The 113,732-nt window shown below is 69.1% G+C and carries 112 protein-coding genes and 3 tRNA genes (1 of these 115 running past the window's edge); 96 read left to right on the forward strand and 19 right to left on the reverse strand.

Annotated features, from left to right (window positions below; all coding sequences use genetic code 11):
* The first annotated feature begins 101 nt into the window (after positions 1-101).
* From recQ to ACTVCO_RS02635, 3 genes are all read left to right on the forward strand, one after another.
* Positions 102-1,988, forward strand: a complete 1,887-nt coding sequence (gene recQ / locus ACTVCO_RS02625) for a DNA helicase RecQ (protein WP_443726826.1) — start codon at positions 102-104, stop codon at positions 1,986-1,988.
* A 111-nt stretch (positions 1,989-2,099) separates the two neighbouring features.
* Positions 2,100-2,996 (forward strand): sulfurtransferase, encoded by an 897-nt coding sequence (locus ACTVCO_RS02630; protein ID WP_443726827.1) that lies wholly within the window; start codon positions 2,100-2,102, stop codon positions 2,994-2,996.
* Positions 2,997-3,021: 25 nt separating this feature from the next.
* Positions 3,022-3,708: a thymidine kinase gene (locus tag ACTVCO_RS02635; RefSeq protein WP_443726828.1), complete on the forward strand. Its 687-nt coding sequence runs from the start codon at positions 3,022-3,024 to the stop codon at positions 3,706-3,708.
* 179 nt (positions 3,709-3,887) lie between these two features.
* Here the strand turns inward: ACTVCO_RS02635 and ACTVCO_RS02640 are convergent, their stop codons facing one another.
* Both ACTVCO_RS02640 and ACTVCO_RS02645 read right to left on the reverse strand, forming a co-directional pair.
* Complete coding sequence (locus ACTVCO_RS02640) at positions 3,888-7,511, reverse strand: TM0106 family RecB-like putative nuclease (RefSeq protein WP_443726829.1); 3,624 nt, start codon at positions 7,509-7,511, stop codon at positions 3,888-3,890.
* Positions 7,512-7,587: 76 nt separating this feature from the next.
* The gene (locus ACTVCO_RS02645; protein ID WP_443726830.1) at positions 7,588-8,046 is read right to left on the reverse strand and encodes a YybH family protein; all 459 of its coding nucleotides are present in this window, start codon (positions 8,044-8,046) and stop codon (positions 7,588-7,590) included.
* Between the two features lie 239 nt (positions 8,047-8,285).
* Here ACTVCO_RS02645 and ACTVCO_RS02650 point away from each other — a divergent pair, with 239 nt between their 5' ends.
* From ACTVCO_RS02650 to ACTVCO_RS02695, 10 genes are all read left to right on the forward strand, one after another.
* On the forward strand, positions 8,286-8,534 hold the full coding sequence (locus tag ACTVCO_RS02650; protein ID WP_443726831.1) for a hypothetical protein: 249 nt from the start codon (positions 8,286-8,288) through the stop codon (positions 8,532-8,534).
* 70 nt (positions 8,535-8,604) lie between these two features.
* Positions 8,605-9,237 carry an alpha/beta hydrolase gene (locus ACTVCO_RS02655; protein ID WP_443726832.1) on the forward strand — a complete coding sequence of 211 codons (633 nt, stop codon included), beginning with the start codon at positions 8,605-8,607 and terminating at the stop codon, positions 9,235-9,237.
* 48 nt (positions 9,238-9,285) lie between these two features.
* Complete coding sequence (locus ACTVCO_RS02660; RefSeq protein WP_443726833.1) at positions 9,286-12,702, forward strand: DEAD/DEAH box helicase; 3,417 nt, start codon at positions 9,286-9,288, stop codon at positions 12,700-12,702.
* 181 nt (positions 12,703-12,883) lie between these two features.
* Positions 12,884-14,251, forward strand: a complete 1,368-nt coding sequence (locus tag ACTVCO_RS02665) for a hypothetical protein (RefSeq protein ID WP_443726834.1) — start codon at positions 12,884-12,886, stop codon at positions 14,249-14,251.
* Positions 14,252-14,359: 108 nt separating this feature from the next.
* On the forward strand, positions 14,360-15,229 hold the full coding sequence (locus ACTVCO_RS02670; RefSeq protein ID WP_443726835.1) for an MYG1 family protein: 870 nt from the start codon (positions 14,360-14,362) through the stop codon (positions 15,227-15,229).
* 140 nt (positions 15,230-15,369) lie between these two features.
* A tRNA-Thr gene (locus ACTVCO_RS02675) sits at positions 15,370-15,441 on the forward strand.
* 86 nt (positions 15,442-15,527) lie between these two features.
* Positions 15,528-15,604, forward strand: a tRNA-Met gene (locus tag ACTVCO_RS02680).
* A 78-nt stretch (positions 15,605-15,682) separates the two neighbouring features.
* A complete protein-coding gene (gene rpmG / locus ACTVCO_RS02685; RefSeq protein ID WP_100421710.1) occupies positions 15,683-15,853 on the forward strand; it encodes a 50S ribosomal protein L33 in 171 nt (56 codons plus the stop codon).
* Between the two features lie 33 nt (positions 15,854-15,886).
* A complete protein-coding gene (locus ACTVCO_RS02690; protein WP_443726836.1) occupies positions 15,887-16,342 on the forward strand; it encodes an FAS1-like dehydratase domain-containing protein in 456 nt (151 codons plus the stop codon).
* On the forward strand, positions 16,339-16,791 hold the full coding sequence (locus tag ACTVCO_RS02695) for a MaoC/PaaZ C-terminal domain-containing protein (RefSeq protein ID WP_443726837.1): 453 nt from the start codon (positions 16,339-16,341) through the stop codon (positions 16,789-16,791). Before ACTVCO_RS02690 ends, ACTVCO_RS02695 begins: the two co-directional genes overlap by 4 nt.
* A 21-nt stretch (positions 16,792-16,812) precedes the next feature.
* Here ACTVCO_RS02695 and ACTVCO_RS02700 read toward each other — a convergent pair whose 3' ends face one another.
* Positions 16,813-17,892: a LacI family DNA-binding transcriptional regulator gene (locus tag ACTVCO_RS02700; RefSeq protein ID WP_443726838.1), complete on the reverse strand. Its 1,080-nt coding sequence runs from the start codon at positions 17,890-17,892 to the stop codon at positions 16,813-16,815.
* A gap of 277 nt (positions 17,893-18,169) precedes the next feature.
* Here ACTVCO_RS02700 and ACTVCO_RS02705 point away from each other — a divergent pair, with 277 nt between their 5' ends.
* The 5 genes from ACTVCO_RS02705 (at position 18,170) to ACTVCO_RS02725 (ending at position 24,167) form a co-directional block, all read left to right on the forward strand.
* On the forward strand, positions 18,170-19,480 hold the full coding sequence (locus ACTVCO_RS02705; protein WP_443726839.1) for an MFS transporter: 1,311 nt from the start codon (positions 18,170-18,172) through the stop codon (positions 19,478-19,480).
* On the forward strand, positions 19,477-20,760 hold the full coding sequence (locus tag ACTVCO_RS02710; protein WP_443726840.1) for an MFS transporter: 1,284 nt from the start codon (positions 19,477-19,479) through the stop codon (positions 20,758-20,760). The genes ACTVCO_RS02705 and ACTVCO_RS02710 overlap by 4 nt, the downstream gene beginning before the upstream one ends.
* The gene (locus ACTVCO_RS02715) at positions 20,757-21,920 is read left to right on the forward strand and encodes a UDP-N-acetylmuramate dehydrogenase (protein ID WP_443726841.1); all 1,164 of its coding nucleotides are present in this window, start codon (positions 20,757-20,759) and stop codon (positions 21,918-21,920) included. The genes ACTVCO_RS02710 and ACTVCO_RS02715 overlap by 4 nt, the downstream gene beginning before the upstream one ends.
* Positions 21,921-22,002: 82 nt before the next feature.
* On the forward strand, positions 22,003-23,268 hold the full coding sequence (locus ACTVCO_RS02720) for a phosphotransferase family protein (protein WP_443726842.1): 1,266 nt from the start codon (positions 22,003-22,005) through the stop codon (positions 23,266-23,268).
* A 368-nt stretch (positions 23,269-23,636) separates the two neighbouring features.
* Complete coding sequence (locus ACTVCO_RS02725) at positions 23,637-24,167, forward strand: hypothetical protein (RefSeq protein ID WP_443726843.1); 531 nt, start codon at positions 23,637-23,639, stop codon at positions 24,165-24,167.
* 126 nt (positions 24,168-24,293) lie between these two features.
* Here ACTVCO_RS02725 and ACTVCO_RS02730 read toward each other — a convergent pair whose 3' ends face one another.
* The 3 genes from ACTVCO_RS02730 to ACTVCO_RS02740 are packed head-to-tail and all read right to left on the reverse strand — an operon-like array spanning position 24,294 to position 27,497.
* Positions 24,294-24,962 carry a response regulator transcription factor gene (locus ACTVCO_RS02730; RefSeq protein WP_443726844.1) on the reverse strand — a complete coding sequence of 223 codons (669 nt, stop codon included), beginning with the start codon at positions 24,960-24,962 and terminating at the stop codon, positions 24,294-24,296.
* A gap of 1 nt (position 24,963) precedes the next feature.
* Positions 24,964-26,478: a sensor histidine kinase gene (locus ACTVCO_RS02735; RefSeq protein ID WP_443726845.1), complete on the reverse strand. Its 1,515-nt coding sequence runs from the start codon at positions 26,476-26,478 to the stop codon at positions 24,964-24,966.
* Entirely contained in the window at positions 26,475-27,497 is a 1,023-nt protein-coding gene (locus tag ACTVCO_RS02740) for an adenosine deaminase (protein WP_443726846.1), read from the reverse strand. The genes ACTVCO_RS02735 and ACTVCO_RS02740 overlap by 4 nt, the downstream gene beginning before the upstream one ends.
* Positions 27,498-27,680: 183 nt before the next feature.
* Between ACTVCO_RS02740 and ACTVCO_RS02745 the strand changes: the two genes are divergently transcribed.
* The 10 genes from ACTVCO_RS02745 (at position 27,681) to ACTVCO_RS02790 (ending at position 37,290) form a co-directional block, all read left to right on the forward strand.
* Positions 27,681-27,753, forward strand: a tRNA-Trp gene (locus ACTVCO_RS02745).
* Between the two features lie 121 nt (positions 27,754-27,874).
* Entirely contained in the window at positions 27,875-28,147 is a 273-nt protein-coding gene (gene secE, locus ACTVCO_RS02750) for a preprotein translocase subunit SecE (protein WP_443726847.1), read from the forward strand.
* Between the two features lie 53 nt (positions 28,148-28,200).
* A complete protein-coding gene (nusG, locus tag ACTVCO_RS02755; protein ID WP_443726848.1) occupies positions 28,201-28,941 on the forward strand; it encodes a transcription termination/antitermination protein NusG in 741 nt (246 codons plus the stop codon).
* 72 nt (positions 28,942-29,013) lie between these two features.
* On the forward strand, positions 29,014-29,445 hold the full coding sequence (gene rplK / locus ACTVCO_RS02760) for a 50S ribosomal protein L11 (protein ID WP_443726849.1): 432 nt from the start codon (positions 29,014-29,016) through the stop codon (positions 29,443-29,445).
* 103 nt (positions 29,446-29,548) lie between these two features.
* On the forward strand, positions 29,549-30,268 hold the full coding sequence (gene rplA / locus ACTVCO_RS02765) for a 50S ribosomal protein L1 (RefSeq protein ID WP_443726850.1): 720 nt from the start codon (positions 29,549-29,551) through the stop codon (positions 30,266-30,268).
* Between the two features lie 223 nt (positions 30,269-30,491).
* Positions 30,492-31,115 (forward strand): RNA polymerase sigma factor, encoded by a 624-nt coding sequence (locus ACTVCO_RS02770; RefSeq protein ID WP_443726851.1) that lies wholly within the window; start codon positions 30,492-30,494, stop codon positions 31,113-31,115.
* On the forward strand, positions 31,112-31,609 hold the full coding sequence (locus ACTVCO_RS02775; RefSeq protein ID WP_443726852.1) for a hypothetical protein: 498 nt from the start codon (positions 31,112-31,114) through the stop codon (positions 31,607-31,609). The genes ACTVCO_RS02770 and ACTVCO_RS02775 overlap by 4 nt, the downstream gene beginning before the upstream one ends.
* A 107-nt stretch (positions 31,610-31,716) precedes the next feature.
* Entirely contained in the window at positions 31,717-33,549 is a 1,833-nt protein-coding gene (locus tag ACTVCO_RS02780) for a S8 family serine peptidase (protein WP_443726853.1), read from the forward strand.
* A 176-nt stretch (positions 33,550-33,725) separates the two neighbouring features.
* Positions 33,726-34,529 carry an isocitrate lyase/PEP mutase family protein gene (locus ACTVCO_RS02785; protein WP_443726854.1) on the forward strand — a complete coding sequence of 268 codons (804 nt, stop codon included), beginning with the start codon at positions 33,726-33,728 and terminating at the stop codon, positions 34,527-34,529.
* Between the two features lie 166 nt (positions 34,530-34,695).
* Positions 34,696-37,290 carry a CHAT domain-containing protein gene (locus ACTVCO_RS02790; protein WP_443726855.1) on the forward strand — a complete coding sequence of 865 codons (2,595 nt, stop codon included), beginning with the start codon at positions 34,696-34,698 and terminating at the stop codon, positions 37,288-37,290.
* A 73-nt stretch (positions 37,291-37,363) separates the two neighbouring features.
* Here ACTVCO_RS02790 and ACTVCO_RS02795 read toward each other — a convergent pair whose 3' ends face one another.
* Positions 37,364-38,905: a glycosyl hydrolase family 18 protein gene (locus ACTVCO_RS02795; RefSeq protein ID WP_443726856.1), complete on the reverse strand. Its 1,542-nt coding sequence runs from the start codon at positions 38,903-38,905 to the stop codon at positions 37,364-37,366.
* A 387-nt stretch (positions 38,906-39,292) separates the two neighbouring features.
* Between ACTVCO_RS02795 and rplJ the strand changes: the two genes are divergently transcribed.
* Both rplJ and rplL read left to right on the forward strand, forming a co-directional pair.
* Entirely contained in the window at positions 39,293-39,817 is a 525-nt protein-coding gene (gene rplJ / locus ACTVCO_RS02800; RefSeq protein WP_443726857.1) for a 50S ribosomal protein L10, read from the forward strand.
* A 78-nt stretch (positions 39,818-39,895) separates the two neighbouring features.
* Entirely contained in the window at positions 39,896-40,285 is a 390-nt protein-coding gene (gene rplL / locus ACTVCO_RS02805; protein ID WP_443726858.1) for a 50S ribosomal protein L7/L12, read from the forward strand.
* Between the two features lie 235 nt (positions 40,286-40,520).
* Here rplL and ACTVCO_RS02810 read toward each other — a convergent pair whose 3' ends face one another.
* Genes ACTVCO_RS02810 through ACTVCO_RS02825 form a run of 4 tightly spaced genes read right to left on the reverse strand, consistent with a single transcriptional unit; the run spans position 40,521 to position 44,581 of the window.
* Entirely contained in the window at positions 40,521-41,390 is an 870-nt protein-coding gene (locus ACTVCO_RS02810) for a type II secretion system F family protein (RefSeq protein ID WP_443726859.1), read from the reverse strand.
* A 6-nt stretch (positions 41,391-41,396) separates the two neighbouring features.
* Positions 41,397-42,245 carry a type II secretion system F family protein gene (locus ACTVCO_RS02815; protein ID WP_443726860.1) on the reverse strand — a complete coding sequence of 283 codons (849 nt, stop codon included), beginning with the start codon at positions 42,243-42,245 and terminating at the stop codon, positions 41,397-41,399.
* A gap of 12 nt (positions 42,246-42,257) precedes the next feature.
* A complete protein-coding gene (locus ACTVCO_RS02820; protein ID WP_443726861.1) occupies positions 42,258-43,496 on the reverse strand; it encodes a CpaF family protein in 1,239 nt (412 codons plus the stop codon).
* Positions 43,493-44,581: a hypothetical protein gene (locus ACTVCO_RS02825; RefSeq protein WP_443726862.1), complete on the reverse strand. Its 1,089-nt coding sequence runs from the start codon at positions 44,579-44,581 to the stop codon at positions 43,493-43,495. The genes ACTVCO_RS02820 and ACTVCO_RS02825 overlap by 4 nt, the downstream gene beginning before the upstream one ends.
* A gap of 265 nt (positions 44,582-44,846) precedes the next feature.
* Between ACTVCO_RS02825 and ACTVCO_RS02830 the strand changes: the two genes are divergently transcribed.
* From ACTVCO_RS02830 to rplQ, 46 genes are all read left to right on the forward strand, one after another.
* Positions 44,847-45,632 (forward strand): hypothetical protein, encoded by a 786-nt coding sequence (locus ACTVCO_RS02830; RefSeq protein ID WP_443726863.1) that lies wholly within the window; start codon positions 44,847-44,849, stop codon positions 45,630-45,632.
* 78 nt (positions 45,633-45,710) lie between these two features.
* The gene (locus ACTVCO_RS02835; RefSeq protein WP_443726864.1) at positions 45,711-45,929 is read left to right on the forward strand and encodes a Flp1 family type IVb pilin; all 219 of its coding nucleotides are present in this window, start codon (positions 45,711-45,713) and stop codon (positions 45,927-45,929) included.
* Positions 45,929-46,681 (forward strand): TadE/TadG family type IV pilus assembly protein, encoded by a 753-nt coding sequence (locus ACTVCO_RS02840; RefSeq protein ID WP_443726865.1) that lies wholly within the window; start codon positions 45,929-45,931, stop codon positions 46,679-46,681. Before ACTVCO_RS02835 ends, ACTVCO_RS02840 begins: the two co-directional genes overlap by 1 nt.
* Before the next feature lie 23 nt (positions 46,682-46,704).
* A complete protein-coding gene (locus ACTVCO_RS02845; protein WP_443726866.1) occupies positions 46,705-49,131 on the forward strand; it encodes a DUF5702 domain-containing protein in 2,427 nt (808 codons plus the stop codon).
* Entirely contained in the window at positions 49,131-49,697 is a 567-nt protein-coding gene (locus tag ACTVCO_RS02850) for a TadE/TadG family type IV pilus assembly protein (RefSeq protein WP_443726867.1), read from the forward strand. Before ACTVCO_RS02845 ends, ACTVCO_RS02850 begins: the two co-directional genes overlap by 1 nt.
* 14 nt (positions 49,698-49,711) lie before the next feature.
* Positions 49,712-50,380, forward strand: a complete 669-nt coding sequence (locus ACTVCO_RS02855) for a prepilin peptidase (RefSeq protein WP_443726868.1) — start codon at positions 49,712-49,714, stop codon at positions 50,378-50,380.
* Positions 50,381-51,931: a WG repeat-containing protein gene (locus ACTVCO_RS02860; RefSeq protein WP_443726869.1), complete on the forward strand. Its 1,551-nt coding sequence runs from the start codon at positions 50,381-50,383 to the stop codon at positions 51,929-51,931. It begins immediately after the preceding gene.
* Positions 51,928-53,466 (forward strand): FHA domain-containing protein, encoded by a 1,539-nt coding sequence (locus tag ACTVCO_RS02865; RefSeq protein ID WP_443726870.1) that lies wholly within the window; start codon positions 51,928-51,930, stop codon positions 53,464-53,466. Before ACTVCO_RS02860 ends, ACTVCO_RS02865 begins: the two co-directional genes overlap by 4 nt.
* Before the next feature lie 78 nt (positions 53,467-53,544).
* Complete coding sequence (locus tag ACTVCO_RS02870; RefSeq protein ID WP_443726871.1) at positions 53,545-54,435, forward strand: hypothetical protein; 891 nt, start codon at positions 53,545-53,547, stop codon at positions 54,433-54,435.
* Positions 54,436-54,879: 444 nt separating this feature from the next.
* Complete coding sequence (gene rpoB, locus ACTVCO_RS02875) at positions 54,880-58,389, forward strand: DNA-directed RNA polymerase subunit beta (RefSeq protein ID WP_443726872.1); 3,510 nt, start codon at positions 54,880-54,882, stop codon at positions 58,387-58,389.
* Between the two features lie 116 nt (positions 58,390-58,505).
* Positions 58,506-62,384, forward strand: a complete 3,879-nt coding sequence (locus tag ACTVCO_RS02880; protein WP_443726873.1) for a DNA-directed RNA polymerase subunit beta' — start codon at positions 58,506-58,508, stop codon at positions 62,382-62,384.
* 514 nt (positions 62,385-62,898) lie between these two features.
* Positions 62,899-63,273 (forward strand): 30S ribosomal protein S12, encoded by a 375-nt coding sequence (gene rpsL / locus ACTVCO_RS02885; protein ID WP_443726874.1) that lies wholly within the window; start codon positions 62,899-62,901, stop codon positions 63,271-63,273.
* Complete coding sequence (gene rpsG / locus ACTVCO_RS02890; protein ID WP_443726875.1) at positions 63,273-63,743, forward strand: 30S ribosomal protein S7; 471 nt, start codon at positions 63,273-63,275, stop codon at positions 63,741-63,743. The genes rpsL and rpsG overlap by 1 nt, the downstream gene beginning before the upstream one ends.
* 93 nt (positions 63,744-63,836) lie before the next feature.
* Positions 63,837-65,939 carry an elongation factor G gene (gene fusA, locus ACTVCO_RS02895; RefSeq protein ID WP_443726876.1) on the forward strand — a complete coding sequence of 701 codons (2,103 nt, stop codon included), beginning with the start codon at positions 63,837-63,839 and terminating at the stop codon, positions 65,937-65,939.
* A gap of 131 nt (positions 65,940-66,070) precedes the next feature.
* Positions 66,071-67,267: an elongation factor Tu gene (tuf, locus tag ACTVCO_RS02900; RefSeq protein ID WP_443726877.1), complete on the forward strand. Its 1,197-nt coding sequence runs from the start codon at positions 66,071-66,073 to the stop codon at positions 67,265-67,267.
* A 497-nt stretch (positions 67,268-67,764) separates the two neighbouring features.
* A complete protein-coding gene (gene rpsJ / locus ACTVCO_RS02905) occupies positions 67,765-68,073 on the forward strand; it encodes a 30S ribosomal protein S10 (RefSeq protein ID WP_102509357.1) in 309 nt (102 codons plus the stop codon).
* Between the two features lie 17 nt (positions 68,074-68,090).
* Complete coding sequence (gene rplC, locus ACTVCO_RS02910; RefSeq protein ID WP_443726878.1) at positions 68,091-68,747, forward strand: 50S ribosomal protein L3; 657 nt, start codon at positions 68,091-68,093, stop codon at positions 68,745-68,747.
* Positions 68,748-68,755: 8 nt separating this feature from the next.
* Positions 68,756-69,451 carry a 50S ribosomal protein L4 gene (gene rplD, locus ACTVCO_RS02915; RefSeq protein WP_443727144.1) on the forward strand — a complete coding sequence of 232 codons (696 nt, stop codon included), beginning with the start codon at positions 68,756-68,758 and terminating at the stop codon, positions 69,449-69,451.
* On the forward strand, positions 69,448-69,750 hold the full coding sequence (gene rplW / locus ACTVCO_RS02920; RefSeq protein ID WP_102509354.1) for a 50S ribosomal protein L23: 303 nt from the start codon (positions 69,448-69,450) through the stop codon (positions 69,748-69,750). The genes rplD and rplW overlap by 4 nt, the downstream gene beginning before the upstream one ends.
* Before the next feature lie 34 nt (positions 69,751-69,784).
* Complete coding sequence (gene rplB, locus ACTVCO_RS02925) at positions 69,785-70,621, forward strand: 50S ribosomal protein L2 (RefSeq protein WP_443726879.1); 837 nt, start codon at positions 69,785-69,787, stop codon at positions 70,619-70,621.
* A gap of 14 nt (positions 70,622-70,635) precedes the next feature.
* Complete coding sequence (rpsS, locus tag ACTVCO_RS02930) at positions 70,636-70,917, forward strand: 30S ribosomal protein S19 (RefSeq protein ID WP_443726880.1); 282 nt, start codon at positions 70,636-70,638, stop codon at positions 70,915-70,917.
* Positions 70,914-71,321, forward strand: a complete 408-nt coding sequence (rplV, locus tag ACTVCO_RS02935) for a 50S ribosomal protein L22 (RefSeq protein ID WP_443726881.1) — start codon at positions 70,914-70,916, stop codon at positions 71,319-71,321. The genes rpsS and rplV overlap by 4 nt, the downstream gene beginning before the upstream one ends.
* A complete protein-coding gene (rpsC, locus tag ACTVCO_RS02940) occupies positions 71,321-72,136 on the forward strand; it encodes a 30S ribosomal protein S3 (RefSeq protein WP_443726882.1) in 816 nt (271 codons plus the stop codon). The genes rplV and rpsC overlap by 1 nt, the downstream gene beginning before the upstream one ends.
* A gap of 2 nt (positions 72,137-72,138) precedes the next feature.
* Complete coding sequence (gene rplP / locus ACTVCO_RS02945) at positions 72,139-72,558, forward strand: 50S ribosomal protein L16 (protein ID WP_443726883.1); 420 nt, start codon at positions 72,139-72,141, stop codon at positions 72,556-72,558.
* Positions 72,558-72,797 carry a 50S ribosomal protein L29 gene (gene rpmC, locus ACTVCO_RS02950; RefSeq protein WP_443726884.1) on the forward strand — a complete coding sequence of 80 codons (240 nt, stop codon included), beginning with the start codon at positions 72,558-72,560 and terminating at the stop codon, positions 72,795-72,797. Before rplP ends, rpmC begins: the two co-directional genes overlap by 1 nt.
* A gap of 8 nt (positions 72,798-72,805) precedes the next feature.
* Complete coding sequence (gene rpsQ / locus ACTVCO_RS02955; RefSeq protein ID WP_443726885.1) at positions 72,806-73,078, forward strand: 30S ribosomal protein S17; 273 nt, start codon at positions 72,806-72,808, stop codon at positions 73,076-73,078.
* Positions 73,079-73,205: 127 nt separating this feature from the next.
* Positions 73,206-73,574, forward strand: coding sequence for a 50S ribosomal protein L14 (rplN, locus tag ACTVCO_RS02960; protein ID WP_166413096.1), 369 nt, complete (start codon positions 73,206-73,208; stop codon positions 73,572-73,574).
* A 1-nt stretch (position 73,575) separates the two neighbouring features.
* A complete protein-coding gene (gene rplX / locus ACTVCO_RS02965) occupies positions 73,576-73,926 on the forward strand; it encodes a 50S ribosomal protein L24 (protein WP_443726886.1) in 351 nt (116 codons plus the stop codon).
* On the forward strand, positions 73,926-74,489 hold the full coding sequence (rplE, locus tag ACTVCO_RS02970) for a 50S ribosomal protein L5 (RefSeq protein ID WP_443726887.1): 564 nt from the start codon (positions 73,926-73,928) through the stop codon (positions 74,487-74,489). Before rplX ends, rplE begins: the two co-directional genes overlap by 1 nt.
* 1 nt (position 74,490) lies before the next feature.
* Positions 74,491-74,676, forward strand: a complete 186-nt coding sequence (locus ACTVCO_RS02975; RefSeq protein ID WP_102509344.1) for a type Z 30S ribosomal protein S14 — start codon at positions 74,491-74,493, stop codon at positions 74,674-74,676.
* Between the two features lie 75 nt (positions 74,677-74,751).
* Positions 74,752-75,150 (forward strand): 30S ribosomal protein S8, encoded by a 399-nt coding sequence (gene rpsH, locus ACTVCO_RS02980; RefSeq protein WP_443726888.1) that lies wholly within the window; start codon positions 74,752-74,754, stop codon positions 75,148-75,150.
* Positions 75,151-75,170: 20 nt separating this feature from the next.
* The gene (gene rplF / locus ACTVCO_RS02985) at positions 75,171-75,710 is read left to right on the forward strand and encodes a 50S ribosomal protein L6 (RefSeq protein WP_443726889.1); all 540 of its coding nucleotides are present in this window, start codon (positions 75,171-75,173) and stop codon (positions 75,708-75,710) included.
* A 2-nt stretch (positions 75,711-75,712) separates the two neighbouring features.
* The gene (rplR, locus tag ACTVCO_RS02990) at positions 75,713-76,084 is read left to right on the forward strand and encodes a 50S ribosomal protein L18 (protein ID WP_443727145.1); all 372 of its coding nucleotides are present in this window, start codon (positions 75,713-75,715) and stop codon (positions 76,082-76,084) included.
* Positions 76,085-76,121: 37 nt separating this feature from the next.
* Positions 76,122-76,781 (forward strand): 30S ribosomal protein S5, encoded by a 660-nt coding sequence (rpsE, locus tag ACTVCO_RS02995; RefSeq protein ID WP_443726890.1) that lies wholly within the window; start codon positions 76,122-76,124, stop codon positions 76,779-76,781.
* Positions 76,781-76,963, forward strand: coding sequence for a 50S ribosomal protein L30 (rpmD, locus tag ACTVCO_RS03000; protein WP_443727147.1), 183 nt, complete (start codon positions 76,781-76,783; stop codon positions 76,961-76,963). The genes rpsE and rpmD overlap by 1 nt, the downstream gene beginning before the upstream one ends.
* Before the next feature lie 2 nt (positions 76,964-76,965).
* Positions 76,966-77,445 carry a 50S ribosomal protein L15 gene (gene rplO / locus ACTVCO_RS03005; protein ID WP_443726891.1) on the forward strand — a complete coding sequence of 160 codons (480 nt, stop codon included), beginning with the start codon at positions 76,966-76,968 and terminating at the stop codon, positions 77,443-77,445.
* A gap of 208 nt (positions 77,446-77,653) precedes the next feature.
* On the forward strand, positions 77,654-78,937 hold the full coding sequence (gene secY / locus ACTVCO_RS03010; protein WP_443726892.1) for a preprotein translocase subunit SecY: 1,284 nt from the start codon (positions 77,654-77,656) through the stop codon (positions 78,935-78,937).
* Positions 78,934-79,512, forward strand: a complete 579-nt coding sequence (locus ACTVCO_RS03015) for an adenylate kinase (RefSeq protein ID WP_443726893.1) — start codon at positions 78,934-78,936, stop codon at positions 79,510-79,512. The genes secY and ACTVCO_RS03015 overlap by 4 nt, the downstream gene beginning before the upstream one ends.
* A gap of 18 nt (positions 79,513-79,530) precedes the next feature.
* Complete coding sequence (gene map / locus ACTVCO_RS03020; RefSeq protein WP_443726894.1) at positions 79,531-80,370, forward strand: type I methionyl aminopeptidase; 840 nt, start codon at positions 79,531-79,533, stop codon at positions 80,368-80,370.
* A 397-nt stretch (positions 80,371-80,767) separates the two neighbouring features.
* Complete coding sequence (locus ACTVCO_RS03025; protein ID WP_443726895.1) at positions 80,768-83,185, forward strand: LuxR C-terminal-related transcriptional regulator; 2,418 nt, start codon at positions 80,768-80,770, stop codon at positions 83,183-83,185.
* Positions 83,186-83,442: 257 nt separating this feature from the next.
* On the forward strand, positions 83,443-83,664 hold the full coding sequence (gene infA / locus ACTVCO_RS03030; protein ID WP_012867920.1) for a translation initiation factor IF-1: 222 nt from the start codon (positions 83,443-83,445) through the stop codon (positions 83,662-83,664).
* 79 nt (positions 83,665-83,743) lie between these two features.
* Complete coding sequence (rpmJ, locus tag ACTVCO_RS03035) at positions 83,744-83,857, forward strand: 50S ribosomal protein L36 (RefSeq protein ID WP_098457534.1); 114 nt, start codon at positions 83,744-83,746, stop codon at positions 83,855-83,857.
* A gap of 182 nt (positions 83,858-84,039) precedes the next feature.
* A complete protein-coding gene (gene rpsM, locus ACTVCO_RS03040; protein ID WP_443726896.1) occupies positions 84,040-84,414 on the forward strand; it encodes a 30S ribosomal protein S13 in 375 nt (124 codons plus the stop codon).
* A gap of 77 nt (positions 84,415-84,491) precedes the next feature.
* Complete coding sequence (rpsK, locus tag ACTVCO_RS03045; protein WP_443726897.1) at positions 84,492-84,899, forward strand: 30S ribosomal protein S11; 408 nt, start codon at positions 84,492-84,494, stop codon at positions 84,897-84,899.
* A 169-nt stretch (positions 84,900-85,068) separates the two neighbouring features.
* Positions 85,069-86,073, forward strand: coding sequence for a DNA-directed RNA polymerase subunit alpha (locus ACTVCO_RS03050; RefSeq protein WP_443726898.1), 1,005 nt, complete (start codon positions 85,069-85,071; stop codon positions 86,071-86,073).
* A 63-nt stretch (positions 86,074-86,136) separates the two neighbouring features.
* The gene (gene rplQ / locus ACTVCO_RS03055; protein WP_443726899.1) at positions 86,137-86,646 is read left to right on the forward strand and encodes a 50S ribosomal protein L17; all 510 of its coding nucleotides are present in this window, start codon (positions 86,137-86,139) and stop codon (positions 86,644-86,646) included.
* Positions 86,647-86,719: 73 nt separating this feature from the next.
* On the opposite strand, the gene ACTVCO_RS03060 is transcribed toward rplQ, so the two are convergent.
* Positions 86,720-87,496: an ROK family protein gene (locus tag ACTVCO_RS03060; RefSeq protein WP_443726900.1), complete on the reverse strand. Its 777-nt coding sequence runs from the start codon at positions 87,494-87,496 to the stop codon at positions 86,720-86,722.
* Positions 87,497-87,555: 59 nt separating this feature from the next.
* Here ACTVCO_RS03060 and truA point away from each other — a divergent pair, with 59 nt between their 5' ends.
* Entirely contained in the window at positions 87,556-88,446 is an 891-nt protein-coding gene (gene truA, locus ACTVCO_RS03065; RefSeq protein WP_443726901.1) for a tRNA pseudouridine(38-40) synthase TruA, read from the forward strand.
* 9 nt (positions 88,447-88,455) lie between these two features.
* Here the strand turns inward: truA and ACTVCO_RS03070 are convergent, their stop codons facing one another.
* Positions 88,456-88,926 carry a DUF5709 domain-containing protein gene (locus ACTVCO_RS03070; RefSeq protein ID WP_443726902.1) on the reverse strand — a complete coding sequence of 157 codons (471 nt, stop codon included), beginning with the start codon at positions 88,924-88,926 and terminating at the stop codon, positions 88,456-88,458.
* Positions 88,927-89,030: 104 nt separating this feature from the next.
* Here ACTVCO_RS03070 and ACTVCO_RS03075 point away from each other — a divergent pair, with 104 nt between their 5' ends.
* From ACTVCO_RS03075 to ACTVCO_RS03105, 7 genes are all read left to right on the forward strand, one after another.
* A complete protein-coding gene (locus ACTVCO_RS03075) occupies positions 89,031-90,713 on the forward strand; it encodes an ABC-F family ATP-binding cassette domain-containing protein (RefSeq protein WP_443726903.1) in 1,683 nt (560 codons plus the stop codon).
* 29 nt (positions 90,714-90,742) lie between these two features.
* Positions 90,743-91,678 carry an oxygen-dependent tRNA uridine(34) hydroxylase TrhO gene (trhO, locus tag ACTVCO_RS03080; RefSeq protein ID WP_443726904.1) on the forward strand — a complete coding sequence of 312 codons (936 nt, stop codon included), beginning with the start codon at positions 90,743-90,745 and terminating at the stop codon, positions 91,676-91,678.
* 247 nt (positions 91,679-91,925) lie between these two features.
* A complete protein-coding gene (gene rplM, locus ACTVCO_RS03085; RefSeq protein WP_443726906.1) occupies positions 91,926-92,369 on the forward strand; it encodes a 50S ribosomal protein L13 in 444 nt (147 codons plus the stop codon).
* Between the two features lie 48 nt (positions 92,370-92,417).
* On the forward strand, positions 92,418-92,909 hold the full coding sequence (gene rpsI / locus ACTVCO_RS03090; protein ID WP_443726908.1) for a 30S ribosomal protein S9: 492 nt from the start codon (positions 92,418-92,420) through the stop codon (positions 92,907-92,909).
* Between the two features lie 308 nt (positions 92,910-93,217).
* Positions 93,218-94,582, forward strand: coding sequence for a phosphoglucosamine mutase (gene glmM / locus ACTVCO_RS03095; protein WP_443726909.1), 1,365 nt, complete (start codon positions 93,218-93,220; stop codon positions 94,580-94,582).
* Positions 94,579-95,280, forward strand: coding sequence for a peptide deformylase (locus tag ACTVCO_RS03100; RefSeq protein WP_443726910.1), 702 nt, complete (start codon positions 94,579-94,581; stop codon positions 95,278-95,280). Before glmM ends, ACTVCO_RS03100 begins: the two co-directional genes overlap by 4 nt.
* A gap of 134 nt (positions 95,281-95,414) precedes the next feature.
* The gene (locus ACTVCO_RS03105; protein ID WP_443726911.1) at positions 95,415-96,131 is read left to right on the forward strand and encodes a DedA family protein; all 717 of its coding nucleotides are present in this window, start codon (positions 95,415-95,417) and stop codon (positions 96,129-96,131) included.
* On the opposite strand, the gene coaA is transcribed toward ACTVCO_RS03105, so the two are convergent.
* A complete protein-coding gene (coaA, locus tag ACTVCO_RS03110; RefSeq protein WP_443727148.1) occupies positions 96,082-96,993 on the reverse strand; it encodes a type I pantothenate kinase in 912 nt (303 codons plus the stop codon). The two genes, ACTVCO_RS03105 and coaA, sit on opposite strands and share 50 nt — an antisense overlap.
* 121 nt (positions 96,994-97,114) lie before the next feature.
* On the opposite strand from coaA, the gene glmS reads away from it, so the two are divergent.
* Positions 97,115-98,980 carry a glutamine--fructose-6-phosphate transaminase (isomerizing) gene (glmS, locus tag ACTVCO_RS03115; RefSeq protein ID WP_443726912.1) on the forward strand — a complete coding sequence of 622 codons (1,866 nt, stop codon included), beginning with the start codon at positions 97,115-97,117 and terminating at the stop codon, positions 98,978-98,980.
* A gap of 95 nt (positions 98,981-99,075) precedes the next feature.
* Here glmS and ACTVCO_RS03120 read toward each other — a convergent pair whose 3' ends face one another.
* Positions 99,076-100,062, reverse strand: a complete 987-nt coding sequence (locus tag ACTVCO_RS03120; RefSeq protein WP_443726913.1) for an LLM class F420-dependent oxidoreductase — start codon at positions 100,060-100,062, stop codon at positions 99,076-99,078.
* 72 nt (positions 100,063-100,134) lie between these two features.
* Between ACTVCO_RS03120 and ACTVCO_RS03125 the strand changes: the two genes are divergently transcribed.
* Genes ACTVCO_RS03125 through ACTVCO_RS03150 form a run of 6 tightly spaced genes read left to right on the forward strand, consistent with a single transcriptional unit; the run spans position 100,135 to position 105,728 of the window.
* A complete protein-coding gene (locus ACTVCO_RS03125) occupies positions 100,135-101,748 on the forward strand; it encodes an NAD(P)H-hydrate epimerase (RefSeq protein ID WP_443726914.1) in 1,614 nt (537 codons plus the stop codon).
* A 15-nt stretch (positions 101,749-101,763) separates the two neighbouring features.
* Positions 101,764-102,945 (forward strand): alanine racemase, encoded by a 1,182-nt coding sequence (gene alr, locus ACTVCO_RS03130; protein WP_443726915.1) that lies wholly within the window; start codon positions 101,764-101,766, stop codon positions 102,943-102,945.
* Positions 102,942-103,451 carry a tRNA (adenosine(37)-N6)-threonylcarbamoyltransferase complex ATPase subunit type 1 TsaE gene (tsaE, locus tag ACTVCO_RS03135; protein ID WP_443726916.1) on the forward strand — a complete coding sequence of 170 codons (510 nt, stop codon included), beginning with the start codon at positions 102,942-102,944 and terminating at the stop codon, positions 103,449-103,451. Before alr ends, tsaE begins: the two co-directional genes overlap by 4 nt.
* 5 nt (positions 103,452-103,456) lie before the next feature.
* A complete protein-coding gene (gene tsaB, locus ACTVCO_RS03140) occupies positions 103,457-104,170 on the forward strand; it encodes a tRNA (adenosine(37)-N6)-threonylcarbamoyltransferase complex dimerization subunit type 1 TsaB (RefSeq protein WP_443726917.1) in 714 nt (237 codons plus the stop codon).
* Entirely contained in the window at positions 104,167-104,835 is a 669-nt protein-coding gene (rimI, locus tag ACTVCO_RS03145) for a ribosomal protein S18-alanine N-acetyltransferase (protein WP_443726918.1), read from the forward strand. The genes tsaB and rimI overlap by 4 nt, the downstream gene beginning before the upstream one ends.
* Before the next feature lie 11 nt (positions 104,836-104,846).
* Positions 104,847-105,728: a sulfurtransferase gene (locus tag ACTVCO_RS03150; RefSeq protein WP_443726919.1), complete on the forward strand. Its 882-nt coding sequence runs from the start codon at positions 104,847-104,849 to the stop codon at positions 105,726-105,728.
* Between the two features lie 103 nt (positions 105,729-105,831).
* Here ACTVCO_RS03150 and ACTVCO_RS03155 read toward each other — a convergent pair whose 3' ends face one another.
* Entirely contained in the window at positions 105,832-106,446 is a 615-nt protein-coding gene (locus tag ACTVCO_RS03155; protein ID WP_443726920.1) for a malonic semialdehyde reductase, read from the reverse strand.
* Positions 106,447-106,543: 97 nt separating this feature from the next.
* Here ACTVCO_RS03155 and tsaD point away from each other — a divergent pair, with 97 nt between their 5' ends.
* The gene (gene tsaD / locus ACTVCO_RS03160) at positions 106,544-107,587 is read left to right on the forward strand and encodes a tRNA (adenosine(37)-N6)-threonylcarbamoyltransferase complex transferase subunit TsaD (RefSeq protein WP_443726921.1); all 1,044 of its coding nucleotides are present in this window, start codon (positions 106,544-106,546) and stop codon (positions 107,585-107,587) included.
* Between the two features lie 28 nt (positions 107,588-107,615).
* Here tsaD and ACTVCO_RS03165 read toward each other — a convergent pair whose 3' ends face one another.
* Positions 107,616-108,752, reverse strand: coding sequence for a glutamate--cysteine ligase (locus ACTVCO_RS03165; protein ID WP_443726922.1), 1,137 nt, complete (start codon positions 108,750-108,752; stop codon positions 107,616-107,618).
* Position 108,753: 1 nt separating this feature from the next.
* The gene (locus tag ACTVCO_RS03170) at positions 108,754-110,010 is read right to left on the reverse strand and encodes a THUMP-like domain-containing protein (RefSeq protein WP_443726923.1); all 1,257 of its coding nucleotides are present in this window, start codon (positions 110,008-110,010) and stop codon (positions 108,754-108,756) included.
* 253 nt (positions 110,011-110,263) lie between these two features.
* Between ACTVCO_RS03170 and groES the strand changes: the two genes are divergently transcribed.
* Both groES and ACTVCO_RS03180 read left to right on the forward strand, forming a co-directional pair.
* Positions 110,264-110,560 (forward strand): co-chaperone GroES, encoded by a 297-nt coding sequence (groES, locus tag ACTVCO_RS03175; RefSeq protein WP_443726924.1) that lies wholly within the window; start codon positions 110,264-110,266, stop codon positions 110,558-110,560.
* A gap of 149 nt (positions 110,561-110,709) precedes the next feature.
* Positions 110,710-111,381 (forward strand): GNAT family N-acetyltransferase, encoded by a 672-nt coding sequence (locus tag ACTVCO_RS03180; protein ID WP_443726925.1) that lies wholly within the window; start codon positions 110,710-110,712, stop codon positions 111,379-111,381.
* Positions 111,382-111,510: 129 nt separating this feature from the next.
* On the opposite strand, the gene ACTVCO_RS03185 is transcribed toward ACTVCO_RS03180, so the two are convergent.
* Positions 111,511-111,804, reverse strand: coding sequence for a WhiB family transcriptional regulator (locus ACTVCO_RS03185; protein WP_443726926.1), 294 nt, complete (start codon positions 111,802-111,804; stop codon positions 111,511-111,513).
* A 282-nt stretch (positions 111,805-112,086) separates the two neighbouring features.
* Here ACTVCO_RS03185 and ACTVCO_RS03190 point away from each other — a divergent pair, with 282 nt between their 5' ends.
* Together ACTVCO_RS03190 and guaB are read left to right on the forward strand one after the other, a co-directional pair.
* Positions 112,087-113,169, forward strand: a complete 1,083-nt coding sequence (locus ACTVCO_RS03190) for a MerR family transcriptional regulator (RefSeq protein WP_443726927.1) — start codon at positions 112,087-112,089, stop codon at positions 113,167-113,169.
* A 71-nt stretch (positions 113,170-113,240) separates the two neighbouring features.
* Positions 113,241-113,732: the 5' end (the start) of an IMP dehydrogenase gene (gene guaB, locus ACTVCO_RS03195; RefSeq protein ID WP_443726928.1), read on the forward strand. Its footprint extends 1,035 nt past the window's final position; 492 of the gene's 1,527 nt are visible here — the first part of the coding sequence; it begins with the start codon at positions 113,241-113,243; its stop codon lies off the right edge, out of view.

Consider the following 113,732-nt stretch of genomic DNA (forward strand, 5'->3'; position numbering starts at 1 on the left):
CCCCCCTCCCCCCCCCCCCCCCCCCCCCCCCCCCCCCCCCCCCGCCTCCGTCTTCGTGTGGACGACGCCCGCGCGCGCTCGTCCGCACCTACAGTGGCCACGTGACAGCGACGACCTCTGACGCCACCAGCCCGCTCGACGTCCTGCGTCGGGTCTGGGGCTACGACGCCTTCCGCGGCGACCAGGCCGCGATCATCGACACGCTCGTCGGCGGTGACGACGCGCTCGTCCTCATGCCGACGGGCGGCGGCAAGTCACTGTGCTACCAGGTGCCCGCGCTCGTGCGGGACGGCACGGGCGTCGTCGTCTCGCCGCTCATCGCCCTCATGCAGGACCAGGTCGATGCGCTCGCGGCCGTCGGGGTCCGCGCGGGGTTCCTCAACTCGACGCAGTCGCCCGCCCAGCGGGCCGAGGTCGAGCGGTCGCTCCTCGACGGGACGCTCGACCTTCTCTACCTCGCCCCGGAGCGGCTTGGCGTTCCGGCGACGCTCGACCTCCTGGGTCGCGCGCAGCTCTCGCTCTTCGCGATCGACGAGGCGCACTGCGTCTCGCAGTGGGGCCACGACTTCAGGCCCGACTACCTGCGCCTGTCCGTGCTCCATGAGAAGTGGCCGGACGTCCCGCGCATCGCACTCACTGCGACCGCAACGTCCGCGACACGCACCGAGATCGCTGAGCGCCTCGAGCTCACGTCGGCCCGGCACTTCGTCGCGAGCTTTGACCGCCCCAACATCCGCTACCGGATCGTCAGCAAGGACAACCCGCGCGCCCAGCTCGTCGACCTCCTCGTGAGCGAGCACGCGGGCGACGCGGGCATCGTCTACTGCCTCTCGCGTGCGTCGGTCGAACAGACTGCCGCGTACCTCGTCGAGCGAGGGATCCCCGCGCTCCCGTACCACGCGGGCCTCGACGCCTCGGTGCGGGCCGCGAACCAGTCGAGGTTCCTGCGCGAGGACGGGCTCGTCATGGTCGCGACGATCGCGTTCGGCATGGGGATCGACAAGCCCGACGTGCGGTTCGTCGCGCACCTCGACCTTCCGAAGTCCGTCGAGGGCTACTACCAGGAGACGGGGCGTGCCGGACGTGACGGTGCGCCCGCAACCGCGTGGCTCGCGTACGGGCTTGCCGACGTCGTCCAGCAGCGACGCATGATCGACTCCTCCGAGGGTGACGCCGCGCACCGCCGGCAGCTCTCCACGCACCTCGACGCGATGCTCGCGCTGTGCGAGACCGTCGGCTGCCGCCGCGTCCAGCTCCTCGGCTACTTCGGCGAGGAGTCCGAGCCGTGCGGGAACTGCGACACGTGCCTCGAACCGCCGCGCACGTGGGACGGGACGATCGCCGCGCAGAAGCTGCTCTCGACGGTCGTGCGCCTCGAGCGTGAGCGTGGCCAGCACTTCGGCGCCGGCCACGTCATCGACATCCTCCGGGGCAAGGAGTCGCCGCGCGTGCTCGAGCTCGGTCACTCGACGCTGTCGACGTACGGGATCGGCGCCGACGTCTCCGAGGCCGAGTGGCGTGGGGTCGTGCGCCAGCTCCTCGCGCAGGGTCTCCTCGGCGTCGACGCCCGCGGGTACTCGACGCTCGAGCTCACCCCGCTGTCCGCGGGCGTCCTCACGGGTGAGCGGACCGTGTTCATGCGGCACGAGGAACCCCGTGCGGGGCGTCGGGGGTCGACCGGAGCGCGAGGCAAGCGGGCTGCCTCCGCAGTCGAGGGGCTCGACGCCGCTGCGACCGAGCTCTTCGAGCAGTTGCGGACGTGGCGGGCCGCGACCGCGAAGGAGCTGGGGGTGCCCGCGTACGTCGTGTTCCACGACGCGACCCTGCGCGAGGTCGCGCGGGTCCGGCCCACGAGCCTCGATGCTCTCGGGGGAGTGACCGGGGTCGGGGCGAGCAAGCTCGACAAGTTTGGCGCCGAGGTCGTCAGCGTCGTCGAGTCCGTGACGGGAGTCCCTGCCGACGTAGGTGCGGGACGGCTCGACCTCTGACGTCCTCCGGGAAGCGCCGCTCCAGACGCCGCGGTCGTGTGCGCCAGTGGGCCGACCCGCGAAGACGGCCTACCGTGGGAGGTGTCCGCACAGTCGTTGAAGGGACCTCTCATGACCTCCGTCGCGCCGCTCCTCACCCCGTCCGAGCTTGACGACCTCCTGTCGGCAGGCGGTGACGTGCGCGTCTTCGACGCGACCACCTTCCTCCGTACGACGGTCGAGGCCGCGCCGTACTCGACCGTCGCGGGCCTCGAGCAGTTCGAGTCCGAGCACATCCCCGGGGCAGGATTCGTCGACGTCGCCGGTGACCTCTCCGACCCCGCCGGGGAGCACGCCTTCACGCTTCCGTCGCCCGACGCCTTCGCCGCTGCCGCGGGAGCCCTCGGCATCGGCGACGACACCCACGTCGTCGTCTACGACACGGCAGGCAACGCGTGGGCGACGCGCGTGTGGTGGCTCCTGCGCGTCTTCGGGCACGACGCTGTCTCTGTGCTCGACGGGGGCCTCGGCGCCTGGAAGGCCGCGGGCCTGCCCGTCGAGTCCGGTCCTGCCGCACCTGTCGCTTCCGCGACGTTCACCGCGCGGCTGCGTCCCGAGCTCGTCGCGACCAAGGCTGAGGTCACCCGTGCCGTCGCAGGCGACGGTGACGCGGACGGGTCGACGGCCGACGTCATCGTCAACGCCCTCGACCCCGAGACGTTCGCGGGAACCCAGGAGCTCAGCCCCTACGCGCGTCGCGGCCGCATCCCCGGCAGCCGCAACCTGCCGCTCTACACCCTTCTCGACCAGTCGACGGGCCGGTTCCTTGCCACGGGTGACCTTGCCGAACGCCTCGAGGCGCAGGGCGTCCTCGGTGCGCGCCGCGCGGTGACGTACTGCGGCGGCGGGATCGCTGCGACCCTGCCGGCGTTCGCTGCGTTCGTCGCCGACGGGACCGAGGTCGCCGTCTACGACGGCTCCTTGTCCGAGTGGACCGCCGACCCGAGCCTTCCGGTCGAGCTCGGCTGAGTCCCGCGGTGCTTGGATGGGCACCATGACGACGACGTCGAGGCCGCGCACCCCGCAGGTTCCGGGCCATGTCGAGGTCGTGTGTGGCCCGATGTTCGCCGGCAAGTCCGAGGAGCTGCTGCGTCGCGTGCGGCGCGCAGTCCTCGCGGGGCTGACCGTCGAGGTCATCAGCCATGCGGTCGATGACCGGAGGGGGCGCGGCACGGTCTCGTCCCACTCGGGCCTCGCGGTCCCCGCGGTGATGGCGAGCGAGGCGTACGAGATCGAGGAGCACGTGCGCTCTGTGTGCGAGGCGCGAGGGCTCGACGTCGTCGCGATCGACGAGGCGCAGTTCTTCGGGCTGGGACTTGTCGACGTCGTTCAGCGGCTTGCCGGCCGGGGGATCGTCGTGCTGGTGGCGGGCCTCGACGTGACGTTCGAGTCGCGGCCGTTTGAGCCGCTGCCGAGCTTGTGCGCGCTCGCGGAGCGTGTGACGCGGCTGACTGCGGTGTGCGGCGTGTGTGGTGCCGACGCTGCCTTCCACGAGCGGGTGACCGTGGCGCCCCCTGCCAGGGAGGCCTCCGAGGCGACGGTGTCCGATGCGCAGAGCGTGGGCGGGCGCGTCGAGGAGGCACGCGCTGAGTTCGTGGGCGGGGCGGAGTCGTACGGTGCGCGGTGTCGGCATCATCTGGCGCTCGCGCCGTGGGCGCCGGACAGCGTGCGGTGCCGCTGACCGCCGAGGGGAGGGCAGCCGGGCGCCGCACGCGTCCAGGGTCGTCGTGAACGACGCTTGTAGCGGCCCTGAGGGGGGCAAGGTCGCTACGCCTTCACACTAAGGAGTGTTTGCGCTGGTGGGTGCCGGACTTTGGTCCTGGACACCCGGGGGTTGGCGTGAAAACAGCGCCGACGGTGCTAGCTGGGGCGCGGGCTCGCAGCCGGTGCGATGGGGGCGGTCAGGCCGATGAATGCACCGAGGTCGGCGAGCGCGGCGGGGGAGGTCGGGAGGTGCTCGGTGAGGCGCGTGGACCTCACGATGACCGCGTGGTGCTGCGCGCGTGAGACTGCCACGTTGACGCGGTGCCGGTCGAGCAGGAAGGTCATGCCGCGCGCGGCGTCGTCCGCGCTCGAGGTCGCGAACGAGACGATCGCGACGGGTGCTTCTTGCCCTTGGAAGCGATCGACGGTGCCGACGCGCGTCCCTGCGAAGCCCGCCGTGTCGAGGGCGTCGCGGACCAGCTGGACGTGAGCGTTGTACGCCGCGACGACGATGACGTCCGCGTCGGTTGCGAGGCGGCCGGGTTGATCCTTGCCAGGGATCCAGGTCGCTCCGACGACGCTGCGTACGACGTCGACGACCGCGGCGGCCTCTTCGGGGCTTGCCGTCGTGCGTCCCGCGTGGTCGATCTCGACGACGGTGATTCCGGGGTGGGTCCCCACGAGGCTGCGGTGCTCGGGGACGCCGGGCCGTGAGTGCAGGCGACGTTCGTACGACAGCCGGGAGACCGGCTCGCAGAGGGCCGGGTGCATGCGCCACGACTCGGCGAGGAAGAAGCCGAGGTGCTCGGGCAGCGTTGCATGCCCGTTCATGAGCCAGCCGAGGGCCGAGGTGTCGACGGGTTCGGGGTGGGTGCCCTGTGTGACTTGGGGGAGCTGCTGGGGGTCGCCGAGCAGCATGACGTTGCGTGCTGCACCCGCGACGGCGAGCGTGTTGGCGAGGGCGAACTGACCGGCTTCGTCGACGACGAGCAGGTCGTAGCCGTCCGCGGGAGCGTTCTTGGGGGCGCAGAAGGTCCAGGTGGTCCCGCCGACGACGCAGCCCCGCCCCGCGTGGTCGGCGAGGAACGCCTCGATCGAGCCGGAGGCCGAGTCCGTGAGCCTCGTCCACGGGTGGTCGTCGGTGTCGCCCTGCGCATTCTTCTTGCCGACGTCCGCTCGGTCGACACCGGCTGCGACGATGCCCGCGAGCATGTTCTCGACGACTGCGTGGGACTGGGCGACGACGGCGATCGTCCAGCCGGCCGCGACGAGCTTGGCGATGACGCGTGAGCCGGTGTAGGTCTTGCCGGTTCCGGGAGGGCCTTGGACGGCGAGGTAGGAGTCGTCGAGCGCGAGCACGGTGCGCGTGAGCGCACCGATGAGATCGGCCTCGCGTTCCGCTGCCGTGGGAAAGTGAGCGTCCGCGCGCAGCCGCGGAGGAATGCGTCGAAGGAGGTCGAGCATCGCGAGGCGGGGGAGCGCCGGGGTGCCCACGGCGTCCCCGAGGCCCGCGACGACGCGGTCGGCGAGCCGGAGGATCGCGGCCGCGGGCTGCTTGCCGAGGTCGATGACCACGGGCACGAGCGCGAGGGGAGCCGCGGCCCAGCCGCTGACGCCGGACTTGGTCCTCTCGGTGACGGTGAGCGTCGAGATCGTGCCGTGCGTCTCGACGTCGTCGACGGTGACCTTGCTGTGCCACGTGAGCGTGCCGTCGCCCGCCGTGCCGAACGAGTCGTCGACGCCGGGCGGGTAGACGGCCCACATCGAGGCGCCGGGCCGGACGTCCGAGCCGGGCTCGAGCTCGGCACGCAGCACGACCTGGCGCGTCGAGGTCCGTTTCGTGCCCTCGGGCGGCACCCAGGGCTCCGGCATGACGGCGGGCACCCCGTCGTACGAGCCGGGCCGGACGACCGCGCGTGACGTCCACTCGTCGATCGGGGTGAGGAGCCGGTCGAAGTGCTCCCACCAGGCGGGCCGCACCTCGCGGCGGTGGTACTTGAGCGCGGCCGCGAGCATTGCGAGCGCCTGGGCGTCGGGCGGGCGGTGGGCGGGGTCCTCACCTGCCGTGCGGAGCAGCGCGTCCTCGACCTCGGCGAGGTGCCGGGCCTCGGGTGAGACCTCGGGGGGCTCGGCCCCGTCGGTCGCGGTCACCGCACCGCCTGACGGCACGACGCCGTGCTCGGCAGCGCGCTCGTCGAGCCACAGGCGCAGGTCGCGGGTCGAGATGCAGTCGTCGGTGTTGTACTCCGCGATCGCCTCGAGCCGCCGGGCATACGCCTCGAGGTGACCCGCGTCGCGCAGGGCGCAGGCCTCGGCGTACTCGGCGATCGAGTCGGCCGCGTTCGTCACGCCCTCGCGACCGCCCGGCGAGTAGAGCGGCTCGAGCTTCTTGATCGAGTACGACGACTGAGAGATGCGGATCGCGCCGCGCACGGTGGCGTACAGGTCGACGAAGACGCCCGCGCGCAGAAGGTCGTCGAGCAGATCCTCGCCCACGCCGTGGCGGCCCGCCAGACGCTTGAGTGCCGCAGGCTCGTACGGCGCGTAGTGGTAGACGTGCATGGTGGGGAACTGCAGCCGACGCGCGGTGACGAGCTCGAGGAACGTGAGGAGCGTCGTCTTCTCGCTCGCGCGGTCGTGCGCCCACAGGGCCGTGAACGGCGGCGCCTCGTCGTCGGACGTGGGCTCGGCAACCATGCCCCACAGGTACTCCAGACCCCAGTCGTCGGGCTCCTCGCCGACCCACAGCGGGTCGCCCTCGAAGTCGAAGAAGAGGTCGCCCGCCGACCGCGGCGGAAGCTGGCCGAGGACTGATGGGTCGAAGACCTCGGCGGCGACGTCGGGGCGGCCGTCGGGCAGGAGCGGTGCGGGCCCGTCGGGTGGGGTCTGCCGTACCTGAAGGCGAGCCTGCGCGCGCAACGTCTCGAGCGCGTGCGCAGAGAGCCCTGTGACCGGAGCCTCCGACGCGGCGAGCTCGTCGATCGTCGTCAGGCCCGCCGCGACCAGCCGAGCCCGCTGGGAGGGCCTCAGCCCTGCCACGAGGAGCAGGTCGCGGTCATGTGCGATCCACTGCTCGCAGACCTCGCAGGTGCCGCACCGCGCGAGCCCCGGAAGGCTCCATGACGCTGCGGTCTTGCGCGCACGGTGCTCGGCAAGGAGCGACTCGACGCGTGCGCGCCGCTGCAGGTAGACGGGGACGATGTCGTCCGTGCGGTGCCGCGACTGGGTTCCGTCGCCCAGCACGAGCACGGCCTCGGGTGCCACGTGCGCTCCTGCCCGGGTGAGCGCGTGAGCGTATGCGGCGAGCTGGAGGATCGCGGTGACTTTCGCGCGGCGGGCGAGCTTGGTGTCGATGACCACCCAGCCCTCGGGCGATGCGAGGAGGAAGTCGGCGCGTCCCGAGAACGAGCCGTCGAACATCTCTGCCTGATAGACGGCGTCAGCGCCGCCCGCGAGCGCCGCGAACGAGTCCTCGCGCCGCGCGAGGAGCTCTGACACGGTGCGCCCGGGAGTGCCGGGGAGCTCGACGACGCCGCGCCCCGTCACCGGGTCGTGTGCCCCGTGGTCCGCGCGGACCTGCGCGAGGAACCGGCGTTCGTGTGCCTCGCCCAGAGCCGCGGCGCGCATGAGCATGGCGTCGGGGTCGGTGCGCAGCGGATCCGTGAGGAGCGAGGTGCGCCCCAGCCGACGATCGAGCAGGTCCAGGAGCGCGAGCTCGCACGTCGCGCCGAGCGTGACGTCGCTTGCGCTGAGAACGAGGGTCTCGTCGAGGATCTGCATGCGAGGAGTGTGCCAGGGACCACCGACACTCTGCGTGCGGCCGCGGCGTCGGGCCGCGTCCGCCCGCTGCTCAGGGCTAGCCTCGGTGCGCCATGCCCGTCGCTTCGTCGACCGCGACCGAGGTGTGCTCGTGCACGATCCGCCACACGTCGCGGTCGTCGCGCCGCACGATCCATGAGAGCCGGTTCGTCATGCCGTAGCGCTCGGAGCCGTCGGGCTCGACGACGGCGTAGCGGACGAGGGCATGGGCTGCGGCGTGCACGCCGTCGCCGATGACGACGAGGTCGGTGACGTCGGCGACGTTCGTGTCGGACTCGGCGACGCCGCCGAACCACTGGGTGACCTGGGCGCGCCAGGAGTCGAGGCCGATGATCGGCTGTTCGGCGAACGTGTCGAAGATCGTGACGTCACGGTCGTAGAGCGCGCAGAAGGCGTCGAGGTCGCGCGCCCTGGCCCGTTCGCCATAGGCGCGGGCGATCCGGTCGACGGCGTCGTCCGCGAGCGCGTCGACGATGAGGAGGTCGTGCGTGGTCATGGGAGTCCCTTCGCTGCGATCGTGTGACCACAGTGGCACGTCGTCGCCTCGGGCGACAGGGGCTGAGGACGGTCGTGTGGGCTGTCCACAGCGGGGTTGTCCACAGATGTCGTGGCGCGGGTGCGCCCGGGTGCCCCCCGTGGCTGGATGGCGGCATGCAGATGAACCTTCACGAGACGTGTGTTCCTTCCCGTGCGTCCGGTGCCCGTCCGCTCCGTCGGCACGCTGTCGCGTGCGTCATGGCACTGTCCGCGTGCGCGGGGGTGCTCGTGCTCGCCGGGTGCGGGGACGAGCGGCCCGAGCCGTCGCCGAGCCTTGTTGTGCCGTCGTCCGTCGCGCCGTCGAAGGCGTCGCGGGACGGCGGTGACGGTCACGCTGAGAGCGGGGACGAGGACGAAGACAAGGATGACGGGGCGGGCGAGGAGGTCGCGGGCGAGGGTGGCCCGTTCGAGGGGCTGGTGCGCGGTCGGGGGCCGCGGGGGGCATGACGCTCGACGTGCCCGGGGTGGGGCGGCGGCGCGGGTGTATAGTTGTAGATACAACTGACGAAGGAGCCTCATGCGCCTCACGACTGCCGTCCGCACCACGAGCGGCCCCCACTCACGACCGGCGTCACCCGGCGCCCCGGTCCTGCTGCTCCTCCATGGGTACGGCTCGCACGAACGCGACCTCGCCGGCCTCGCCCCGCACCTCCCCGCGGGGCACGAGGTCGTCTCCGTGCAGGCACCTCTCCAGATCGGTCCCACTGCGTACGCCTGGTTCCCTCTCGCGGAGCCCGGCCTGCCCGACCCCGCGACTGTCACCCAGGCGACCGAGGCACTTCTCGCCTGGATCGACGCCGAGCTCCCGGGACGCACCGTCGTCCCCGTCGGCTTCTCCCAGGGCGGCCTCATGGTTACCCAGCTGATGCGCCACCGGCCCGGCGCCTTCCCGGCCGGTGTCGTCCTCGCTGGGTTCACGCTCGCAGCCGAGCTGCCCGGCGACGGCGCTCTCGCGACGACGCCCGTGCTCTACGCGCGCGGCGACGCTGACGCCATCATCACGTCGGCGACCGTCGAGCGCACCACCGCGTGGCTCCGCGCGCACGTCAACGTCACCGAACATCTCTATGAGGGCCTCGGTCACGGCGTCAGTCCCGAGATGCTGGCCGACGTCACGTCGTTTCTCGTGCGGGTCGCCCCGGCCGCCTGAGCATGAGGTGCGTGCACGCGTCGGCACGGACGGTGGGACAATGGTCGGATGCTCACCCGCGCACACGTCTCGAGATTCGTCGGGCGCACCGTCTATTCGCGCGGTGAGCAGGTGCTCGAGGCAGAGCGTGTCGTGTCCGTCGCGCGAAACGGCTCGAAGGTCGTCGGCCACGTCACCGGGAGCCGTCACGAGAACTACGTCGTCACCGTGACGCTCAGCTCCGCGGACGGCGAGGCGCGCCCCACGCTGGGGCGCTGCACGTGCCCCGTCCGGCTCAGCTGCAAGCACGTCGCCGCGACGCTCCTCGCGCTCGTCGAGCGTGAGCAGAACGCAGCTGGCGTGCCGCAGCCCACCCCGGCTGCAGCCACGCGCCCGGCACCCCGGCGCGCGACCGACTACGCCCGGACCCCGGAGTGGCAGCGCACGTTCGAGGGCATGCTCGCCGACGCGGGGATCGACGCGATGCCCATGGGGGAGGAGCCCGTGGTCGCTCCCGAGGTCTCCGCCGAGGTCGCGCTCATGGTCGAGGTCATCGCCTCACCGCGCCGCGACGACCGCGCGGCCGAGTCCGTCACCCTGCGTCCCCTCGTCCGCGGCCGAACGGGCGCGTGGGTGCGCCAAGGAGTGTCGTGGGCCGACTTCCGCCACGGCTTCCCACCCGTCGCGCTGCCGACACCGCAGCTCGCCGCGCTGCGCGCGCTCGGAGCGCTCGGCGAGACTGACGCCCGGCACTCGTCGGCGATGGGCGTCTACCTCGACTCCCTTCCAGGCCCCGCACTGTGGGCCGCGTTGCGCGACGCGTACATCCTTGGCGTCCCGTTCGTCCACCCCGACCGCACGGCCGTCCCGTTCGACGACCAGCCGGCTCTCGTCGTCCTCCACCTGGCGCGTGCGCGGGGCGGCTCGCTGCGTGTGCGCGTGACGCTCGAGCCCGAGGGCGGCTGGGGAGCACACACGCACCACCTGCCGCTCGGCATGCCCGCGGGCGGAGTCCTCGCCCGGACGGGTGAGGAACGGCCGGCGCGCGACGACTCGCTGCGCCTCGCCGGGTTCACGCGCGCGCTCGACGCAACCGTGCGTGACCTGCTCAACCGGCCCGAGCCGCTTGTCGTCCCGTCCGCGGACGTCCCCCTCTTCCTCGGTCGGGTGCTCCCGGGCTTGCGCGGCCGCGTCGACGAGGTGCGCGCGGCGGGCGTCGACCTGCCCGAGGCCCCGGCGCCGACGCTCGTGTGCGACGTCGAGCATCGCGGCGGCCACGAGGTCGTGATGCGTTGGGAGTGGCGCTATCTCGCGCCCGGACTCGCGTCCGAAGGCCCTGCAGTTCCCGCGTTGACGGTCCCGCTCGGCACTCCGTCGCGTAGCCCGCTGCGCGACCGAGAGGCCGAGCGTGACGTCCTCGCGCGTGTCCGACCGCACGTCGCAGCGCTCGATGCAGCGCTGCGGGCGCACGACGCTGCGGGCGGGGACCTCGCGCGCGATCCTGAGGCGGGCCCGGTGGGCGCGCGCGTCGTCCGGGGTATCGAGGCCGCTCGCCTCCTCACCGCCGAGGTGCCCCGCATGCGGGAGCTCGCCGACGAGATCGACGGCTTCCTCGTCGACGAGCACGGCCAGACGATCACCTACCACCTCGAGGACGACGTCCGTGTCGCGCTTGCGACGACGGCGCGCGACGGCGAGCGCGACTGGTTCGACCTGGCTGTCACGGTCGAGGTCGGTGGGCGCAGCGTCCCGTACGAGCAGGTCTTCCGTGCGATTGCGGCGGGTGACGAGTTCCTGCTGCTCGACGACGGCACGTACTTCTCCCTGGATGATCCGCGCTTCGAGCGGCTGCGTGAGCTCATCACCGAGGCGCGGGCCATGCAAGACACGCGTGGCGGTGGGCTGCGCGTCTCGCGCTACCAGGCGGGCCTGTTCGACGATCTCGAGGGCCTTGACGTCGACGGCGTCCAGGCGACCGCGTGGCGGGCCTCGCTCGCCGCGCTCGCGGACGGTGCGCGGCCCGAGCCCGTCGGGCCTCCGCCGGGGTTGCGGGCCGAGCTGCGTCCGTATCAGCAGGACGGCGTCGACTGGTTGTGCTTCCTTGCGGAGCACGGCCTCGGCGGCGTGCTTGCTGACGACATGGGCCTGGGCAAGACGGTCCAGGCGCTCGCGTTCGCTTTGCACCAGCTGCGGGAGCGTGCGGCCGACGGCGAGCGGCCGGCGCCCATTCTCGTGGTCGCCCCCACGTCGGTCGTCGGCAACTGGGCTGCTGAGATTGCGCGGTTCACGGACCTGCGGAGCGCGGTGGTCGCGCGCACGACGTCGGGTCGGGGTACGCCGCTGGCCGACGAGATCCGCGGGGCTGAGATCGTCGTGACGTCCTATGCGGTGCTGCGCCTGGACACCGAGGCGTTCGGTGCGCACACGTGGTCGGCGCTCGTCCTTGACGAGGCGCAGTTCGTCAAGAACCACAAGTCGGTCGGGTACCGGGCGGTGCGTGAGATCGATGCTCCGACGAAGATTGCGCTCACGGGCACACCGCTCGAGAACAACCTCATGGAGCTGTGGTCGATCCTCTCGATCGTGTGCCCGGGTCTGCTCGGGCACCCGGGACGTTTCGCCGAGTTCTATCAGAAGCCCATCGAGCGTGACAGCGACACGGAGCGGCTCGCGCTGCTGCGGCGTCGAGTGGCGCCGTTCATGGTCCGCCGGACCAAGGAGTCGGTTGCGGCCGATCTCCCGGACAAGGTCGAGCAGGTGCTCGAGGTAGAGCTCGTGCCGCGGCACCGGGCTGTCTATGACCGGCTGCTCGCGCGCGAGCGCGCCCGCGTCCTCGGGCTCGTCGAGAACCTCGACGGGCACCGCTTCGAGGTTCTGCGTTCGCTCACGGTTCTGCGTCAGGCGGCGCTTGACGTCTCGCTCGTGGGGGCCGACGAGCCGGGTGCGGGTGCGCCTCCGGGCGGGGTCTCACGGCCCGTCCCGTCGTCGAAGCTCGAGGTGCTCTTCGAGATGCTCGAGGACATCCTTGCTGAGGGACACTCGGTGCTGATCTTCAGCCAGTTCACGCAGTTCCTCGGGAAGGTGCGTACGGGGCTCGAGTCGCTGGGGGTCGCGCACTCCTATCTCGATGGCCGCACGCGCAGGCGTCAGGAGCAGATCGACGCGTTCACGTCGGGTCAGACGCAGGTCTTCCTCATCTCGCTCAAGGCCGGCGGATTTGGTCTCAACCTCACGGCGGCGGACTACTGCATCTTGCTCGACCCCTGGTGGAACCCCGCGGCGGAGGCGCAGGCGGTCGACCGCGCGCACCGCATCGGGCAGACGAAGCAGGTCATGGTCTACCGCATGGTGGCCTCCGACACGATCGAGGAGAAGGTCATGCGACTCAAGGAGGGCAAGTCTGCGCTGTTCTCCTCGGTCCTTGACGGTGGTGCCGCGGGTGGTGCGGGGCTGAGCGCAGCCGACGTCCGCGAGCTGCTCGGGTAGCGAGGTCGCGGCCTCGGGTGTGGGCGTCGGACGCCGTCGGTCCTCGTGGGCCGGCGGCGTTCGTCGTTCCTCAGTGGCGTCGGCGGCCGGGCGGGCCGAAGGACCTGCAGGAATGTCGGTGGCTCGTGCGACTTTCGACGAGTCGCACGAGCGGCACCTCAGGGAAGCAAAGGGGATTGGCATGAATCACAGGGGAAGTCAGTGGCGCCGCGCGGTGCTCGCGGTTGTCGTGGCGTTCGGCGTATCGCTGGGAGGGGTCGGTGTCGCAGTCGCGGCGCCGGACGCGCCCTCGGTCGGCGCCGTCGCAGGGGCCGCCAGGGCGAAGGTGCGGATCTCGACGCAGCCTCGCTCGGTGACGGCTGTGGCCGGACGCACGGCGACGTTCCGCGTCAAAGCCAAGGGATCGAGGCTCGCCTACAGGTGGCAGTCGAAGGCTCCTGGGGCGCGGTCGTGGAAGACCGTGAAGAAGGCGACGCGGAGCACGCTCAAGGTCAAGGCCCGCGCGTCGGCCGACGGCACCCGCTACCGCGTCGTCGTCACTCGGGGTCGCAGCAAGGCGACGTCGAGGACGGTGAAGCTCACGGTGGTCAGCCGGCCGCGGATCACGGCGCAGCCGGGGAACGCCACTGCCGCGCAGGGCGTGAAGGCGACGTTCCGAGTGGTGGCAAGCGGGCGCAACCTGACGTACTCGTGGCAGAGGCGGGCCGTGGGTGCGTCCGCGTGGACGGTGGTCGGGCAGTCTCGGGTCCTCGCTGTGACGGCGGCGACCTCCCTGCACGGTGCGTCGTACCGGGTCGTCGTGAAGAACGCTGCGGGGAGTGTCGTCTCGCGCACCGTGAGGCTTGCGGTTCCGGCCGCACCTCGCATCACCACCCAGCCCCGCTCGGTGCAGGTGACGGCGGGTGCGCGTGTCTCGCTCACGGTCGGTGCGACGGGTTCTGACCTCCGGTTCCGGTGGCAGCACCGGGCCGACGACGAGCAGCCGTGGGCGGACGTCCCCGGCGCGACGAGCGCGACCTATGCGTTCGTCGCGCGCACCGCGAGGAACGGTGAGGAGTTCCGTGCGGTGGTGACCAACGGGTTGGGCTCGGCCGTGTCGTCGGCGGCGGACGTCTTCGTCGACTCGACGTATGCCGATCCCGCGGCTCCCGCAGCGCCCGTGTTCCTCGACGAGTGGGGAGTCCTCACTGTGGGAGCGAGCCGTGTCGGTACGGACGAGGTCCTTGAGGAGAACATGTTCAACGACGTTCCTCCGGCAGGGTGGGACTACGTCCTCGTGGACGTCTTCGGGTGCTTCTACGGCTCTGGCTCGTCTGTGACGTGGGTGGACCTCGACGTCGAGTTCATCGGCTCGGATGGCCGGACGTACGACGACGGCTACAACCTGATCCCCAACGACATCGACGGCGCGGGAACGGTCTACACGAACGGGTGCACCACTTTCACGGCGGGGGCGCTCGTGCCGTCGAACGTCATCTCCGGTGGGATCTGGGTCGTCACTGACTCGGTGCACTACCCGACCACGACGGGCTTCATCAGAGCCTTCTGATCGCGGTCTGCGCGTGCGGCGGGGCCGGGCAGCGATGCTCCGTCCCCGCCGCACACGTCTCGGCGCCTGGCGGTGCCTCCCGGCAGACCGGTGGCCTAGCCTGGACCGGTGATCATCGCGACCCATAACGGCAAGTTCCATGCAGACGACGTCTTCGGCGTTGCCCTCCTGACGACGCTCTACCCGGATGCAGAGGTTGTGCGGACGCGGGACCCCGAGCGGCTCGCGCAGGCTGACGTCGTGCTCGACGTCGGCGGCACCTATGACACCGAGACGCTCCGTTTCGACCACCACCAGAAGACGTCGGGTGCTCGCCCGAGCGGCATTCTGTTCTCCGCGTTCGGGCTGCTCTGGCAGCACTACGGCCTCGAGTACTGCGAGGGCGACGCGCGCGTCCACGGCAAGATCGACCGTCGTCTCGTCACCGCGATCGACGCGGTCGACAACGGCCAGGACCTCTTCACGGTCTCGGACTTCGGCACGCCTCCGTTCGACCTGTCCGCGACCCTTGGCCTGTTCAACCCGCAGGGCGACGAGGAGACGTTCGACGGGCAGTTCGACGTCGCTGTGGCTCTCGCGCGGACGCTCCTTGCGCGACTTCGCCAGCAGTACGTGACGGCGTTCGCTGCGGAGGACGAGTTCATGCGGCTGTATGCGGCATCGCCCGACCCGCGGTACGTCGTCCTTGATCGGTTCATGCCCCATGGCTCGGTCGCGACCGCGCAGCCTGCGCTCCTCTTCACGGTCTTCCCGGGCGCGACGGGTGCGTGGACGATCCAGACGGTGCGCCCCGAGGGCTCGGAGTTCGGGTCGCGCAAGCACCTCCCTGCTGCCTGGCGCGGCCTCGACGGCGCTGCTCTCGCAGCTGTCACGGGCGTCGAGGACTCGGTGTTCTGTCACAAGGCCGGGTTCATCGGGGCCGCGCAGTCGCGTGAGGGCGCTCTCCAGCTGCTCGCTCTCGCGCTCGCCGAGGTGTGAGTCTCGACACCCGCGGGTCCGGACAGACGGGCCCGCGGGTTGCTGTGTGGTGGTCGAGACACGCCGAAATACCCCTGAGGAATGGGCTGTGACCTGCGGATTTCGTTTCGAGCGGGTGCTCGGGTATCGTTTTTCGCGCTGCCCCCGTAGCTCAGTGGTAGAGCGCAGTCTTGGTAAGACTGAGGTCATGGGTCCGATTCCCATCGGGGGCTCTGTTGGTGCGCGACGCTTGCGCGTGGGAAGATGTCTCCCGCGCGCGGCGTCACTCGCCGACGTGATGTCTCACGACATCGTTCGAGGCGGGGTAGCTCAGCTGGTCAGAGCGCACGACTCATAATCGTGAGGTCGCGGGTTCGAGCCCCGCCTCCGCTACCAAGAACGACCTTCAGCGCGCCGGCCGGCGGTGCGCCGAGCATCAGACAAGCGCCTTCGGGTGCGAGAGGTGGCAAGACCGTGGCTAGCAAGTCCTCTGACGTTCGCCCGAAGATCACGCTCGCTTGCGTGGACTGCAAGGAGCGCAACTACATCACGAAGAAGAACCGCCGCAACAACCCTGACCGTCTTGAGCTGGCGAAGTTCTGCCCGCGCTGCGGCAAGCACACGGCGCACCGCGAGACCCGCTGACATCGTTCAGCACCGCAACTTCCTGGACATCCCATGGCGATGAACGCGACCTACGCCGGCCGTCGGTACGCGCCTACGGCCCCCTACACGGTGGGCCGTGAGAAGGTCCGGGAGTTTGCAGCGGCTACGGCCGCGACCCAGCCCGTGCACCACGATCTCGTGGCAGCACGGGCTGCTGGCTATGTGGACCTAGTGGCACCTCCGACGTTCGCCGTCATCATCGCCCAGGCTGCCGAGGCCCAGCTCATCGAGGACCCTGAGGCCGCGATCGACTTCAGCCGTGTCGTCCACGCCGACGAGCGTTTCACGCACACGCGGCCCCTCGTCGCGGGCGACGAGATCACGACGGTGCTGCACGTCGACTCGATCACCGAGCGGGCAGGGTTGTCGATGGTGACGACGCGCTGCGAGCTGTTCGGGGACGACGCGCTCACCGACCACGTCGCGACGGTGCGCTCGACCCTCGCCGTTCGCGGGCCCGGCGCATGAGCGCCCCGCAGCTCGCCGACCTCGAGGTCGGCCAGGTCATCGGAACACGCACGATCGAGGTCGATCGGGCGCACCTCGTCCGCTACGCGGGCGCGAGCGGTGACTTCAACGCCATCCACTGGAATGAGCGTGTCGCGACCGAGGTCGGGCTTCCAGGCGTCATCGCGCACGGCATGCTCACGATGGGTCTCGCCGTCACGGTCGTCACCGAATGGGCGGGCGACCCGGGCCGAGTCATCGACTACCAGACACGCTTTGCGCGCCCCATCACGGTTCCTGACCCGGGCGTCGCCACGGTCGAGGTCTCGGGGGCGATCGGTGCGCTCGACGTCGCCGCCGGCACGGCGCGGGTCGACCTCACCGTCCTCGTGGGCGGTGCCCGCATCCTCGCGAAGGCGCAGGCCGTCGTCCGCCTGGCCGAGGCGACGTCTGGGGACGCACCCGTCTGACCGAGCGGGGCAGCGAGCGCGTCAGGTGCGTGCCACGGGCCCCGTGGTCGTCCCGACGCGAAGCTCGACCGGCATCGTCGTCCGCGTCACGGTGCCGTCGGCCAGAAGCCTGCGGACCGCATCGCCCATCGCGCGGCCCTTGTCCTCGAGCGGCTGGACGACGGTCGTCAGCTGCCCGCTGAACCATGGCAGGTCGAGGCCGTCGAAGCCTGCGACCGAGACGTCCTCGGGAACACGCAGCCCGGCCTCGCGCAGCGCGAGAACGGCTCCGGCTGCGAGCAGGTCGGACTGTGCCACGACGGCCGTCGGCCCCGTGGCGCGGTCGGGGAAGCGGCGCAGGATCGCACGCATGGCCTCCTTGCCGTTCTCGACGAGCGACGCCTCGGTCTCGTAGATGCCGAGGAGGTCGACCCCGGAGTCGAGGACCGCGTCGAGGCGGTGCCGCGTCGGGGTCCAGTCGACGAGCTCGCGCCGGGCGTCCGTGACCCATCCGGAGTGCCGTCCCATGCGGAAGGGCAGTGTGATGGTGACGAAGCGTTCGTGGCCGAGGTCGGTGAGGTGGCGCACGGCGGCCAGCATGCCGGCGTGGTCGTCGATCTCGACGAGCGAGGCGCCGTCCACCTCGTTGCCTTCGCCGACGACGATCGGCACGCCCCGTCTGCGCAACGTCTCGACGCGGGGGTCGTCCGTGTGCGTGCCCCAGATGAGGACGGCGACGTCCATGCCGGCGCTCATGAGGAGCGGGTCGACGATGACCTCGCCGTCGACGGCGGAGTCCACGCCCGGGACGAGAAGAACCCCGAGGTCGGCGTCGCCGAGCGACGACGTGAGGCCGTCGAGAACCTGGATCGAGACGGGATCGCGGAAGGACCGCTTGAGCTTGTCGCCGATGACGACTCCGACGATGTCGTAGCGTCCCGAGCGCAACTGGCGACCGGCGGGGTTCGGTCCGCCGTAGCCGAGCTCTGCTGCGGCGTCGAGCACGCGTGCGCGGGTGGCGTCGGCGATGGGTCCTGACGAGGAGAACGCGAGGGAGGCGGTCGAGACTGACACGCCGGCGACCCGGGCCACGTCGGTGAGCGTCGGGCGCGCGTGTGACATGTGTGTGCTCCTCGAGAGGTCCGTCAGGGGGCCGGTGGGCATGGCTGGCGGGAATCAGTATCCCTGAGCCGACGCCCGTGCGGTTCGGGGAATCGCGGGGTGGAGTTGGTCAAGACTTGAGGTTGGCCACGTTGACCGCATGGCCTCCTTGGACCGACACTACTCCTGGACTCGAAACGTTTCGAGTTCGCCGGGGTCAGCCCCGCCCTCAGCGCCCCCCGCGCCCCCCGCACTGTCTCCACCCGAGGTCGCCATGTCTCCCGCCGCACCGTCTGTCGTGCCGTCCCGTCCCGACGCGTCGACCTCCCGTGCCCGCTGGGCGCTCGTCGGCCTCTTCGCGCTCCTCGGGCTCATGATGTCGAGCTGGCTCTCGCGCCTGCCGTCCATCCGCGCAAGCCTCGGTCTGAGCGAGGGTGAGCTCGGGATCGTTCTCGTCGTCGGGTCGGTCGGATCGCTCGTGCTCGTCGCTGCCGCCGGCCCGCTCGTCGAACGCTTCGGCGTCGCCCGCATGCTCAACGTCTCGACCGCCGGGTTCGGCGTGGCCCTCGGCCTCATCTCGCTCGGCGTCCAGCTGGGCTCCGTCGGGCTCGTCGCGGTGGGCATCTTCCTCAACGGAGCGACATGGGCGCTCAACAACGTCCCGTTCAATCTCGAGTCCGCAGCGATCGAGCGCGCCGTGGGACGCACGATCCTCCCGCAGTTCCACGCCTTCTACTCCATCGGTGCGCTCGCCGGGACGGGCGTCGGCGCGGCCTGCTCTGCCCTCGGCGTCCCCGCCGCGGCTCAGCTTGCGGGCTCCATGCTCGTCGTCGTCGCGTGGCGCATCATGGCGCTCCCGCGCGTCATCGCCCGCCCGCAGGCACCCGTCGCTCTGGCCGCACCGGGCCAGCGGCGCTCCGTGCGCACGGCCCTCACCGCGTGGCGCGAGCCGCGCACGCTCCTGCTCGGTGTTGTCGTCCTTGCCGCCTCCATGTCTGAGGGGTCCGCGAACGACTGGCTCTCGATCTCAGTCGTCGACGACCTCGGCAAGTCAGAGGCGATCGGCGCGGTCGTCTTCGGCGTCTTCCTCGGGTCGATGACGGCCTTCCGTCTCGCAGGCTCGGGGCTCGTCGACAGGTGGGGGCGCGTCACGCTCCTGCGGGGGTCGGCGACCATCTCGATCGTCGGACTCGTGATCTTCGGCCTCGCTCCGGGGATCGTCGTCGCGTCGATCGGCGTCGCGCTGTGGGGCTGCGGAGCCGCGCTCGCCTACCCGCTCGTCATCGCCGCCGCTTCAGACGATCCTGTGCGCGCCGCCGGGCGCGTCTCGGTCGTCTCGGCGTTCGCATCGATGGCGTCGATCGCGGCACCACCGCTGCTCGGGTTCGTTGCCGAGCACCTCACGACGCGGACCGCGCTCATGCTCGTCCTGCTTCCCCTCGTCGCCGCGGTCCTCGCGGCGGGGCGCGCGCGACCGCTGGTGCCCGAGCCCGCCCCGGCCCCGCTCGTGGCGCCCAACGACCCAGCGCTCCACGACTCAAAGCCCTATGACCCAGATCCCCATGACGCGGACTCCCGCGACACCCATCCCGGTGAGGTATCCCCGTGACACATTCGACCCAGCCCGCTGTGCGCGAGACAACGATCGCCGCGTGGTCGGTCTTCGCGATCTTCGTCCTCAACGGCTTCAACTTTGCGTCGTGGGCGTCGCGCCTGCCGACGACCCGCACGATGCTCGGCTACTCCGAGGCCGAGATGGGCCTGCTGCTCGTCACGATCGCGATCGGCTCGCTCGTCGCGCTCCCGTTGTCGGGCTGGATCACCTCGCGTCTCGGGGCACGCCGCACGATCATCGTGTTCGCGGTGGTCAATGCGCTCGGCTACGTCCTCGCTGCAGGCTCGCTCGTCCTGGGCAACGACCTCGTGCTGCGCGTTGCGCTCGTGCTGGTGGGCGTCGGCACGGGGGTGTGGGATGCGGCGATGAACCTCGAGGGTGCGGTCGTCGAGCAGAAGCTCGGCCGCACGATCATGCCGCGTCTGCACGCGGGCTTCTCGCTCGGCACGATCGTGGGCTCGGGCCTCGGTGCGGTTGCCGTGCTCGTCGGGCTGCCTGTTGCCTGGCACCTCGTCATTGCTGTCGCGATCTCGCTCGCGCTCGTTCTCGTCGCGGTCCGTGGTTTCCTCCCGGAGGCCGAGGTCACGGGGCCTGCCGTCGCTGAGGGTGCCTCCGGTGCTGGCGGTGAGCGCCGCAACGTCTTTGCTGCGTGGATTGAGCCGCGCACGCTGCTCATCGGCGTCGTCGTGCTCGCCGCGGCTCTGACCGAGGGCTCGGCGAACGACTGGGTGGGCCTCGCCGTCGTCGACGGCTTTGCTCAGACGGATGCGGTGGGCGCGGCGGCTCTCAGCGTGTTCCTCACCGCAATGACGGCCATGCGCCTGCTCGGCACGCACCTCGTGGACCGGTGGGGCCGGGTCGCGGTGCTGCGGCTCTCGAGCGGCCTCGCGCTTACGGGCCTCGCGCTGTTTGCGCTCCCACCGTGGCTGCCGCTCGCGTTCGTGGGCGTCGTGCTGTGGGGCATGGGCGCGGCGCTCGGGTTCCCCGTCGGGATGAGTGCGGCCGCGGACGATCCCGTGCGCGCGGCCGGGCGGGTCTCGGTCGTCTCGACGATCGGCTACACGGCGTTCTTCATGGGACCGCCGCTCATCGGGATGCTTGCGGAGCACGTCGGCTACCGGTCGGCTCTGCTCGTCATCCTCGTGCCGATCGCGCTGGGGCTCGCCGTCGCCGGCGTTGCCCGTCCGCCCCGGACCGAGTCGCCGCGCGCGCAGGAGCGGCTGGCCGACCCGCCGCAGGGCACCGACGCTTCGGGGCGTACGGTTGTGGGGTGACCTCACCCGACGCCACGGCGCACGCCCCTGTTCTTTCTCAGCTCACGACGCTGCGCGTCGGGGGTCCCGCGCGCACGCTCGTCCGTGCCTCGACCGAGGCCGAGCTCATCGACGCGGTCCGCGCGGCTGACGCCGACGGCGTGCCCGTTCTCGTCATCGGGGGCGGCTCCAACCTCCTCGTCGCGGACGAGGGCTTTGACGGCATCCTCGTCCAGGATGCGCGCTCGGGCGTGACGGTCGACATGGTCGACTCGTGCGGCGGCGGGAGTTTCCGCGTGCCCGCGGGGCACTCCTGGGATGCGCTCGTCGAGCAGGCGATCGCTGAGCAGTGGGTGGGGCTCGAGGCGCTCTCTGGCATCCCCGGGACCGTCGGCGCGGCGCCCGTGCAGAACATCGGCGCCTACGGCCAGGAGGTCGCGGGCGTCGTGTCGACCGTGCGGGTGTGGGACCGCGCCGAGTCGCGGGTGCGCACCTTTGCCGTGGGTGAGCTGGGGCTCGGGTACCGCACATCGGTGCTCAAGCGTTCGATGACGCAGGGCGAGGGCGGGCGTAGCTGGCAGCCGTCGCCGCGCTGGGTCGTTCTCGAGGTCGGCTTCCAGACGCGGTTGGGCACGCTGTCGCCGGGTGTCGCGTACGCCGAGCTTGCGCGTCGGCTCGATGTCGCGGTGGGCGAGCGGGTCGCGACCGCCGACGTCCGGGCTGCGGTTCTTGAGCTGCGCGGGGCGAAGGGCATGCTCGCGGTGGGAGTCGGGGAGCACGGCGACGATCACGATCGCTGGAGCGCGGGTTCGTTCTTCACGAACCCTGTCCTGCCGGTTGAGCTCGCGGGCGGGCTGCCTGCGGGCGCGCCGCGTTTCGAGGTCCGCTCCGCCCGCCCTGAGGTGACGACGGGCCCGAGCCTCGGGGCGATCGACGCGTCGCTCGTCAAGACGTCGGCGGCGTGGCTCATCGAGCAGGCGGGCTTCGGCAAGGGATTCGGTCTCGACGGCAAGGCGAGCCGCGCGCGGCTCTCGACGCGCCACGTGCTTGCGCTCACCAATCGTGGCGAGGCCACGGCCGCGGATATCGTGTCGTTGGCCCGCGCGGTTCGCGATGGTGTCGAGGAGCGCTTCGGCGTTCGGCTCGCGCCTGAGCCCGTGCTCGTCGGGCTCGCGCTCTAAGTGCGACCTGCCGGTAGCGTCCGGGACGCGCCGGGAGCCGCTTCACCTGTCTGAGGAGTTTGGTTCGTTGTCTACTGGACGCATGATGCCGTCCCCCTCCGCGTCCCAGCAGCCGCTGGCCCGCGATGCCCGTGCCGTCCGTGAGGCGCAGGACATCGCGTGGTTGACGGGCCCCGACGCGCTCGATGCGGTCGGGACGTTCGTGGGCGCTGCCGGCGGGACGCTCGTCGACGCTGAGGTGCACGAGGTCCACCACCGGCCGGGCGCGGGCGTGACGGTCGGGTACGACGTCCGCGTTCAGCTGACGGGTGAGGCCGAGCCACGTCCTGACTACGTCCTGCTCACGACGGGTTCGGTCGACGAGGCGGAGCCTCGGGGGCTCGCGAACGTCATGCGGCTGGCGAGCGGTGACCGTGTCGTCCATGCGTGGCGTCACCCGGACGATCCCATGCTCCCGGGACTCGTTGCGGCGTCGGACGTCACGAGCGCAGCGGCCCGCACGGGTCTCGACGGCGATCCGGGCGCGGCTGTTCTCGAGCTCATCGGCTATCGGCCGATGCGCCGCGCCGTGCTGAGCCTCACGACGAACCGTCGTCGGGTCTTTCTCAAGGTTGTGCGCCGCGACCAGCTCGACGGTCTGCTCATCCGCAACCGGTGTGCCGAGCCGGCGGGTGCGCCGCCTGTCCAGGACGTGTGGGCGGAGTCGGTTCTGGTGTTCCCGCAGGCGCAGGGTGAGCCGCTCCCGGAGCTTCTCGCACGCGACGGCGCCGCGGGTGTGGACCCGCGGGACCTGCTGGCGTGCCTTGACGCGATCGCCCCTGAGGCGATGGACCTTCCTCTGCGACGTCCGTGGGCGGAGCGCTCGCGGCACTATGCGGACGCGGCGTGCAACGTGCTCCCCGAGCACGCGGGCCGCATCATGGCGCTTCAGCAGGGGATCGCCGAGGCGATCGAGCGCTTCGGGCAGGGGCCGCGCGTTCCCACCCATGGTGACTTCCATGCGGCCAACATCCTCATGACGGGTGTGGCTATCACGGCGTTGCTCGATGTCGACACGATCGGACCGGGCCAGCGGGTCGACGATCTCGCGTGTCTTGTCGGGCACCTCACGGTCCTGCCCTGCCTGGCGCCCCAGACGTACGTCCATGTGCCGACGACGGTTGCGCGCTGGCTCTCGGTCTTCGACCGGGCGGTGCACCCGGGGTCGCTGCGGGTGCGGGCGTCGGGCGTCGTGCTGTCGCTTCTTGCGAGCATGCCGGCCAACCATCGCGACGAGGCGGCGCGTCGTGACGCGCTCGGTCGACTCGAGGCCGCCGAGGCGCTGCTCGCTGACGCGCAGAGGTTCTGATCCGCTCAGGGTGGGTGAGGGGAGCCGTTTCGGGGTGAGGCACGTGGCCGCTGCGGGCGAGCACGAGGACCGCACGGGCGAACCCCGGACGCGAGAGACGTGAGACACGCCCTCACCGTGTCGCAGGGAGGGCTTCGGAGCGAGAGGATCGAGATGTCCGGAGCGGGACCCTGACCGTGGCCGGGCGGAGCGCCGTGGCGCTCGGGTGGGCCCGCCGTTTCCCCCGGACGGCGGGCCCGCCGCGTTGCCGGAGGTGAAGATGAGAGTTCTCTCATCCTCACCTCCTTGGTCTCTCATCTGAGCGTTCGAGGATGGTTCTAGAACGGAGCGCGAGGTCCGCGCTCACGTAGGGTCCGGAGGGCAGAGAAGTGAACAAGACTGCATGGATCGTCACCAGCGCGGTGGGCATCATCGGCGCCGGGGTCGGCCTCGACGCGGCTTTCGCGCAGGAGGGTCGTGACGATGTCGTCGGCCCGAGCGTGGAGCTGCGCTCGACGCAGGGTGACGCTGCGACCGCCGCCGCCACGGCGGAGCCCGCGCAGGATGCCACGGCCGTTCCTTCGGCGATCACGTCGCCGTCGCCCGTCTCGCCCGTGAGCCCGCGATCGGTCGTCTCGCCGGTCTCGGCGCAGTCGGTCGTGACCCCGGTCTCGGTGGCTTCGCCCGTGTCGGTGGCCTCGCCGGTGTCCGTGACCTCGCCCGTCTCCGCGAAGACCCCGGTGTCCGCGAAGACCCCGGTCTCTGCAAAGACCCCCGTCTCTGCAAAGTCCCCGGTGTCCGCGAAGTCTCCGGTCTCGCCCGTGTCCCCGGTGTCGCCGAGGTCCCCGGTGACGGCTCAGTCGCCGATCTCCGCGAAGTCGACCGTGTCGGCGCCGTCGGCGCCTTCCGGCAACGAGTGATGAGCTCGCCGCGTCGTTGACGCGGCGCCGTCCCGGTCGACGTCCCCCCGCCGTCTACCGCGACGCAGATGCCCGGCCCGCCTCGTGCGGGCCGGGCATCGACATGTCCGGGGTGCGGGCTGCGCCCTACGCCCCGGGCTGCGCGAGTCGGTAGCCCATCCCGCGGACCGTGACGACACGGTCGGCACCGAGCTTCTGACGCAGGTAGCGCACGTAGACGTCGACGACGTTCGAGCCCGGGTCGAAGTCGTATCCCCACACGCGTGAGAGCAGCTGCTCGCGCGAGAGCACCTGACCCGGGTGCCGGAGGAATGTCTCGAGCAGGGCGAACTCGCGGGCTGAGAGCTCGACGTCGGTCCCGCCGACGGCGGCCCGCCGCGTGTGGAGGTCGAGCGAGAGGTCACCGTGCGCGAGGGTCGTGGCCGAGGCGGGAGCCTCGCTGCGCAGCCGCAGCCGGATGCGCGCGAGCAGCTCGTCGAAGCCGAAGGGTTTCGCCATGTAGTCGTCGGCGCCGTTCTGGAGACCGGTGACGATGTCGGTCGCGGCGCTGCGTGCGGTGAGGATGATGACGGGCACGGTCGAGCCTGAGCCGCGGATGCGCTCGAGGACGGAGAAGCCGTCTTCGTCGGGCAGCCCGAGGTCGAGGATGACGAGGTCGTGGCCGTCCGTGAGGACTTCCGCGACCGCGTCCCGGCCGGTCCCGACCGTCGTGCACGCGAAGCCCGCGGCCGTGAGGCCCTTGACGACGAACGCGGCGATCCGCGGTTCGTCCTCGACGACGAGGATGGAGGGCACGTCAGCTCCGTGGGGTCTCGGGGGAAGTGGTCGGTGCGGCGAGCGGGTCGGGGACTGCGACGTGCACGGGGATCCGCAGCGTGAGCAGCGCCCCGCCGCCGGGGGCGTCGGCGATCGTCAGGGTGCCGCCGTGCGCGTGCGCGATGGCCTGCACGATCGAGAGACCCAGGCCTGCGCCCGCGCCGTGCGTCGCGGCGTCGCCGCGGGCGAAGCGCTCGAGGAGGCGGTCGCGCTGGTCGGCCCGGATCCCGGGGCCGGTGTCGCGGACGAAGATCTCGGCGACCGGTGCGGCGTCGGCGTCGGTCACGAGCCGGGTCCCGATGGCGATCTCGTCGCCGTCGCCCGCGTGTCGCACCGCGTTGGCTGCGAGCTGGACGACGGCCTGGGTGATGCGTTGGGCGTCGAGCTCGACGACGACGTCGGCGCGGGCGTCGACGCGCCAGGTCCGGTCGGCGAGCCCGCGCAGCGTGTCGTGCATGTCGTCCGTGAGCCGTCCGAGGTCGACGGGGGCGAGGGTGACGAAGTCGGGTCGCGCGGCGGTCGCGAGGACCATGAGGTCGTCGAGCAGGCGCGAGGAGCGCGCGAGCTCGGCGAGCGCGACGTCGCGCGAGGCGCGTACGTCGTCCGGGTCGTCCACGTCCATGAGCTCGAGGTGGCCGCGGATGATCGTCACGGGCGTCCGCAGCTCGTGCCCGACGTCATCGAGGAGCCGCCGTTGTGAGGAGAATGCCTCCTCGAGCCGGTCGAGCATGCCGTTGACGGTGACGGTGAGGCGCCCGAGGTCGTCGGAGCTTGTCACGGGGATGCGCCGGCCGAGGTCGCCGTCGTCGGTGATCGTGCGTGAGGCGTCGTCGAGCGCGCGGACGGGGCCGAGGAGGCGCCCAGCGAGGATCCAGCCGACTGCGGCGACCCCGAGCAGCGAACCCAGTCCGACGAGCGCGAAGGTTCGGTACGTGCGGTTGAGCGACGCGCGTTCGGCGTCGCGGTCGTACGCGCGGACGATTGCGCCGGTCTCGACGGAGCCGGCGAGCGCTACGGGGATGACGAGGTAGGTGTAGGTGGTGCGCGAGGTCGTGAGTGTGCGGACGCGTGACTCGACCTCGTCGCCGGGGTTCGCGAGAGCGGCGAGAAGCTCGGCGTCGTCCTCGAGCCGCAGGGCGGTGGACTCTGTTGCGGTGAACGCGAGCTTCCCGTTGATGAAGCCGATCATTCCTTCGTGCCGGGCGGGCACCTTGAGCTGCATCGTCGCGCGGACGAGCGCGCGGGGTGTCGCGAACGCCTTGCCCGTGTCGGGGTCGCGTCCGGTGGTCGCCAGGTGCTGGAACTCGGAGTAGCTCGCGGTGAGGTCGGCCGCGCTGCGTGCGTCGAGCGCGCGGATCTGGAGTGCGTGCGCGGTGAGTCCTGCGGCCGCGAGGCCGAGCGCCGACAGGACGACGACGACGCTGAGGATGCGCGCGCGCACGCTCGTGGCGGCGAGGGCTGCCCGCAGGCTGCGGGGGCGTGGTGGCGTGATCATTCTGGGGTCGCGAGCCAGTCGTCGACCCCGGCGAGAAGCCGTGCGCGGGTCGCGGGGGAGGCGTAGGACGCGTCGATGCTGCTGCGCGCGAGGTGGGCGAGGTCGCTGTCGCTGAATCCGTGCGTCGTCCGGGCGTGGCTGTACTGGGCTGCGAGCCGTGGTCCGAAGAGCAGGGGGTCGTCGGCTCCGAGCGCGACGCGAGCGCCCGCGTCGACGAGGGTTCGCAGCGGCAGCTGTTCGAGCGCGGGGTAGACGCCGAGCGACACGTTGGAGTCGGGGCAGACCTCGAGAGCGATGCCACGCTTGACGATGACGTCGAGGAGGGCGGGGTCCTCTGCGGCGCGCACACCGTGGCCCAGGCGGTCCGGGGCGAGGGCCTCGAGCACGACGCGGAGGTGGTCGGGGCCGAGGAGCTCTCCGCCGTGAGGGAGGCTCGCGAGGCCGGCGCGCGCTGCGATCCGGAACGCCGCCCCGAACTCCGAGGTGAGACCGCGGCGTTCGTCGTTGCTCAGGCCGAAGCCCACGACGCCTCCCGGGTGGTCGCCCGCGTGGCGTGCGGCGAGGCGCGCGAGCGTCCGGGCGTCGAGGGGGTGTCGCATGCGCGAGGCGGCGACGATGACGCCGACCTCGGTCCCGGTCGCGATCGATGCGGACCGGGCCTCGTCGAGGACGATCTCGAGGGCGGGGGTGAGGCCTCCGACGAACGGCGCGTACGAGGTCGGGTCCACCTGGATTTCGAGGCGCCCGGAGCCTTCGGCGGCGTCGTCCTCGGCTGCCTCGCGCACGAGCCTGCGCATGTCGGACTCGCTGCGCACGCATGCGCGCGCGGCGTCGTAGAGGCGCTGGAAGCGGAACCAGCCGCGCTCCGAGGGTTCGAGGCGCAGCGGATCTCCGCTCGTGAGCGCTGCGGGCAGCCGGATGCCGTGGCGGTCGGCAAGGTCGACGAGCGTGGCCGGTCGCATGGACCCGGTGAAGTGCAGATGCAGGTGTGCCTTGGGCAGGCGGGCGAGGTCGCGCACCGCTCCAGTGTCGCAAGGATCGGCGGCGCGTGGCGGCTGAGGTCCGGAGCGTCGCGGGTGTGACGCGGTCGGTTTGGGATGCCGCCTCCCGAGCGGGTACAGTGTCCTGTCGGTGGTTGGAACCACCCTGCTGGTCCGTGCCCTCGCTGAGGGAATGGCGTTGCGGGGCGGGGAGGATCCCGAAGGGTAGTGGCGCAATTGGTAGCGCAGCGGTCTCCAAAACCGCAGGTTGCAGGTTCGAGTCCTGTCTACCCTGCGCATCGCTCGTCCACCGGGACGACGCGGGTGCATGTGCAGTCGTCACGCCGTCGGCGGACGGCGGCGCTGCATATCGACGACGCACGCGCTGACGAGCGCGACGACCGAGGGACATCATCGTGAGCGAATCGGCCGCAGAGGCCCAGGGGGCCGACGCCGCAGCCGTCGAGCGTGCACCCGTGAGCGTGTCCGGCGAGAAGCGCGGCTTCTTCGCTCGCATCGCACTCTTTGTTCGTCAGGTCGTTGCCGAGATCAAGAAGGTCACGACCCCGACGCGCGCAGAGCTCGGCAAGTACACCACCGTCGTGCTCATCTTCGTCGCAGTCTTTACCGCGGTCGTCTTCGTGCTGGACCTCGGGCTCGGCGCAGCCGCGTCCTGGCTCTTCGGCTGACCGCCGACGCCACGCCCCCAGCTCGCAGCAGTCTCAAGGAAGCAGGTCCGTACGTGTCCCAGGAACAGCAGGAGCCGACGGCTGACGTCGTCGAGCCCGCGACCGAGAACATCGAGGCCGTCCCGGCCACGGACGACGCCTCCTCCGAGGTCGAGGTCGACCTCACCGAGGAGACCGAGGACGGCTACGAAGAGGCCGACCCGGTCGAGGTCTTCCGTGCCGAGCTCCGTCGCCAGGAGGGTGACTGGTACGTCATCCACTCCTACGCCGGCTACGAGAACCGCGTGAAGGCGAACCTCGAGAACCGCACCCAGTCCCTCAACATGGAGGACTACATCTTCCAGGTCGAGGTGCCCATGGAGGAGGTGACGGAGATCAAGAACGCGCAGAAGAAGACCGTCCGTCGCGTCCGCATCCCCGGTTACGTCCTCGTGCGCATGGAGCTCACCGACGAGTCGTGGGGCGCCGTGCGCCACACGCCCGGTGTCACCGGCTTCGTCGGTCACACGCACCAGCCCGTCCCGCTCACGCACGACGAGGTCTTCTCGATGCTCGCGCCGAGCCTCATGCCGGCGCCCGAGGCCGCGAAGCCCACGTCGAAGAACGCGAGCGGCGCGATCATCGTCGACTTCACCGTTGGCGAGTCCGTCACTGTCACCGACGGGCCGTTCGAGACGCTGCCCGCGACGATCTCTGAGATCAACGCCGAGGCACAGAAGCTCAAGGTCCTCGTCTCCATCTTCGGCCGGGAGACCCCGGTCGAGCTCTCGTTCGACCAGGTCGCCAAGATCTGATCCGTCCGTAGGGCACTGCAACCGGGTCATCGCCCATGGCGTCGGTCCACTTACCAAGGAAGGAAGGCTCCCATGCCTCCCAAGAAGAAGGTCTCCGGCCTGATCAAGCTCCAGATCAACGCTGGTGCGGCTAACCCCGCCCCGCCGATCGGCCCCGCGCTCGGTCAGCACGGCGTCAACATCATGGAGTTCTGCAAGGCGTACAACGCCGCGACGGAGTCGCAGCGCGGCAACGTCATCCCGGTGGAGATCACCGTCTACGAGGACCGTTCGTTCACGTTCATCCTCAAGACGCCCCCTGCAGCCCAGCTCATCAAGAAGGCTGCTGGCGTCGACAAGGGCTCCGCGACCCCTCACACGGTGAAGGTCGCGAAGATCAGCGCCGCCCAGGTGCGTGAGATCGCCCAGACGAAGCTCGAGGACCTCAACGCGAACGACCTCGACGCCGCGTCGAAGATCATCGCGGGCACGGCTCGTTCGATGGGCATCGTCGTCGAGGGCTGAGTCCCGCCCGCGTCGCCCGGCCTCGGCCGGGCGACGCACCCCCACCCCCAGTGGCAGGGTCCGCGCGGACCCGCACCACGACTGCTCAATCAAGGAGAAGCAGATGGCAACGCGCAGCAAGTCCTACCGGTCCGCAGCTGAGAAGATCGACCGCGAGCGCCTCTACGCGCCGCTCGAGGCCGTTGTTCTCGCCAAGGAGACCGTGGCGACGAAGTTCGACTCGACCGTCGAGGTGGCTTTCCGCCTCGGCGTCGACCCCCGCAAGGCGGACCAGATGGTTCGTGGCACGGTCAACCTTCCTCACGGAACCGGTAAGACCGCCCGCGTCATCGTCTTCGCGAACGGCGAGAAGGCCGAGCAGGCCCGTGCCGCTGGCGCGGACGAGGTCGGCGGCGACGACCTCATCGAGAAGGTTGCCGCTGGCTGGACCGACTTCGACTCGGCCGTCGCGACCCCTGACCTCATGGGCAAGGTTGGCCGCCTCGGTAAGGTTCTTGGTCCCCGTGGCCTCATGCCGAACCCGAAGACGGGCACCGTGACGATGGATGTCGCCAAGGCTGTCGCGGACATCAAGGGCGGCAAGATCGAGTTCCGCGTCGACAAGCACTCGAACCTGCACTTCATCATCGGCAAGGCGTCCTTCACGGCCGAGCAGCTCGTTGAGAACTACGCCGCAGCGATCGACGAGGTCCTTCGTCTCAAGCCGTCCTCGTCCAAGGGCCGCTACATCACGAAGGCGACGCTCGCCACGACGAACGGTCCTGGCATTCCGCTCGACCCGTCGCGCACGTCGAAGCTCCTCGAGGACTCGAACGAGGCCTGAGCCTCGTCGCTCAATCTCGTCCGAAGGCCGGCATCCCCGTCAGGGGGTGCCGGCCTTCGGCGTCTTGCCGACTAGTCACACCGTGTTGCTGGCGCGCGTGTTCGGGCAGACTGTGAGGCGCGTCACGAGAACGTGGTGAAAGTCGATGTATCTGAGCGCCGCCCGCTGTCTCTTTCACAGTGTCAGGGGCGGACGAGCCGGGAGGTGTCGGGTGGGTTCCGTCGTGCAGGATCGACCACGGTCGGGGGACGGACGCGGAGGTGACCTCGCTGAGCGAGGGGCCGAGGCGTTGAGGTCGCTGCGCGAAGGAAACACCGGCACCCTCGGTGAGTTCGTCGCCGATGTCACGCCGCTGCTCTGGCATACCGCGAGGTCCCAGGGCGTCGGCACGACGGATGCGCAGGACGTCGTCCAAGGGGTGTGGGTGCAGTTCGTCTCCCACGCCGATCGGATCGACGATCCGCGCGCGGTGCTCCAGTGGCTGCTCGTCGCAACACGACGCGCAGCCTGGCGCGCAGCGCAGGCGCTGCGTCGGACAGAGGTTCGCGCTGACATGGGTGGCGAGGAACCCGGGTCCGCAGGGGCGACCCGGGCTCCCGCCGCCACTGATGGACCCGAGCAGGTCGTGCTGCGGGATGAGCGGGACCGCCATCTGTGGAGCGCGGTGGGGCGGCTCGACGAGCGGTGCCGTGCGCTTCTGCGGCTTGTCGCTCTCGTCGACCGTCCCGACTACGCGGCCGTGTCGGTTGCGCTAGGCATGCCGGTCGGGAGCATCGGCCCCACCCGGGGACGATGCCTTGCCAAGCTCCGTACGGAGCTCGAGTCTCATGGGGGGTGGACGCGATGAGCGTCGAAGATCAGCACGACGGCGCCGACCAGTTCCTCGACGAGACTGATGTCGCTATGCTCGCGGCGCTGGGTCGGCTCGTGGACGGGGCCGACCCAGCACCGCGTGACCTCGTTGAGCGGTGCACGCTCGCGATGTCTCTCGCCATGATGGACGCCGAGCTCATGGCGATCGCCGCGGACAGTCAGCCTGCGCACTCGGTGCGTGCTGAGGCTGCGGCGTCCGCGTCGACCGTGACGTTCACGAGTGCGCAGGTCTCGGTCATGGTCGATATCTCGCAGGTGGCGGGTCGTGTGCGCCTCGACGGCTGGGTTGCGCCCGCGAGCGAGCTCATCGTTGAGCTGCGCCGGGCGGACGGCCATGTCGTGACGACGACGTGCGACGCGGAGGGGCGCTTCGTCCTTGACGCGGTTCCGCACGGTCTCGCGGGGCTTGTGCTCCGGGGCGCCGGTGATGATGGGCCGCGCCTGACGACTCCTTTGCTCGAGCTCTAGACCGAGTACGACGCGCGCGACGGGGCGCGCACGGTCACGGCCGTGCTGCCTCGAGTGGCGTGAACAGTGCAGTTCGCCGATCCGACCGTGTGACGTGAGGAGTCCGTATGTCGTCCGAGCCCCGTCAGTCCCCAGGTGTGCCGCCCGCGGGGCGGGATCCGCTCGTGTGGCGGACCCGCTTCCTCGATCCTGCAGGCGCGGAGCGTGCAGCGGGCGACCCGCGTCGGGCGTTGCGTCCGACGTGGTACGTCCAGGACCGCGTTCTCGTCACGGTGCGGACGCGCACGCGGGTGCGACGCTCCGTGGCCGACGGGCTGCAGCCGGGCCGCGAGGTCGTTGTGGGGCCGAAGGGGCCGCGTGAGCTGCCCGAGCTGCCTGGTCTCGAGGTCCTGCAGGAGGTTGCGGCGGGCTTGGGGTACGTCCTCGTCGTCGATCCTGGTCTTCCGGACCTGGGTGGGCCTGACCAGCCGGAGGCAGTGCGTGAGGTGCTCGACGTGGCCGAGCGGGAGTGGGCGTACTCGTACGCCGTGACTCTCGTCCCGGGTGCTGACGTCGTCGAGCCGCCCGACGCGTGGACGATCGTCGAGCTGGCGCGCGTGGCGGAGCCGGGCGCGGTGACCTACAGCCTCGACCACGTGATCTCGGCGAACCCCGTGCAGTCGCACCCCTATTCGCAGCCGCAGCCGTTCGCGCAGCCGCATCCGTTCACGCAGTCGCACCCGTTCACCCAGTCCCATCCGTTCACCCAGTCTCATCCGTTCACGCAGTCGCACCCGTTCACCCAGTCCCATCCGTTCACGCAGTCGCACCCGGCGGCTGGCCTCGCTGAGTACGCGTACCCGGGAGGCGGGGGACGGCAGCCTGTTGCGTGGACCGGGCCTGCTCCCGTCCGCGCCCAGGGGCCGGGGCCGGACGTCTTCCACGACGTGACGGGCGCGCGCCGCCCGGTCGTGGCCGTCCTTGACTCGGGCGCGGGCTCGCACCCGTGGCTGGGTGAGGACACGGTCGTGCGGGACCCCGAGGTGCTGGGTGTGCCGATCGCGTGCGTGGGTGCGCCGCCGCTCCCCGTCGAGGATCCCGAGGTCGGCGGGCTCTCGGCGCCGCTCACGGGGCCGCTCGACCCGGTCGCGGGGCACGGCACGTTCATCACGGGGCTCATTCGCGTGGGTGCGCCCGACGCGGTCGTGCTCGCGGCGCGCGTCTATGCGGGCAACGGTGTCATCGCGGAGTCAGATCTTGTCGGTTCGCTCGAGCGTCTCTTCACCTACCACCTGCTGGGACTTGCGGGTGTGCCCGGCTACGCGCCGGTCGACGTGCTCGTCCTCTCGCTCGGCTACTACCACGAGGAGCCCGGTGATGCGGCGTTCGACGAGCCGTTCGGGCGTGCGCTGAGGAGCCTGCGGCGCTTCGGTGTCGTCGTGGTGACGTCGGCGGGCAACGACGGGGTTGCGGTTGAGTGCTTTCCCGCCGCCTTTGCACCGCGTGTCGATCGTCGGCTCTCGCCGCCTCAGCCGCTCGACCCGGCGTCGCTCTCGGCGGAGGAGGTTCCGCAGCTCACGGTGGGGGCGCTCAACCCTGACGGCACGACGGCGTACTTCAGTAACGACGGGGCCTGGGTGAGCGTCATGCGGCCGGGTGCTGCGCTCGTCTCGACGATGCCGGTGACGATCGACGGCACGTTCCAGGCGACGCGTGAGGCGCCCGGCTACGCCGACGACGTGCGTCGCTCGACGATCGACCCGGACGCGTTCACGGCAGGGTTCGGGGTGTGGTCGGGAACGTCGTTCTCGGCACCCGTCCTTGCGGCCGAGGTCGCGCACTGCCTCGCTGGCGCGGGTGGCGGCGGCCTGCGGGCTGCGGGCTCGGCTGCGGCTCAGCAGCGTGCGCGCGCCTGGGGCGCGATCACCGACGTCGTCGGGCTCGTCCCCTCCGGACGCTGATTCGCGCGTCCTGTGTCACCTGGGGCGGCGGGCCGACGATCTTCTTGGCCCGCCGGCCCCGGCCCCGGCCCCGGTGCGGGGAGGGGCGGCCGGGCGGGCGACGGCCGGGGTGTCGGGTGGTGGGATGTCGTGGCGAGACGCGGCAGGGTTTGGCGTCTCGGGCTAACGTCGTGCCTATGACGTCTGCTGAGCGACCCGAGACCACGACGACCCCGGCTGACAGGGCTCGTGCCCTGCGAGAGCTGCATGCGGCCCCGGAGATCCTCCGGGTCGTCAACGTGTGGGACGTCGTGTCCGCGAAGGCCGTGCTCGCGTTGCCTGAGACGCGTGCGCTCGCGACCGCGGGGCACTCGATCGCGGCGACCTTCGGCTACCCCGACGGGACGATCCCGTTCGAGACGACGCTCGACATGGTGGGCCGGATCGTCGTGGCGGCAGGCGACATCCCCGTGAGCGCGGATCTCGACAACGGGTACGACGACCCGGCTGAGACGACTCGCCGAGCCATCGGCGTCGGCATCGTCGGTGCGAATGTTGAGGACCGCCTGCTGCCGGTCGTCGAGTCCGCGCAGCGCGTTGCCGCGATCATCGCCGCGGCTGAGGCTGAGGGCGTGCCGTTCGCGCTCAACGCTCGCACCGACGCGTTCGTGCGTGGCGGCGACAAGCCCGTGGCGGAGAAGATTGCCGACGCGATCGAGCGGGGCCGCGCCTACCTCGACGCTGGTGCTGACATCGTCTTCGTCCCTGGCGTCCTCGATGCGGACGTCACGCGCCAGCTCGTCGCGGGCATCGGTCACCGCAAGGTCTCGGTCATCGGCCTGCCTGGAGCGCTCAGCGCTGCAGAATACGAAGCGCTCGGGGTCGGCCGCATCTCGTACGGCCCGACGACGCAGCGGGTTGCTCTCACCGCGCTTCAGGACGTGGCGGCGAGCCTCTACGCCCACGGTGTCATCCCGTCCTCGACGCGCGCGCTCAACTGACGAGCGGGGCGTCGGCTCGCTCCCAGCCGGCTGCGCCCGGCCCGGTGCGCGGCGGAGGTTCCTGCCGAGGGCGCACGGGGGTGGAAGGGTCCAGGGCCGCTTTTCGCCCGGGGGCTAGGCTGACCTTGGCCTTCATCGTCTGGCCGCCCCCGTGCAAGGAGGTCGTGTGCTGCCCAGCGAGGATCTGGTCGCGGCGGTCGACGCCCTGCACGCGCGCGCCAACGACTGCTCGGACCGGGGGCGTCCGGCAGAGGCCCGCGATGTCTTGAACGAGGCACTCGCACTGCTCGGTGAGCCTGAGGACCCGCACGAGGCCCGGGTGGACGCGACGGCGCTCCCGCGTCCGGTCGCGAGCGTCACCGCGCGTGTGCTCGTCTCGCTCGCGGCGCAGGGCGACGCACTCGCGCCGGACGACGCGCTGAGTGAGCGGCGACTCGCGCGGGCACTTGCGCTCGCCGACGCGTCGGGCACGCACGCTGTCGCGCTCACCGTCCACGGGCAGCGGGGATTGCGCGCGCTACGCGCGGGCGACGCCAAGGCGGCGCTCGTGCACCTCGACGCGGGCGTGGCGCTCATCGACCATGCGAGCCCCCGTGACGCGGGGATTCTCCTGCTCAACCGCGGGACCCTGCACCTCGAGCGCGGTGATCTCGAGGCTGCAGCCGCTGATCTGGCGCGGTGTGCGCAGGGTGCGCAGGACGCGGGCGACCCGATGCTCGTCTTCAAGGCCCGGCACAACCTTGGCTACGCGGAGTTCCTCGCTGGGCGGCTGCCCGAGGCTCTCGATGCGATGCAGAACGCCGCGGAGCATCTGCTGCCCGGGCTCGGTGAGACCCTCACGACCATGCCGATCGCTCTCCTCGACCGCGCTCAGGTGCTCTTCGAGGTCGGTCTCCTCACGGAGGCCGACGTGCTCCTCACTCAGGCCGCGGAGAGCTTCTCGGCGCGGGGTCTCATGCAGGACCTGGGTGAGGTCGAGGTGCTCCGCGCGCGGTGTGCTCGGCTGCTCGGACGCCATGAGGACGCGCGGATGCTCGCGAGGCGTGCGCGCCGTCGCTTCGGTGCGCGCGGCAGCACGACCTGGGTCGAGCGTGCTCGGCTCGTCGAGCTGCGAGCACGCCTGGATCTCGTGCCGGACCCGTCCCCGCGCGCTCGGGCGAGCCTGCGTGCGGTGCGTGATGCTGCCCTCGATCTCGCTGGTCCGTCCCGTGGTCGTCCGCAGGTGCGTGCCGCGGCGCTCGTCGTGGCGGCCGAGGCCCACGCGCGGCTTGGCGAGCACAGCGAGGCCCGTGCCCTCGTCGGACGCGTGGCGCGCAGCCGGTGGGGCGGCGCGATCGACATGCGCACGAGCATCGAGGTCGTCCGTGCGCGGTGCGCGTTTGCGGACGGGGATCTCGCTGCCGGGGTCCGGGCCGTCATCGCCGGGCAGGCGGCGCTCGCCGAGCACCGCACCCAGTTCGGGTCGGTCGAGGCACTGGTGGCGTCGGGTGTCTTCGGAGAGCGGCTCGCTGAGCAGGACGTCGCGGCCGCGGTGCGTACGGGTGATGCTCGCCGCGTCCTCGATGCTGCGGAGCGCGCCCGTGCGCTCTTCGCGGGCCTGGCCTCTGTTCGTCCCGCTGACGGGGCCCAGCAGGTTGCCGTCGAGCTGCGACGCGTGAGCGAGGAGCTACGCGTCGCTGAGCCCACGGCTGATCCTCCCCGGGTGAGAAGCCTTCATGCGCGGACGATCCAGCTGCGTGAGCAGCTGCGCGCCGAGGGCTGGCGTGCAGCGGGTGCGGGGACCGTCCCGCGCGCGACGCGTGCGGCTGAGGTCGAGCGGGAGCTCCGTGGCGGGCATGCCGCGCTCGCTGAGGTGGTCGTGGTGGGGGGCGAGCTTGTCGTGGCGGTCGTCGACGGTGGGCGCGCGAGGCTCGTGCGACTCGGTGCTGTGGCGGCTGTGCTCGAGGCGGCGCAGCGACTTCGGGCTGACCTGCGGGTCCTGGCTCGGCCAGGGATGCCGCCGGCGATGCGACGAGTGGTTGAGGCGTCTGTCGTGCGTCAGGCCGAAGCCGTCGACGCGCTGCTCGTCGTCCCGCTCGGGGTCGACGGGCCGCTCCACGTGGTGGGGCCCGCCTGGTGCGTGACGCTGCCGTGGGCGACGCTTCCGTCACGTCGTGGGGTAGCGACGAGCGCTGGACCGCGGGTGGACCTCGCTGGGCCCCGCTCTGCCCGGACCGCGGGACAGCGGGTCGTCGTCGTCGCGGGTCCTGATCTGCACGAGGCGGAACGTGAGGCGTTCGAGATCGCTGCCATGTGGCCGGACGCCGAGCTTCTCGTCGGGCAGGACGCGACGTGTGCGGCCGTGACGCACGCGTTGCGCTCTGCGGACGTCGTCCATCTCGCGGCGCATGGCACTCATGCTCCTGAGAACCCGCTGTTCTCGAGCGTTCGGCTCGCGGACGGCCCGTTGCTCGCGCACGAGATCGCGACGGGCCCGGTGGCCGCGAGCACAGTCGTCCTTGCTGCGTGCGAGGTGGGGGCGGCCTCCGAGCGTGCGGGTGGGCTGCCTCTCGGGCTCGCGAGCGTCCTGCTCGGGCTGGGCGCCGACCATGTCGTGGCGTCGGTGGCCCCCGTGGGCGACGCAGCTGCGCGCTCGCTCATGACGCGGTTCCATGGGGAGCTCGTCGGGACCGGTGCCGGGATCGCGCGTGCGCTGGCGGCCGCGACGGAGTCGTCGTCCTCTTCTCCTTTCGTCGCGTTGACGACGTCGCTCACCGTCTGAGGCGCGTCGGTCGGGTCGCCCGACGAGGAGGGAGGGCCCCGCTGCGCAGGACCCTCCCCGCATCCCCGTCCCGTCAGGAGCAGCTGGCTCCTGCAGTCCACGGGCCCCACTGGCTCGCACCTGGCGTGTCGCCCTGGGTCCACCACCGTGCTGTCCACACGGTCTCGCCGACGAGCACGGTTGCTCCGCTGACGTAGACGGTCGAGGCGTTCCATGGTGCGGGGCACTCGCCGGCTGGAGGCAGCGTGGGTGTCGGCGTCGTGGTGGGCTCGGTCGAGAAGTCGCACGGGCCGACGGTGCGCCACGGGCTGTCGGCTGTGCCTGGCTGCTGACCCTGCGTCCACCAGCGGGCTTCGTAGACCGTGCCGTGGAGGGCGGCGCGTGCGCCGCCGGTGTAGACGGTCGTCGCGTCCCATGCGGCGACGGTGCCGCACGAGGTCGGGGGTTCGGTCGTCGGAGGCTCAGCGGTGGGAGGCTCGGCCGTCGGAGGTTCCGTGGTCGGAGGTTCCGTCGTAGGCGGATCCGTCGCTGGCGGTGTCGTGGTCGGAGGGTCGGTCGACGGCGGCGCGGTCGGGGTGCCGTCGGTGTGGAGTCGGTTGCCGAGGGTCGTCGCGAGCGCGTAGCCGTTCGTCGCATCCCAGTTGACCGACCACGTCATGACGCCGCCGATCGGTCCGTACGGGCGCTCGGGGACGAAGCTGCCGCAGCTCGTGCCCTTCTCGAGGCAGTCGACGGCGGCGACGACGTTGGCGAGGGGCTGGTAGCCGCCGCCTGCCGCGCGGGGCACGGCAGGAACGCCGATCCCGACCTGGTCGGGCCGGAGGCCCATCTCGAGCAGGATGCATGACAGCGAGGTGAGGAAGTCGACGGACCCCTGCGCGTAGACCGTCTGGTTGCAGCCCATCATCGATCCCGAGTTGTAGTACTGGACGTTGACGATCGTGAGGATGTCGGCGATGTTCTTGGTGAGCCTGTAGTAGCCCATCGTTGTCGCTTGGTAGTCGATCGTCTGCGGGGCCATGCCGATGATGAGGCTCGGGCCGGCGAGTGCGCGGAGCTCGCGCATGGCCCGGGTGAGGTTGTCGGCATCGATGCCGTGCTCGAGGTCGATGTCGACGCCGTCGAAGCCGTACTCCTGCATGAGTGCGTAGGCCGAGGAGGCGAGGGCGCTCGCGGCGGCAGGAGAGTTGACGGTGACGTTTCCCTTCTCCCCTCCGATCGAGAGGATGACCTTGCGGCCCTCGGCGTGCAGGCGCGCGATGTCGGAGGTGAACTCGGCCGTCGTATAGCCGTTGAGCTCTGCGGAAGCGAGGGTGAACGTGATGGCGCCGGTGCGGGTGGGGTCGGCGTCAGCGAACGCGACGGCGACAAGGTTGTAGGCGGCCGGGATCTCCGTGAGCCGCATCGTCGTCGAGCCGTTGTCAAAGTTGTGCCAGTAGCCCGTGAGCCATTGATGGGGTGCCGTCGCGTCAGCGTCAGCGGCTGCGGGCTGCGGTGCGGGCGTGCTGGCTGCCGTGGCCGAGCCGGCACCGACAGCACCGGCGGTGATGCCGGCGAGTGCGAAGGCGAGCGTCGCTCCGAGGGCGGCGAGCCGACGTTGTGTCGAGGTACGCATGGGGGTCCACTTCGTCGTGGCGGAGGGGGGACTCTCGCGACGCTAGGTGGCGCAGGCTCGGGTCACCAGCGGTGCAGGTGAGGGAGAACCCGTCACTTGTCGACGTCCGGTGAGGGAACTCCCTACGGGTGAACGCTGCGAGTCCCGTGTGACGTGCGTCTGCCGACTTGCCTTGGCTGCCCTCGCGCCTGTAAGTTTCTCTCGTTACCCAAGACCGCAGGTCGTTCATCATGCCCTGGCATGACGAACCGAAGCTCCGCAGAAGCGGGGGCCGGCGCAGGAACGAGTTCTTGACGGTTGTCCGTCGGTGAGCCTCGCGTCTGCGCGGGGCTCTTTCTCTTTTTCGGGGTGGGCCCGACGGCGGTCACCACCATCGGAAGGATTGCCATGGCGAGGCCGGACAAGGCAGCCGCAGTTGCAGAGCTCACGGACCTGTTCCGCGAGTCCAGCGCTGCCGTGCTGACCGAGTACCGCGGGCTCACCGTCGCGCAGCTCAAGACGCTGCGTCGGTCGCTCGGCGGCAACGCAAGCTACGCCGTGGTGAAGAACACGCTGACCTCTATCGCGGCCAAGGAGGCCGGTGTCGACTTCGACACCGACGCTCTCGCTGGTCCGTCCGCGATCGCCTTCGTGACCGGTGACCCGGTCGAGGCGGCCAAGGGTCTGCGTGACTTCGCCAAGGCGAACCCTCAGCTCGTCATCAAGGGTGGTGTCCTTGACGGGCGCGCCCTGACGGCTGAGGACATCACGAAGCTCGCGGACCTTGAGTCCCGCGAGGTTCTCCTGGCCAAGGCAGCAGGCGCCATGAAGGCGAAGCTGTACCAGGCTGCATACCTGTTCACGGCTCCTGCATCGCAGGCCGTGCGCACCGTCGACGCCCTGCGCGAGAAGCAGGCCTCGGCCGCTGCCTGATCTCCTCCGGGAGATTCAAGCGCGGCACACCATCCCCACCCCCTGCTTCACGCAGAACTACCGAAAGGAACGCCGATCATGGCGAAGCTCTCCACCGAGGAGCTCATTGAGGCTTTCAAGGAGCTCACGCTCATCGAGCTCTCCGAGTTCGTGAAGGCATTCGAGGACGTCTTCGACGTCACCGCTGCCGCTCCGGCCGCCGTTGCCGTTGCTGCTCCTGCTGCTGGCGGCGCCGCTGAGGCCGTTGAGGAGAAGGACGAGTTCGAGGTCGTCCTCGAGTCTGCCGGCGAGAAGAAGATCCAGGTCATCAAGGAGATCCGCGCGCTCACGTCGCTCGGTCTCAAGGAGGCCAAGGACCTCGTTGACGGCGCGCCGAAGTCCGTCTTCGAGTCGCCCGTCAACAAGGAGCAGGCCGAGAAGGCCAAGGCTGCCCTTGAGGGCGCCGGCGCCACGGTCACCCTCAAGTGATCCGTGCCCTTCGGGGCACACGCTGAACGCGGCTGAAGCCCGCACCACCGTCTGGTGGTGCGGGCTTCGTCGTCGGGCGTTGAGCGGTAGCCCGGGCCTTGAGGGGTAACCCGCGACCCCGAGCCGCGCCCGCACCTCGGAGCGGTGCCCACACCTCGAGCCGCACCCGGTGCGGCGTTCGGGTGAGGGCCGTTCGCCGCCGTGCGGTTCGTGGGCGGGTGTCAGTGCGGTGGGGTCAGATGCCCATCGAGAGGAACATGGGGACGACGAGCATGATGAGGATGCCGGCGAACATGAGGATCATCGGGAAGAGCAGCTTGCTGCCAGCCTTGTTTCCCTCACGCTGAACGGCCTGCTTCTTGAGGTGCCAGCTCTCCGTGCTCTGTGCCGTGAGCAGCGCCGGGAGGTCGGCGCCGCCGCGCTGGACCGACTGCACGAGGGTCGAGGTGAATCGCTTGATCTCGGGCAGCATGCTGCGGGCGCCGAAGGTCTGGATCGCCTCGGTGTCGGGTGTGCCGTTCTGCATGTCGCGGACCGCGAGCTGCATCTCCTCGTAGAGCACTGTGTCGCCTCCGAGGCTCGTCTGGGTCCATGCCTCGCGCAGGATCATGCCGGCGTTCGTGAGCAGGGCGAGCGACGAGACCATCTCGCAAAAGTCGCGGTACATCGCCTCGCCGCGTCGCCGGACGCGGTTCCTCACCTGGTCGCCGTAGTAGTAGACGGCGAGGGCGGTGAGGACGAGCATGACGACGAAGAAGCCGAAGGACCCGGTGATGCCGTACAGGCCGAACGACAGCACGAGGAGCGTGAGACCGAACGTCACCTGCTGCGACCGGACCGCCCGCATGTAGAACTCTGCGTACTGCCGCGTGAAGAGGACGTCCATGAGCTGGCGCAGCTGGAGGTCGCTGCGGGAGCGGAAGGAGTATCCGGTGCGCTCGAGCAGCTCGTATCCGATCGGGTAGAGGTCCTTGAGGGGGAACTCCTTCTCCGTGATGCCTTCAAAGAGGGGTGCGTGCTTGCGCCCGGCGATGAAGAGATAGATCCAGCCGGCGAGAACGATCGTGCCGACGGACATGAGGATGACCTGGGCCGGGGTGAACATGTGTCCTCACATCTCAATCGTCATGATCTTGCGGGAGAGCGCGTAGGCGCTGACAAAGAGTCCGACTGCCACGATCGTGCACACGACACCCGCGGGAGTCGCGAGCGCCTCCGAGAACGAGCCCCCGCTCGACTTGAGGATCGCGACCATGACGATCGGCAGAGCGACCATGATGAGGGACTCGTTCTTGCTCGCGACGAATCCCGTCTCGATTTCTTCGGCCATTGCCATCTTCTCCGAGAGGACGAGGTGGGTGTTGCGGATGGCTTCCTTCATGTCGGCGCCCTTGAGGTACGCGGTCTGGAAGACGTTGGCGAACGACTGGATGTCGGCACTCGACGAGCGTTCAGCCAGGTCCGCGACCATGTCTTCGATGCGCATGTTGTTGTGAAAGCCGGCGACGATCGTGTTGAGCTCCTCGACGATCGGGGCGTCGGGGGAGTACTGCTGCGCGAGGTCGTTGCGGGAGTCGTCGAATGCGCGGACGATCGTCGATCCGGCGGAGAGCGACGTCGACAGGCTTTCGAGCATGTCGCGGAACTGGCGCTCGAGCGCCTTGAGCTTCGTCGCGCGAATCTGCCCGGCGCGCACCTTGAGGAAGTAGCGAGCCGCGAAGATCCCCGTGCCCAGGACGACGATGGTGTCGACGACATTCGTCACTGTCGTGCGGGCTCCGTCGGTTGTGCGCCCGAGCCCTCCGAAGAAGAGATACCCGACCGCTCCGCCGACCGCGAGCGCGACGAGTCCATAGAGGATCTTCTCACCGAACGTGAGGTAGTAGACGCGGTAGTTGTAGACCTTCGTGTTGATCGGTGAGGTGAGCCACTGGGACTCGTCTTTCCGGGTGCTTGCCATCGGCTCCGCCTCTCAGAACTCGTCCTGGAACCCCGCCAGGCGCAGCTTGTCTGTGTTGACCATCGGATTGTCGGTGCGTGCGAGAGTCCCTGAGACATGGGAGAACGTCGAGGACTCGTCCTCACGGAACTCGTAGAGGGTGTTGAGCTGGATCTGTCCGTCGCGGTAGCCCGTCACCTCGGCGATCTCCATCGTGCGGCGGGAGTGGTCGCGAAGGCGCGAGAGGTGGACGACGATGTCGATCGCCGACGCGATCTGCTGGCGGATGGCCTCGAGCGGCAGGGTTGCGGACGCCTGCAGAACCATCGTCTCGAGACGGCTGAGCATGTCGCGCGTCGAGTTGGCGTGGCCGGTCGAGAGCGAGCCGTCGTGGCCCGTGTTCATCGCCTGGAGCATGTCGAGCGCTTCGGCCCCGCGAACCTCACCGACGACGATGCGTTCGGGGCGCATACGGAGGGAGGATCGGATGAGCTGTCGCATCGAGATCTCGCCGACGCCCGCGACGTTCGCGTTACGGGTCTCGAGCCGCACGAGGTTCTCGACATTGTCGATCTGCAGCTCGGCGGAGTCCTCGATCGTGATGATGCGCTCGTCGCTGCCGATGAAGTTGCTCAGCGCGTTGAGGAACGTCGTCTTGCCTGAGCCTGTGCCTCCGCTGATGAAGACGTTGTAGCGGCTGCGCACGAGGGTCGCGAGGAAGTCCGACGCGTCCTGGGTGAGGGACCCGTAGCCGATGAGCCGGCGGATCGTCATCGGGTCGCGAGAGAACTTACGGATCGTCACCGTGGGTCCGTCGAGTGCCACGGGTGGGAGCACGACGTTGACGCGTGAGCCGTCGCTGAGACGTGTGTCGACGATGGGGTTGGCCTGGTTGACCTCGCGCCCCGCGGTTCCCACGATGCGCTGGATGATGTCCTCGAGCCGCCGCGCGCTCTCGAAGCTGCCCGGGACCTGCTGGACCTGTCCGTTGCGCTCGACGAAGATCGCGTCCGGTCCGTTGACCATGACCTCGGTCACGGATTCGTCGGAGAGCAGGGAGTCGAGGAGCCCAAGGCCACGGATCGAGCCGTAGACCTGCTGGACGATCGTCACGCGTTCCGAGACGGAGACGTACTCGCCTGCGATGTGCTGCTCGAGGGCGTCGCGGATGTGGAGCTCGAGGGCATCGTCGTCGAGCCGCGTGAGCTCGGCGTTCGAGATGATGTAGGTCCGCAGGGCTTCGGTGACCTCAGCGGTGCGTTCGGGGGTCACTGGACTGACGCCTTGACGAGGCGCTCGAGGTGGCCCGACGCGTAGATGGCGTTGACGATCTGTTCGTCTCCCGCGCCTTCGAAACGGTTGATGCCACCGAGCTCGGTGACGGGGAGGTCGTCGATCCGGGCGGAGCCGGTTGCTCCGTAGCGGTTGTAGAGCAGCCCGGTGTGGGGGAGCACTGTGAGCTCGTGCTGGGCTGAGGCGACCTCGAGAGCGGCGAGCGCGCGGGTGATCTTGTCGTTGGACGACTGCCGCCCGTCGCTCACGAGCACGACGCGGCTCGCGGCGTCGAAGAGGCGCAAGGTGCGTGCGTCGAGGCCGAAGGGAACGTCGAGCACGACGGCGTCGAAGGGGCTTGAGACGAGGTGGTCCGTGAGAAGCGACACATCGTCGTCCGCGAGCTCGAGGACATCCGTCGCGATGGGCGACGACGCAAAGAAGCACGTGCCGAACGCGTCCTGGTACGCGTGCTGCTCCAGCTGCAGCCCGAGGTTGCCGCGCCTGCGCTTGACCGCGTAGACGATGTCGCTGAACGTGCCGTGGCTGGCCTCGGTGAGCCCGAAGCGGGCGGAGACGTCCTCGCACGGGTCGAGCGAGATGTAGAGCGTGCGCTGGGGGGTTGCCTGCATCGACAGGGAGCGCGCGAGCGCGATGGCAGCGGAGGTCGTGCCGACGCCGCCCGCGGGGGACGTGACGACGACGAGCTGGCTCGTCGCTCCCGTGCGGCCGCTGCGGATCTGCATCGTCGAGGATGCCGCGTCATACAGCTCGACGATTGCACGGTAGAACGCGTCGATCGGAGTGAACTTGGGGACGGCGCGGATCCCACGCACCGACTCGACGTTGGGGGCGTCGACGAGGTGTGCGAGCTCGACTCGCCCCGGAAGTGCGCTGGGGTCGACCTGGAAGGACTCGTGGACGACCAGGACGTGCGTCCGGGTCTCGGCGAGGGACTCGAGGGCCTTCTCGAGCGATGTGAAGGCAAGGAGCTCGACGCGACCGGCATATGCGGCGGCGACACCCTCTTGGAGGCGCGTGAGGTAGGTCGTGTCGGTGTCGACCACGGCGAGCTGGATCCGCATGATTCCTCTGGAGATCTGGGAGATGTGACGCGTGAATGCTAGGTAGCGCAGGCTCTGCTGTCGACCGCAGGAGGTCGGCAGGCCGCGAGAGACCGAGTTTCAGCCGCTATCTGTTGCGGCAGTCGGAGCCGCTGGTTAGTGTCACCATCGTCGTTCCCGATACTGGAGTGTGGGATTAGTGAAGCGTTGGAAGTTGGCCGTAGCCGCGGTCTCGATTGCTGGGTTGCTTGCTGCCTGCTCGGGTGGCGGGGAGACTCCTGCGCCTGTGACCGGCGGGAACAGCACAACATCCTCGCCCGGGAAGCAGCCGTCCGAGCCCTCGGGCGGGGACGCTGCGTGGTGCGTCGGTGGTGATGCGGACGCGAGCGAGGTCGAGGTGACCTTCGGCGCTCCTGCCGCGGCCAAGGACGAGTGGGCATCAGACCTCGGCCTGACGTGGCGCCACTACATTCCGGTCACGCTGACCAACAAGACGGAGAAGCCGTGCCGCTACACGGTCGACGTCACCCTCGCGGTCGACGGGACCGCGGGCGCCGCGACCGAGGTCGTCAGCGCACAGCTGGATGCCGGTCAGACGTTCGTCGCCCAGGCATTCGACCTGGACAAGGTCGTGAAGTTCAGTGCCGACGCGCAGGACGCGACGACGACCTCGACCGTCGAGCCCTCGGTGGCCTCGGTCGAGCGGGCCCCCGTCATCGACTATTACGACGTGAGTGTCGCGGTGGGCGACCGCTCGGGCTCCGGCGCGTCGACCCTCATCAGCGCCGACCTCGACTTCAAGGCAGTTCGCGACGGGGTCCCGGAGCGGCTCCCGTCCGCGAAGATCGACTACGTCTACCTTCAGGGGCTCGACGCAGACGGCAAGATCGTCACCATCACGGGCAACTCCATCGACGAGCCCAAGGTTCCGGGCACGCAGACGGTGCAGTTCGCCATCGGCGGCGGTGACTCCAACGGGTACAACCGCAATCTCATGCCGCTGAGTGCCTATGACTCGGTCGTCGACTGGCAGATCCGAGTTCAGCCTGCTTACACGGATCTCGACCGCTAGGTCCCCTTCGCCCTCCGGGGTAGTTCTCAGGAGCGGCGCCTGTAGGGGGCGGCGCACTACACAGGAAGAAGCAACATCATGACCACCACTCTTATCAGGACCGAGCTTGCCGTCCGCTCCGCGGCGGCCCGTCTTGTCGCCGCACTTCGTGACGAGAAGGGCGAGGTCAACATCGTGGCCACCGTTCTGCTGATCGTCCTCGCAGTCGCCCTCATCGTCATCTTCCAGGGACAGATCAAGGGTTGGCTCGAGGCCATGTTCGGCAAGATCAACAGCGGCATCAGCTCCGTCGGCTGATGCGCCGCTCACCGCGCCGAGTGTCTCCGGCTGAGAACCAGGGGCGCCTCCGTGCGCGTCAGGTTCTCCGGGGCGCTCGGCGCGGTGCGTCTGCCGCACGCGACGAGAACGGCCTCGTCATCGTCGAGGCCGCGTTCATCTACCCGGTCGTGTTCGCAGTCCTCGCTCTCTTGCTGTACGCGGGAGATCTGTTCTACCAGCGCTCCTGGATCGAGGCGGCGGTGCTGCGGTACTCGATCGAAGGCGCTGCCGAGGTCGGGAACTCAGCGATCGAGAACATCAGCGTCGACAACGCGGCCGGCACGGGCACTCTCAATCTTGGCTCGCTCAAGAACGAGCCCTATCGCTTCATCGCCAACGGCGGAACGGACTCGAACGCGGGCGCCAAGGCCGCCGAGAACGAGGCGTCGTTGACCGAAGAGGTAGCCGGGGGGCGCGCCAGCTTCTTCGGCCTCGCACCGGATCTTCGCTCGATCAACGTCGACTACACGTCGAGCCTCGTCTACGGGGACTACACGGTGACTGCGGACTACGGCTTCCAGCTGCCGGTCGCCTCCTTCATCTATCCCGAGGGAAAGATCGGCGTCGACTTCTCGGCTCAGTCCATCAGCACCGTCACCTCGATGGGTGAGTTCGTCAGGAACGTCGACTTCGTCGACGATGTCTACTCCGAGTTCGAGGAAGAGCGGTCCGCGATCAAGGATCTTGCGACTGCGGTCAATGACTTCATCAGCTTCGTCACCGGGGGCTGACCACCGAAGGGAGAGGCGCCGTCATGCGCTTCCGTAAGCAGGACGGCGAGCACGGGTCGGTTACCGTCATCCTCACCCTGATGCTCGTGCCCATGTTCGTCATTGCTGGCGTGTTCGTGGACGGTGGCCGTGGCCACCTCTCACGGACGGTGGTGCGGTCAGCAGAGCAGCTGGCCCTCAACAACACCCTCGCTCAGCACCACGCGGATCTCAACAAGATGTTCGGGCTCCTTGCGGTCATCGAGAACGAGGGCCTGTCGGCGAGTGCCGACGCGATCCTCAAGGCCTCTCTCGACGGCGGGGGCGCAGGCGGGGACATTCTCCAGGTGGGCATCTCGGGTGCGACGACGGTGACGCCCGTCGCGAATGCGAGCCTCGCTCAGCCGAAGGTGCTCGCCAATCAGATGGTCGAGTTCATGAAGTACCGAGCGCCGATCAACTTCATGGGCGAGCTCATGGACTCGCTCGAGTGGCTCAAGACGATCAAGACGAACATGGAGATGGTGCGAGCGCGCATCAAGTACCTCTCCAAGGTGGCGAAGGTCGTCGAAGAAGCGACCGACCTCATGAAGAAGGTCGACGCGACGCTCAAGCAGATCGACGTCCTCCTCGTCGACATCGACGCCATGGTGAGCCTCCTCAACGGGGATCCCGACATCGTCGACATCTATCGCGACGCCTTCGAGCTCTTGCTCAAGGAGCAGGCGGGTGAGGAGATCTCGAACGCGGACAAGGAGCGGGTCTCCGCGGGCCTCAAACGGGTCGTCGACACGTATTCGAACCTCAAGTCCGGACTGACGACGTTCACGATGCTTGCCCGAGACATCGATCCGAGCGACCTCGTCGACGCGATCAATGACCTCAAGGGGTCGGCGACGACCGACCTCGAGAGTGCGATCGGCGCACACGAGCAGGAGGTGTCGGCCGGAGCCAGCGACGAGGACGTCCAAGGTGCCCGTTCCGACATCACGGCCACGGAGGAGCTCATCACGGCTCTCGAGGAAGCCATCGCCGGGTTCTCGGATCAGGTGATGGACGACCTGAAGACCAGGGTCGACGGCTTCATCACGAACTTCGAGGAGTCGCTCAAGCTCAAGCTCCCGGACTTCACGCGGATCACGAGCTACGACCGGCTGAAGTCCTTCGGTCAGGACTACCTCGACGACTACCTCGCGGGGGTCGAGGACGCCTCGTCGCCCGAGGCGATCGACGCACTGGTCCAGAGCATCAAGGCGGACTTTGATCAGGCGGTCGCGGACCTTCGCACCGAGATCAGCAACGAGGTCGAGAACTTCGTCCGCGACCAGGTGCGCAAGGCGTTCGACGACGCCAAGGATCTGCTCGGCGGGCTCCTCAAGGAGGAGGTCGGCGAGGGTGGCCTGTCGATGCTCAAGAAGTTCTTCGAGGCCTTGTCAGACAAGTGGGGTGCCTACACCGAGCTCTTCAACGACCTCAAGGACAAGACCGCCTCCGCTGAGCTGTCCGAAGGTGGTGGCGGCGCGTTCACGGACACCGACGCCGGAAGCGATCTGGGCACGGTCTCCGACAAGGACGACCTTGCGTCCTCGAGCGATGACGCGATCGGCGGCATCATCAACGTGCTGACGAAGATCGGCGAGGTGCTCGAGAACGTTCGCGATGCTGCGCTCATCACCGAGTACGTCGTCGGTCAGTTCACGTACTCGACGGTCGTGCACGAGAACCCGGATCAGAAGCGCCTGACGGCTGAGCCCTTCCCCGCCTCGTGCAAGGACAAGGCGTGCGCCGTCGAGGCCGAGTACGTCCTCACAGGAATGAACTCGGCGGTCGGTACCTACGGCTTGATCTTCGTCGTTCGACTCGCGGTGAACCTCATCACGGCGTTCCGTGACCCCGTCGTCACGGCGATTCGCGCAGCCATCTCGGCTATCCCGCTCGTCGGAACGGCGCTCGCGTTCGTCGTGCCCGTCCTCGCCGCCGTCATGCAATCGGTCGATGACCTCACGCGACTCAACAAGGGTGAGAAGGTTCCGCTCTACTCGCCGCGCCTGTCGATGCTCGACCCGTCAAGCGTTCTCGGCCAGCTCGTCGACGACGCCTTGCCGACCGGCGGTGGTGCCCCGGACGGCCCGGGTGGCCCTGGCGGGCCGGGCGGACCCGGCGATGGTGGGACGGGCGGCAAGGAAGGACCCGAGCTCTCCTACAAGAACTACCTGCAGATCTTCCTCATCGTCACGGCGTTTGTCGACGAGGATGGCGTGGTCAAGCGGGCCGGCAACGTCGTTCAGTTCAACATGGGCTACGCGGGCCACGCCGACTTCAGCCTCGACAAGGCTGTCACGGCCTTCACGGTCTCCTCGGAGTACCAGATGACTCCGCTCGTCAGTTCTTTCTTCAGCTACGACGCGGGCGGCAAGCTCTTCGACGGTGATTCCGGTCGCAAGCGGCTGACGACGGTGGGGGGCTTCTGATGCGCATCCTGCCGCGCAAGCGCGCGCGCCATGACGAGGGCTATCTCATCGTGGAAGCTGCTGTTGCTCTCCCGCTGTACGTCGCGTTCATGCTCATCATCCTGTCGATCTCGTCCTGGGCGATCGCTCAGGCGCAGGTGACGGTCGCACTCAACCAGACTGCGATGGAGATCTCGCAGTACCGCTATGTCCGCACGACAACGCTCGGTGCCGACGTCGATGCGGTCAAGCAAGCGCTCGACGACTTCTCCCGCGGCCTGGGTGGCTCGGGTGACGCCTTCGGCACGAACGGCTCCGAGAACCCGCTGTCCCAAGCGTTCAACGGGGACGCGCGCGCCGGCGCGAAGACTCTTCTCAACAAGCACCTGAGCGGGTCAGACGCAAGCCTCGCGGCGATGGGCGTCGTCGGGGGAGCGAATGGCGTCGACCTCACCGCTGACACCTCGGTCGACGACGAACGGGTCGTTCTCGATGCCGAGTACACGCTCCGCGTGCTCTTCTTCTGGGACATCACGGTCGACATGCGTGCACACGCGGAGACCGGGGTCTGGGGCGGTAACGAATGACGGACGCTGTTCTCGTGGCGATCGCAGGCGCGGTCGCCCTCGTCTCGTCGTGCGCCTGGCTCCTCTACCTCGGTGTCCGGGGTGGCACGATCCACGGACGTCGCGATGCCCTCGCCGTGCTTGCCCGACCGCGTGCTGACTGGTGGATCATCCCCGCGAGCGTCGTTGTCGTTGTGGGAACCGCTCTCGCGTGGCAGGCCGCTGGCCTCGAGCCCACCTACCAGGTCCGTCTTGCCCTCATGCTCTCGGCGCTCGCACCGCTTGCGCTCACGGATCAGCGCGAGCACGTCGTCCCGAACGAGGCACTGATCGCGCTGCTCGGGGCACGGGTTGTCATCTACGTGTGGGAAGCCGTGGCGCACCGCGAGATCGTGGGCGACATGATCCGCGCCGAGCTCATCACGGCGGTCGTCGTCGTGATCTTCTTCATCATGGTGCGGATGCTCAACAAGGGCGGGATCGGCATGGGAGACATCAAGCTCTTCGGTGTCATGACCTTGTTCCTGGGCACGCAGCTCGCGCTTGCGTCGATCTTCGCGTCGCTCCTCGTCTCGTTTGTCGTCGCGGTGGTTGCGATGGCTTCCAAGCGCAAGACGCGCAAGGATTCATTCGCGATGGTGCCGTCCATCGCGCTGGGGACGGCTCTTGCCGTTGTTCTCGTCTCGATCAGGGGAGCTCTCTGAGTGAAGTCTTACCGTGTGCTCACTCTCGTCATTCTCTGTGTCGCCTTGGCAGGCGGGTGGTTCTCGCTGGCACGGGGCAACACCGCGCTCGCGGACCAGTATGAGAAGCGTGTCGCTGCGGGCCGTGCCGCGGCCGAGATCGGCGCGACGCGTGAGGTCCAGGAGCAGATGCGGGCCGCGCTCGCACTGCGACCGAGCTTCGACCTCGCGGAGGAGTTCGTCACGTACATGCGCGACAACGCGCCGCAGGACATGTACGTCGACGAGCTCGAGAAGCTCGTGGCGACCTACCCCGAGCGTGCTGAGGGGTATGAGCTGCTCGCTGCCGCGCACGCGAAGGAGGAGAAGTGGTCGGACGCCTATGCGGTGCTCGAGGCGGCGGCGGCGCGTGAGGTCACCTCAGCAACTCTCACCAGCACGCGTGAGGCGATCGCCTATCGCTACACGATCGCGCCGCAGCCCTACCCGGACGCGTCGCCGTTTACACGCTTCGACATCGGGATCGTCCACGACGGCAAGGAGTGGGCGTACGTCGACGCAGAGGGCACGACGCTCGACGGGCGCTACGAGGCTGTGAGCCCGTACTGGGCGGGACAACGTGCCGTCATCAGTGAAGGGCTGCCGCAGTTCGTCGACGACAAGGCCAAGACCTCCTACGTCGCGACCCGTGCGGGCTATTCGAGCTATGGGCTGTACGTCGACGGACTCTTCGACGCCACGCTGCCCGACGGAACGGCGACGTTCCTCACGGACGCCTTCCGACCCGCGTTCGGCGAGACCCGGTATGAAGCCGTGACCGCATTCGTCGGGGGTCTCGCGGGCGCACTGCAGGGCGGGACATGGTCGGTGCTCAACCGCGCGGGAGAGAGCGTCGGTTCGGGCTACGCAGCCCTCGCGATCGATGAGTCGCGCATCCTCGTCGGTCAGGACCGCTACTTCGCCAAGGTCGGCTCGTCCTTCCAGCTCTTCGACACCAAGGGCGCGCGCATCGGCGACGGTCTTTACGAGAACGCGCGCCCGTTCGACACGTCGGGTCCAGCAGCCGTCCAGATCGGCGGTCTCTGGGGCTTCGTCGACGCGAGCGGCGCGGTCGTCATCGAACCGGCCTACGAGGACGCGCGCTCGTTCGCGAACGGGCTCGCGGCTGTGCGCACGGGCGGACTGTGGGGCTATGTGAGTCCGGCGGGTGACCTGGTGATCCCCGCGACGTTCCGCGATGCAACCCGCTTCAGCGCGAAGGGCACTGCGCTCGTCCTCACGGACAACGCAACGACTCCGGCGGCGATGCTCGACCTCGGGTCGCCGGCGACCCCGAGCACTCCAGCTCCCGCGACGACGACCGCACCGGCCCCGGCCCCGACGACGGCCCCGGCCTCGACGACGGCCCCGAACACGCCGACGACGCCCGACCCCGCTGCGTCGACGCCGCTCGCTCCCGTCGCCCCCGGCGACGCGACTGCCACCCCGACCACCCCAGCCGACCAGCCCACGACGCCCTCGCTCGAGGCGACGCCCGGGTGGCGGCTGCTTGAGCTAGTGAGGTTCCAGTGACGACGTTCGAGTACACCGAGGTCGGCGGCGGCGGACGCCTCGAGCTAGAGCTCGCTCCGGGCGCCTCGGTCGACGCCGTGTCGTGGGGCATGCTTGCTCACAACCCCATTCCCGGGATCGCGCGCGTGTCGCGCTCGCAGCTCGACGACCGTGTGACGCTCGCCTTCGGGGTCACGGGGACCGCGCTGGCGCGGACGCTCGACCAGCAGCAGCGCAAGGACGACGTGCTGTGGATCCTCGACGGCATGGTTGAGGCGGTCCTCGCGGTCGAACGCCACATGATCCCGGTCGAGTCGGTGGTCTACGACCCGGAGCACGTCTATGTCGACGCGGCGAGCAAGGTCGTGACGATGGTCTGCGTCCCGGTCGAGGGGGTCAGCCACGGTGACCCGGTGACCTTCTTCAAGAAGGTGATCTTCAACGTCCGTTACGACCAGCGTGACGACACGACGTACGTGAGCGACCTCATCAACGTGCTCGGTGGCTCCGACGCGCGTGACCTGTCGCGGCTCTCACGTCTCCTGCGGGCGACGCGGCTCACGGGGGACGCGGCCGCCCACCGGCAGGCTCCGCCGGCTGAGCCAGCACCGGTGCACGGTGTTCACGTGACGCCGGGCAGCGAGGTTCCCTCCCCGGCGGTCCCCGTGCGCGTCGCCGACCACCCGGGTGCGTTCAGCGTCCCGGGCGGCGCTGCTCCTGCCCCGTCCCCCCGTCCCGCCGTGACGGGGGTGCGGAAGAACGAGGACGACGAGGAGCAGATCACGCTCTTCTACCTTCTGCAGCACTACACGAAGGAGAACAAGGAGCGGTACGACCGTCAGCGCAAGGCCCGCGCCGACGCGAAGGATGCAGCGGACGCGGTCCAGGCGCAGGCGCAGGCTCACGCGCAGGCGCAGGCGCAGCATCAGGCGCACGCGCTGCCCCCCGTACCGGGAGCGCCGGTGCACGAGAACAGCCCGCAGCATGCGCATCCGGGGGCAGGAGCGCTCGGGCAGTACGGTGCGGACGCGACAGGTGCGGGTTACGGATACCCGCAGGCGGGAACGGGTGCGCCCGCGACTCCCGCGGCCGGGTATCCGGCGCCGGGGGTCGACCCGCACGGTGCGGTCCCCGCGCCACCCGGTGCCCAGCAGGGCATGTCCGTTCCGGGGCAGCCCCCGGGTGTTGAGACCGCTCACGCGCCCGACCCGCGTTACGCGGGCCCGCCCGGGCAGCCGCTTCCGCCGTCGCCCTACGTGCTCTTCGGTCTCCGGGACGACGCGACGGGGGTGACGACGTGGCTCGACAAGCCGATCACGGTCGTGGGCCGACGCCGCGCCCGCGTCGACATCGCGATCTCGGACGACCTCGTGAGCAAGCAGCACGCGATCCTCCAGGTCGATGCCGGTGTCTGCTCGGTCATCGACAACGCGTCGACCAACGGCGTCGAGGTCGACGGCGAGAAGATCGTCCCGCTCGAGCCTCGGACCTTGCGTCAAGGTTCGCGGGTCAAGATCGGTGAGGCATCGTTCGTCGTCGTGGAGCACCGCCGCTGAGCACGGTGACCTGTTGCGACACTCCGTCGCGCTGGTTACTGTCACCGAACCCAGGCCGAACGACAGGAGCGTATGGACGTGAAGAGCTTGAGAACTGTGCTCGTGGCCGGTGCGTGCGCTGCGGCGCTCGCAGGGTGCACCGGCGGGGGCGATCCTGACCCGACCGCCGCACCGCCGACACCGCCTCCTGCGACGACGTCGGCGCCGACCACTCCGTCGGCAGAGCCGACGACGTTCGAGCCGACGATCGATGCAAGCCAGTGGTGCGCTGCAGGGGACGCCGACGAGGGCGACCTCGAGGCGAGCTTCGGGAAGATCTCCGCGGCGAACGACGAGTGGGCGGACGCGATGGACCGGACGTGGCGGCACTACATCCCGGTGACGCTCACGAACACGATGGACGTCCCGTGCACGTTCGGGGTCTGGCTCGATGCGGCGGTCGAGGGAGCGGCGACAGGCAACGAGGACCTCACGGTTCCGCTGTTGCCCGGACAGTCCTACACCTTCCAGGCGTTCGACCTCGAGGAGTTCGTGAAGTTCAGCGGTGACACGAAGGACGCGACGACGAAGGCGAAGGTCACCCCATCGATCAACCTGGTCACTCGCAGCGCGTATCTCGACTATTACGACCTCGCGACCGAGGTCGGTGACGTCTCCGGCGAGGGGGCGAAGGCGGTTCTGCCCGTGTCGATCACGCTCAACGGCGTCCAGGGCGGGATGCCCGATCGCAAGGGCGTCTCGAAGGACATGGTCCACGTCCTCGGTCTCGACTCCGACGGGGCGGTCATCACGAAGGCGTCGGCGCGGATCGATCCGCTCGACCAGGGGGAGACTCGCCAGCTCGAGCTTCCCGTCGGTGGCGGCACCGCGGGTGACGTGCGCAACCAGGTCCCTGTGTCTGTCTACGACGACGTCACGTCATGGACTGTCGTGATGCAGCCGGCCAAGACGGATCTCGATCCCCGCTGACGGCTGCGAGGGCCCGGCGTGCGCTGTGCGCGCGCCGGGCCTTCGTCGTTCCCATCCTTGACACGGGTGCTAATGTTGAACCTCAGCCTGTGTGCCCCGTGCACACAGGCGTGCTCACGCATCAGATGGCGGGCGTGTGAGGACGAGTTCGAACCCCTCACGGGGTTGTCGCCCGAGTGCATCGGGATGGTCCCCGGACCATCGCCTGCGCTCGGGAAAAAGTGTGGTTCGCCACATCTGACCAGGGTGGTTGCCGTGCGCGACCATCCAGCATTATGCTAGCGCTTTGCGCTGACGTGTGTCCTGACGTCCTGCCTGCCATCGAGCCCCTGCAAGCCCGCCCCCGGTCGTCGACCGTCGGCCGCGGTGCGCACGGGTCGAGAGCCGCCAGGCCCAGGCCACGAGGCGCACAGCGTGCACTCGAACCGCAGGGAAGGACCCCTCTTGGCTGCCTCGCGCACCCCTTCTGCACCGTCCGCTGACGCGATCGCGACTCGCACCGCGTCGCCGCGTCTCTCCTTCGCCCGGATCTACGAGCCCCTTGAGGTCCCGGACCTCCTCGGGCTCCAGACCGAGAGCTTCGACTGGCTCCTCGGGAACGAGAAGTGGCAGGCGCGTGTCGCTGCCGCGCAGGAGGCCGGACGTCGCGACGTCCCCGGCAAGTCGGGTCTTGAGGAGATCTTCGAGGAGATCTCCCCGATCCAGGACTTCGGCGAGACCATGGAGCTCGCGTTCTCGAACCACCGGTTCGAGCCGCCGAAGCACTCGGCCGACGAGTGCAAGGAGAAGGACTTCACCTACGCCGCCCCGTTGTTCGTCACGGCGGAGTTCACCAACTCCGGCACGGGCGAGATCAAGAGCCAGACGGTCTTCATGGGCGACTTCCCGCTCATGACGGAGCGCGGCACCTTCATCATCAACGGCACCGAGCGCGTCGTCGTCTCCCAGCTCGTCCGCTCGCCCGGCGTCTACTTCGAGCGCACGCCTGACAAGACCTCGGACAAGGACATCTTCTCGGCGAAGATCATCCCGTCGCGTGGCGCGTGGCTCGAGTTCGAGATCGACAAGCGTGACGCCGTCGGCGTCCGCGTCGACCGCAAGCGCAAGCAGTCGGTCACTGTCCTCCTCAAGGCCCTCGGCCTCACGGAGTCCGAGATCCGCGAAGAGTTCGCTGACTTCCCCGCGGTTCTCGACACGCTCGACAAGGACACGGTCCAGACGCAGGACGAGTCTCTCGTCGACCTCTACCGCAAGATCCGTCCGGGTGAGCCGCCGACGGTCGAGGCCGGGCGCAGCCTGCTCGACAACTTCTACTTCAACGACAAGCGCTACGACCTCGCCAAGGTCGGTCGCTACAAGCTCAACAAGAAGCTGGGTCGCGACGCGGGCCTCGAGGCCTCCGTGCTCGAGGTGGCGGACATCGTTGCGACGATCAAGTACCTCGCGGCGCTCCACGCCGACAAGGCTGAGATCGCCGGTGTGCGCGATGGCGAGGTCGTCGACGTGCGCGTCGAGACCGATGACATCGACCACTTCGGCAACCGCCGTATCCGCGCGGTCGGCGAGCTCATCCAGAACCAGGTCCGCACGGGCCTCTCGCGTATGGAGCGCGTCGTGCGTGAGCGCATGACGACGCAGGACGTCGAGGCGATCACGCCGCAGACGCTCATCAACATCCGCCCCGTCGTGGCCTCCATCAAGGAGTTCTTCGGGACGTCGCAGCTCTCGCAGTTCATGGACCAGAACAACCCGCTCGCGGGCCTGACCCACAAGCGTCGTCTCTCGGCGCTGGGCCCGGGTGGCCTCTCGCGTGACCGCGCCGGCATGGAGGTCCGTGACGTTCACCCGTCGCACTACGGCCGCATGTGCCCCATCGAGACCCCTGAAGGCCCGAACATCGGCCTCATCGGTTCGCTCGCGTCGTTCGGCCGCATCAACCCGTTCGGGTTCATCGAGACGCCGTACCGCAAGGTCGTCGACGGTCTCGTCACCGACGACGTCGAGTACCTCACGGCTGACGACGAGGACCGGCACATCATCGCCCAGGCCAACCAGCCGCTCACGGGTGAGGGTGCGTTCGTCGACTCTCGCGTCACCGTGCGTATGAAGGGTGGCGAGGTCGACCTCGCCCCTCGTGGCGACGTCGACTACATGGACGTCTCGCCGCGCCAGATGGTCTCGATCGCAACGGCACTCATCCCGTTCCTCGAGCACGACGACGCAAACCGCGCACTCATGGGTGCGAACATGCAGCGCCAGGCCGTGCCGCTCGTCCGCTCCGAGGCTCCGCTCGTCGGAACGGGTATGGAGTGGCGCGCAGCGGTCGACGCCGGCGACGTCATCGTCGCGACGCGTCCGGGTGTCGTCACCGAGGTCTCCGCGGACCTCGTCGTCGTCGCGAACGACGACGGCACGACGACGAACTACCGTGCGTCGAAGTTCCGTCGCTCGAACCAGGGCACGTCCTACAACCAGCGTGTGCTGGTCGACGAGGGTCAGCGCGTCGAGGTCGGTTCCGTCCTCGCCGACGGCCCGGCGACCGACGGCGGCGAGCTCGCGCTCGGACGCAACCTCCTCGTGGCGTTCATGTCGTGGGAAGGCCACAACTACGAGGACGCGATCATCCTGTCGCAGCGCCTCGTCCAGGACGACATCCTCTCCTCGATCCACATCGAGGAGCACGAGATCGATGCCCGTGACACGAAGCTCGGTCCGGAAGAGATCACGCGCGACATCCCCAACGTCTCCGAAGAGGTCCTCGCAGACCTCGACGAGCGGGGCATCATCCGCATCGGTGCCGAGGTCGGCGCAGGCGACGTGCTCGTCGGCAAGGTCACGCCCAAGGGCGAGACCGAGCTGACTCCGGAGGAGCGTCTGCTCCGTGCGATCTTCGGTGAGAAGGCGCGCGAGGTTCGCGACACGTCGCTCAAGGTTCCTCACGGCGAGTCCGGCACGGTCATCGGCGTCAAGGAGTTCCGTCGCGAGGATGGCGACGAGCTGCCCGCCGGCGTCAACGAGCTCGTGCGCGTGTACATCGCGCAGCGACGCAAGATCACCGCGGGTGACAAGCTCGCCGGCCGTCACGGCAACAAGGGCGTCATCTCGACGATCCTGCCTGTCGAGGACATGCCCTTCCTCCCGGACGGCACGCCCGTCGACATCATCCTCAACCCCATGGGTGTTCCCGGCCGTATGAACGTCGGCCAGGTTCTCGAGGTGCACCTCGGCTGGATTGCTTCGCAGGGTTACGACGTCAAGCTGGCCGAGGGTGACCTCGAGTGGCTCAAGACGCTCCCCGAGACGGCGCTCGCCTCCGACGCTGGTCGTCCGCTCGCGACGCCCGTCTTCGACGGTCTCGAAGAGGAGGGCCTCACGGGTCTCCTCGGTGCGACGATCCCGAACCGCGACGGTGACCGCATGGTCGGCGGCGACGGCAAGGCGCGTCTCTTCGACGGACGCTCGGGCGAGCCGTTCCCGGAGCCCGTCTCCGTCGGCTACATGTACATCCTCAAGCTCCACCACCTCGTTGACGACAAGATCCACGCGCGGTCCACGGGTCCGTACTCGATGATCACGCAGCAGCCGCTCGGTGGTAAGGCGCAGTTCGGTGGACAGCGCTTCGGCGAGATGGAGGTGTGGGCGCTCGAGGCATACGGCGCCGCGTACACCCTCCAGGAGCTCCTCACCATCAAGTCGGACGACGTCCCGGGCCGTGTCAAGGTCTACGAGGCGATCGTCAAGGGCGAGAACATCCCCGACTCGGGCATCCCGGAGTCCTTCAAGGTCCTCCTCAAGGAGATGCAGTCGCTCTGCCTCAACGTCGAAGTGCTGTCGTCGGACGGCGTCTCGATCGAGATGCGTGAGTCCGACGACGAGGTGTACCGCGCAGCGGAAGAGCTGGGTATCGACCTGTCTCGCCGCCCCAACGCGGCCGCCTCGATCGACGAGATCTGACCTCGGGCGCGTGGCCCGCTCCGCAAACGATGCGGGCCACGCGAGCCTGACACGACTTTTTCGAGACTGACGCCGGGACGGAAGCCCGTCCCGGCGGACCACGGAAGTAGGACACCTTGCTCGACGTCAACGTCTTCGACGAGCTGCGTATCGGACTGGCGACCGCGGACGACATCCGCGCCTGGTCGCACGGTGAGGTCAAGAAGCCCGAGACCATCAACTACCGCACCCTCAAGCCTGAGAAGGACGGACTCTTCTGCGAGAAGATCTTCGGCCCCACCCGGGACTGGGAGTGCTACTGCGGCAAGTACAAGCGCGTGCGCTTCAAGGGCATCATCTGTGAGCGCTGCGGCGTCGAGGTGACGCGCTCGAAGGTGCGTCGTGAGCGCATGGGCCACATCGAGCTCGCTGCGCCCGTCACGCACATCTGGTTCTTCAAGGGTGTGCCCTCGCGCCTCGGCTACCTGCTCGACATCGCCCCGAAGGACCTCGAGAAGGTCATCTACTTCGCGGCTTACATGATCACGTCGGTCGACGCCGACGGTCGCAACGAGGACCTCCCCAACCTCCAGAACGAGATCGACCTGGAGAAGAAGGAGATCACGGACCGCCGCGACAGCGAGATCGAGACCCGTGCCCAGCGACTCGAGGGTGACCTCGCGACGCTCGAGGCCGAGGGCGCTCGTGCCGACGCCCGCCGCAAGGTGCGCGACTCGGCCGAGCGCGAGATGGCTCAGCTGCGCAAGCGTGCTGACGCGGAGCTCGACCGTCTCGACGAGGTCTGGGACAAGTTCAAGAGCCTCAAGGTCGGCGACCTTCTCGGCGACGAGATGCTCTACCGTTCCCTCGCGGACCGGTACGGCAACTACTTCGAGGGTTCCATGGGCGCTGCGGCGATCCAGAAGCGCCTGCAGGACTTCGACCTCGTGGCCGAGGCCGAGTCGCTTCGCGAGATCATCGCGACCGGCAAGGGCCAGAAGAAGACCCGCGCGCTCAAGCGTCTCAAGGTCGTCAACGCCTTCCTGACGACGACGAACCATCCGTCGGCCATGGTCCTGGACGCTGTCCCGGTCATCCCGCCGGACCTGCGCCCCATGGTCCAGCTCGATGGTGGACGTTTCGCGACGTCGGACCTCAACGACCTGTACCGCCGCGTGATCAACCGCAACAACCGCCTCAAGCGACTCCTTGACCTCGGCGCGCCCGAGATCATCGTCAACAACGAGAAGCGCATGCTTCAGGAGGCCGTGGACTCGCTCTTCGACAACGGCCGTCGCGGCCGTCCCGTCACGGGCCCCGGCAACCGCCCGCTCAAGTCCATCTCGGACATGCTCAAGGGCAAGCAGGGTCGGTTCCGCCAGAACCTCCTCGGCAAGCGTGTCGACTACTCGGGCCGTTCGGTCATCGTCGTCGGCCCGCAGCTCAAGCTGCACCAGTGCGGCCTGCCGAAGCAGATGGCGCTCGAGCTCTTCAAGCCGTTCGTCATGAAGCGGCTCGTCGACCTCAACCACGCTCAGAACATCAAGTCCGCCAAGCGGATGGTCGAGCGTGCGCGCCCGGTCGTGTGGGACGTCCTCGAAGAGGTCATCACCGAGCACCCCGTGCTGCTCAACCGTGCTCCCACGCTGCACCGCCTCGGCATCCAGGCGTTCGAGCCCCAGCTGGTCGAGGGCAAGGCCATCCACCTGCACCCGCTCGTGTGCGCGGCGTTCAACGCCGACTTCGACGGTGACCAGATGGCTGTCCACCTGCCGCTGTCTGCCGAGGCCCAGGCCGAGGCGCGCATCCTCATGCTCTCGAGCAACAACATCCTCAAGCCGTCGGACGGCCGTCCGGTGACCATGCCTTCGCAGGACATGATCATCGGTCTGTACCACCTGACGTCGGACCGTGAGGACGCTCAGGGTGCGGGTCGCGCGTTCTCCTCGGTCGCCGAGGCGATCATGGCGTTCGACCAGGAGTCGCTCGACCTCAACGCGGTCGTGAAGATCCGCATGAGCGACTTCGTTGCTCCCGCGGGCTTCGAGGCTCCCGAGGGGTGGACGACCGGTGCGCCGCTCCTCGTCGAGACGACGCTGGGTCGCGCGCTCTTCAACGAGACGCTCCCGATCGACTACCCGTACGTCAACGGGGTCGTCGACAAGAAGCAGCTCTCCGCGATCGTCAACGAGCTTGCGGAGAAGTACCCCAAGGCTGAGGTCGCCGAGTCGCTCGACGCCCTCAAGTCGGCCGGCTTCCGCTGGGCGACCCGTTCGGGTGTCACGATCGCGATCTCCGACGTCACGACGCCGGACGACAAGCGCGAGATCCTCGACGCGCACGAAGAGCGTGCGCTGCGCGTTCAGGGCCAGTACGAGAAGGGCCTCATCACTGACGACGAGCGTCGCCAGGAGCTCATCGAGATCTGGACCCAGGCCACGGACAAGGTCGCCTCCGCGATGCGGACGAACTTCGAGAGCCGCGCGCGCAACACGGTCTACCGCATGGTCGGATCCGGTGCCCGAGGCAACTGGATGCAGGTCCGCCAGATCGCCGGTATGCGTGGCCTCGTGGCGAACCCGAAGGGTGAGATCATCCCTCGCCCGATCAAGTCGAACTACCGCGAGGGCCTCTCGGTCGTCGAGTACTTCATCGCGACGCACGGTGCGCGTAAGGGTCTCGCCGACACGGCGCTCCGGACCGCCGACTCGGGCTACCTCACGCGTCGTCTCGTCGACGTCTCCCAGGACGTCATCGTGCGCGAGGAGGACTGCGGCACGGAGCGTGGCCTCACGCTCCCCGTGGCCGAGAAGCGCCGCGATGGCTCGTTCACGCGGCACTCGAAGGTCGAGACCTCGATCTACTCGCGGACGCTCGCGTCTGCGGTCGAGGTCGGCGGTGTCGTCGTCGGCCAGGCCGGCGAGGACGTCGGTGACGTGCTCATCGACGCGCTCCTCGAGGCCGGCGTGAGCGACCTCAAGGTTCGCTCGGTCCTCACGTGCGAGTCACGCGTGGGCACGTGCGCCAAGTGCTACGGACGGTCGCTCGCGACCGGCAAGCTCGTCGACATCGGTGAGGCGGTCGGCATCATCGCCGCACAGTCCATCGGTGAGCCTGGTACGCAGCTGACCATGCGTACCTTCCACACCGGTGGTGTGGCATCGGCCGACGACATCACGCAGGGTCTTCCCCGTGTGACGGAGCTCTTCGAGGCGCGTACGCCCAAGGGTGAGGCGCCCATCGCCGAGTTCTCGGGTCGCATCACGATCGACGAGTCCGACCGTTCGCGTCGCCTCGTCCTCACCCCGGACGACGGTGGCGAGGAGATCCTCTACCCGGTGACCAAGCGTGCGCGCCTGCTCATCACGGACGGCGAGCACGTCGAGGTTGGCGCGCAGCTCGTCCAGGGTGCGGTCGACCCGAAGAAGGTCCTGCGTATCCTTGGCCCGCGCCAGACGCAGAAGCACCTTGTGGACGAGGTCCAGGAGGTCTACCGCTCGCAGGGCGTGGACATCCACGACAAGCACATCGAGGTCATCGTCCGCCAGATGCTCCGTCGCGTGACGGTGCTCGAGTCGGGCGACACGACGCTGCTTCCGGGTGAGCTCGCCGAGCGTTCGCGTTTTGAGGACGCCAACCGCGCTGCGGTTGCTGAGGGTGGTCGCCCCGCCTCGGGTCGTCCCGAGCTCATGGGTATCACCAAGGCCTCGCTCGCGACCGAGTCGTGGCTTTCGGCGGCGTCCTTCCAGGAGACGACGCGTGTGCTCACGGAGGCCGCGATGAGCGGTCGTCGCGACCCGCTGCTCGGCCTCAAGGAGAACGTCATCCTCGGTAAGCTCATCCCGGCCGGTACGGGCATGCCCCGTTACCGCGATGTCACGGTCGAGCCGACCGAGGCAGCGAAGGCCGAGCTCTACCCGAGCTTCGGGTACGACGAGATCGATTTCCCGACGCTCGGCCTGGGCTCGGGAGATGCCATCCCGCTCGACGAGATCGACTTCGGCGACTTCCAGTGAGTCTCTGAGTCAGCTTGTACCCGAGGGGCCCGTCGCGGATGCGGCGGGTCCCTCGGTCTGTTCCGAGCGAGCTGCGCGGCGAGTCGCGATCCCGCGGTCGCCCGACGGTGCGCGGGATCACACGGCGGGAATGCTCCGGTCCTTTGACAGTGTGGGACCGGCGTCGTTAGTGTTGGACACTGTGCCCGCACCGTCGGGCATCCGCATGCGCACGGTCGGGTCACCCGGCGGGACGCGGCGGAGGCGATGCCCTGCGAAGTGGGCGTGACACCGAGTGCCACGCATGCCTCCCGGGGGATCGACGCCGTGCGACGCACGGATGTCCCCGACGGGTATGCAGGTAATCCAGACGGCCCAGCCTCGCGGCTCGGCCGGACGGACCATCGAGCCGGTGGTAGTTGGCGTTCCGTCCCCACGGAGTTGGGGACGGGTGTGCGCCGATGCTGGCGGCGCGACACAGACCACACCCGGCGGGGCTAGGCCCCGCTCAGCTCGAGAAGACAACGGAGACGTAGTGCCTACGATCCAGCAGCTCGTCCGCAAGGGGCGGACCTCCAAGGCCGGGAAGTCGAAGACTCCCGCGCTCAAGGGCTCCCCGCAGCGGCGCGGTGTGTGCACGCGTGTGTACACCACCACCCCCAAGAAGCCGAACTCGGCGCTCCGAAAGGTCGCCCGCGTGCGCCTCTCGAGCCAGGTCGAGGTCACCGCGTACATCCCCGGTGTGGGCCACAACCTCCAGGAGCACTCGATCGTGCTCGTGCGCGGCGGTCGTGTGAAGGACCTCCCGGGTGTCCGCTACAAGATCGTCCGTGGCGCGCTTGACACGCAGGGCGTCAAGAACCGTAAGCAGGCGCGCAGCCGCTACGGCGCGAAGAAGGAGAAGGCCTGATGCCTCGTAAGGGTCCGGCCCCGAAGCGGCCGATCATCGTCGACCCGGTCTACGGATCGCCCGTCGTCACGCAGCTCATCAACAAGGTCCTTCTCGACGGCAAGAAGACGACGGCTGAGGCCATCGTCTACGGCGCCCTCGAGGGTGTTCGCGGCAAGGTCGAGGGCGACCCCGTCGTCGTTCTCAAGCGTGCGCTCGACAACATCCGCCCGGCGCTCGAGGTTCGCTCGCGCCGTGTTGGTGGTGCGACGTACCAGGTTCCCGTCGAGGTTCGCCCGACGCGCGCCACGACGCTCGCTCTGCGCTGGCTCACGGACTTCTCGCGTGCACGTCGCGAGAAGACGATGACCGAGCGTCTGATGAACGAGATCCTCGACGCGTCCAACGGCCTCGGTGCCGCGGTCAAGCGTCGCGAGGACATGCACAAGATGGCGGAGTCCAACAGGGCGTTCGCGCACTACCGCTGGTGATCACCGTGAGGCGCCCTGGGAATCCCGGGGCGCCTCCGGCACGCGGGCTCGCGCCCGTACGACGTCGTCCTCCCACCACTAAGGGGAAATCTCGTGGCACTTGACGTGCTGACCGACCTGAACAAGGTCCGCAACATCGGCATCATGGCCCACATCGATGCCGGCAAGACGACCACCACCGAGCGCATCCTGTTCTACACGGGTGTCAACTACAAGCTCGGTGAGACGCACGACGGTGCTTCGACGATGGACTGGATGGAGCAGGAGCAGGAGCGCGGCATCACCATCACGTCGGCCGCGACCACGTGCTACTGGCACGACAACCAGATCAACATCATCGACACCCCCGGCCACGTTGACTTCACGGTTGAGGTTGAGCGCTCGCTGCGCGTCCTCGACGGTGCGGTCGCGGTGTTCGACGGCAAGGAGGGCGTTGAGCCCCAGTCCGAGACCGTCTGGCGCCAGGCCGACAAGTACAACGTCCCGCGCATCTGCTTCGTCAACAAGATGGACAAGCTTGGCGCGGACTTCTACTTCACGGTGAAGACGATCGTCGACCGCCTCAAGGCCAAGCCGCTCGTCATCCAGCTGCCGATCGGTGCTGAGAACGACTTCATCGGCATGGTCGACCTTCTTGAGATGAAGGCCATGGTCTGGCGCGGCGAGACCAAGCTCGGCGAGCACTACGACGTCGAGGAGATCCCCGCGGACCTTCAGGAGAAGGCCGAGGAGTACCGTGCGCAGCTCATCGAGGACATCGCGGAGGCCGACGAGGCTCTCCTCGAGAAATACCTCGGTGGCGAAGAGCTGACGATCCCGGAGATCAAGTCCGGTATCCGCAAGCTCGTCATCGCGGGCGAGGCCTTCCCGGTTCTCTGTGGTTCGGCGTTCAAGAACAAGGGCGTCCAGCCGATGCTCGACGCCGTCATCGACTACCTCCCGTCGCCGCTCGACGTCCCCGCCATCGAGGGCTCGAGCCCCAAGGACGAAGAGATCAAGATCGAGCGTCACCCGGACGCGACGGAGCCGTTCGCGGCTCTCGCGTTCAAGGTTGCGACGCACCCGTTCTTCGGCAAGCTCACCTACGTCCGGGTGTACTCGGGCAAGGTCGACCAGGGCGCGCAGATCCTCAACGCGACCAAGGGCAAGAAGGAGCGCGTCGGCAAGCTCTTCCAGATGCACTCCAACAAGGAGAACCCGGTCGATTCGGCGAGCGCGGGTCACATCTACGCGTTCATCGGCCTCAAGGACGTCACCACGGGTGACACCCTGAGCGACCCGGCGAACCCGGTCGTGCTCGAGTCCATGACGTTCCCTGAGCCCGTCATCGACGTGGCCATCGAGCCGAAGACGAAGGCTGACCAGGAGAAGCTCGGCATCGCGATCCAGAAGCTTGCCGAAGAGGACCCGACGTTCCGCGTCAAGCTGGACGAAGAGACCGGCCAGACCGTCATCGGCGGTATGGGTGAGCTCCACCTTGACATCCTCGTCGACCGCATGCGTCGTGAGTTCAAGGTCGAGGCCAACGTCGGCAAGCCGCAGGTCGCGTACCGCGAGACCATCCGTCGTAAGGCGGAGAAGGTCGACTACACGCACAAGAAGCAGACCGGTGGTTCGGGTCAGTTCGCCAAGGTCCAGGTGACCTTCGAGCCGCTCGAGACGACGGACGGCGCGCTCTACGAGTTCGTCAACGCCGTCACCGGTGGTCGCATCCCGCGTGAGTACATCCCGTCCGTCGACGCCGGCATCCAGTCGGCTATGCAGCTCGGTGTTCTCGCGGGCTTCCCGCTCGTCGGTGTCAAGGCAACCCTCATCGACGGTGCCTACCACGAGGTCGACTCTTCTGAGATGGCCTTCAAGATCGCCGGCTCGATGGTTCTCAAGGAGGGTATCCGCAAGGCGGACCCCGTCATCCTTGAGCCCGTCATGGCCGTTGAGGTTCGTACTCCTGAGGAGTACATGGGCGATGTCATCGGTGACATCAACTCTCGCCGTGGCATGATCCAGTCCATGGAGGACGCTACTGGCGTCAAGGTGGTGCGCGCCCAGGTGCCGCTCTCCGAGATGTTCGGGTACATCGGTGACCTGCGTTCCAAGACGCAGGGTCGCGCCGTGTACTCGATGCAGTTCGACAGCTACTCCGAGGTTCCTCGGAACGTTGCCGAAGAGATCATCAAGAAGACCCGGGGCGAGTGAGTCCCCACAGGTCGACCAGCAAGTTCCAACCAATCAACCTGTAGCGACCCGCACGCCCGGCAAGTGCTCACCCCTCTGGGGTGAGGATTTGCATCGTTCGGCACGACTACCCAAGTCCCAGGAGGACCCCAGTGGCGAAGGCCAAGTTCGAGCGGACCAAGCCGCACGTCAACATCGGCACCATTGGTCACGTCGACCACGGTAAGACGACGCTGACTGCTGCGATCTCGAAGACGCTCGCGGACACGTACCCCGACCTCACGGCAAACACCCAGCGCAACTTCGACGAGATCGACAAGGCTCCCGAAGAGAAGCAGCGCGGCATCACGATCAACATCTCGCACATCGAGTACGAGACGCCGAAGCGCCACTACGCGCACGTTGACGCGCCCGGGCACGCCGACTACATCAAGAACATGATCACCGGCGCGGCCCAGATGGACGGTGCGATTCTCGTCGTCGCCGCCACCGACGGCCCGATGGCCCAGACGCGTGAGCACGTCCTGCTCGCGCGCCAGGTTGGTGTTCCCTACCTCCTCGTCGCGCTCAACAAGTCCGACATGGTCGACGACGAGGAAATCCTCGAGCTCGTCGAGATGGAGGTCCGTGAGCTTCTTTCGTCGCAGGGCTTCCCCGGCGACGACGCTCCCGTCGTCCGCGTCTCGGGCCTCAAGGCGCTCGAGGGCGACCCGGAGTGGGCTGCGAAGATCATCGAGCTCATGGAAGCTGTCGACGAGAGCGTTCCGGACCCGGTTCGCGACCTCGACATGCCGTTCCTCATGCCGATCGAGGACGTCTTCACGATCACCGGTCGTGGCACCGTCGTCACCGGCAAGGTCGACCGCGGCGCGCTCGACGTCAACTCTGAGGTTGAGATCGTCGGTATCCGTGCCGTCCAGAAGACCACGGTGACCGGTATCGAGACGTTCCACAAGCAGATGGACCAGGCGCAGGCCGGCGACAACACCGGTCTTCTCCTTCGTGGCATCAAGCGCGAGGACGTCGAGCGTGGCCAGGTTGTCGTCAAGCCTGGCTCGATCACGCCGCACACGGAGTTCGAGGCGCGTGTCTACATCCTCGCCAAGGATGAGGGTGGACGTCACAACCCGTTCTACTCGAACTACCGTCCGCAGTTCTACTTCCGCACCACGGACGTCACGGGCGTCATCACGCTGCCTGAGGGCACCGAGATGGTCATGCCTGGTGACAACACCGAGATGACGGTCACGCTGATCCAGCCCATCGCGATGGACGAGGGCCTCGGCTTCGCCATCCGTGAGGGTGGTCGCACGGTCGGCTCGGGCCAGGTCACGAAGATCCTCAAGTGATCCACTGAGCAACGGTCCGTGGCTCGCCTGAGCTGCAACCTCTGCAAGGCCCGGTTCCCGTTCGCGGGAGCCGGGCCTTGCTGCGTTCCCCAGATGCGCGTGCACGGGGGAGGGGCATCCTCGATCGTCGCGGGTCGCGACGATGGGATGCAGGTCACGCCGACCAGGGTTTGTGCGCAGGTGGGTTCTCATGGCAGGATGGTCAAGTTGCCTGTCACGGGCGCGCTCATTCAAGTGTCGAACAGTGTGTTGATCCGCGGGACTATCCCGTGAGGTGGACTCTCTGTGCGCACAGATCGAATGCCCCTCATGGTGAGCGCCTGACAGGCTGCCGAACGTTGTGACGTTGCGGTGATCGCCTGGCGAGAATCGGATCGACACACCCCTACGGCCCAATCCCTTCGGGGTGAGCGTGACCGAGTGTGCCGCACTAAGCGACACGCCCGAGCGCGTGGGCCGGATATCCTGCAGTTCTAGAGAGAGAGTCAGACGACGCCATGGCGGGACAGAAGATCCGCATCCGGCTCAAGTCCTACGACCACGAGGTCATCGACAGCTCGGCGCGCAAGATCGTCGACACGGTGGTCCGCGCTGGTGCGACGGTCGTGGGTCCGGTGCCGCTGCCGACGGAGAAGAACGTTTTCTGCGTCATCCGGTCGCCTCACAAGTACAAGGACAGCCGCGAGCACTTTGAGATGCGCACGCACAAGCGGCTCATCGACATCATCGATCCCACGCCGAAGGCCGTCGACTCGCTTATGCGTCTCGACCTGCCTGCGGACGTGAACATCGAGATCAAGCTCTGAGCGGGAGGAGAGACAACATGACCGCTCAGAACGACCGCCCCGTGACGGCGGTGCTCGGCACGAAGATCGGCATGACGCAGGCGTGGGACGAGACCGGCCGCGTTGTGCCGGTGACCGTCGTGCGCGTCGGTGCCAACGTCGTGACGCAGATCCGCTCGCTCGAGACGGACGGCTACACGGCCGTCCAGCTCGCCACGGGCCAGATCGACCCTCGCAAGGTCAGCATGCCCCTCAAGGGCCACTTCGAGAAGGCCGGCGTCACGCCGCGCCGTCACCTCGTTGAGGTCCGGACGTCCGACGCCGCTGAGTTCGCGCTCGGCCAGGAGATCAACGCGGAGGCCTTCGAGGCCGGCGCGATGGTCGACGTCGTCGGTACGACCAAGGGCAAGGGCTTCGCGGGTGTCATGAAGCGCCACGGCTTCTCCGGCGTCGGTGCTTCGCACGGTGCCCACCGCAACCACCGCAAGCCTGGCTCGATCGGTGGCGCTTCGACGCCGTCGCGCGTGTTCAAGGGCATGCGTATGGCTGGCCGCATGGGTAACGAGCGCCAGACCACCCAGAACCTGACCGTGTTCGCGGTCGACGCAGAGAAGGGTCTGCTGCTCGTCAAGGGCGCGGTTCCCGGCCCCAAGGGCGGCGTCGTCCTCGTGCGTAGCGCCGTGAAGGGAGCGTGACCGCAATCATGGCTGACACGCTGACCGTCGACGTCATCGACGCCAAGGGCAAGAAGGCCGGCACCGCCGAGCTTCCCGCCGAGGTGTTCGACGTCCAGACGAACGTTCCGCTCATCCACCAGGTTGTCGTTGCCCAGCGCGCTGCTGCGCGCCAGGGCACCGCCGACACGAAGACCCGTGCTGAGGTCTCCGGTGGTGGGCGCAAGCCGTACAAGCAGAAGGGCACCGGTCGTGCCCGCCAGGGATCGACCCGCGCGCCGCAGTTCGCCGGCGGTGGAGTCGTCCACGGCCCGACGCCGCGTGACTACACGCAGCGCACCCCCAAGAAGATGAAGGCTGCTGCGCTCCGCGGTGCCCTCTCGGACCGCGCCCGTCATGGTCGCGTCCACGTCGTCACCGGCTTCGACATCGACGGCGCGCCGTCGACGAAGGCTGCGCTCCAGGTCCTCTCGGGCCTCTCCGAGCGTAAGAACGTCCTCGTCGTGCTCGAGCGCGGCGACGACCTCACGGTGAAGTCGCTCCGCAACGCCTCGCAGGTGCACCTGCTGGTCGCTGACCAGCTCAACACCTACGACGTGCTGATCTCGGACGACATCGTCTTCACGAAGGGCGCTCTCGAGGCGTTCCTGGCCGGTCCGACCACCGGACGTACCGCCACGGCTGTGGCCTCGTCCGCCGAGATCGCCGAGGAGGACGCCAAGTGAGCGCTCTGCAGAAGAACCCGCGCGACATTCTGATCGCGCCGGTCGTCTCCGAGAAGAGCTACGGGCTCCTCGACGAGGGTAAGTACACCTTCGTCGTGGCCCCCGACGCCAACCGTGCCGAGATCAAGATCGCCATTGAGAAGGTCTTCGGCGTCAAGGTCGAGTCGGTCAACACGATCAACCGCAAGGGGAAGTCGCGTCGGACCCGTTTCGGCATCGGTAAGCGCAAGGACACGAAGCGCGCGATCGTCACCCTCCGCGAGGGCTCGATCGACATCTTCGGCGGCCCGGTCGGCTGACGCCGGTCGAACAGCAGATTGAGGACAAGTTCCCATGGGAATCCGTAAGTACAAGCCGACGACGCCTGGTCGTCGTGGCGCGAGCGTCGCGGACTTCGTCGAGATCACGCGATCGGAGCCGGAGAAGTCGCTGGTTCGCCCGCTGACGAAGACCGGCGGCCGGAACAACACCGGTCGCATCACGACGCGTCACAAGGGCGGTGGCCACAAGCGTGCCTACCGCGTCATCGACTTCCGTCGCCACGACAAGGACGGCGTGCCGGCCAAGGTCGCTCACATCGAGTACGACCCCAACCGCACCGCGCGCATTGCGCTCCTTCACTACGCGGACGGCGAGAAGCGCTACATCATTGCGCCGAACAAGCTGTCGCAGGGTGATGTCGTTGAGGCCGGTCCGTCGGCTGACATCAAGCCCGGCAACAACCTGCCGCTGCGCAACATCCCGACCGGTACGGTCATTCACGCGATCGAGCTCCGCCCCGGTGGCGGCGCCAAGATCGCGCGTTCGGCCGGCACGTCGGTGCAGCTCGTCGCCAAGGACGGCCCCTACGCGCAGCTGCGTATGCCCTCCGGTGAGATCCGCAACGTCGACGCGCGCTGCCGCGCGACCGTCGGCGAGGTGGGCAACGCCGAGCAGTCGAACATCAACTGGGGCAAGGCCGGCCGCATGCGGTGGAAGGGCGTTCGCCCGACCGTCCGTGGTGTCGTCATGAACCCGATCGACCACCCGCACGGTGGTGGTGAGGGTCGTACGTCCGGTGGTCGTCACCCGGTCAGCCCTTGGGGCAAGCCGGAGGGTCGCACCCGTCGTCCCAACAAGGCGAGCGACAAGCTGATCGTGCGTCGCCGCCGTACTGGCAAGAAGCGCTGATAGGAGCCTGACAGATGCCACGCAGCCTGAAGAAGGGTCCTTTCGTCGACGGACACCTTCAGAAGAAGGTCAACGCCCAGAACGAAGCAGGGTCCAAGAACGTCATCAAGACGTGGTCCCGCCGCTCGGTCGTGACGCCCGATTTCCTCGGCCACACCTTCGCGGTTCACGACGGTCGCAAGCACGTCCCGGTGTTCGTCACCGAGTCGATGGTCGGCCACAAGCTGGGCGAGTTCGCCCCCACGCGCACCTTCAAGGGGCACGTGAAGGATGACAAGAAGGGGAGAAGGCGATGAGCGCAGTCGCTAACAAGCGCACGCGGCGCGACAACCTGCTCGGCGATGCCGCAGGAGACTTTGCGATCGCTCGGTTCGTCCGCGCTACCCCCCAGAAGGTTCGTCGTGTTGCTGACCTCGTTCGCGGCCAGGCCGTGTCCGACGCAGTGCTCACGCTGACCTACGCCCCGCAGTCGGCCGCTGACGACGTCCTCAAGGTCGTCGAGTCCGCAGTCGCCAACGCGGTCAACAACCAGGGCCTCATTCGTGAGTCGCTCGTTGTGACGCAGCTTCTCGTGGACGAGGGCCCGACGCTCAAGCGTTTCCGCCCTCGTGCACAGGGACGCGCCGGCCGCATCCTCAAGCGGACGAGCCACATCACCGTGGTCGTCGAGCCGCGTGACCTGAAGGGAAGTGCCCGCTAGTGGGACAGAAGATTCACCCGCTGGGGTACCGTCTCGGCATTACCACCGACCACCGGTCGCGCTGGTTTGCTGACTCGACGAAGCCCGGTCAGCGGTACCGCGACTACGTCCGTGAGGACGTCCAGATCCGCAAGCTCATGTCCGAAGGACTCGAGCGCGCGGGTATCTCCAAGGTTGAGATCGAGCGCACTCGCGACCGTGTCCGCGTGGACATCCACACGGCACGCCCGGGCATCGTCATCGGTCGCCGTGGCGCCGAGGCCGACCGCATCCGCGGCGAGCTCGAGAAGCTCACGGGCAAGCAGGTCCAGCTCAACATCCTCGAGGTGAAGAACGCCGAGATCGACGCTCAGCTCGTCGCTCAGGGCATCGCGGAGCAGCTCGCTTCCCGCGTCTCCTTCCGTCGTGCGATGCGCAAGGGCATGCAGTCCGCTCAGCGCGCCGGGGCCAAGGGCATCCGTGTCCAGTGCTCCGGTCGTCTCGGCGGCGCCGAGATGAGCCGTTCGGAGTTCTACCGCGAAGGCCGTGTGCCACTGCACACCCTGCGCGCGAACATCGACTACGGCTTCTTCGAGGCCCGCACCACCTTCGGCCGCATCGGCGTGAAGGTGTGGATCTACAAGGGCGACATGACGGAGAAGGAGTTCGCTCGCGAGCAGGCCTCCCAGGCCCCGCGTGGCCGTGGTGGCCGCGGCGAGCGTCCCGCCCGTGGTGGTCGTCGTCAGGAGCGTCCGGCTGTCGCCGACGCCCCCGCCTCGGCCGAGGCCCCCTCCCAGGAGGCTCCCGCGGCCGCTGAGTCCGGAACGGAGGCCTGAGCATGCTGATTCCGCGCAGGCTCAAGCACCGCAAGCAGCACCACCCGAGCCGCTCGGGTGCTGCTAAGGGCGGTACCCAGATCGCGTTCGGCGAGTACGGCATCCAGGCTCTGGAGCCCGCCTACGTGACCAACCGTCAGATCGAGTCCGCTCGTATCGCGATGACGCGTCACATCAAGCGTGGTGGAAAGGTGTGGATCAACATCTACCCCGACCGCCCGCTGACGAAGAAGCCCGCCGAGACCCGCATGGGTTCCGGTAAGGGTTCGCCCGAGTGGTGGGTCGCCAACGTCAAGCCCGGCCGTATCGTTTTCGAGCTGGCCGGCGTCGATGAGGAGCTGGCTCGCGAAGCCATGCGCCGTGCGATGCACAAGCTCCCGATGAAGTGCCGTTTCGTGGCGCGCGAGGGTGGTATCAACTGATGGCTATCGGTAGCAAGGACCTGGCCACGACCGAGCTGGACGCGATGGATGACGACGCGCTCGTCGCCGAGCTGGACAAGGCGAAGCAGGAGCTGTTCAACCTCCGATTCCAGTCCGCAACCGGACAGCTCGAGTCCCACGGCCGCCTCAAGGCGGTCCGCCGTGACATCGCTCGGATCTACACGATCCTTCGCGAGCGTGAACTCGGCATCCGTACCGCCCCGAGCGTGAGTGAGTGAAGGCTGAGATGAGCGAGAACACCACCGACGCGCGCAACCAGCGCAAGGTCCGCCGCGGCTACGTCGTGTCCGACAAGATGGACAAGACGGTCGTTGTCGAGGTCGAGGACCGCGTCAAGCACCCGCTGTACGGCAAGGTCATCCGCCGTACGAGCAAGGTCAAGGCCCACGACGAGCAGAACTCGGCGGGCATTGGCGACCTGGTCGTCATCATGGAGACTCGTCCCGTGTCCGCCTCGAAGAGGTGGCGTCTGGTCGAGATCGTGGAGAAGGCCAAGTAACACGACTGACGGCGAGGCGGGGGATGCCTCCTCAACGGGGTAGACTCCGCTTCGCCGCAGCATTGGAAAGTATCCGTTCGGCAAGGCTCGCTCAGCGAGAACCAGCTCGACGACAGGAGTTCAGTACATGATCCAGCAGGAGTCGCGACTTCGTGTCGCCGACAACACGGGTGCCAAGGAAATCCTCTGCATCCGTGTTCTCGGCGGTTCGGGCCGTCGCTACGCCGGAATCGGCGACACTATCGTCGCAACCGTCAAGGACGCGATCCCTGGCGGCAACGTCAAGAAGGGCGATGTGGTCAAGGCCGTCATCGTCCGCACCGTCAAGGAGCGCCGCCGCGCTGACGGTTCCTACATCAAGTTCGACGAGAACGCGGCCGTGATCCTCAAGAACGACGGTGAGCCGCGCGGCACGCGCATCTTCGGCCCCGTCGGCCGTGAGCTGCGCGACAAGCGCTTCATGAAGATCATCTCGCTCGCACCGGAGGTGATCTGACATGGCTCAGATCAAGAAGGGCGACCAGGTCGTCGTCATCGCCGGCAAGGACAAGGGCCTCACGGGTCGCGTCCTCGAAGTCCTCAAGGACTCCGACCGCGTCATCGTCGAGGGCGTCGGCGTCGTCACGAAGCACACCAAGGCTGGCCAGTCCCAGCGCGGTGCGTCGACTGGCGGTATCGAGCGCGTCGAAGCCCCGATCCACATCTCCAACGTGCAGTACTACGACGCCGAAGCCAAGCGTGGCAAGCGTCTCGGTACCCGTACGGAGCAGGTCGAGCGTGACGGTCGCGACAAGACCGTCCGCGTCCGCGTGACCCGCGGTAACGGCGACGCTGAGAAGGACATCTGATGAGCACCGAGACCACTACGAAGCCGCGCCTCAAGGCGCGCTACGCCGCCGAGATCGTTCCTGCGCTGCAGGAGCAGTTCTCTTACGGCAACGTCAACGAGGTCCCCCGTCTGACCAAGGTTGTGGTCAACATGGGTGTCGGCGACGCTGCCAAGGACTCGAAGCTCATCGAGGGTGCCATCCGCGACCTCACGCTCATCACGGGCCAGAAGCCCCAGGTGACGAAGGCTCGCAAGTCCATCGCGCAGTTCAAGCTCCGCGAAGGCATGCCCATCGGTGCGCACACCACGCTCCGCGGTGACCGTATGTGGGAGTTCACCGATCGACTGCTGTCGATCTCGCTCCCGCGTATCCGTGACTTCCGTGGCCTGTCGCCGAAGCAGTTCGACGGCAACGGCAACTACACGTTCGGCCTGAACGAGCAGTCGATGTTCTACGAAATCGACCCTGACTCGATCGACCGCGTGCGCGGCATGGACATCACTGTCGTGACGACCGCGAAGACCGACGACGAGGGCCGTGCGCTCCTCCGTCAGCTCGGCTTCCCGTTCAAGGAGAACTGACATGGCTAAGAAGGCCCTCATCAACAAGGCGGCCGCCAAGCCCAAGTTCGGTGTCCGCGCCTACACCCGGTGCCAGAAGTGCGGTCGCCCGCGCTCGGTGTACCGCAAGTTCGGTCTTTGCCGCGTGTGCGTTCGTGAGATGGCCCACCGTGGCGAGCTCCCGGGCGTCACGAAGAGCAGCTGGTAACAACTACGTCGCAGGTCCGCGCCCGAGTCTCAGGACGACGGCACGGATACCCCGGCGAGGAAGGGCTCAAGCCCAATGACGATGACTGACCCCATCGCAGACATGCTGACGCGTCTGCGTAACGCAAACCGGGCTCAGCACGACACGGTCTCCATGCCGTACTCGAAGCTGAAGTCGAACATTGCCGAGATCCTCAAGCGTGAGGGCTACATCTCGGGCTGGAACGTCGAGGCGGCCACGGTTGGCCAGACCCTGACGATCGAGCTGAAGTACAGCGTGTCGCGCGAGCGCGCCCTCTCGGGCGTGCGCCGGGTTTCCAAGCCCGGTCTCCGCGTGTACTCGAAGTCCACCAACTTGCCCAAGGTCCTTGGCGGTCTCGGCGTGGCGATCCTCTCCACGTCGTCTGGCCTCCTCACGGACAAGCAGGCCGCAGAGAAGGGCGTGGGTGGGGAAGTCCTCGCCTACGTCTGGTAATCGGGAAAGGAGAGAAAACCATGTCTCGCATCGGTAAGATCCCCGTCCCGGTCCCGGCCGGAGTGGACGTCACCATCAGCGGTGCGCTCGTGACCGTCAAGGGCCCGAAGGGCACACTTGAGCACGTCGTTCCCGCTCAGATCGAGGTCGCTCGCGACGAGGACGGCGCTATCACCGTCTCGCGTCGTAGCGACGACCGTGACGCGCGTGCTCTGCACGGCCTGACGCGCACGCTCATCGCCAACGTTGTCGTCGGTGTCACCGAGGGCTACGAGAAGAAGCTCGAGATCGTCGGCACGGGTTACCGCGTCGCGGCCAAGGGCACGGACCTCGAGTTCGCGCTCGGCTTCAGCCACCCGGTCGTCATCTCGGCGCCCGAGGGCATCGCCTTCGCAGTGGAGAGCCCGACCAAGTTCTCGGTCTCGGGTATCTCGAAGCAGCAGGTCGGCGAAGTTGCGGCGAACATCCGCAAGATCCGCAAGCCTGAGCCGTACAAGGGCAAGGGTGTGCGCTACGCGGGCGAGAACGTCCGCCGCAAGGCCGGAAAGGCTGGTAAGTGACCATGGCGATCAAGATTCTGGGCAAGGGCACGGCGGTGTCGCGCAAGCGTCGCCACCTCCGCCTTCGCAAGAAGATCTCGGGCACTGCTGCTCGCCCCCGCCTCGTCGTGACGCGTTCTGCGCGCCACATGACGGCGCAGGTCGTGGACGACGCTGTCGGCAAGACGCTCGCGTCCGCGTCGACTCTCGAAGTCGACGTGCGCGCATTCGCCGGCGACAAGTCGGCCAAGGCGCGCAAGGTTGGCGAGCTTGTCGCCGAGCGTGCCAAGGCGGCCGGCGTCGACGTCGTGGTCTTTGACCGCGGCGGCAACAAGTACCACGGTCGGGTCGCAGCGGTCGCCGATGGCGCCCGTGAAGGCGGTCTGTCCCTGTGACGGCGCGCACCCACTCCGAGAAGAAGAGGACGATCTGATGGCTGCTGGGCAGCGCAACACGGGCGCCCCTGCGGGCGGCGCCAGCAACGAGCAGAGCGATCGCCGTCGTGGCGACCGCGATGGTCGTCGCAACGACCGCCGCGGCGACGCGGCCGAGAAGAGCGCCTTCGTCGAGCGCGTCGTCACCATCAACCGCGTCTCGAAGGTCGTGAAGGGTGGTCGTCGCTTCAGCTTCACCGCCCTCGTGGTCGTCGGTGACGGCAACGGCACGGTCGGCGTCGGCTACGGCAAGGCCAAGGAGGTCCCCGCGGCGATCGCCAAGGGTGTCGAGGAAGCGAAGAAGAACTTCTTCGCGGTTCCCCGCATCCAGGGCACGATCCCTCACGCGGTGACGGGCGAGGCTGCGGCCGGCGTGGTGTTCCTGCGCCCCGCCGCCCCGGGTACCGGCGTCATCGCCGGTGGACCGGTGCGCGCGGTCCTCGAGTGCGCGGGTATTCACGACGTGCTCTCGAAGTCGCTCGGGTCCTCCAACGCGATCAACATCGTGCACGCGACCGTGGCCGGCCTGCGCGCGCTCGAGCAGCCTGAGGCTGTTGCGGCGCGTCGTGGTCTGCCGCTCGAGCACGTCGCCCCGGCGTCGCTGCTTCGTGCACAGGCTGCCGGTCGGGCGGCCCAGGCTGCTGAGGTTGGTGCATGATGGCTCGACTCAAGGTGACCCAGAAGAAGTCCGCCATCGGCGGCAAGCAGAACCAGCGTGACACGCTGCGTACCCTGGGCCTCAAGCGGATCGGCGACACCGCCGTGAAGGAGGACCGCCCGGAGATCCGCGGCATGGTCGCAACGGTGGCGCACCTCGTCACCGTCGAGGAGGTCGACTGATCATGGCTGAGGCCAAGAAGACCGAGGAGACCGTGCTCGGCGCGGCTCTCAAGGTCCACCACCTGCGTCCCGCCCCGGGTGCCAAGACCGCCAAGACCCGCGTGGGTCGTGGTGAGGCATCCAAGGGTAAGACCGCAGGCCGCGGTACCAAGGGAACGAAGGCTCGCTACCAGGTTCCGGAGCGCTTCGAGGGTGGGCAGATGCCCCTCCACATGCGTCTGCCGAAGCTGCGCGGGTTCAAGAACCCGTTCCGTGTCGAGTACCAGGTTGTCAACCTGGACAAGCTCGACGCCCTGTTCCCTGACGGTGGCGTTGTCACCGTCGAGGACCTCGTCGCCAAGGGCGCGGTCCGCAAGGGGCAGCTCGTCAAGGTGCTCGGCACCGGCGAGCTCACGGTCAAGCTCAACGTCGCGGTCGACGCCGTCTCTGCCTCAGCCAAGGAGAAGATCCTGGCTGCGGGTGGCACGGTGACCGAGGCCTGAGAACCACGGACGAGGCCGGGAGGTGCGCAAGCACCCCCGGCCTCGTCTGCGTCCTGGCATGTGCCCGATCCATCGCGGATCCGGCCGGTCGTGGACAACGCACTAGCGTGATCCGCGCTAGAGTGCCGAGGGCGACCGCGCGGTCGCCCTGGACCGCACCGCGTCGCGGTGTCACGACTCCCGTCGCTCGGCGGGGCAGGAGGAACTCGTGTTTGGCGCATTCGGACGGGCATTCCGCACTCCCGACCTGCGGAAGAAGCTGCTCTTCACGATCGCGATGATGGTGCTCTACCGCGTCGGGTCGTTTATCCCGGCGCCGGGCGTCGACTACGCGAAGGTCCAGAGCTTCACCTCCGGTGAGAACGCTCTGCTGGACATGATCAACCTCTTCAGCGGAGGCGCTCTCGTCCAGCTCTCGATCCTGGCGCTCGGCATCATGCCGTACATCACCGCGAGCATCATCATCCAGCTGCTGCGCGTGGTCATCCCGCGCTTCGAGGCCCTCCACAAGGAGGGGCAGTCGGGTCAGACCAAGCTCACGCAGTACACCCGTTACCTGACGATCGGTCTCGGTGTCCTCCAGGCCACGACCATCGTCACGCTCGCGCGCACGGGTCAGCTCTTCGGCGGCGGCGAGAACCTTCTCGTTGACGACTCCTGGACGACCGCGGCGCTCATGATCCTTACGCTCACCGCCGGAACCGGCGTCATCATGTGGATGGGTGAGCTCATCACCGAGCGCGGTGTCGGCAACGGCATGTCGCTCCTCATCTTCACCTCGATCGCCGCGAGCTTCCCCGGGATCCTCAGCTCCGTCGCCGGTGGCAACAACGGTGTGCGCAACATGGCGATCTTCATCGTCATGGTGATTGCCGTCGTCGCCGTCATCGTCTTCGTCGAGCAGTCCCAGCGGCGCATCAACGTCCAGTACGCCAAGCGCATGGTGGGTCGCCGGATGTACGGCGGCACGAGCACCTACATCCCCGTGAAGATCAACATCGCGGGTGTGATCCCCGTGATCTTTGCGTCCTCGATCCTCCAGGTGCCGACCATGCTTGGGCAGTTCGGCAACCAGGACTCCGGGTGGGTCCAGTGGGTTGGCAGGAACCTCGCGACGCAGAGTGCCCCCCTGCACCTCGTGCTGTTCTCTGTGATGATCATCTTCTTCGCGTTCTTCTACACCGCCATCACGTTCAACCCGGACGAGGTCGCGGACAACATGAAGAAGTACGGCGGCTTCATCCCCGGCATCCGCGCCGGTCGCCCGACCGCTGAATTCCTCGACTATGTCATCACCCGGGTCACGACGGTCGGCGCGCTCTACCTCGCGCTCGTCTCACTGATCCCGACCTTCGTCTTCATCCTCATGGGTCTCGACAACGTCCCGTTCGGTGGGACGTCGATCATCATCATCGTCGGCGTCGGTCTCGACACCGTGAAGCAGGTCGACTCCCAGCTCCAGCAGCGTCACTATGAAGGGTTCCTCCGTTGAGCGCACGTCTCGTTCTCCTCGGCGCACCAGGTGCAGGCAAGGGCACCCAGGCCGCACGTCTCTCCGAGCGTCTCGGCGTCCCCGCGATCTCCACGGGCGACATCTTCCGGGCCAACATCAAGGGGGGCACGGAGCTCGGTCTGCTCGCGCAGTCGTACACGGCCAAGGGTGAACTTGTCCCGGACTCCGTGACGAACGACATGGTGCGTGCCCGCCTCGCCGAGTCCGACGCGGCCGACGGCTTCCTGCTCGACGGCTACCCGCGCAACGTCGCTCAGGTTGCTGAGCTTGACGTCATCCTTGGCGAGCTGGGTGTTGAGCTCGACGGTGCGGTGGAGCTCACCGCAGACCCCGAGGTCGTCGCTGTGCGTCTTCTCAAGCGCGCTGAGATCGAGGGTCGCGTCGACGACACCGAGGACGTCATCCGTCACCGTCTTGCGGTCTACGCAGAGCAGACGGCGCCCGTCTCTGGCGTGTACTCCGAGCGTGACGCGCTTGTCACGGTCGACGGGATCGGTGAGCTTGATGAGGTCACCGAGCGGCTCATCAGCGCGATCACCCCGCTCGTCGGCTGACGCTTTTCAGGAGAGTCGTTGTTCGGTATCGAGCGCGTCGAGGTCAAGACGCCTGACGAGATCCGCCTCATGCGTGGGGCGGGTCTTGTCGTTGCGCAGGCTCTCGACGCAGTCCGTGAGGCCGTGCGGCCCGGTGTGTCGACAGCCGAGATCGATGCCGTCGCAGCGTCGGTCATCGCCGGCGCGGGCGCACAGGCGTCGTTCCTCGGATATGAAGGTTTCCCCGCGAGCACGTGCGTGTCAGTCAACGACGAGGTGGTGCACGGGATCCCGGGCTCGCGGATTCTCGAGGATGGCGACATCGTCTCGGTTGACTGCGGTGCGATCCTCGCCGGATGGCATGGCGACGCCGCAGCGACCCTCATCGTCGGGGATGGCGATCCCGCAGACCACGCACTGAGCGAGACCGCCCATGACGCCATGTGGGCAGGCATAGCGGCGCTCTACGGTGCCAGCCGTATCGGCGAGGTGAGCGCTGCCGTGGATGACTCCGTCACCGCCGCGGGCGTACGCCACGGGGTGACGTACGGCATCGTGGAGGAGTACGTCGGACACGGCATCGGGACTGCGATGCACCAGGCACCCGACGTCCCGAACTTCCGCTCGCGCGATCGCGGGGCGCGGGTGCGACCCGGGCTGTGCGTCGCGATCGAGCCCATGATCTGCCGCGGGGAGCACCACACGCAGGTCTGCGAGGACGACTGGACCGTCGTGACAGATGACGGCAGCCGCGCCGCGCACTGGGAGCACACGGTTGCGGTGTGCGACGACGGGCTGTGGGTGCTCACTGCAGCCGACGGCGGCGCCGGACGGCTTGCTGCTGCGGGCGTACCGCTTGCCGGCATTGCACGGGACTAATGCGCACAGGGTCGTTTCACCTACGCCTTGTTCACAGGGCGCCCGTGCGAGGTGCGTTGTTGCTCCGGCGCATCTAATGTGACGTGGTGCCTAGGACTTCGTGCCTAGGCTCAGACGCAATGACATAGCGGCAATTCCTTCGGCCTAGGTGTCGACACTCAGGTCACGCAGGGATCGTCCGCCTATTGTTGGGCGCAGCCGCCCCGCCGGGGCGGTCATCATTTGTCACGTCTCGGGGGAGCGTGTTGTCATGACTATCGGAGTACCTGTGCGCGCGGATACCGCGCACCAACCTGCCGCGAGGAACAACTATCGCGGCCTTCCCAGGACTCAGACGTCCCGGGTCTCTCACACCAGGGCTCTCACCTCGTCAGGTGGGCCTGAACCCTTGACCATCGTGCGGGCCCCGCACGGGTTCGGAAAGTCGACCCTCGCCGCGCAATGGCTCCGCGCGTTGCAGGACGACGATCTCGACGTCGTCTGGCTCGGTGCCGATGTCGTACCGGGCCACGAGCCCGATCACACTGCGGCGTTCTGGGGTCACCTGGTCGACCGGCTCGGGGACGTGACTCCGGGCAGCGTCCCGCCGATCGGCCCCGCCGGTCCCGAGGACGCACTGCGCCTCCTGCTGAGCCGGGAGCGTGCTGTTGTCATCGTCGTGGACCGGCTCGAGCACATTCCCGGAACGGGGCACGCGCTCGAGAGCGCACTCCTCGACCTCGTCAAGGCGGCCGAGCAGCTTCACCTCATCGTGTGCGCCCGTGACGTCGGGCTGCTCGAGGTCGTGGGCGCAGCCACGGTCGACTCGCGCGTGCTGCGGCCCGCCGACCTCGCCCTCACGACCGAGGACGTGGCAGCGCTCGCCGCTCAGCAGGGCTTGTCGCTCAGCAGGGACGCCGCCGCCAAGCTCGTGGAGGACACGGGAGGCTGGCCGGCGCTCGTGCGCGTCGTCCTCGCGGGAACGGCAGTTGCCCAGCACGGGAGCGACGACGTGGTCGTCGACCTCGACGCTGGCCGCTGGTTTCTCCGCGCGGCGTGGGACGAGTTCGCGACACCGGGCCTCGCCGACTTCGTCCTCCACACCTCGTTGCTCGCCGAGTTCACGACGGAGCAGGCGGCAACGCTGTGCCCCGGCGTTGACGTCAAGGCGTGCGTCGCCGCTCTTCAGAGCGCGGGACTCATGCGCACGCGTGTCGACGGTGCAGTGGCCATGCACTCCCACCTCACGGCCGTGCGACGCGAATGCGTGCAGCGGCTGCGCGCTGAGCAGCCCGATCTGTTCGCCGACCTGTCCCGGACCGTCGCGCGCGAGCTGCTCGCGACCGGACGAGCCGGAGCGGCGGTCGTGCACCTTGTCCGTGCGCGGCTGTGGGACGAGCTGATCGAGAGCGTCGACGAGGGCTGGAGCGCCTTGGTTGGCTACGACGAGCACGAGCTGCTCGGACTTCTCGACCGACTTCCGGACGAGGTCGTGGCGCGCAGCGCCCGGCTCGTCGTCCTGCGCGACTATGTCGCGGGGCGCCACCCTGAGTCCGACGACGCCAGCGCCGCTCCTGCCGGGCGCGGAACCCTCGCGCCGCTTCTGCGTCGGGCATACGACCTCACGTCGGCGCCCGTCGGTCCCCGCGCGCAAGATCCGACGCTGCGTTATCGCGAGCTTGACCCCCAGGTACGACGCGACTTGGCGTCCGTCTTGTGTGAGTGGGCGACCGACCGGCTCGTCGCAGGAGACTCGACGGTCGCGCACGTGGCGTTCGGGGACGCGCACCTGCTTGCGAGCGATCTCGGCGCCGACGGGCTGCGCACCCGCGCTGTCGTCGGGGTGGCTCTCGTCGACGTGGTCCATGGTGAGATCACGTCGGCCGGTCGTCACCTCGCGTCGCTCGACGAGGCGTCCCAGGACGTCCTCGATGCTGAGCCCGCGCTTGCCGCGTTCGTCGCAGCGACCCGTGCCCTTGTGGCGATCGGGCGCCTCGACCCGCACGCACCCGAGGTCGACGAGTTCCTCGTCGCGGACGACGTCATCGACGAGGCACGTGGTCTCGTCTCGACGGTCCGGCTCATCACGTCGCTCGTGCGGGGGACCCGTGAGGTTCCTGCCGACGGGGACGAGGCCGCACCGACGCGCGTGGTCATGGGAGAGGCCGAGGACCTCGTGGGCAAGCTGGCGACTGCTGCTCGCGCCGACATCCTCATCGCCCAGGGGCGCATCTTCCAGGCGCGGTCACTTCTTGCCCGTGCGGGGGGTCCCGGGACGAGCTTCTTGCTCGCGCGTGCGCGCACCGCCTACCACGGCGGTGACTTCACGCGGGCGGTCTCGCTCGCCAAGCAAGGCCTGGCGGTTGTGCCGGCCGTTCCGCGCCTGCAGACGGGCATGCTCCTCGTGCTCGCCGCAGCGGAGGCCGCACGCGGTCACGAAGCAGAAGCGGCTCATGCGGTCCGCGACGCCCTCGCGGCCTGTGCCTCGTCGGGGCTCGTGCAGTACCTCGCCTACGTGCCTCGCGAGGTCCTGCGTGGACTCTCGGCGGACGTTCCCGGTCTGGCCGAGGCGCTCGACGACCTCGAGGCTCGGGGGGTGCCCGACCTGCTTCCCGCACCGCGCGTCGTCGCGGAGCTCTCTGAACGTGAGCGGGAGGTTCTTGAGGCGCTCTCGACGGCCGACTCGCTCGGTGCCGTCGCCCGGCGGCTCTACCTCACGACCAACACGGTCAAGACCCACCTGAGGTCGATCTATCGCAAGCTCGGAACTCATTCGTCCGCTGAGACGGTGCAGCGCGCGGTCGAGTGCGGGCTCATCGAGCCGCCACAGGGCTGAGGCCCGCCGCGGTCGGGGTCACGAGAACGTGAGGGTGGGGGCCGCGAGGCCCCCACCCTCACGTGTGATTGCGCCCACACGATGCGGGGTTTCTCATCCTTGCCTCATCGCGTAGGATGGTGCGTTGGCATGTGTCATGCATGCCGTCCATCCCTGGTACGGACCTCCCGGCGCATCGCTGTCGAGAGGGTCGTGCCCGGAGGCATCCGACCGGATGCCGGTCCGGATGGGGCGAACAACCAGGAGCAGCGGAGGATATGGCGAAGAAGGACGGCGTCATCGAGATCGAGGGCAGCGTAGTTGAAGCCCTGCCGAACGCGATGTTCCGCGTGGAGCTGGCCAACGGCCACAAGGTTCTCGCGCACATCTCGGGCAAGATGCGACAGCACTACATTCGAATCCTTCCGGAGGACCGTGTGGTGGTCGAGCTGAGCCCGTACGACCTGTCCCGCGGCCGGATCGTCTACCGCTACAAGTAACCCGTCCCCGAGACACTGCCGTCGGACCGACGTGCGCACCGCAAGATGCGTATGGACGGGCGAGGGCGGAGGAACCACGATGAAGGTCAAGCCCAGCGTCAAGAAGATCTGCGACAAGTGCAAGGTGATCCGTCGCCACGGCCGCGTGCAGGTCATCTGCGAGAACGTGCGGCACAAGCAGCGCCAGGGCTGATCCTCCGGATCAGCGCCAGCCTGCACGTGTAGGTACGAGCAGACCCGCCCCATGAAGGGGCATCAGCGCACCACCACCCGATGTCCACGGACAGAAGGAACCCTCGGCTCGGAGGCCGGGGCCCGCAGAAGGCGGGAAGGTGATGCGGCAGACCTCCGAACGCACTTCAGGAGCCAGAACACATGGCACGTCTTGTCGGCGTTGACCTCCCCCGCGAGAAGCGGGTCGAGATCGCGCTCACCTACATCTATGGCGTCGGTCGTACCCGCGCCAAGCAGGCTGTTGCCGCGACCGGCATCAGCTCCGAGGTCCGCGTCAAGGACCTCGCCGAGGCAGAGCTCGTTGCTCTGCGTGACTTCCTCGAGGGCAACTTCAAGCTCGAGGGTGACCTCCGTCGTGAGGTGGCTGCCGACATCCGCCGCAAGGTTGAGATCGGCTGCTACGAGGGCCTGCGTCACCGCCGTGGCCTTCCCGTGCGCGGTCAGCGCACGAAGACCAACGCGCGTACCCGCAAGGGCCCCAAGCGCACCGTGGCCGGCAAGAAGAAGGCCCGCTGACGCACTAGCAGCAGTCCACGTCGCGTCCCTCGGGTCGCTTCGTGGTTCGACGACCTCAACCAGGAGAGATTTAGGATATGCCTCCCAAGACTCGCGCCGCGTCTGCCGCGCGCAAGCCTCGTCGCAAGGACAAGAAGAACGTTGCAGTGGGCCAGGCCCACATCAAGTCGACGTTCAACAACACGATCGTCTCGATCACCGACCCGACGGGTGCCGTCATCTCGTGGGCGTCCTCGGGCCAGGTTGGCTTCAAGGGTTCCCGCAAGTCGACGCCCTTCGCAGCGCAGCTCGCCGCTGAGGCCGCCGCGCGTCGTGCTCAGGAGCACGGCATGAAGAAGGTCGACGTCTTCGTCAAGGGCCCCGGCTCGGGCCGTGAGACCGCGATCCGTTCGCTTCAGGCCGCTGGCCTCGAGGTGGGCTCGATCCAGGACGTCACGCCTCAGGCACACAACGGCTGCCGTCCTCCGAAGCGCCGCCGCGTCTGATCCGCGCAACGCACCGCCGGGCCGGTCGCTCGACCGGCCCGGCGGAGCAGCGCCGCACTACGGTGCGGCACACGACTTTCCATGTCGTTTGTCTCGCGGGTCCTCCCGTCAGGCAGCTCTTCATCTGTGAGACGTCATATGGCGGACGCTCACTGAAAGGACAGAACCAGTGCTGATCGCACAGCGCCCCACGCTGACCGAAGAGGTCATCTCGGAGAACCGCTCCCGCTTCTCCATCGAGCCGCTCGAGCCCGGCTTCGGCTACACGCTCGGCAACTCGCTGCGCCGTACGCTCCTGTCGTCGATCCCCGGCGCCTCCGTGACCTCCATCCGCATCGACGGTGTGCTCCACGAGTTCACGACCGTGCCGGGTGTCAAGGAGGACGTCACCGAGATCATCCTCAACATCAAGGGTCTGGTCGTCTCCTCGGAGAACGACGAGCCCGTCGTCATGTACCTGCGCAAGCAGGGTTCCGGTGCAGTGACCGCCGCGGACATCGTTCCGCCGGCGGGCGTCGAGGTGCACAACCCCGAGCTCCACATCGCGACCCTCAACGACAAGGGCAAGCTCGAGATCGAGCTGACCGTCGAGCGTGGCCGTGGCTACGTCTCGGCTGCGCAGAACAAGTCGTTCGACGCTGAGATCGGTCGGATCCCCATCGACTCGATCTACTCGCCCGTCCTCAAGGTGACCTACAAGGTCGAGGCGACCCGTGTCGAGCAGCGCACGGACTTCGACAAGCTCATCGTCGATGTCGAGTCGAAGCCCGCGATCTCCCCGCGCGACGCTCTTGCGTCCGCTGGTAAGACGCTGGTGGAGCTCTTCGGCCTCGCCCGTGAGCTCAACGTCGAGGCTGAGGGTATCGAGATCGGCCCGTCCCCGACGGACGCCGCGCTCGCCCAGGACCTGGCGCTGCCCATCGAGGAGCTGCAGCTCACGATCCGCTCGTACAACTGCCTCAAGCGCGAGGGAGTCCACACCGTGGGCGAGCTCGTGTCGCGCAGCGAAGCGGACCTCCTCGACATCCGCAACTTCGGCTCCAAGTCGATCACCGAGGTCAAGGAGAAGCTGGCCGGTCTCGGCCTTGCGCTCAAGGACTCGATCATCGACTTCGACCACACCGGCGTGTACGGCGACGGTGACGCGGGCGACTACGACTCCGCGCAGTACTGACGTGGTCCGCCCGGGGGCCGCACGGCCCCGAGGCGACCGAACCCATCTCTAGGAGCAACTTCAATGCCTACCCCCAGCAAGGGCGCACGGCTCGGTGGCAGCCCGGCGCACGAGCGTAAGATCCTCGCGAACCTTTCCTCGCAGCTCATCACGCACGGTCAGATCACGACGACCGAGTCGAAGGCTCGTCGTCTGCGTCCCGTCATCGAGCGTCTCATCACGTTCGCGAAGCGTGGCGACCTCGCCGCGCGTCGTCGTGTTCTTCGCACGCTGACGGACAAGACCGTCGTCCACCTCCTCTTCACCGAGGTCGCCCCGCAGATGGCGGAGCGTCAGGGTGGCTACACCCGCATCATCAAGGTTGCTCCCCGCAAGGGAGACAACGCGCCCATGGCCGTCATCGAGCTCGTCACCGAGCCCGTCTCGCCCAAGCAGGCCGTTGTCCGCGAGGCCACCAAGGCAGCCGCGAAGGCCGCCAAGGTCGTCACCCCGGCCTCCGCCAAGTCGGCGGACTCGCCTGAGTCCGCTGACTCGCCCGAGTCCGCCGAGTCGGCCGAGGAGACGAAGGCCTGAGCCTTCCTCCGCACGCTCGAGCCCGCGCACCTCACGGTGCGCGGGCTCGCGCGTTTTCCCGGCCACTGTGCGGCTAGCTCCGGTGGTCGCCCCATAGCGCCCAGGCCCGGACGCCGCCGACGAGCGCAGCGGAGTTCGGCACGACGACGACGTCGGACCCGAGCCGGGCGAGCACGGCCGGCGTGACGCGTCGCGCATTGCCCCCGCCCAGGTGGAGCCGGTCCCACCGGAAGACAGGCTCGAGGCCCTCGACAGCCCTGAGGACCCGGCGAGACCACAGCCCGTCACCGAGCCGTCGGCGCTCGGGTTCCCCGAGGTACTGGTCATATGTCGTGCCGCGCCGGACGGGAGCGTGGGAGAGCTCCAGGTGCGGGGCAAGGATCCCCCCGTCGAAATGCGCAGAGCCGAGGCCCGTCCCGAGCGTGAGCACGAGCTCGAGGCCCAGGCCGGCGATGACCCCCGCTCCGTGGAGCTCGGCATCGTTGACGACGAGAGTGGGCAGCCCCAGCGCGGTCTCGCACGCCGCCCTGAGGTCGTGTCCCTCCCACAGCTGCACGAGCGCCGGGTCGACGCGCGTACGAGGCCCCGCGACGGTGACGTAGTGCGGCGTCGCGATGACGGCACCGTGGCGGATCATGCCGGGGAGCCCGATGGTGAGCTGATCGGCGGGTGGAAGCGCGATCGCAATCTCCTGGACGCTACGCACGAGCGTCGCCGGCGGGAGGGGATAGGGCGTGGGGACACGGAGCGCGGGAGCCCGCAGCGTCCCGGCCTCATCGAGGACCGCGGCCTTGAGGCCACCGCCGCCGCAGTCCACCGCGAGAGTGAGGGGGCTCGGAGGGTGCTCCATCGGGCCAGGCTAGTACCACCGCGGCGCGGCCCGTGGCCCTGGTGCGAGATGATGGCAGCGTGATTCGCGTTCGACTCGACCTCGCCTACCGGGGGACCGACTTCGCAGGATGGGCTCGTCAACCCGCGCTACGCACGGTCCAGGGCGTCCTAGAAGAGGGCTTGCGACGCGTCCTGCGCGTCGATGACGTCCGGCTCACGGTCGCGGGACGCACCGACGCGGGCGTGCACGCCCGGGGACAGGTCGCCCACCTTGACCTCCCCCATGAGGTCTGGGACGTCCTGCCGGGGCGTTCGCAACGCACCCCGGGCGACTCCCTCGTCGCACGGCTCGGCGGAGTTCTCGACACCGACGTCGTCGTGCAGCGTGCGAGCCGTGCTCCAGCAGGGTTCGACGCGCGCTTCAGCGCGCTCCGCCGCCGCTACACCTACCGGGTGGCCGACGACCCCCGCCGTTTCGACCCGCTCGCACGCGATCACGTCCTCTGGAACCGCAAGCCGCTCGACGTCGATGCGATGAGCCGCGCAGCCGCGCCGCTCACGGGGCTGCGGGACTTCGCCTCGTACTGCAAGCCGCGACCGGGCGCGACGACGATCCGAGAGCTCCAGGAGCTCACGTGGCGACGCGAGACCGACGGCCCCGAGGCTGGGCTCGTCCTGGCGTCCGTGCAGGCGGACGCGTTCTGCCACAACATGGTGCGGGCACTCGTGGGTGCGTCGCTCGCCGTCGGGGAGGGCCGCAAGCCCGAGTCATGGCCGCTCGCGGTGCTCGAGGCGCGCACGCGCGTCGGAGGCCCCACGGTCGTGCCGCCCCACGGGCTCGTCCTCGAGGAGGTCGTCTACCCAGCCGACGCCGAGCTCGCGACGCGCGCCGAACAGATTCGTGCCCGACGCCTCGACGAAGAGGTCCTCGACGCCGCCGGAGGCGTCGTGCCAGATCGGGTCGACTGACCAGCGGCCCTACGCGCCCTCGTCGCGGCCCTCGAGATCCGCGTCGTCGTCGGCGTCCGCGACGGCCAGGCCTGCGTCACGCTCGTCCTTCGCCGCGAGCTCCTCGGGCGTGACGACGTGAACCGCCAGCTCTTCGGCTGACGGCGCACCGCCGTCCACCCCCGCGGACGTCGCATAGACGTCGTTCTCGCGCTCGGGCATGCCGCCGTCGTCGGAGACGAGGCGTCCGGCGAGGTCGACGTCCCGCGTGCCCTCACGCGAGTTCTCCGGAAGCTCCTCGGCGAGGCGACGCGCAAGCGGCTCCTCGTGGCTCGCCTCCCACGGCGTCGCGCCCCACCGGTCGGTCTGATCGGAGAACGGCGGGTCGTAACCGTCGTCGAGCACGTCGGCGCCAGAGCCGTCGCCGAGCAGCATGTCCTCGAGCGGGGTCTGGTCCGTCCCCTGCTCCGCGCCGTAGTCGGCGCTCGTCGAGTCGGTCATGGTGAGCTCCTTCGCTGACTTCCCACGGTGCCACGTCGTGCGTACCGCGTCGACCCCAGACGACCGTCGTCGCCGAGCGGTCCCGATCCTGGGAGGATGGCCCCATGGGTCATGTCGACATCTCAGGGGTCTCCTACACGCTCGCGGACGGTCGCTCGCTTCTCGACGACGTGTCGTTCCGCGTAGGGGACGGGGCCAAGGTCGCTCTCGTCGGACCCAACGGCGCAGGCAAGACGACGCTCCTGCGTCTCGTCACCGGTGAGCTCTCCCCGCAGTCGGGCAAGATCTCGCGCTCAGGCGGGCTCGGGGTCATGGACCAGATGATCGGTCGGGTCGACGACGCCCGCACCGTGCGCGACGTGCTCTCCGAGCTTGCGCACGACGCCGTCCGCGCCGCGTCGCGTGAGCTCGACGCGGCGGAGGCCGCGATGCTCGCCCGCGAGGACGAGCCGACACAGATGCGCTATGCCCAGGCGATCGCCGACTGGGCCGACGTCGGCGGGTACGAGGCGGAGGCCTCGTGGGACGACGTGACCGATGCGGTCCTCTCGATCCCGTTCGACCGCGCTCAGCATCGCGAGCTGCGCACTCTGTCGGGAGGGGAGCAGAAGCGTCTCGTCCTCACCGCGCTCCTGCGCGGGCCCGACGAGGTGCTCCTGCTCGACGAGCCCGACAACTACCTCGACGTACCGACGAAGCTCTGGCTCGAGGAACAGATTGCGGCCTCGCCCAAGACGATCCTCTTCGTCAGCCACGACCGCGAGCTGCTGGCGCGGACCGCCACTGCAGTCGCGACGATCGAGCAGACCTCGCTCGGCGGTGACGTGTGGCTCCACGGCGGTGGCTTCGACACCTACCTTGCGGCACGGGCGGACCGCACCGCGCGCCTCGAAGAGATGCGCCGCCGGTGGGACGAGGAGCACGCCAAGCTCAAGACCCTCGTGATGACCCTCAAGACGCGCTCGGCCTTCAACGACGGCCTCGCGAGCCGTTACCAGGCGGCGCAGACGCGGCTGCGCAAGTTCGAGGAGGCCGGACCGCCCCAGGTGGTGGCACGGGAGCAGGACGTGCGCGTGCGCCTCGTCGGAGGACGGACCGCCAAGCGTGCCGTCGTGTGCGAGAACCTCGAGCTCACCGGGCTCATGAACCCGTTCTCGACCGAGGTCTGGTACGGCGAGCGTGTCGCGGTGCTGGGCTCCAACGGCTCGGGCAAGTCTCACTTCATGCGGCTGCTAGCCGCGGGCGGCACGGAGCCCGGCCCCGACCAGGCGCCGGTCGAACCCGGTCGTGTCGCGACGGTTGCTCACACCGGCCGGGCCGTGCTCGGCTCGCGGGTGCGACCGGGCTGGTTCGCGCAGAACGACCCTCATCCCGAGCTCGTCGGCAGCTCGCTCCTCGACATCCTTCACCGCGGCCACGGGCATCGCTCGGGCATGGGGCGCGAGCAGGCGTCGAAGGCCCTCGATCGCTACGAGCTAGTCGAGCAGGCCGAGCAACGGTACGAGACGCTCTCGGGCGGGCAGCAGGCGCGCCTGCAGATCCTCCTGCTCGAACTCGGGGGTGCGACGCTGCTGCTGCTCGACGAGCCGACGGACAACCTCGACCTGCACTCGGCCGAGGCCCTCGAGCGTGGCCTCGCAGCGTTCGATGGAACAGTTCTGGCGGTCACTCACGATCGGTGGTTCGCCCGCGGGTTCGATCGGTTCCTCGTCTTCGGATCCGACGGCAATGTCGTGAGCACGGATGCACCCGTGTGGGACACGGGCCGCGTCGATCGGGTCCGGTAGCGCGGGCGTGGCGGGCCTAGGCTAAGACCGTGGCTACCTTTCGCACCGTTCTCTTCTACGCCTTCGCGCCCGTCGCCGACCCGGCGGCCGTGCGCCTGTGGCAGCGTGAGCTCGCTGGCCGCTGGAACCTCACCGGGCGCGTGATCGTCGCCCCCCACGGCATCAACGCCACCTTGGGCGGGCGCGTCGAGGACCTCAAGCAGTACGTCAAGGGAACGCGGCAGTACCCCGGCTTCGAGGGAATCGACGTCAAGTGGGCCGCGGGAACGGGCGAGGACTTTCCCCGGCTCTCCGTCAAGGTCCGGGCCGAGCTCGTCGCGTTCGGCGCGCCCGAGGCCGTGCGGCTCGGACCCGAGGGCATCGTCGGTGGTGGCACCCGCCTCGATGCCGATGGGCTCGACGCGCTCGTCGCCGAACGCGGTGAGGACGTCGTCATGCTCGACGGACGCAACGCGTACGAGGCGAGCATCGGGCGCTTCCGTGGCGCCTTCGTCCCCGACGTCGTCACGAGCCGTGACTTCGTCGGTGAGATCACCTCGGGCAGCTGGGACCACCTCAAGGATCGCCCCGTCGTCACCTACTGCACGGGCGGCGTCCGGTGTGAGGTGCTCTCGGTCATGCTCAAGGACCGCGGCTTCAGCGACGTCTATCAGATGGACGGCGGCGTCGTGCGCTACCTCGAGGCGCGGGGGAGCAAGGGGCTCTGGGACGGTTCGCTCTACGTCTTCGACGGCCGCGGGCACGTCGCGGCCGCCGGGGCGGAGCCGCTCGGCGAGTGCGAGCGCTGCGGCGGGCGGACCGCGCGGTTCGAGAACTGCGCCGACGCGGCCTGTCGGACGGAGCGGCTCGTGTGCGACCGATGCGCGCCGCTCTCGGCGACTGAGCGTTGTCATGTCTGCGTCGACGAGGGTCCCGAGCGGTGGCGATCGCGCGTGGCGCAGCCCGGTGCTCAACCCGTTGCCTGACCGGGCAGGGCCACGGGACCTGCGGGAATGCGCGGGTCCTGGGGTGCCTCGGGCACTGTGACGCACGTGGCTCTCGCGACACTTTGACCCGGCGCCCGCCCGACGGGTATCCTTGCAAGTCGTTGTGCTTCCAGCCGTGACCGGTGCCTCCCACTCGCCAGGTCGTGAGAGAAGCCTTCACCCGACCTCGCCGGTGCGTCCTGACGCGCCGGAGAAGACACACGCAACCGAAACGAAGGCTACGACCGTGCGTACGTACACCCCGAAGCCCGGCGACGTCCAGCGCGACTGGTACGTCATCGACGCGACAGACGTCGTCCTGGGCCGTCTCGCCAGCCAGGTGGCAACCTTGCTGCGTGGCAAGCACAAGCCCACCTTCGCCCCGCACGTGGACGGCGGCGACTTCGTCGTCATCGTCAACGCTGACAAGGTTGCCCTCACGGGCAACAAGCGGGAGCAGAAGCTGGCTTACCGCCACTCCGGCTATCCGGGTGGCCTCACGGCCACCCCTTACTCCGAGCTGCTCGCGAAGAACCCTGAGCGTGCTGTGGAGAAGGCCGTCCGCGGCATGCTCCCCAAGACGACGCTCGGTCGTCAGCAGCTGGGCAAGCTCAAGGTCTACGCGGGTGGCGAGCACCCGCACGCCGCGCAGCAGCCCAAGCAGTACGAGATCACCCAGGTCGCTCAGTAGGCTCCCGCCTGCTGAACAGACGCATCCAAGGACGCGAGGACACCTACAGTGGCCGACACCACCGTCGAGAACGACACCCTGGGCGACGACGTGCCCAGCAGCTACACCTCCGAGACCCCTGCTGCTCAGCAGGGCCGCGGTCAGAGCATCACTGCTCCGGCCCAGGCACTTGGCCGCCGCAAGGAGGCGATCGCCCGCGTGCGCATCGTCCCCGGCACCGGCCAGTGGAAGATCAACGGGCGCACCCTTGAGGACTACTTCCCCAACAAGGTGCACCAGCAGCTCGTGAACTCCCCGTTCGCGACTGTCGACGTCGAGGGTCGCTTTGACGTCATCGCCCGCATCTCGGGCGGCGGCACCTCGGGCCAGGCCGGCGCTCTGCGTCTCGGCATCGCCCGTGCGCTCAACGAGATCGACCGCGAGGCCAACCGCCCCGCGCTCAAGAAGGCGGGTCTGCTCACGCGTGACCCCCGTGCAGTCGAGCGCAAGAAGGCCGGTCTCAAGAAGGCCCGCAAGGCACCTCAGTACTCCAAGCGCTGAGTCAGCCCCGCGCTGCAACGTTCGAAGGGTCCGACGGTTCGCCGTCGGGCCCTTCGGCCGTTTCGCCGCGCGCTGCCGTCTCACCGTGCGCCGTCGAGCGAAGCCTGCCGCGGCTCACGCGCCGGAGAAGCAGTCGTGGGCGGTACGCTGAGCGACGACGCCAGGCCACGGCCGTGACGCGAGGAGCAGCACGACCGTGGCGCGCGGAGGGATACCGCGCACCGACCGGCGCCCAGCCCGAGCCCGGGAGACCGGGCATCAGCGATAGACGCGTGCCCGGACGAGGGCCGCGGGTGAAGGAGCGACCCATGGGTCGGTTGTTCGGCACCGATGGTGTGCGAGGACTCGCCAACAAGGACATCACGGCGGAGCTCGCGCTCGAGCTTGGCGCGGCCGCAGCACATGTGCTCGCGACCTCCGGAGGCTTCCGTGGTGCCCGCCCGCGCGCCGTCGTCGGCCGTGACCCGCGCGTGTCGGGGGAGTTCCTCTCGGCAGCGCTCTGCGCCGGGCTCGCCAGCGCGGGCGTCGACGTCGTCAACCTCGGCGTCTTGCCGACACCCGGCGTCGCGCACCTCACCGCGACCGCGAACGTCGACCTCGGCGTCGTCATCTCCGCTTCCCACAACGCGATGCCCGACAACGGCATCAAGTTCTTCGCCCGCGGCGGGCGCAAGCTCGCCGACGAGGTCGAGGACGCGATCGAGGCTCGCCTCCACGAAGAGTGGGAGCGCCCCACAGGAGCGGCGGTCGGCCACATCACGGCGGATCGCGGCACGGCGATCGAGTCCTACGTCGAGCACCTCATCGGAGCGATCGGAGCCGACGGTGACAACACCCCGCTCGAAGGCCTGCGCATCGCGATCGACTGCGCGAACGGAGCCGCGAGCGAGGTCGGGCCCGCCGCCCTGCGGGCGGCTGGCGCTGACGTCGTCGTCATCAATGCGAGCCCCGACGGACGCAACATCAACGAGATGTGCGGCTCCACGCACCCCGAGCAGCTCCAGGCCGCCGTCGTCGCCTCGGGCGCCGACTTCGGCGTCGCGTTCGACGGCGACGCGGACCGCTGCCTCGCGGTCGACCGTCACGGCAATCTCGTCGACGGCGACGCGATCATGGGCGTGCTCGCGATCGCGCTCAAGGACGAGGGGCGCCTCTCGGAGAACACGCTCGTCGTGACGATCATGAGCAACCTCGGTCTTCTTCTTGCCATGCGTGACGCGGGCATCGCCACCGTGCAGACAGGCGTGGGCGACCGCTACGTCCTCGAGGCCATGCGCGCCGGTGGGTTCTCGCTCGGCGGCGAGCAGTCGGGTCACATCATCCTGGCCGACCACGCCTCGACCGGCGACGGTGTCCTCACGGCGCTCACGCTCGCGCACCGCATCGTGACGACCGGCCGCTCGCTCGACGAGCTCGCGTCGGCGATCCCGCGCCTTCCGCAGGCGCTCGTCAACGTTCCCGGCGTCGACAAGGCTCGGGCCGCGACGGACGAAGGGCTGCTCTCGGCCGTCCAGGATGCAGAGAAGCTCCTCGGCGGCACGGGACGCGTCGTCCTGCGGTCGTCGGGGACCGAGGCTCTTGTGCGCGTCATGGTCGAGGCCGCGACCCAGCAGCAGGCCGACGGCGTCGCCGCACGCCTGGCCGACGTCGTGCGGGACCGGCTCTCGCTGTGACGGGCTTCGGTGGCCCGGTCGTTCCTCAGCTGCGCGATGCGGTGAGGGGACTGCTCGATGCGCACCCGGACGGCGTGCTGCCGATCGTTCAGGCGGGCCACCCAGTGTTGCGGACGGCGACGACCGCGTACACGGGGCAGCTCGGTGACGTGCTCGAGGACCTGCTCGACGCCATGGTGACGACGATGCGTGCGGCCCCGGGGGTCGGGCTCGCGGCGCCTCAGATCGGCGTCGGGCTCGCCCTTGCGGTTCTCGAGGACCCGGGCTTCCCCGACGGGCACGACGGGGCACGCGATGCGCGGGAGCGAGAGCCCCTGCCGTTGCGGGTCCTCGTCAACCCGTCGTACGAGCCGGTCGGCGACGAGCGCGTGACCTTCTACGAGGGCTGCCTGAGCGTCGACGGCTACCAGGCCACGGTGGCCCGTCACCGTTCCGTGCGGGTGCGCGGGAGCGATGCGTCCGCGGCGCCCGTGGACGAGATCGTCCGCGGGTGGTCGGCGCGCATCGTCCAGCACGAGACCGATCACCTCGGCGGGACCCTGTACATCGATCGGGCTGAGACGCGGTCGCTGTGCGCGACGGCGACGTACGCGGCGCTGTGGTCCGACGAAGCCGTGCCGGAGCGAGCGGCCCGGACGCTAGGCTTCCCGATCGAGGTTGCCGGGAGCGACCCGGGACGGACGTCGATCCACCCGTAGTCTGATGTGCCGCGTGAGCTCCGCGACCACGATGATGCGGACAGAGGGCTTCACACGTTCGCCACCCTCTGTCGCACCTGCCTCGCTAGCATGAGCGGTGAGCAGCCGCGCTCCTCACCGGACGACAGGACCACATGACCGAGCTCGTCACTCAGATCGCCGCCAACATTGAAGCGTGGATCCTCGCGCTCACAACGTCCTGGTGGGTCTTTGCAGCGCTCTTTGCGCTCTGCACGATCGACGGGTTCTTTCCTCCGGTCCCGAGCGAGTCGGTCGTCATTACCCTCGCTGTGACGGCCTGGACGACGGGCTTGCCGAACCTCTGGATCGTTCTCGTCGTCGCCATGGCGGGCGCGTGGTGCGGCGACCAGATCGCCTACCAGCTCGGCCGCGGGGTCGGCACGGAGCGCATGCCGTGGTTCCGGACCGAACGTGGCGGCACAGCCCTGGCGTGGGCCGAACGCGCCCTGCAACGCCGTGGCGCGTCGTTCATCCTGGGGGCGCGGTACGTTCCCATCGGTCGGGTCGCCGTCAACATGACCGCCGGAGTCCTCGGCTACCCCCGCAAGCGCTTCGTCGCCGTGACGACCATCGCCGCCGTCATGTGGGCGACGTACTCGGTCCTCATCGGACTGGCCGCAGCGACGTGGCTCGGCCACAACATGCTGCTCGCGATGGCAGTCGGCATCGTGCTCGGCGTCGTCACAGGTGTCGTGATCGACCGCGTCCTCACGTGGTGGACGGTGCGGCGCACCCCACGCGAGGCCCTCGTTCCTGACGACGTCGACGTCGACGCCACCGTCACAGCTTGCGAAGCCGCACCCGTTGGATCGAGTGGTTCGCACCCTTAGTAAGGACGAGCGTCGCGCGTGAGCGCGTCGGGAGGATGTTCTCCACGAGGTTCGGCTCGTTGATCGAGTCCCAGATCGACTCCGCCTTCGCGATCGCCTCGTGGTCGGTGAGCTCCGCGTAGCGCCTGAAGTACGACTCGGGCCTCGCGAACGCGGTCGCGCGCAGCGAGAGAAAGCGGTCGACGTACCACTGCTTGACGTCCGCGGTGCGACCGTCGACATAGATCGAGAAGTCGAAGAAGTCGCTCACGGCGAGGCTCGACGCGCTGCCGACCGCCGGACGGGCAGGTTGCAGGACGTTGAGACCCTCGACGATGAGGACGTCGGGGCGGCGCACGACGACGTGCTCGTCCGGAACGATGTCGTACGTGAGGTGAGAGTAGACGGGCGCGCGCACCTCGGAGTGGCCCGCCTTGACCTTGGTGAGGAAGCGCACGAGGGCGCGACGGTCGAACGACTCCGGAAAGCCCTTGCGCTCCATGAGGCCCCGGCGCTCGAGCTCGGCGTTCGGCAGCAGGAAGCCGTCGGTCGTGACGAGCTGCACACGCGGTGTCTCAGGCCACCGGGCAAGGAGGTGACGCAGCACGCGGGAGGTCGTCGACTTGCCGACCGCGACCGACCCGGCGACGCCGATGACGTAAGGCGTGAGGCGCGTGTCTTCGTGGAGGAACGTCGAGGTCGCCCCGTGCAGGCCGCGCGTCGCCGTCACGTAGAGGTTGAGCAGCCGCGAGAGGGGGTGGTAGATCGCCTCGACCTCGGGCAGCTCGATGGGGTCGCCCAGACCTCGTAGGCCGTCGAGGTCTGATGCAGTGAGGGGCAGCGGCGTCGATGCCGCGAGCCTGCTCCACGCGGTGCGGTCCATCTCCACGTACGGGGACTGGGGGACCGAAGGGGTCGAAGTCACGCTGTGATTGTCCACCTCACGTGGCCGGTGCGCGAAACGCGTGCGCGCAGCGCGCCCAAGGGCCGTAAGATTTGGTCCCATGTGTGGAATCGTCGGACACGTCTCGTCCCAGCAGCCCTCCGGACGCACCCTCGAGGTCCTTCTCGAGGGCCTCGGCCGCCTCGAGTACCGCGGGTACGACTCGGCGGGCGTGGCGCTTGCGACGCCGGGCGCCTCGAAGGTCGTCTCGGCTAAGCGAGCCGGAAAGCTCGCGAACCTGCGCGGTGCGCTCGAGGCACACCCTCTCCCGGACGCGACCGCCGGGATCGGCCACACGCGCTGGGCGACCCACGGTGCACCGACCGACGTCAACGCGCACCCGCACATCGCCGACGGTGGGCGCCTCGCGCTCATCCACAACGGCATCGTCGAGAACTACGTCGCGCTCAAGGACGAGCTCCTGGCCGATGGCGTCGAGTTCATGTCGGAGACCGACACCGAGGTCGCCGCGCACCTGCTCGCGCGCGAGTACGCCGCGACGAAGGACCTCACGAGCGCGCTGAGCGCCGTGGCGCGCCGCCTCAAGGGAACGTTCACGCTCCTCGCGGTCCACGCCGACCAGCCGGGCGTCGTCGTGGGCGCGCGCCACGACTCCCCGCTCGTCGTCGGCCTCGGCGACGGCGAGAACTTCCTCGGCTCGGACGTCGCAGCGTTCATCGCGTTCACGCGTGACGCCCTCGAGCTCGGTCAGGACCAGGTCGTGACGATCACGGCCGACTCCGCCTCCGTGACGGACTTCGACGGCAACCCCGTCGAGGCTCGTCGCTACACGGTCGACTGGGACGCGTCGGCCGCCGAGAAGGGCGGCTTCGACTCCTTCATGGACAAGGAGATCCACGACCAGCCCAAGGCTGTCGCGGACACGCTGCTGGGCCGGCTCGACGAGCGCGGCCGCCTCCAGCTCGACGACCTGCGGATCGACGAGGCGCTCCTGCGGTCGGTCGACAAGATCATCGTCATCGCGTGCGGCACCGCCGCCTACGCGGGGCACGTCGCCAAGTACGCGATCGAGCACTGGTGCCGGATCCCCGTCGAGGTCGAGCTCGCGCACGAGTTCCGCTACCGTGACCCGATCGTCAACCAGCGCACTCTCGTCGTCGCGATCTCGCAGTCGGGCGAGACGATGGACACGCTCATGGCCGTGCGTCACGCACGCGAGCAGGGCGCCAAGGTCATCGCGATCGTCAACACCCACGGTTCGACGATCCCGCGCGAGTCCGACGCCGTGCTCTACACGCACGCGGGCCCCGAGATCGCCGTCGCCTCGACGAAGGCCTTCCTCTCACAGATCACTGCGGCCTACGTGCTCGGGCTCTACCTCGCGCAGCTCCGAGGTAACAAGTTCCCCGACGAGATCCGCCAGACGCTGGCAGAGCTGCGCGAGATGCCGTCGAAGATCCAGACGATCCTCGACCGTGCGCAGAGCGTGCGCGACGTCGCCCGCTCGATGGCCGAGGAGAAGAGCGTGCTGTTCCTCGGCCGCCACGTCGGCTACCCCGTCGCGATGGAGGGCGCGCTCAAGCTCAAGGAGCTCGCCTACATCCACGCGGAAGGTTTCGCTGCGGGCGAGCTCAAGCACGGCCCGATCGCGCTCATCGACGAGGGCCAGCCCGTCATCGTCATCGTGCCCTCGCCCAAGGGCCGCGACTCGCTGCACTCGAAGGTCGTCTCCAACATCCAGGAGGTGCGTGCACGCGGTGCCCGCACGCTCGTCGTCGCGGAGGACGGTGACGAGGACGTCGTGCCCTTCGCCGACGAGATCTTCCGGATCCCCGCGTCGCCGACGCTCCTGTCACCCCTGCTGGCCGTCGTGCCGCTGCAGATCTTCGCGTGCGAGCTCGCGACGGCCAAGGGCCTCGACGTCGACCAGCCGCGCAACCTCGCCAAGTCCGTCACCGTCGAGTGACGCCGCGCTGACGCGGTCGGGCTGACCGCGCGCAGCAACGACGAAGGGCGCGACCCCGCTGGGGTCGCGCCCTTCGTCGTGGGAAGGGTCCGTGCTCAGCGCAGCGCGGGCAGGACCTGCTGCTCGAGGAGGTCGAGCGAGCGCGACTCGTAGGAGACGAGCGGAACGTAGAAGATCGCATATCCCATGCCGAGCGCACCCATCGCGGTGAGGTTCTCGACGACCTGCTCGGGCGTTCCGACCCCGGGCGTCCCGCGCAGGTTGGCGATCTCGGTGTCAGCAGCCTCAGCGGAGACCGTACGGCGCAGGTGCTCGGCGTAGCGAGCGATCGAGTCCTCGACCTCAGCCTCGCTCTCCCCGAGCACGACGTTGAAGTTCGCGGAGCGTGTGATCTCCGCGTAGTCACGGCCGATGTCGCGGCAGTGGCCCTCGAGGACCGAGCTCTTGCGTGCGAAGACTTCGGGATCGCCCGCGAAGTTCGTGTAGTCGGCGTAACGCGCCGCAGTTCGCAGCGTGCGCTTCTCGCCTCCGCCGGCGATCCACGTCGGCAGGCGTCCCGCGAGCGGCTGCGGATAGCACATGGCGCCGTCGACGGTGTAGTGCTCGCCCGAGAACGTCGCCGTGCCGGTCTCCCACATCTGCTTCATGATCTCGACGCCCTCGTCGAGCATCGTGAGCCGCTCACCCGCGCGCGGGAAACCGTAGCCGTATGCCCGCCACTCGTGCTCGTACCAGCCGGCACCGATACCCATGTCGACGCGGCCGCCGGAGACGACGTCGATCGTCGCCGCGACCTTCGCGAGGTACGCCGGGTTGCGGTAGCCCATGCACGTGCACATCTGACCGAGGCGCACCCGGGACGTCGACGCAGCGAAGGCCGCCATGAGCGACCACGCCTCGTGGGTCGCCTCGGCCACGGGCTCGGGCACCGTGTGCACGTGGTCATACACCCAGATCGAGGAGAAGAGGTCGCCCTCGTCCGCACGACGCGCGAGACCTGACATGACCGACCAATGGTCGGCGGGCGCGATTCCAGTGAGGTCCTGGCGCCAGCCCTGGGGGATGAAGAGTCCGAAGTCCATAGGGACACCGTAGTGGGGTGAGATCCGACGACCGACCGCGCGCGCCGTGCCGGAGTACGTGAGGATGGACGCATGATCGAGGCAGTGACGAGCGACCGGATCCGTGCGGCTGAGGAGCCGCTGCTCGCCTCTGGCGTGCCCCTCATGGAACGCGCGGCCCACCAGATCGCGGGCAGGGTCGTCGACGTCCTGCGGACGCGCACCGGTGCGGTCGCGGGGGGACGCGTCGTCGTGCTCGCGGGAGCGGGAAACAACGGCGGTGACGGCCTGCATGCTGCGGCGCGCCTTGCCGCACGCGGGGTGCGGGTCCTGGCGGTGCTGCTCGCAGAGCGCGCCCACGCGGGCGGGCTCGCGGCCGCCCGCGCGGCCGGGGTCGACGTCGTTGCCTGCCCCGGCAAGGACCGGCCCGCCGCAGCCCCCGACGTGCCACGGCTCGCGCAGGTCGGGGTCGCGCGCGAGTCGCTCGCCGCCGACGTCGTCATCGATGCGTTGTGCGGGATCGGTGCTCGTGGCGCACTGCGCGGCGCGGCCGCGCGCGTCGTGCGCGAGCTCAACCGGGCGCGAGCGGGCGCAGCCACGTACCCGTTCGTCGTCGCGGTCGACGTACCGAGCGGGATCGGCGTCGACGACGGGATCGTGCCCGGGCCCGTGCTCGCCGCGGACCTCGTGCTCGCGTGCGGCGGGCCCGTCGCGGGACTCCTCCTGCCGCCCGCCTCACGCCTCGCACCCGTCGTCGAGGTCCTCGACCTCGGTGTCGACATCCCCGAGCCTGGCGACCAGGTGGTGCGTCGCCTCGGCGACTCCGACGTCGCCGCACTGTGGCCGCTTCCCGGGGCAGCCGACGACAAGTACGCGCGCGGCGTCGTCGCGGTCGTGGCGGGCTCGCGCGCCTACCCGGGTGCAGGCGTCCTGTGCGCGGGCGCTGCCGTGGCCTCGGGAGCCGGCATGGTCCGCTACGTCGGGCCCCGCCGCGCCGAGGATCTCGTGCTCGCGGCCCACCCCGAGGTCGTCCCAGGCGACGGCCGCGCCCAGGCGTGGGTCGTCGGGCCAGGGCTCGAGCCTGAGGACGAGGACACCGAGCGGATCGTGCGCGCCGCGCTCGGCCGCGCCGGGGCGGGATCGGAGGGACACTTCGCGGCGACGGGCGTCTGGGGCTCAGGAGCAAGCAGTGCGGACGGCGGCGTCGTGCCCGTCGTCGTCGACGCGGGAGCGCTCGCGCTGCTGCCGACGCGCTGCGCGCCCTGGGTCGTCCTCACCCCGCACGCCGGTGAGCTCGCACGCCTGCTCACCTCGCGCGGGCGCAGCGTCTCGCGGTCCGCGGTCGAGGCCGCGCCGGCCGAGCACGCGGCGGAGGCTGCGCGCCTCACGGGCGCGACGGTCCTCCTCAAGGGCGCGACCACGGTCGTCGTCGGGCGTGGTGGGGTGCTCTCGCAGGCGGAGGCACCGCCGTGGCTCGCAACCGCGGGCGCGGGCGACGTCCTGGCCGGGCTCCTCGGGACGCTCCTCGCAGCGCGCGCGGCCGAGGCCGTGCGCGACCCCGGGCTCGTCGCGCGGCTCGCCGCGCTCGCGGCCCTCGTCCACGGACGGGCAGCGCACGACGCGAACCCGGGCGGGCCCGTGAGCGCGTCGTCCGTCATCGCCCAGCTGCCGCAGACTATCGCGAGACTCATCGCCATTCCCGCGTAGTGGGACAATGGTCAGGTGAACGAGTCCTGGTACCCCGCGCGGGCCCTCGTCGACCTTGAGGCCGTCCGGGGCAATGTCCGCGCGCTGCGCGACGCCGCACCCGGCGCGGCCGTCATGGCTGTCGTCAAGGCCGACGCCTACGGACACGGACTCGTGCCCGTGGCGCGCGCAGCACTCGCTGCCGGTGCGACGTGGCTCGGGGTCGCGCAGCCGGCCGAGGCCCTCGCGCTGCGCGCCGCGGGACTCACCGCGCGCACGCTCACCTGGCTCTACGCGCCCGGCGCACCGCTGGCGGACCTCGTCGCAGCCGACGTCGACGTCTCGGTGCACGCGCCGTGGGCAGTCGAGGAGGTAGGTGCTGCGGCCCGCGCCGCGGGCCGCACGGCCCGCGTCCACCTCAAGGTCGACACAGGCCTCGGACGGTCGGGCGTCCTGCCCGACCGCCTTCCCGAGGTCCTCGCGCGCCTCATGGCGCTGCAGTCCGACGGTCTCGTCACGCTCGTCGGGGTGTGGTCCCACCTCGCGTTCGCGGACGAGCCCGAGCACCCGACGGTGCTCGGCCAGGTCGACGTCTTCGACGGTGCGGTCGCTCTTGCCGAGCGCATGGGCGCGCATCTCGAGGTCCGTCACCTCGCCAACTCCGCGGCGACGCTCACGACGCCGCGCGCCCACTACGACCTCGTCCGGCCCGGCCTCGCCGTGTACGGCCTCACGCCTGTCCCGCAGCTCGGCGGGCCCGAGCGGTACGGCCTGCGGCCCGCGATGACGCTCGAAGCCAGCCTCGCGACCGTCAAGGATGTCCCCGCGGGCCAGGGAGTCTCGTACGGCCACGCCTTCCGGACTCCCCGCGCGACGGTGCTCGGCGACGTGCCCCTCGGCTACGGCGACGGCATACCGCGGCACGCCTCAGGAACGCAGGACGTCCCCGGCGCGCCGATCCTCGTCGGCACGGGACCCGGTGCGCGCACGCTCCACGTCACGGGCCGCGTCTGCATGGACCAGCTGATGATCGACCTTGGCCCCGGTGCGAACGAGAGAGCAGGGGAGACCGTCGTCCTCTTCGGTGACCCGGCCACCGGGGCTCCCTCGGCGCAGGACTGGGCCGAGGCCTGCGGGACCATCAGCTACGAGATCATCACCCGACTGGGCGCGCGCGTACCGCGCATCCACCGGCACGCCGAGGAGAACCCCACGTGAGCGTCACGAAGACGACCTTCGACCTGCCCGACGCCGCCGTGACGCGCGCGTGGGGAACCGCGCTCGCGGGCATCCTGCGCGCAGGGGACCTCGTCGTCCTCACGGGCGACCTGGGTGCGGGCAAGACGACCCTCACGCAGGGCATCGGTGCGGGTCTCGACGTGCGCGGCCAGGTGGCGTCGCCCACCTTTGTCATCGCGCGGGTGCATCCGCCGCTTCACGACGGCCCTGCCCTCGTGCACGTCGACGCCTACCGGCTGGGATCGCTCGACGACGTCGACGCGCTCGACCTCGACACGTCTCTCGAGGACTCGGTGACGATCGTCGAGTGGGGCGAGGGCCTCGTCGAAGCGCTCGCGGACGACCGCCTCGAGGTGACCCTCGCCCGGCCACGCGGCGATTTCAACCCCGACGTCGACGCCGCGGCCGGAGTCCGCCACGTGACCGTCCGCGCGTTCGGTGAGCGGTGGTCCGACGTCGTCGTCCCTCGTCCCCACGTAGGCTGAGGCTCATGCCCACGCAGTACGTCCTCAGCATCGACACGTCGGTCGCCGTCGCGGTCGCGCTCACGCGCGCCGACGGGAGCGTCGTGGCCGCACGCGCGTCCGCGGCCGCGCGGCTCCAGGCCGAGAGCCTCGCCCCGTTGCTCGCTGAGGTTCTCGCCGAGGCCGGCGTGGCTCCGCGTGAGATCGCCGAGGTCGTCGTCGGGACGGGTCCGGCACCGTTCACTGGGCTACGCGTCGGGCTCGTCTCTGCCCAGACCTTCGCGCTCGCGATCGGCGCCCCGGTCCGCGGTGTGTGCAGCCTCGACGCGGTCGCGCTCGAAGCGGCCAGCACCCGGGGCCTCGCCCCTGGAACGTCCGTCGTCGTCGTGACCGACGCGAAGCGTCGCGAGGTCTACTGGGCTCGCTACACGGTCGGCACCGACGCAGCGAGCCTCGTGCGCACGGCGGGCCCGGGTGTTGCGGCCCCCCTCGTGCTCGCCGAGGACGGCACGACGGCCGACGCCGTCATCGTCGGTCCAGGCGTCGCCCTCTACGGCGACGTGCTGAGCCGTGGCGCGCTCGCAGACCACGCCGACGCCGTCGTGCAGCCCGACCCGGCCGTCCTCGTCCAGCTGTCCGCCGCTGCCGGAGCCCGCGGCGAGGACCGCGACCCCGCGCCCCTCTACCTGCGTCGCCCCGACGCGCAGGTTCCCGCGGCCAGCAAGAGGGCGACCGGATGAGCGAGGGGACGACTCCCGAGGACCTCGAGATGACGATCGACCTCAGCGCGCAGCGCGAGGTCATCGAGGCGGCGTACGCGGAGCGCGAGGCCGCGGCCGCGCACGAGGCCGCAGCCGTCACGGTGCCCGTCGCGCCCACCGCCCCACGCGAGCATCCGCCGCTCGAGGCCGACAGCCCGATCGCAGGCGGCTATCACCTGCGGCCCCTCGCATGGGCGGACATCACCCGGGTCGCGGCCCTCGAGGTCGAGCTCTTCGGTCCGAGCGCGTGGACGATGGGCATGCTGACCGAGGAGCTCCGCGGGCGCGGACGGTGGTACATCGCAGCGCAGCCGGACGGCGAGGGCGTGCCCGCGCCGCTCGTCGGCTACGCGGGCCTGTGGTTCGACGGCGACAGCTGCCACCTCATGACGATCGGCATCGACCCGCGGGTCGCGGGACGCGGGCTCGGTGGCGCCATGCTCGACGCGCTCATCGAGCGCGCCCGCGAGATCGACGCGATCTCCCTCATCCTCGAGGTTGCGGTCGACAACGAGCGCGCGATCGCCATGTACGCGTCGCGCGGCTTCGAGACGATCGGCGTGCGCAAGCGGTACTACCAGCCCGAGGACGTCGACGCCTACACGATGCAGCTTCCGCTCCGCGACGGGGCGGCCGATCACTGACGGAGGTCCACATGTGCGTGCGTGAGGATGTTCTTGCGAGTCCGGCCATGGTGCGGGGGATGCTCGATGCCGAACGACCGGTCGTCCTCCTTGACGTCCGGTGGGCACTGGGCCGCAGCGACGGGCACGAGCGGTACGTCGCGGGCCACCTTCCCGGCGCCGTCTACGTGGACCTCGACACGGAGCTCGCCGCTGCGCCGTCGCCCGCTGCGGGACGCCATCCTCTTCCCGCGCTGAGCGATCTGGAGGCGTCCGCAAGGCGCTGGGGGATCTCGGACGACGTGAGCGTCGTCGTGTACGACGACGGGGGCGGCACGAGCGCCGCACGTGCGTGGTGGCTCCTGCGCTGGGCGGGGCTCGACGACGTGCGCATCCTCGACGGCGGCCTCGCGGCGTGGACGCGTGCGGGCGGCGAGGTGGAGTCGGGGGAGGTGCGGCCGACGCCGGGGAACGTCGTGCTGGAGGGCGGGCAGATGCCCGTGACCGACGCCGACGGCGCCGGTGCCCTCGCGGCCGAACCGGGTGCGGGGGTCGTGCTCGACGCGCGCGCGGGCGAGCGGTTCCGCGGCGAGGTCGAGCCGGTCGACCCACGTGCGGGCCACGTGCCTGGCGCGGTGAGTGCGCCGACGGCCGACAACCTCGATGCCGACGGGCGGTTCCTCGACGACGCGCGCCTGCGTGCGCGCTTCGAGACGCTCGGGGTCGACGTCGCCGCGTGGCAGCCGGGGGACCCTCGGCCCAACCTGCCGGTCGTCGTCTACTGCGGCTCGGGCGTGACCGCGGCGCACCAGATCGCGGCGCTTGCGAGCGTCGGCGTGGCTGTGACGCTGTATGCGGGCTCCTGGTCGCAGTGGTCGAACGACCCGAGCCGTGAGGTGGCGACCGGGGCCTGAGCCGCGGCACCGCGACCGCTCTGGGCTCGGGAGCAGACTGCTCGTACGAGCGTGGCGCCGCACCCCGGCGGGGGTGCAGCGCCACGCTCGTGCGGGTGCCGGCTCAGACGGTGCGGGAGACCTCAGCGGCGTCGAGGCGCGCGGCACGCGGGTACGTCGCACCCTCGACGGCGGGAGCCTGCCCGACGTTGATGATGAACAGCGCGCGCCAGCTCTCGTCCTCGAAGAGGTCGGCCTCGAGGCCGGTGGCGTCCTGGATGCCCATGGGGCCGACCTGGAGGCCGCTCGCACGCAGCGCGGTGATGAGGTAGCCCGCCTGGATCGAGGCGTTCATGCGCGCCATGCCCTCGCGGACCGTGGGCTGTCCGTCGAGTCCGGCGGCGATCGCAGCGGCGTGCGGGGCGAGGCGATCGAGGCGCTCGTGGAACGCGGTGTCCGCGGCAACGACGAGCGTCACCGGGGCGGCGAGGACGCCCTCGTGGTTGCCCTCACCGAGGTGGGTGATGAGACGGGCGCGGGCCTCGGGGCTGCGCACGACGAGGTAGCGCAAGGGCGAGGTGTTGAGTGCGGTCGGACCCCAGCGCATGAGGTCGTAGGCCGCAGCGATCTCCTCGTCGGAGACCTCGTCGGGGGAGAAGCGCTTGATCGTGCGAGCGTCGCGGAACAGGAGGTTCGCGGTCGCGTCGTCGATGGCCGCGGGTGAGTCGTCGAGCGTCATGGTCATACAACTCTCAACCACGCTCTCCGGGGGCATCTTCCCGCTCGCCAGCCGTTGTGAGGCAGGTCACCGGTCTGCGCGCCGTATTCTGGAGGACATGAGCGAACCCCTCGTCCTTGGTATTGAGACGTCGTGCGACGAGACGGGCGTCGCGCTCGTCCGGGGGCGCGAGCTCCTCGTCGACGCCGTCGCCTCCTCGATGGACGAGCACGCTCGCTTCGGCGGGATCATCCCGGAGATCGCCTCGCGCGCTCACCTCGAGGCCATGGTGCCGACGATCCGTCGGGCGCTCGAGCAGGCCGACGTCGACCTCTCCGAGGTCGACGCGGTCGCGGTCACCGCGGGGCCCGGGCTCCAGGGCCCCCTGACGATCGGTGCGTCCGCAGCGAAGGCGCTTTCCGTTGCGCTCGGCAAGCCGCTCTACGGCGTCAATCACGTCATCGGGCATGCCGCGGTCGACGAGCTTGTGCACGGAGCGTTCCCCGAGCGCGCCATGGCACTCGTCGTCTCGGGTGGGCACTCCTCGCTCCTGCTCGTCGACGACATCGCGACGTCCGTCACCGAGCTCGGCTCGACGCTCGACGACGCCGCGGGCGAAGCGTTCGACAAGGTGGGCCGTCTGCTCGGGCTGCCCTACCCGGGCGGTCCGCACATCGACCGGCTCGCACGCGAGGGCGACCCGACTGCGATCCGCTTCCCCCGCGCGCTCACCCTGCCCAAGGACCAGGCGGAGCACGCCTACGACTTCTCGTTCTCGGGGCTCAAGACGGCCGTCGCGCGATGGGTCGAGGCGCGCCGCGACGCGGGCGAGGAGATCCCGCTCAACGACGTCTCGGCGTCCTTTGCGGCCGCTGTCGCCGACGTCCTCACCGCGAAGACGATCCGGGCGTGTGAGCTCCACGGCGTCGACACGCTCGTCATCGGGGGCGGATTCTCCGCGAACTCCCAGCTGCGGGACATGGCGGCACTGCGGTGCGCGGAGGCCGGCATCACGTTGCGCATCCCGCCGATCCGCTACTGCACGGACAACGGGGCCATGATCGCTGCGCTCGGTTCGGCGCTCGTGCGCGCCGACGTGGCGCCGTCCTCGCTCGACATCCCCGTGGACTCGTCGATGGCGCTCACGGTCACGCACGTCTGAGACGTGCGGGCGGCCTTGAGCGGGCGGCCTACAGCGGGCGGCCTGCTCGGAGCTCGGCGACGAGGTTCTCGACGACCGGGCCGAGCTCGCCGCCGTTGCGGCGCGCGACCGCGCGCTGCCGTTGATACCCCGCGCCCTTGCGCAGGATCGTGCGCACCTCGTCGAGCTCGTCGAGGCAACCGAGCCGGGCCGCGGTCGGCTCGAGCTCGTGCAGGAGGCGCGCCACTGCGTCGCGCACCAGCTCTTCATCCCCCGACCGGTCGAGGATGAGGATCGCATCCATCCCGTAGCGGGCCGAGCGCCACTTGTTCTCCTGCACGAACCACGGCGGCAGCGTCGGGATCTCCCGGCCCTCGTCGAGGAGCGTCGAGAGATGCTCGACGAGGCAGTGCGTGAGTGCCGCGAGAGCGAGCACCTCGGTGATATTCGAGGAGCCGTCAGAGATCCGGGTCTCGAGGGTCCCGAAGCGCGGTGAGGGCCGCAGGTCCCACCGGATCTCGTCGACGTCGTCGATGACGCCCGTGCGGATCATGTCGTCGGCGTAGCCCTCGAGCTGCTCCCACGTCTCGAACTGGAACGGCAACCCTGCTGTGGGCAGCTGCTGGAACATGAGCGCGCGGTTGGACGCGTACCCCGTGTCCTTGCTGCCCCAGAACGGGCTCGACGCGCTCAGCGCTTGCAGGTGCCCGAAGTAGGGGAGCATGCCACGGGCGATGGGCAGCACCTTGGCGCGGTCCTCGATCCCGACGTGGACGTGGACGCCATAGATGAGCATCTGCCGACCCCACCACTGGGTGCGGTCGATGAGGGTCGCGTAACGCTCCTTGTCCGTGACCTTCTGCTGGGCCCAACGCGCGAACGGGTGGGTTCCCGCGCACATGAGCTCGACGCGCAGCGGGTCCGTGATCTCGCGGATCTCCGCGATCGCGCGCTCGAGGTCGTCGCCTGCGCCGCGCACGGTGCGGTTGATCCCAGAGACGACCTCGACCGTGTTGAGGAGCAGCTCCTGCCGGATGTGCGGGTGCTGGCCGCCGCCCGGGGGCTCGACCGCGTCGAGGACGGTCTGAGCGACCTGACGCAGGTCACCCGAGTCCTTGTCCACGAGGGCGAGCTCCCACTCGATCCCGACGGTCGACCGCTCGGACTGCGCGAAGGGCAGGTGCATGTCAGACCTCCGTGGCTGAGGATCCCGGCCCCATGAGGGGCTCGACGACGAGGATGGTCTGTGCGCCCGCGACGCGGGTGAGCACGATGTGCCCCTCGTGCGGGCCGTGGAGCGCGAGCTGCTTGCGCAGTGTCTCGGGGACGACGGCGGTGCCGCGCTTCTTGATCGTCAGGCGTCCGACCTCGCGCTCACGGAGGTAGGCCTTGAGTCGTTTGAGCGAGAACGGCATCGTGTCGAGCACGCGGTAGCCGGTCGCGAGGGTGGCGTCGCCTGCGGCGGCGGCGTCGGCCCAGCCCGGGGAGATCGTCTCGGTCGTGATGTAGGCGATCGTCGGGTCGAGGAGTCGTCCGCCGAGCTCGCGGGCGACGGTCGCGACGCGGCCGGCACGGACGGCGGCGCCGTCGGGCTCGAAGAGGTACGAGCCGACCGGCCCCACCTCGACGTCGTCGTCGGTGAGGACCGGGGGGAGCGCGCGTGCGCTCACGGACCCGTCGGCGCGCGTGCGCAGGACGAGGACGGAACGCCCCGGGCCCTCGGCGAGAGGGCCGAACCACAGGCCTGCCTCGAGGACGTGACCGTCGAGCGAGACCCACTGCGCCTCAGCGTCGCTCGGGAGGCCCGCGTGCGGGATCCCTGGACCCACCTTGATGCCGACCGCGGGCACGACGTCGCGCAGGGCCCACACCTCGTCGAGTGGCGGCGCATAAGCGCGCGGGTCGAAGACGCGCGTTCCGGTCCCTGTGCGACGCGCGGGGTCGGCGTAGATGCCGTCGATGCCCTCGGCTGCGAGCTCGATCTGGAGGCCGTCGCCCAGGCGAACCTCGGCCTCGGGGAAGTGGCGGAGGTTGACGGTTGCGAGGGCCGCGGTCTCTTCGTCGCGGTCGACCGCGAGGACGCGCAGGCCCGAGGCGGCGAAGGTCATCGAGTCCGCGCCGAGCCCGCACGTGAGGTCGGCAACCTTGGTCACGCCCGCGGTGAGGTACCGCTGGGCGTGCCGGGCCGCGACCGGGAGCCGGGTCGCCTGCTCGAGGCCGCCCGGGGTGAAGAGCATGCCGTCGGCGAACTCGCCGAACTTGTCGCGCGCCTTCGTGCGCAGCCGCGACTGGGTGAGGACGGCCGCGACGAGATCGGGGTCGGTCCCGTCGGCGCGCAGGCGCTCGGACAGGCGCATGGCCGTCGCTTCGTCGTACGGCGGGAGCGCGTTGAGCAGCGCCCACCCCTCGGGCTGGAGGAGCAGGGAGAGAGCGGCGCGGTCCATGTCCTCGATACTTCCATGGCGCTGGCCCGCGAGCGACGGCCGCTCGGTCGGGTCGTGCGTGTACGCCGACGGCGGACACGCACGAGCGCGCTAGCACTCGCCTTGACCGAGTGCTAACGCGGGCCTAGATTTGGTCTCGGAACATCTCCTCGTGAGATGGGACGAGGACTCCGTGCGACCCCCGCGACGGCGCTCGTGCAGTCATCGTCCGCCCCCATCTATCCGTAGCCACAACGTGAAGGGGAGGTCCGACGTGTCGGTCCCCATCAAGCCGCTCGAGGACAAGATCGTCATCAAGTCGATCGAGGCTGAGACGACCACCGCCTCCGGTCTGTTCATCCCGGACACCGCCAAGGAGAAGCCGCAGGAGGGCGAGGTCCTCGCTGTCGGCCCCGGCCGCGTCGACGACAAGGGCAACCGCATTCCGCTCGACGTCGCTGTCGGTGACAAGGTCATCTACTCCAAGTACGGCGGCACCGAGGTCAAGTACGCGGGCGAGGAGTACCTCGTGCTCTCCGTGCGCGACATCCTCGCCGTCGTCGCCGGCTGACCTCAGCCTCGCGATTCCCCAGCCCCGCCGCCCCTCTCGAGGGACGGCGGGGCTGCGTCGTTGACGGGGAGCGCGAACCGCCCGGGGGAGCGTGGGACGCTGCAGGTGTCGAGCGGTTCCGCCGGCGCGGGTAGCGATATCGTCCGTTCATGGCACCCACGACAGCGACACCACTGTCCGACATGTGGCCGGTCGCCGGTCTCCGAGCACGCGAGGGCAACCTCGAGCTCCGATTCATCGACGACGCGACGCTCGCCGAGCTCGCCGACCTCGTCGTCCGGGGCGTCCACGACCCCGGCTTCATGCCGTTCCTCGTGCCGTGGACGCAAGGAACCCCTGAGCAGGTGCGCCGCGGCTTCCTCGCCTACCACTGGGGAGCTCGAGCGAGCCTCTCGTCCGACCGGTGGAGCCTCGAGCTCGCGGTCGTCGTCGACGGACAGGTTGTGGGCATCCAGTCGCTCTTCGCGAAGGACTTTCCCGTCGTGCGCTCGGCAGAGACCGGATCGTGGCTCGGACGGGAGTTCCACGGGCAGGGGATCGGTACCCGGATGCGGCGCGTCGCCGTCGACCTGGCTGTCGTGGGTCTCGGCGCGGACGAGGTCGTCTCCGAGGCGTTCGTCGACAACCCGGGCTCATGCCGCGTGAGCGAGAAGGTCGGCTACGCCGACAACGGCCGACACCTCACGAGCCGCGGTGGCGAGCAGGTCGAGTCGCGCCGGTTCCGGCTGACGAGGGACGCGTGGCTCGCGGGCGCGCGGCCGGACGTCGAGTTCGTCGGGCTCGAGGGGGCGCGTCGTCAGCTGGGGCTCGACGCGAGGTGACCCGACCGCTGTGCTGAGGCGACGGGCTCATCGATTGTCGTGATGTCCCCTGAGGCCGCGCCGCCGCACGCCTCGATGCGACGAGCCCCGCAGCTCAGGAGGGCTGCGGGGCTCGTGACGGGTGTGTGGTCAGACGACCTTGGCGTGCTGCGGATCAGCGAGGATCGCGGTGCGGTCGTCCTCGGAGAGGCCACCCCAGACGCCGTACGGCTCACGGATGCGGAGCGCCTGCTCGCGGCACTGCTTGAGGACGGGGCACGAGTGGCAGATCGCCTTGGCTGCCTCAGCGCGGCGCCGACGAGCGCTGCCGCGCTCACCCTCGGGATGGAAGAAGAGAGTGTCGTCAGCGTCGCGGCACGAGCCCTGGTACTGCCACTCCCACAGGTCCATCACAGGCCCAGGAAGGCGTGAGATCTCAGTCATCGTGGTCTTCTCCTCGTGTGCAGGCCTTCGAGGTGGCCTGCGTCCCCTCCGCACGAGCGGCTATGAGTCCCCCTTGGGCTCCCCGTGCACTGGTTGAACGCTACAACTTGGTCAGAACTTGTTCAAGTCGCGACCGCTGCAACGCTTTGAGGCATCGGATGGGCGCCGAATCGCTCCAGGGGGGTCGTGGGTGGCGCGTTTTGGTGTGGTGTGCTCGAGTCGTGACCGCTCGGTGACCGTGTTCGGTTGGCGGCAGCGCGGCTGGCTGGGCAGAATCGAGCCATGCACAGTGAGCGCGAGGTTGCCGGCGAGACCCGAGGGGTCTCCGAGGCGCCCGTCGAACTGGCTGCGGTTCGTGCCGCGAACCCCGGGGTGGCTGTCGCGGTCGTCGCGAAGCGTCTGGGAGTCGCTCCTGCGACCCTGCGCACGTGGGACCGCCGGTACGGGCTCGGCCCCTCCGAACGCTCGGCCGGGGCGCACCGCCGCTACACCCGTGACGACGTCCTCCGTCTTCTCGTCATGCAGCGGCTCACGATCGAAGGTGTGGCACCGGCTGATGCCGCACGCGCCGCGCTCGAGGCGGACCTCGAGGTCGAGCGCGCCAACCGCGACAAGGCCGTGATCGAGCAAGAAGAAGCCCGCCGAAGAGCTTCCCACCGCGGCGCCACGAGCCAGCCAGCGCCGCGCGTGGTTCACTTCGCCCCCCGCGGCGAATCGCTTGCGGCCCACGCGGGCCCCTCGGACGTCGTTGAGGCGGCGCTCGCACTCGACGAGGATCGGATCTCGCAGATCCTCGCGATCAGTCCCTCGGGCGACATCCTCGCGTGGTGGACGAACCTCGTCGCCCCAGCGCTCACCAAGCTGTCCGAGCGCACTGTGCTCGCCAAGCCCGGCGAGTCCTTCCTCCCCGCGCTCGTCGCCGCAGGCCTCAGAGCGCTGCGCGACCGCCAGGTCGCCCACGAGCACGAGAACGGCACGCCCCACCCGAGCCAGATGCGCCGTATCGTCCTCGTCTTCACCCCGCCCGGTGAACAGCACTCGCTCGCTGCGCACACCCTCGCCTCCGCGCTCACCGCGCGTGGCGTCATGGCCCGCGTCGTCGTCGGTCGCACCGACCCCCGCCGTGTCCAGGAGATCGTCGCCATGGTGCGACCCGTCGCCGTCACGGTCATCGCGCTCTCGGCCTCGCCGGACCTCAGCCTCGTCGAGAGCCTCCACGCCAACGAGCCCGACCTGCCGATCTTCGTCGGCCTGGCCGACGACGCGACCGCGGCGAGCGTCCCGCTCGCGGCGAACGTCCAGCGCGCCCGCTCGTTCTCAGGTCTGTTCTACGAGGTTCAAGCGTTCGCCTCGCGCCTCTCCTGACACCGCCGAGCGGCTCGCTCAGGAGACGGACGTCACCGCGGCGCGTGACCAGTCCGACGTACGATGACCACGTGACCGAGCCTGCATACCTCGCCGACGTCCCCAACCCGTTCGCTTTCGAGGGCCTGACGTATGACGACGTCCTGCTCCTGCCGAACGAGACCGACGTCATCCCGTCCGAGGTCGACACGACCGCGCGCCTCACCCGCGAAATCACGATGCGCGTCCCGCTGCTCTCCGCAGCGATGGACACCGTGACCGAGGCTCGCATGGCGATCGCGATGGCGCGCCAGGGCGGCATCGGCATCGTCCACCGCAACCTGTCGATCGAGACGCAGGCTGGTCAGGTCGACCTCGTCAAGCGCTCCGAGTCCGGCATGATCACCGACCCCGTGACGGTCGGCCCCGACGCGACGCTCGCCGAGCTCGACGACCTGTGCGGCCGCTACCGCGTCTCGGGCCTGCCCGTCGTCGACGACGACCGTCGGCTCGTCGGAATCATCACGAACCGCGACCTGCGCTTCGTCAACCCGGCCGAGTTCCCGACCCGTCGCGTGGCCGAG

The sequence above is a fragment of the Sanguibacter sp. A247 genome (assembly GCF_052324925.1).
Classification (GTDB): Bacteria; Actinomycetota; Actinomycetes; order Actinomycetales; family Cellulomonadaceae; genus Flavimobilis.

Bases quoted from the DNA above. Each gene is read 5' to 3' on its own strand.
- ACTVCO_RS02630 (WP_443726827.1), top strand. From the start codon at position 2,100: ATGACCTCCGTCGCGCCGCTCCTCACCCCGTCCGAGCTTGACGACCTC.
- ACTVCO_RS02635 (WP_443726828.1), top strand. From the start codon at position 3,022: ATGACGACGACGTCGAGGCCGCGCACCCCGCAGGTTCCGGGCCATGTC.
- ACTVCO_RS02640 (WP_443726829.1), bottom strand. From the start codon at position 7,511: ATGCAGATCCTCGACGAGACCCTCGTTCTCAGCGCAAGCGACGTCACG.
- ACTVCO_RS02645 (WP_443726830.1), bottom strand. From the start codon at position 8,046: ATGACCACGCACGACCTCCTCATCGTCGACGCGCTCGCGGACGACGCC.
- ACTVCO_RS02650 (WP_443726831.1), top strand. From the start codon at position 8,286: ATGGCACTGTCCGCGTGCGCGGGGGTGCTCGTGCTCGCCGGGTGCGGG.
- ACTVCO_RS02655 (WP_443726832.1), top strand. From the start codon at position 8,605: ATGCGCCTCACGACTGCCGTCCGCACCACGAGCGGCCCCCACTCACGA.
- ACTVCO_RS02660 (WP_443726833.1), top strand. From the start codon at position 9,286: ATGCTCACCCGCGCACACGTCTCGAGATTCGTCGGGCGCACCGTCTAT.
- ACTVCO_RS02665 (WP_443726834.1), top strand. From the start codon at position 12,884: ATGAATCACAGGGGAAGTCAGTGGCGCCGCGCGGTGCTCGCGGTTGTC.
- ACTVCO_RS02690 (WP_443726836.1), top strand. From the start codon at position 15,887: ATGGCGATGAACGCGACCTACGCCGGCCGTCGGTACGCGCCTACGGCC.
- ACTVCO_RS02695 (WP_443726837.1), top strand. From the start codon at position 16,339: ATGAGCGCCCCGCAGCTCGCCGACCTCGAGGTCGGCCAGGTCATCGGA.
- ACTVCO_RS02700 (WP_443726838.1), bottom strand. From the start codon at position 17,892: ATGTCACACGCGCGCCCGACGCTCACCGACGTGGCCCGGGTCGCCGGC.
- ACTVCO_RS02720 (WP_443726842.1), top strand. From the start codon at position 22,003: ATGATGCCGTCCCCCTCCGCGTCCCAGCAGCCGCTGGCCCGCGATGCC.
- ACTVCO_RS02735 (WP_443726845.1), bottom strand. From the start codon at position 26,478: ATGATCACGCCACCACGCCCCCGCAGCCTGCGGGCAGCCCTCGCCGCC.
- rplK (WP_443726849.1), top strand. From the start codon at position 29,014: ATGCCTCCCAAGAAGAAGGTCTCCGGCCTGATCAAGCTCCAGATCAAC.
- rplA (WP_443726850.1), top strand. From the start codon at position 29,549: ATGGCAACGCGCAGCAAGTCCTACCGGTCCGCAGCTGAGAAGATCGAC.
- ACTVCO_RS02775 (WP_443726852.1), top strand. From the start codon at position 31,112: ATGAGCGTCGAAGATCAGCACGACGGCGCCGACCAGTTCCTCGACGAG.
- ACTVCO_RS02780 (WP_443726853.1), top strand. From the start codon at position 31,717: ATGTCGTCCGAGCCCCGTCAGTCCCCAGGTGTGCCGCCCGCGGGGCGG.
- ACTVCO_RS02785 (WP_443726854.1), top strand. From the start codon at position 33,726: ATGACGTCTGCTGAGCGACCCGAGACCACGACGACCCCGGCTGACAGG.
- ACTVCO_RS02795 (WP_443726856.1), bottom strand. From the start codon at position 38,905: ATGCGTACCTCGACACAACGTCGGCTCGCCGCCCTCGGAGCGACGCTC.
- rplJ (WP_443726857.1), top strand. From the start codon at position 39,293: ATGGCGAGGCCGGACAAGGCAGCCGCAGTTGCAGAGCTCACGGACCTG.
- rplL (WP_443726858.1), top strand. From the start codon at position 39,896: ATGGCGAAGCTCTCCACCGAGGAGCTCATTGAGGCTTTCAAGGAGCTC.
- ACTVCO_RS02810 (WP_443726859.1), bottom strand. From the start codon at position 41,390: ATGTTCACCCCGGCCCAGGTCATCCTCATGTCCGTCGGCACGATCGTT.
- ACTVCO_RS02815 (WP_443726860.1), bottom strand. From the start codon at position 42,245: ATGGCAAGCACCCGGAAAGACGAGTCCCAGTGGCTCACCTCACCGATC.
- ACTVCO_RS02825 (WP_443726862.1), bottom strand. From the start codon at position 44,581: ATGCGGATCCAGCTCGCCGTGGTCGACACCGACACGACCTACCTCACG.
- ACTVCO_RS02835 (WP_443726864.1), top strand. From the start codon at position 45,711: ATGACCACCACTCTTATCAGGACCGAGCTTGCCGTCCGCTCCGCGGCG.
- ACTVCO_RS02840 (WP_443726865.1), top strand. From the start codon at position 45,929: ATGCGCCGCTCACCGCGCCGAGTGTCTCCGGCTGAGAACCAGGGGCGC.
- ACTVCO_RS02845 (WP_443726866.1), top strand. From the start codon at position 46,705: ATGCGCTTCCGTAAGCAGGACGGCGAGCACGGGTCGGTTACCGTCATC.
- ACTVCO_RS02850 (WP_443726867.1), top strand. From the start codon at position 49,131: ATGCGCATCCTGCCGCGCAAGCGCGCGCGCCATGACGAGGGCTATCTC.
- rpsG (WP_443726875.1), top strand. From the start codon at position 63,273: ATGCCTCGTAAGGGTCCGGCCCCGAAGCGGCCGATCATCGTCGACCCG.
- rpsJ (WP_102509357.1), top strand. From the start codon at position 67,765: ATGGCGGGACAGAAGATCCGCATCCGGCTCAAGTCCTACGACCACGAG.
- rplC (WP_443726878.1), top strand. From the start codon at position 68,091: ATGACCGCTCAGAACGACCGCCCCGTGACGGCGGTGCTCGGCACGAAG.
- rplD (WP_443727144.1), top strand. From the start codon at position 68,756: ATGGCTGACACGCTGACCGTCGACGTCATCGACGCCAAGGGCAAGAAG.
- rplB (WP_443726879.1), top strand. From the start codon at position 69,785: ATGGGAATCCGTAAGTACAAGCCGACGACGCCTGGTCGTCGTGGCGCG.
- rpsS (WP_443726880.1), top strand. From the start codon at position 70,636: ATGCCACGCAGCCTGAAGAAGGGTCCTTTCGTCGACGGACACCTTCAG.
- rplV (WP_443726881.1), top strand. From the start codon at position 70,914: ATGAGCGCAGTCGCTAACAAGCGCACGCGGCGCGACAACCTGCTCGGC.
- rplP (WP_443726883.1), top strand. From the start codon at position 72,139: ATGCTGATTCCGCGCAGGCTCAAGCACCGCAAGCAGCACCACCCGAGC.
- rpmC (WP_443726884.1), top strand. From the start codon at position 72,558: ATGGCTATCGGTAGCAAGGACCTGGCCACGACCGAGCTGGACGCGATG.
- rpsQ (WP_443726885.1), top strand. From the start codon at position 72,806: ATGAGCGAGAACACCACCGACGCGCGCAACCAGCGCAAGGTCCGCCGC.
- rplN (WP_166413096.1), top strand. From the start codon at position 73,206: ATGATCCAGCAGGAGTCGCGACTTCGTGTCGCCGACAACACGGGTGCC.
- rplX (WP_443726886.1), top strand. From the start codon at position 73,576: ATGGCTCAGATCAAGAAGGGCGACCAGGTCGTCGTCATCGCCGGCAAG.
- rplE (WP_443726887.1), top strand. From the start codon at position 73,926: ATGAGCACCGAGACCACTACGAAGCCGCGCCTCAAGGCGCGCTACGCC.
- ACTVCO_RS02975 (WP_102509344.1), top strand. From the start codon at position 74,491: ATGGCTAAGAAGGCCCTCATCAACAAGGCGGCCGCCAAGCCCAAGTTC.
- rpsH (WP_443726888.1), top strand. From the start codon at position 74,752: ATGACGATGACTGACCCCATCGCAGACATGCTGACGCGTCTGCGTAAC.
- rplF (WP_443726889.1), top strand. From the start codon at position 75,171: ATGTCTCGCATCGGTAAGATCCCCGTCCCGGTCCCGGCCGGAGTGGAC.
- rplR (WP_443727145.1), top strand. From the start codon at position 75,713: ATGGCGATCAAGATTCTGGGCAAGGGCACGGCGGTGTCGCGCAAGCGT.
- rpsE (WP_443726890.1), top strand. From the start codon at position 76,122: ATGGCTGCTGGGCAGCGCAACACGGGCGCCCCTGCGGGCGGCGCCAGC.
- rpmD (WP_443727147.1), top strand. From the start codon at position 76,781: ATGGCTCGACTCAAGGTGACCCAGAAGAAGTCCGCCATCGGCGGCAAG.
- rplO (WP_443726891.1), top strand. From the start codon at position 76,966: ATGGCTGAGGCCAAGAAGACCGAGGAGACCGTGCTCGGCGCGGCTCTC.
- infA (WP_012867920.1), top strand. From the start codon at position 83,443: ATGGCGAAGAAGGACGGCGTCATCGAGATCGAGGGCAGCGTAGTTGAA.
- rpmJ (WP_098457534.1), top strand. From the start codon at position 83,744: ATGAAGGTCAAGCCCAGCGTCAAGAAGATCTGCGACAAGTGCAAGGTG.
- rpsM (WP_443726896.1), top strand. From the start codon at position 84,040: ATGGCACGTCTTGTCGGCGTTGACCTCCCCCGCGAGAAGCGGGTCGAG.
- rpsK (WP_443726897.1), top strand. From the start codon at position 84,492: ATGCCTCCCAAGACTCGCGCCGCGTCTGCCGCGCGCAAGCCTCGTCGC.
- rplQ (WP_443726899.1), top strand. From the start codon at position 86,137: ATGCCTACCCCCAGCAAGGGCGCACGGCTCGGTGGCAGCCCGGCGCAC.
- ACTVCO_RS03060 (WP_443726900.1), bottom strand. From the start codon at position 87,496: ATGGAGCACCCTCCGAGCCCCCTCACTCTCGCGGTGGACTGCGGCGGC.
- ACTVCO_RS03070 (WP_443726902.1), bottom strand. From the start codon at position 88,926: ATGACCGACTCGACGAGCGCCGACTACGGCGCGGAGCAGGGGACGGAC.
- ACTVCO_RS03075 (WP_443726903.1), top strand. From the start codon at position 89,031: ATGGGTCATGTCGACATCTCAGGGGTCTCCTACACGCTCGCGGACGGT.
- glmM (WP_443726909.1), top strand. From the start codon at position 93,218: ATGGGTCGGTTGTTCGGCACCGATGGTGTGCGAGGACTCGCCAACAAG.
- ACTVCO_RS03105 (WP_443726911.1), top strand. From the start codon at position 95,415: ATGACCGAGCTCGTCACTCAGATCGCCGCCAACATTGAAGCGTGGATC.
- coaA (WP_443727148.1), bottom strand. From the start codon at position 96,993: ATGGACCGCACCGCGTGGAGCAGGCTCGCGGCATCGACGCCGCTGCCC.
- glmS (WP_443726912.1), top strand. From the start codon at position 97,115: ATGTGTGGAATCGTCGGACACGTCTCGTCCCAGCAGCCCTCCGGACGC.
- ACTVCO_RS03120 (WP_443726913.1), bottom strand. From the start codon at position 100,062: ATGGACTTCGGACTCTTCATCCCCCAGGGCTGGCGCCAGGACCTCACT.
- ACTVCO_RS03125 (WP_443726914.1), top strand. From the start codon at position 100,135: ATGATCGAGGCAGTGACGAGCGACCGGATCCGTGCGGCTGAGGAGCCG.
- tsaB (WP_443726917.1), top strand. From the start codon at position 103,457: ATGCCCACGCAGTACGTCCTCAGCATCGACACGTCGGTCGCCGTCGCG.
- rimI (WP_443726918.1), top strand. From the start codon at position 104,167: ATGAGCGAGGGGACGACTCCCGAGGACCTCGAGATGACGATCGACCTC.
- ACTVCO_RS03150 (WP_443726919.1), top strand. From the start codon at position 104,847: ATGTGCGTGCGTGAGGATGTTCTTGCGAGTCCGGCCATGGTGCGGGGG.
- ACTVCO_RS03155 (WP_443726920.1), bottom strand. From the start codon at position 106,446: ATGACGCTCGACGACTCACCCGCGGCCATCGACGACGCGACCGCGAAC.
- tsaD (WP_443726921.1), top strand. From the start codon at position 106,544: ATGAGCGAACCCCTCGTCCTTGGTATTGAGACGTCGTGCGACGAGACG.
- ACTVCO_RS03165 (WP_443726922.1), bottom strand. From the start codon at position 108,752: ATGCACCTGCCCTTCGCGCAGTCCGAGCGGTCGACCGTCGGGATCGAG.
- ACTVCO_RS03170 (WP_443726923.1), bottom strand. From the start codon at position 110,010: ATGGACCGCGCCGCTCTCTCCCTGCTCCTCCAGCCCGAGGGGTGGGCG.
- ACTVCO_RS03180 (WP_443726925.1), top strand. From the start codon at position 110,710: ATGGCACCCACGACAGCGACACCACTGTCCGACATGTGGCCGGTCGCC.
- ACTVCO_RS03185 (WP_443726926.1), bottom strand. From the start codon at position 111,804: ATGACTGAGATCTCACGCCTTCCTGGGCCTGTGATGGACCTGTGGGAG.
- ACTVCO_RS03190 (WP_443726927.1), top strand. From the start codon at position 112,087: ATGCACAGTGAGCGCGAGGTTGCCGGCGAGACCCGAGGGGTCTCCGAG.